This window comes from Kitasatospora sp. NPDC034533 (assembly GCF_055575155.1).
This window is the reverse complement of sequence record NZ_JBVITE010000033.1, coordinates 1-89,423: the sequence shown is the minus strand read 5'-3', so window position 1 is coordinate 89,423 and position 89,423 is coordinate 1. Positions and strand designations below refer to the sequence as shown.

Below are 89,423 nucleotides of genomic sequence, written 5' to 3'. Positions count from 1 at the left end.
GGGTGAACGTCCTGTGGGCTCTGATCCGTGACGGACGGTGCTACCAAGGCGACCTCCCAGTCACATCAGCGGCTTGACAACAGCATTAGGAGGTGGTGAGCGGCCCGAGCAGCAGGTCGGTGAAGCGGCGGGTCCACTCGGGGGTGATCGGCTCGCCGCTGACCAGCACGCGGTGCTCGACGGTGCCCGCGATGGTGTCGAAGATGATGTCGACCTCCTCGCGGGCCGCCGCGTCGTCGGTGTCCGCGTCCAGCTCGCCGCGCGCCTGGGCGGCCGCCCGGCCCTGGCGGACCAGCCGCTTCTGCGGGTCCACGATGGACTCGCGGATCCGGCGCCGCAGCTGCCGGTCGCGGGTGCCCTCGGCGAACAGCGCGAGCAGCGCCGCCTGGGTCTCCGGGCGGGCCAGCAGGTCGGCGAACTGGGCGACCACGGCCTCGATGTCGGACCGCAGGCTGCCGAGGTCGGGCATCACCAGCTCGTCGAAGAGGCTGGCGACGGCGTCCACCACCAGTTCGTTCTTGGAGGGCCAGCGGCGGTAGAGGGTGGTCTTGGCGACCTTGGCGCGGCTCGCCACGTGGCCCATGGTCAGCCCGCCCCAGCCGAGTTCGGCCAGGGTCTCGCGGGTGGCGTCGAGGATCGCGCGGTCGGCGGCGGCGCTGCGCGGGCGGCCCTTGGCCCGGGCGGCGCCCGCGGGCTCCGGGGGCGGACCGGCCTGCTCCGGGCACGTCCACGTCCGGTCCGGGCTCTCCGGGGTCCCTGGGGGCTGGGCGGCCGGCACCGGGCCTCCTTGCGGTTTACTGGTAAGTAACTTGGGTGGGGCTGGTAACGGTAGCGACTGTTCGCCCGTTCGGGCAGCCGGGCGCCCCGGGAAAGTGGGGCAGGTCACGTCGCCGAACCGCCGGTGGGGCTTGCGGGCGGGGCCCCGGCTCCAGTTACGCTACGACTCGTAGCGAAAGCAGTGACAACCAGGCGCCGCGTCCCGTGGGACGGGAGCGGCGCGGGCGCGGGTGGGGATCCGCGCCGGACCGTCCAGGCTACCGGGGGAGGGGCGCCGCGCCCGGGAACCGGCACCGCGCGGCCCGCGCGGGGCGACTTTCCGGAGGTTGGTGCCCGCGAGCAGCGCGGACGGGGGAGGATGGTGCCATGCAGCCACGGAATTCGCGTCTCAACAGTGCCGCCCTGCGCGGTGCGGTCGACCTCGCCGCAGTGAAGGCGGCCGGCGAAGCCGCCCAGAAGGCCGAGCAGGCCCGGGCCGAGCGGGCCCGTCAGGCGGCCGCCGCCGACTCGGACGGGTCTGCCGCCGTCCGGCCCGGCCACCAGCTCGTCATCGACGTCACCGAGGACACCTTCGAGGCCGAGGTCGTCCAGCGCTCCACCGAGGTGCCGGTCGTCATCGACTTCTGGGCCGAGTGGTGCGGGCCCTGCAAGCAGCTCAGCCCGGTCCTGGAGAGCCTGGCCGAGGAGTACGCCGGCCGCTTCGTGCTCGCCAAGCTCGACGTGGACGCCAACCCGCTGCTCTCCCAGCAGTTCGGCATCCAGGGCATCCCCGCCGTGATGGCCGTGGTGGCCGGCCAGCTGGTGCCGCTGTTCCAGGGGGCGGAGAGCGCCGCCAACGTCCGCAAGATCCTGGACCAGCTGATCCTGGTCGCCGAGCAGCGCTTCGGCGTGGTCGGCGGCGTCGCGGGTGCCCCGGGCGAGTCCGCGGCCGCCGCTCCGGCACGCCCCGAGGACCCGGCGCTGGCCGCCGCGCACGACGCGCTGGACGCCGGCGACCTGGGCGGTGCCATCCGGGCCTACGAGAACGTGCTCGCCGAGCAGCCGGGCAACACCGAGGCCAAGCTGGGCCTGGCGCAGGCCGAGCTGCTGAAGCGGGTCGAGGGCCTGGACCTCCAGGCCGTCCGGGCGGCGGCCGCGGCCTCCCCGAAGGACATCGGGGTCCAGCTCCAGGCGGCCGACCTCGACCTGGTCGGCGGTCATGTCGAGGACGCCTTCGGGCGCCTGGTGGACACCGTCGCGCGGACGGCCGGCGAGGACCGGAACGCCGCCCGGGTGCGCCTGCTGGAGCTGTTCGAGGTGATCGGCCCGGAGGACCCCCGGGTCGTCGCGGCCCGTACGGCGCTGGCGCGCGTGCTGTTCTGAGGCGGCGTCGGGCGCATCGCCTGGCACGTCCGTTGACCTGCGGTGTCGTCAGGTGATTTGGCGACAATCCGATCGACGGGTCAGAGGTTTACCAAATCTTGATTTCACCCGTGGGCGGTCACATTGCGTGACCGCCCACGGGTGTTTCGTCGGTATTTCCAGCGGATTTCGCCTTCACGTCTCCTCCAGGGCGTCACGCACGGTGCAAATCGGGTCGATTCCATGATCAACTCCACCTGGCGTTGGATTACCCGTCAGTAAGGAACCCCTTGTGCTTCGCCCGGGATTCAAGCACGATCGGCCACGCCCGGTCCCAGACTCCGCCACCCGCCGACCCCCGGTCGGCTTCGCGGAGCGCGGGATCCCCACCGGGTGATCCGTCGGCCCCGGCCGGCGGGAGGGAGGGCAGGGGGGTATCCGCGGTCCCACGGCGGTTCCTGTCCTTCGACCGGCCGCGCGGCCCTGCGCGGTCGCTGGTTGTCGCTCGGGGGTGATCGCCGATGTCGTCGGTCCTGCCCGCCGCCCCACAAGGTCGGCCGGTGCTCGGCCGGGAGGCCCGCCGCACGCGGGCCGTGCCCGGGTCCGACGACGCCCAAGGCGCTCTCCGCTACCGAGGACGTAGCTCTCTCCCATCCCAGGCCCCCACCGGTGCTGGACGCACCGTCGGCGAGCCGGAGATGTACGTCCTAGAAGGAGGACTCGCATGTCCCAGACCTACGGCAAGACCCGCTGGAAGCGCTTCGCACTGGTGATGGTGCCGAGCATCGCGGCCACCGCCGCGGTGGGCGTCTCGATCGCGAACAACGCGCTGGCGGCTTCGTTCAGCGTGTCCGGCCAGAGCTTCAAGGTCACCACGCCGGAGCTGCACGGCAAGAACTTCGCCCAGTTCGGCTCGATCGACGCGGAGACGAACGGCACTCCGCACCCGGTCGCGGTCTCGGCCTTCGACGAGGCCACCATCAAGGGCCTCTGCCAGTCCGTGGTGACCGACCCCAACGTCATCCCCGGCCTGCCGTGGAAGCTGCCCAAGGTCATCCTGCGCCTGGAGGCGGGCAACAGCGACGACGTCAAGAAGCAGGTCTACGCCAAGAACCTGCTGATCGACCTCGACCAGCTGAGCGCGGACGCCGAGTTCGGCAACATCAACATCGGCCAGGACGCCTCGACCCTCAAGGGCGAGGCCACCCAGGGCTGGAAGTCCAAGCTCGGCGGCCTGCCGTCCGGCGCGACCGGCTTCGCCCAGGCCGCCGACCGGGCCGACCTGTACAACGTGCAGCAGACCGCCTGGGCCACCTCGGCCGGCACCTTCAAGCTCCCCGGTCTGAAGCTCGCGCTGCACACCGACGGTAGCGGCGAGTGCTACTAGGCCGTTGACGGTGGGAGGGCCGGGCCCGGCCCCCCACCTGACGGCACCCGCGGGACCGGGGGCGGCGCGCACGCCGCCCCCGGATCCCGCGTCTCGTCCATCCCTCGTTCCCACCATCGAGGAGCTGCACCGTGTCCAGCGCCCTTGCCCCGTACCGGCCCGCCGAGCACGAGAACCCCGCCCAGTGGGTGCGCCGGGCGTTCCGCACCTTCCGCCGGACGCGGCCGTTCTACGGCGGTCTGCTGGCCCTGATCGCCGCCTTCCCGATCATGTACTTCCCGTACGCCAAGCTCTCGTTGGGCGGCATGACGGTGGCCATGGCCACCACCGGGGGCGCGGGGGCGCTGATCATCGGCGTGCTGCTGATCGTGCTCGGGCTGACCGCGTGGTTCCAGCCGACGGTGCGGGTCTTCGCCGGCATCGCCTCCATCCTGCTGACGCTGGTCTCGATCCCGGTCTCCAACCTGGGGGGCTTCGGGCTGGCGATCCTGCCGGGCGTGATCGGCGGGGCGCTGATGGTCTCCTGGGCGCCGTTGCCGGAGCCCGCGGCGCGGGCGGCGGCCGAGGGCCGACGCCGACGCCGGGGCAAGGGCGGCGATGCCGAGGACGCGGCGGCCGGGAACGCCCTGGCGCAGAGCGTCGCCGCCGAGGCCGCCGAGGCCGCGCCCGCCAAGGCCGCGTCCGCCCCCGAGCCCGCGCCCGAGCCCGCCGTCGAGGCGCCCACCACCAAGCTGCCCGCCCAGGCCGTGCCGCAGCAGGCCGGCGCCGTGGACCAGGAGGAGGCACGGTGACCGAGCCGGCCGAGCAAGCCGACGGTACGACCGTTCCCGCGCAGCGCTCCGGCCGGCACGCGGCCCCGCGCACGCCCGTACGGGCCCGGTTGAGGGGCCGGGCCCTGGCCATGGCGGCGGTGCCGACCGCGTTGCTGATGGCCGCGGCCTACACACCCCACCCGGCGGTCGCCGAGTCCGCGGCGGGCAAGCCCTGCGGCACCGCGCCGGCCGCCGTGCCGGACGTGGCGCCGCTGGAGACGCCGGTGCCCAAGGGCGAGCTGCCCGAGCCGCCGCCGGGCCCGTCCGGCACGCCGGATCCGGCCACGGCCACCGCGCCCCCGGCCGCCCCTCCGACCGGACCCTCGACCGATCCGGGCTCGGTGCCGACCCAGGTGCCGGCCACCGCGCCCGCCCAGCAGCCCACTTCGCCGGTCAAGCCCTCGGCCACCGGCACGCCCGACCGGCCCGGGGCCGTCGGCAGCGGCACCGGCACCGTGACCAAGACCGGGCTGATCGACGACCTCGTCGGCGGTCTGGGCAAGCTGTTCGACCCGAAGGGCTCGTCGAGCCCGAGCGCGAACGCGAGCCCGGCGACCGGCGCGCCGACCGCCACCCCCGCCGCGTCCGGCGGCCCGGCCACCCCGGCCCCGCACACCGGCACCCCGGCGCAGCCGGGCCCGCAGGCCGCGCCGACCGCCGGCCGGCCCGCCGCCGACGAGCCCTCGCCCGCCGCCACCGCGAGCGGCAGGCCGAGCACCGGGCCCACGCCGTCCACCGGGGCGTCGCCCTCCGCCGACGCGTCCCCGAGCGCGGACGCGTCGCCGAGCGCCGGCGCCTCCCCGACCGCCACGCCCACCGAGAACCCCAACTGCGACGTGGACGCCCGCGGCCTGACCGCCGGCGCGGCCGCCCCCGGGCATGTCGTCCCGGAGCAGAACTGGACGCTGAGGACCAGCCGGCTCGCCCTGCACGGCGCGGCCTTCCACGGCGTCTACGACGTGAAGACCCCGACCGGCAGCAAGCGCGTGCTGAAGTTCGTGGTCGACAGCGTGGACATCGACAACCTCGACATGTCCACCCTGGAGGGCAACGGCGTGACCTTCCACGTCCAGGGCCGTCCGGGCTCCACCTCGACCATGCGCAACGGCCCGGTCACCATGTACGTGGAGCGGCTGTCCGGCCACCTCTCCAAGGTGCTCGGCCTGCCGATCCCGATCGACCTGGGCGAGATCACCCTCACCCCGGACACCCTGCCGCGCTGGCTGTACGACCTGATCGGCTCCGTGCCGATCCCGCTGGACCTGGAGCTGACCGGCGTCACCGCCAAGCAGGCCGGTCAGTTCGGCGGCACCCTGCACATCCCGGGGATGCGCCTGTTCAACGACGACGCTCCGTACAGCGACCGGTGACGCCCGTGGGGCGGCCCTCCCCAGGGAGGACCGCCCCACGCGCGTTCAGGCCTGACGGAGGCTCACTCGCTCCGGGTGCCCAGGTGGTGCACCTGCACCATGTTGGTGGTGCCGGGGATGCCGACCGGGACACCGGCGGTGACGATGACGGTCTCGCCCTCGCCGAGCCGGCCCATCCGCAGCAGCTCCCGGTCGACCTGCGCGACCATCGCGTCGGTGGTGGCCACCTGCTCGGTCACGTACGCCTCGACACCCCAGCTCAGCGAGAGCTGGTTCCGGGTGGCGGCGTCCGGGGTGAAGGCGATCACCGGGATCGGCGAACGGTAGCGGGACAGCCGGCGGGCGGTGTCACCGGACTTGGTGAAGGCGACCAGCGCCTTGCCGTCCAGGAAGTCGCCCAGCTCGCACGCCGCACGGGCGACCGAGCCGCCCTGGGTGCGCGGCTTGCGGCCCGGGTTGAGCGGCTGGAGGCCCTGGGAGACCAGCTCCTCCTCGGCCCGCTCGCAGATCCGGCTCATGGTGCGGACGGTCTCGACCGGGTACTTGCCGACGCTCGACTCGGCGGACAGCATGACCGCGTCGGCGCCGTCCAGGATGGCGTTGGCGACGTCGGAGACCTCGGCGCGGGTCGGGCGCGAGGCGTGGATCATCGACTCCATCATCTGGGTGGCGACGATGACCGGCTTGGCGTTGCGGCGGGCCAGGGTGATCAGCTGCTTCTGGACCAGCGGGACCCGCTCCAGCGGGTACTCCACGGCCAGGTCGCCGCGGGCGACCATGATGGCGTCGAAGGCGAGGACGATCTCCTCCATGGCCTCGACGGCCTGCGGCTTCTCGATCTTGGCGATGACCGGCACCCGGATGCCGACCTCGTCCATGACCTCGTGGACGTCCTTGATGTCGTCCGCGTTGCGGACGAAGGACAGGGCGATCATGTCGACGCCCAGGCGCAGCGCGAAGCGCAGGTCGTCCTTGTCCTTCTCGGACAGGGCGGGCACGTTCACGGCCGCGCCGGGCAGGTTGATGCCCTTGTTGTTCGAGAGCACGCCGCCCTCGACGACCACGGTCTTCACCCGCGGGCCGTCGACGCTGACGACCTCCAGGGCGATGACGCCGTCGTTGATCAGGACCGGGTCGCCGGGCTTCACGTCGCCGGGCAGGCCCTTGTAGGTGGTGCCGCAGATGTGCTGGTCACCGGGGACGTCCTCGGTGGTGATGGTGAACTCGTCGCCGTTGTCGACGGTCACCGGACCGTTGGCGAAGGTCGCCAGACGGATCTTGGGACCCTGGAGGTCGGCCAGGACGCCGATGGCCTTGCCGGTGTCCTCCGAGACCTGGCGGACCTTGCGGTACCGCTCCTCGTGGTCCGCGTGGTTGCCGTGGCTCATGTTCAGTCGGGCGACGTTCATGCCCGCCTCGACGATGGCCTTCAGCTGTTCGTAGGAGTCCGTCGCCGGACCCAGGGTGCAGACAATTTTCGCTCGGCGCATATGGATCAGTCTATCCGTTCGTGTTATAGGCGCATTCGGCACGTACCGGGAGGAATCGCCGACGAAACGTTCCGAGGAGTGGGACGGATCCGTATCAGTCCTCGGACTCCCGGCGCTCCCGGTGCACCAGCGCGAAGGCCTGTCGGGCGATCTCCAGCTCCTCGTCGGTGGGCACCACGGCGACCGCCACCCGGGCGTACTCGGGGGAGATGATCCGGGCCTCGCCGGATCGCACCGAGTTCAGCTCCGGGTCCACGGCGATGCCCAGTTCCTCCAGTCCCGCGGTGGCCGCCGCGCGCACCGGCGCGGCGTTCTCCCCGACGCCCGCGGTGAACGCGATCGCGTCCACCCGGCCGAGCACCGCGTAGTAGCCGCCGATGTACTTGCGCAGCCGGTGGACGTACGCCTCGAACGCCAGCTTCGCGTCCTCGTCCCCGGTGTCCGCGCGGTGCATGATCTCGCGCATGTCGTTCTCGCCGCACAGCCCGCGCAGGCCGCTGCGGCGGTTGAGCAGGTCGTCGATCTCGTCCACGGACAGCCCGCCGACCCGGTGCAGGTGGAACACCACACCGGCGTCGATGTCACCCGATCGGGTGCCCATGACCAGGCCCTCCAGCGGGGTGAGGCCCATCGAGGTGTCGACGCAGCGGCCGCCGCTGACCGCCGAGGCGGAGGCGCCGTTGCCCAGGTGCAGCACGATCACGTTGACCTCGGCCGGGTCCTTGCCGAGCAGCCGGGCGGTGGCCCGCGAGACGTACTGGTGGGAGGTGCCGTGGAAGCCGTAGCGGCGCACCCGGTGCCGGTCGGCGACGTCCTTGTCGATCGCGTAGCGGGCCGAGTACTCGGGCATCGAGGCGTGGAACGCGGTGTCGAAGACGGCCACCTGGGGCAGGTCGGGGCGCAGCGCGCGGGCCACCTCGATGCCGGTGATGTTGGCCGGGTTGTGCAGCGGGGCGACCGGGATCAGCCGGCGGATCTCCTTGACCACGTCGTCGGTGATCACGGTCGGCTCGGTGAACCGCAGGCCGCCGTGCACCACCCGGTGGCCGATCGCGGCCAGTTCGGGGGAGTCCAGCCCGAGGCCGTCGGCGGCCAGCTCGTCGGAGACGGCCTTGAGCGCGGCGGCGTGGTCCGGGAAGACCTGGACGCTCTCGCGCGGCCCGCCGGTGCGCGGGGTGTGCACCAGCCGCCCGCCGGCCTCGCCGATCCGCTCGACCAGCCCGGAGGCCAGCCGGGCCCCGTCCAGCATGTCGATCAGCCGGTACTTCACCGACGAGGAGCCAGCGTTCAGCACCAGAACGCGGGTACCGCCGCTCATGCTCCCACCTCGCTGCCCTCGGCGGTCGCTTCGCGAGACGCGCACCCGTTGATGATTCGCTCGCTCCGCTCGCTCATGCGCCCACCTCGCTGCCCTCGGCGGTCGCTTCGCGGGATTCGCGGGACACGCACCCGCCGATGGTTCGCTCACTCACTTGCGGTCCCCTTGTGGTCCTGCGACTGGATGGCGGTGATCGCGACGGTGTTGACGATGTCCTGCACCAGGGCCCCGCGCGAGAGGTCGTTGACGGGCTTGCGCAGCCCCTGGAGCACCGGGCCGACCGCCACCGCGCCGGCCGAGCGCTGGACCGCCTTGTAGGTGTTGTTGCCGGTGTTGAGGTCCGGGAAGATCAGCACGGTGGCCCGCCCGGCCACCGGCGAGCCCGGCAGCTTGGTGGCCGCGACGTGGGCGTCCACCGCCGCGTCGTACTGGATCGGGCCCTCGACCAGGATGTCCGGCCGCAGCTCGCGGACGATCTCGGTGGCCTTGCGGACCTTGTCGACGTCCGCGCCGGAGCCGGAGGTGCCGGTCGAGTAGGAGAGCATCGCGACCCGCGGCTCGACGCCGAACTGGGCGGCGGTGGCGGCCGACTGGATGGCGATGTCGGCCAGCTGCTGGGCGTCCGGGTCCGGGTTGACCGCGCAGTCGCCGTACACCAGCACCTTGTCGGCCAGGCACATGAAGAAGACCGAGGAGACGATCGCGGCGCCCGGGGAGGTCTTGATCACCTCGAAGGCGGGGCGGATGGTGGCGGCGGTGGAGTGCACCGCGCCGGAGACCATGCCGTCCGCGATGCCCTCCTGGACCATCAGGGTGCCGAAGTACGAGACGTCGGTGACCACGTCCAGGGCCAGTTCGACGGTCATCCCCTTGTGGGCGCGCAGCTTGGCGTACAGCTCGGCGAACTGGCGGCGCAGCGGGCTGGTGGCCGGGTCGACGATCCGGACCTGGGCGCGGTCGGCGCCGGCCTCTTCCTGCGGCAGCTCGATGCCGTGGGCCGCGGCCGTGCGGTGCACCGCGTCCGGGTCGCCGAGCAGGGTGAGGTCGCAGATGTTGCGGCGCAGCAGGATCTCGGCCGCGCGCAGCACCCGCTCCTCGGTGCCCTCGGGCAGCACGACGTGCCGGCGGGCGCCCCGGGCGCGTTCCAGCAGCTCGTGCTCGAACATCATCGGGGTGACCCGCTCGGACCGGCCGACCTCGATCAGGTTGGTCAACTCGGCGGTGTCGACGTGCAGTTCGAACAGGCCGAGGGCGATCTCGGCCTTCCGGGGGCTGGCCGCGGTGAGCTTGCCCTCGATGGGGGTGAGGTGAGCGGCGGTCGGCCAGCTGCCCTCGGGGACGACCGCGACCGGGGTGCCGGGGGCGAGCCGGGAGGCCAGGGCCATCACGTTGGGGCCGGGGTGCAGGCCGAGCGTCAGCAGCACGCCGGCGATCGGCGGGGCGCCGGCGGCGTGCGCGGCCAGCGAGCCGATCACCAGGTCGGCGCGGTCCCCGGGGGCGACCACCAGGGCGCCCTCGGTCAGCGCGTCCAGGAAGGTGGGCAGCATGGCGCCGCCGAAGACGTAGCCGCGCACGTCCCGGGCGAGGCCGGCCGGGTCCCCGAGCAGCACCTCGGCGCCGGTCGCCTCGACCAGCTGCGCGACGGTGGGCGCGGCCAGCGCCGGCTCCTCCGGGATGACGTAGGCGGGGATCGGCAGCTTCCCGGCGAGGGCGCGCTGGACCGGCTGCTTGATGCCCGGGGCGACCCGGTTGGCGATCATCGCCAGGGTCTCGCAGCCGAGGTCGGTGTACGCCCGGTGGGCGTTGCGGACCTCGGCGACCACCGTCTCGGTGTCCTCGCCGTGCCCGCCGACCACCGGCAGCACGGCGGCGCCGAACTCGTTGGCCAGCCGGGCGTTGAAGGCCAGCTCGTCCGGGATGCCGGTGTCGGCGAAGTCGGTGCCGAGCACCAGGACGGCCTGGCAGTGCCGCTCCAGCGCGTGGAAGCGGTCGACCAGGGTGGAGACCAGTTCGTCCTGCCCCCGGGCGGCCTGGAGCGCGGCGGCGTCCTCGTAGGTGAGGCCGTACAGCTCGGTGCCCGGCAGGTCGATCCGGTAGCGGGCGCGCAGCAGCTCGATCACGTGGTCCGTGCCGGGCTGCCCGGGCGCGGCGGCGTGGACCAGCGGGCGGAACACCCCGACCCGGTCCACCTGGCGGGTGAGCAGTTCCATGACCCCGAGCTCGACCGCCTGACGGCCGTCCCCCCGCTCGATGCCGGTCACGTACACGCTGCGCGCCACGTGGGTGTCTCCGTCCCGTCGTCTCGGAAGGTGGTCATATCCGACCATACCTTCGCACCCCGAACGACCGTCCGCGAGCAGAAGGCGCAGCCCGGGACAAGGGCCGGAGGTCCCGCCGTGGCGCCCGCCCGGTGGGGCGGGCGCCGGGGGTTCAGCGGGCGGGACGCAGCCAGATGGTGGCGAGCGGGGGGAGGACCAGCTCGGCGGAGCGGGGCTGGCCGTCCCACTGCACGGGCTCGGCCTTGACCGGGCGGGAGTTGCCGACGCCGCTGCCGCCGTACTCCTCGGCGTCGGTGTTCAGCACCTCCTCCCACAGCTGCTCGCGGCCCGCCAGCCGGGGCAGGCCGACCCGGTGGCCGTGCCGGACGACCGGGGAGAAGTTGCAGACCGCGACGAGCGGCGAGCCGTCGGCCGCGTACCGGACGAAGGAGAGCAGGTTGTCCTCGGCGGCGCCGCCGTCGAGCCAGCGGAAGCCCTCCGGGACGGTGTCCAGCTCCCACAGTGCCGGGGTGTCGAGGTAGTGCCGGTTGAGGTCGGCGACCAGCCGGCGCACCCCGAGGTGGTCCCGGTGGGCGGGCCACTGTTCGTCGAGGACCCACCACTGGGGGCCCTGTTCGTGGTCCCACTCCGCGCCCTGGGCGAACTCCTGTCCCATGAAGAGCAGCTGCTTGCCCGGGTGGGACCACATGAAGCCGAGGTAGGCGCGGTGGTTGGCGCGCTGCTGCCACCAGTCGCCGGGCATCTTGGAGACGAGGGCCTGCTTGCCGTGGACCACCTCGTCGTGGGAGATCGGCAGGACGTAGTTCTCCGAGTAGGCGTACACCATCGAGAAGGTGATCTCGTTGTGGTGGTACTTGCGGTGCACCGGCTCCTTGGACATGTAGACCAGCGAGTCGTGCATCCAGCCCATGTTCCACTTCAGCCCGAAGCCGAGGCCGCCGGCGTCGGTGGGCCGGGTGACCCCGTCCCAGGCGGTGGACTCCTCGGCGACGGTCACCACGCCGGGGCAGCGCCGGTAGACGGTGGCGTTCATCTCCTGGAGGAAGGAGGCCGCGTCCAGGTTCTCCCGGCCGCCGAACCGGTTGGGCGTCCAGGCGCCGCCCTCGCGGGAGTAGTCGAGGTAGAGCATCGAGGCGACGGCGTCCACCCGCAGGCCGTCGATGTGGAACTCCTCGCACCAGTACACCGCGTTGGCGACCAGGAAGTTGCGCACCTCCTTGCGGCCGTAGTCGAACTCCAGCGTCCCCCAGTCGGGGTGCTCGGCGCGCAGCGGGTCGGCCGGCTCGTAGAGCGGCTCGCCGTCGAAGCGGGCGAGCGCGAAGTCGTCCTTGGGGAAGTGCGCGGGCACCCAGTCGACGATCACGCCGATGCCGTGCCGGTGCAGGGTGTCCACGAGGTACCGGAAGTCGTCGGGCGAGCCGAGCCGCGCGGTGGGGGCGTAGTAGCCGGACACCTGGTAGCCCCAGGAGCCGCCGAAGGGGTGCTCCATGACCGGCATGAACTCCACGTGGGTGAAGTTCAACTCCTTGAGGTAGCCGGGAAGTTGCTCGGCGATCTCCCGGTAGCTCCTCAATTCCGGCCGCCAGGAGGGCAGGTGCAGCTCGTACACCGACATCGGCGCCCGGTGGTGCGCGGCGCGGGCCCGCCGGGCCATCCACTCGCCGTCCTGCCACACGTGTCCGGAGCTGGTGACCACCGAGGCGGTGCCGGGCGGGCACTGGGCGGCCCGGGCCAGCGGGTCGGCCTTGTCCAGCACCCAGCCCTGCCGGGTGTGGACCTCGTACTTGTAGGTGGTGCCCTCGGCCAGGCCCGGGACGAACAGCTCCCAGATCCCGGAGGAGCCGAGCGAGCGCATCGGGTGCCCGGTGCCGTCCCAGTGGTTGAAGTCGCCGATCAGCCGCACCCCGACGGCGTTCGGCGCCCAGACCGCGAAGGCGGTGCCGGCCACCCCGTCGACGGTGCGCACGTGCGAGCCGAGCGCCCGCCACAGCTGCTCGTGCCGGCCCTCGGAGATCAGGTGCAGGTCGAGTTCGCCGAGGGTGGGCGGGGTGCGGTAGCCGTCGTACTGGCGCAGCGGCCCGCCGCCGGGGTACGTCACCAGCAGGGTGTAGTCCGGCGGATCGCCGCCGGCCACCAGGCCGGTGAACAACCCGCCCTGCTGGTGGGTGAGTTCGGCCGGGCCCTGGGAGGTCTCGACGACCACCCGCTCGGCGAACGGGCGCAGCACCCGGATCGCGGTGCCGCCGTGCACCGGGTGCGCCCCGAGCAGGGCGTGGGGGTCGTGGTGCTGCCCGCTCACCAGCCGGTCGACCTCGGCCGGCGGCAGCGGTGCCTCGGGCAGGCGCAGCGCCCCGGCGAGGGCCGGCTGCTCGGGGTCCGGGTGGTCCCCGGCCGCGACCGGGCGGGCCGCCGGGGGCCGCGGGCCGGTGCCGGTGCTCCCCTCCTCCTCGGCCGCCGGGCGCGCCTCGGGCCGGTGGCCGCCGGGCCCTTCGGTCGTCGGCCCTTGGGCCGTCGGTCCTCCGGCTGTCCGTTCTCCGGTTGTCCGTCCTCCGGCGGTCGCCCCCTCGACCGCCGGCCCCTCGGCGGGGAGCGGTGCGGCCAGGAAGGTGGCCGGTACGGGGCGGGCGGGGCGGCCGGTCGGGTCGATCGGCGTCACGGCGGGGTCCTCCTGCGGCGGGGGTGGGCGAACTCCTGCGGGCGGTGCGGCAAGCGGGTCAGACGGACAGGGCCAGCCGGTTGATCGCGGCCAGCGGGATCGGCAGCCAGCTCGGCCGGTGCCGGGCCTCGTACACCACCTCGTACACCGCCTTGTCGATCTCCAGCGCCCGCATCAGCTCCGGCGAGGCGGCCGGGTCGGCGCCGCCGCCCGCGGTGTAGCCGGCGCAGAAGGCGGTGCGGTTGCGCTGGGCCCAGGCGGCGGCCAGGTGGGCGAGTTCCGGGTCGGCCGGGCCGCCGGCCAGCAGGTGGGCGGCCGCGTAGTCGAAGGAGCGCAGCATCGCGGCGACGTCGCGCAGGGCCGGCTGGGGCTCGCGGCGCTCGTTGACCGACTTGGCGGGCTCGCCCTCGAAGTCCAGCAGCACCCAGCCGTGCGGGGTCCGCATCGCCTGCCCGAGGTGCAGGTCCCCGTGGATGCGCTGGACCGGCAGGCCGTCCGGGTGGGCGTCGGCGAGCTGCTGGAAGGCGGAGCGCAGCGCCGTCCGGAAGCGCAGCAGCCCGGGGACGGCGGCGACGGCGCTGTCCAGCCGGTCGGCCATCGTGCCGGCCAGCCGGGCGGTCTGGGCGCGGTCGAGCCGGGCGACCGGCATCGAGCGGGACAGCACCCGGTGCACCTCGGCGGTGGCCCGGCCGAGCCTGTGCGCCTCGATGGCGAAGTTGCCGGGGGAGCGGTCGCACTTGAGCCGTCCGACCCGGTCGAGGGCCAGCTCCCAGCCGTCCTCGGCGTCCGGCAGGTAGCGCTGGAGCAGCCCGAGGGTGGCGGGCTCGGCGCGTTCCATCCGGCTCTCGAACCAGGCGGCGACCCGGGGGATGCGGGTGGAGCCGGCCCGGGAGAGCGCGAGCGAGAGCTCCAGGTCGGGGTTGGTGCCGGGGTGGATGCGGCGGAACAGCTTGAGGATGTACGAGGTGCCGTAGATGACCGAGCTGTTGGACTGCTCGGCGGTGGAGGCGCGGCCGGGGAGGTTGGTGGGCAGCCCGGAGCCGGGGGTGCGGCGGAAGGACAGCGCGCCGAAGCGGTCGCCGGTGGCCAGGTGCTCCAGCAGCCGGCCGGTGAGCTCCGGGTCGTGCACCGCGTCGTAGAGGGTCGCGCCGTCGTACGGGCCCTGGCTGAGCCGGCCGAGCAGGGCGCCGGGCCCGATGTCCCCGAGCCCGGCGGAGCGGATGCCGAGCAGCAGCTGGTAGATGTCGCCGTGCGGGGCGCCGGCCGTGGTGGCGTGCTCGACCCGCAGCAGCAGGTGCAGCAGGGCCGGGTCGCCGACCTGGAGCGGGGTGCCGACCACCGGGGTGAGGCCCGTGATGGGGCGACCCTTGCCGGCGTACCAGCGCTGGGTGGGCAGCCAGGTGGCGATCAGCGGCAGGGCGGCCTGGACGAGTTCGCTGACCCCCAGGGCGGTTCTCCGGGCCCCGGCGCCCCGGGTGCCCGACGGCGTGGCGGGGCCGGCGGGGGCGGTGGCGTCCAGGTGGGCTTGAGAACGGGAGGTTTCGGACATGGCTCCCTTTCCCCGGAAGCACGCGGACTGCCCGACGGGTCGTGGCCGGGTCCGTCAGTCTTCCGGATTGCGGCGGCGCGGCGGTCGCGGCACGCGAGCACGGCTCGGGTGTCACGCCTTCGTGTGGGTGGCCGTTGGGCTGTTCTCCGTACGCGGTGGAGCGGAGAACAGCGGGGGCGCGGGGTTCAACTCGCGCCCCCGGAGGGGCTGGTGGTGCCGTTCGCGCTGGTGTGCGGCGTGCGGCGGATCGTTACTTCGACCGCCTCGTCCCGCTCAGGCGCGGGGGCTGCCGGAGCTGGAACCAGTAGAAACCGTGCCCGGCCAGGGTGAGCAGGTAGGGCCATTCGCCGATCGACGGGAAGCGCACCCCGCCGATCAGCTCGACCGGGTACCGCCCGCCGTACCGCCGCAGGTCCAGCTCGGTCGGCTGCGCGAACCGCGAGAAGTTGTTCACGCACATGACCAGGTCCCCCTCGTACTCGCGCACGAAGGCCAGTACGGCGGGGTTGCTGGACGGCAGTTCGGCGTAGCTGCCGAGGCCGAACGCGGGATTGAGCTTGCGGATCTCGATCATGCGACGCGTCCAGTGCAGCAGCGAACTCGAACTGCTCTGCTGCGCTTCGACGTTGGTCACCTGGTAGCCGTACACCGGGTCCATGATGGGCGGCAGACTGAGCCTGCCCGGGTCGGCGGAGGAGAAACCCGCGTTGCGGTCCGGGGTCCACTGCATCGGGGTGCGCACGCCGTCCCGGTCGCCGAGCCAGATGTTGTCGCCCATGCCGATCTCGTCCCCGTAGTACAGCACCGGCGAGCCGGGCAGGGAGAGGAGCAGGGCGGTGAACAGCTCGATCTGGTTGCGGTCGTTCTCCAGCAGCGGGGCGAGCCGGCGGCGGATGCCCACGTTGGCGCGCATCCGGGGGTCCTTGGCGTACTCCGCGTACATGTAGTCGCGCTCCTCGTCGGTGACCATCTCCAGGGTCAGCTCGTCGTGGTTGCGCAGGAAGATGCCCCACTGGCAGCCGCCCGGGATCTGCGGGGTCTTGGCGAGGATCTCCGAGACCGGGTAGCGGGACTCCCGGCGCACCGCCATGAAGATCCGGGGCATCACCGGGAAGTGGAACGCCATGTGGCACTCGTCGCCGCCCGAGGCGAAGTCGCCGAAGTAGTCGACGACGTCCTCCGGCCACTGGTTGGCCTCGGCGAGCAGCACGGTGTCCGGGTAGTCGGCGTCGATCTCCTTGCGGACCCGCTTGAGGAACTCGTGGGTCTCCGGGAGGTTCTCGCAGTTGGTGCCCTCGCGGGCGAACAGGTACGGCACCGCGTCCAGCCGGAACCCGTCGATGCCGAGGTCCAGCCAGAACCGCAGCCCGGCGATCATCTCGTCCTGGACCCGGGGGTTGTCGTAGTTGAGGTCCGGCTGGTGGGAGAAGAAGCGGTGCCAGTAGTACTGCTTGCGGAGCGGGTCGTAGGTCCAGTTGGAGGTCTCGGTGTCGACGAAGATGATCCGGGCGTCCGGGTACTGCTTGTCGTCGTCGGCCCACATGTAGAAGTCGCCGTACGGCCCGTCCGGGTCGGTCCGGGAGGCCTGGAACCACGGGTGCTGGTCGCTGGTGTGGTTCATGACGAAGTCGATGATGATGCGCATGCCGCGGGCGTGGGCGGCGTCGACGAACTCCATGAAGTCGGCGAGGTCGCCGAACTCCGGCAGCACCGAGGTGTAGTCGGACACGTCGTACCCGCCGTCGCGCAGCGGCGAGGCGAAGAACGGCGGGAGCCAGAGGCAGTCGATCCCGAGCCACTGGAGGTAGTCGAGCTTGGCCGTGAGCCCCTTGAGGTCCCCGACCCCGTCGCCGTTGCTGTCCTGGAAGGACCGCACCAGCACCTCGTAGAAGACCGCACGCTTGAACCACTCGGGGTCGAGCTTCTTCTTCGAGGTCTCGGGGAAGGTGTCGGGGACAGGCTCGTTCACTGTCACGCTGGGTTCCTCCGAACCGTGAGGAGGTGAGCCGGCTCGGCTGAGGGATCGAGCCGGACGTAGTTGTGCCGGCCCCAGGTGTAGACGGCGCCGGTGAGCTCGTCGTGCACCGCGTACGGGCCGTCGCCGTCCAGCGTGACGGTGGCCTCCTGGACGTGGTGCGGGTCGAGGTTCACCACGGTGATGACCCGGTCGGTGAGGCCCTCGGGGGTGGTCGCGGTCTTGGAGTAGGCGAGCACCTGGTCGTTGTCGGTGGGGTGGAAGCGCAGGTCGCGCAGCTGCTGGAGGGCGGGGTGGCGGCGGCGCAGCCGGTTCAGGACCGTCAGCAGCGGGGCCAGGGTGTCGGTGCGGCTCCAGTCGCGCGGGCGCAGTTCGTACTTCTCCGAGTGCAGGTACTCCTCGGAGCCCGGGTGGGCCGGCTCGTTCTCGCACAGCTCGTAGCCGGCGTAGACGCCGTAGCTGGGGGAGAGGGTGGCGGCGAGCACCGCGCGGACCGCGAAGGCGGCGCGGCCGCCGTGCTGGAGGTACGCGTGCAGGATGTCCGGGGTGTTGGCGAAGAAGTTGGGCCGCATGTAGGCGGCGGCGTCACCGGTGAGTTCGGTGAGGTACTCGGTGAGTTCCGCCTTGGTGGTGCGCCAGGTGAAGTACGTGTACGACTGGTGGAAACCGATCTTCGCCAGGGTGTGCATCATCGCCGGGCGGGTGAAGGCCTCGGCCAGGAACACCACGTCGGGGTCGGTGCGGGCGATGTCGGAGAGCACCCTCTCCCAGAAGACCACCGGCTTGGTGTGGGGGTTGTCGACCCGGAAGATCCGAACGCCGTGCGACATCCAGAAGCGGAGGATCCGGATTGTTTCCTTGACGATTCCATCCATGTCCTGGTCGAAGTTGACCGGATAGATGTCCTGGTACTTCTTCGGCGGATTCTCGGCGTACGCGATGCTGCCGTCGGCGCGATGGCTGAACCATTCCGGGTGCTTGTTCACCCAGGGGTGGTCCGGGGAGCACTGGAGGGCGAAGTCCAGCGCCACTTCCAGGTGCAGCGCCCGCGCCTCGGCGACGAAGTGGTCGAAGTCCTCGATGGTGCCGAGGTCCGGGTGGACGGCGTCGTGGCCGCCCTCGGGGGAGCCGATCGCCCAGGGCGAGCCGACGTCGTGCGGACCGGCCGTCAGGGCGTTGTCCGGGCCCTTGCGGAAGGCTCGGCCGATCGGGTGGACCGGCGGCAGGTAGACCACGTCGAAGTCCATCGCGGCGATGGCCGGCAGCCGTTCGGCGGCGGTGCGCAGGGTGCCCGGGCGCGGCGGCTCGACGCCGTTCGGGTCCACCACGGCGCCCTCCGAACGGGGGAAGAACTCGTACCAGGAGCCGAACAGCGCGCGCTCGCGGTCCACCTGGAGCGGCAGCGGGCGGGAGGCGCTGACCAGTTCGCGCAGCGGGTGGCGGGCCAGCACGTCGAGCACCTCGGGGGCGAGCGCGGCGGCCAGCCGGGACAGCGGCGGCAGGGCCTGGTCGCGCAGCGCGTCGGCGGCGGCCAGCACGTCGGCCCGGCCCTCCTTCTTGGGCACCCCGGCGGCGGCCCGCTCCAGCAGCCGGGCGCCCTCCTCCAGCACCAGCGCGGTGTCGATGCCGGCCGGCAGCTTGACCGAGGCGGCCTTGCGCCAGGTGGCGACCGGGTCGCTCCACGCCTCCACCAGGTACGACCAGCGGCCGGGCGCGGTCGGGGTGACGTGGGCACCCCAGCGGTCGGTGCCCTCGGCCAGTTCGCGCATCGGCGTCCAGGGGCCGCTGCGGCCGCGCGGGTCGCGCAGCACCACGTTGGCGTTGACGGCGTCGTGGCCCTCGCGGAAGACGGTCGCGGTGACCAGGAAGGTCTCGCCGGTCACCGCCTTGGCGGGGCGGCGGCCGCCGTCGACGAGGGGGCTGACGTCCAGGACGGGGATGCGGCCGATCACGGTGTCGCTCTCTGTCGTCTTGCGGGCGGAGGGCTTGCGAGCGGGGGACTTCCGGGCGGGCGCCCCGGCGGCCGGGGCCGACGCGGCGGTGCCCGCGGCGGCGGCCTTCGGGGCGGTGGCCTTCGCGGCGCCGGCCTTCGGGGCGGTGGTGCGGCGCGTGGTGGTGGTGCGCCTGCGGGGGGCCGCCGCGGTCCCGTCCTCCTCGGCCCCGGGGTGGGGGGCCGCCGTGGAGGGCCGCGATTCGGAGGATCCGGTACGGGGCGCACCGGAGGTCCTCGGCGCCGGCATCGCCGGATCTGTCCGAGTGTCAGAATCCATCCGTCCGGCGGATTCCGCGACCGCTGCGTCGAAGCCTTCGGCCACCGGTGTGGACTGGTCCCGCGTGTCGCCGTGCATGCCAAACTCCTGCCCGAGATCGGCGGCAGCTCCCCGCGGGCCGGGTCGGGCCGGGGGAGCGCCGGAGGACTGCTGGGTGGGGAGGACGTGCGACCGGAAGCCTGCCCGCGCCGCTGTTCCCGGCAACCTGCCCGGCGCCCGCCGACCCGGCGGCGGGAAGCCCCGGAGCCCTCGTGCGTCCCGGCGCACGCCCTCCGCGGGGCACGCTCCCGGGCGACCCGGCCCACCCGTGAACGAGCGGACCGGGCGCCAGGACACGCGTCCGTACGCGGCGAGCGCCGAATGGGCTAAGAAGGTCGGGAACGGTCAACGCGAAAAGGATTCGGACGTGCTGCTTCGAGGGGGACGCCACCCGTCGTCGCACTCCCCACAGCATCAACGACCTTCGGTCATCCTCGCACCGGTGACGAGGTTTTTGCAGCGGTACGACAGTAGTTTCGAGCCTTCCCCCGGGTGGACGAGCCATCGGAAATGGACCCGTACCGAAGAGTTCACGTATTGGTAGCGCGGGGCCCCGAAATGTGCGCCTCGCGCGCCCCCCGTGCAGACCAATGCGCCGAATGCGATCTCATCAATAGCCCGAACGGATGCCCAATAGCCCACTTGACGCACTGCCGGACCGATCGCCACGGCTACGCTTCACGCCGTGAAGGCAATCCGCAGATTCACCGTCCGCACCGTCCTGCCCGAACAACTCCAGCCGTTGCACGAGCTGGCCCTCAACCTGCGTTGGTCCTGGCACCCCGAGACCAGGGACCTGTTCCGGTCCGTGGACCCGGAGGTCTGGGCCGCGACCGGCGAGGACCCGGTGCGGCTGCTCGGGGAGGTCCCGGCCGCCCGGCTCGCCGCACTCGCCACCGACCGGCGCTTCCTGCGCAGACTCGGCGACCTCGCCGACGACCTGCGCGAGTACCTGACCGGCCCGCGCTGGTACCAGACCCGAGGCGAGGCCGACCGGGCCCCGCTGCCCACCGCGATCGCCTACTTCTCGCCCGAGTACGGCATCGCCGCCGCGCTGCCCCAGTACTCCGGCGGGCTCGGCATCCTCGCCGGCGACCACCTCAAGGCCGCCAGCGACCTCGGCGTGCCGGTCATCGGCGTCGGCCTGTTCTACCGGCACGGCTACTTCCGCCAGTCCCTCAGCCGGGACGGCTGGCAACAGGAGCGCTATCCGCTGCTCGATCCGGACGAACTGGCCGTCAGCCTGCTCCGGGAGGCAGACGGCACCCCCTGCCGGGTCGACCTCGCCCTGCCCGGCGGCCGCACCCTGGCCGCCCACGTCCGCAAGGCCCAGGTCGGGCGGGTCCCGCTGCTGCTGCTCGACTCCGACATCGAGGCCAACTCGCCCGCCGAGCGGGACGTCACCGACCGGCTGTACGGCGGCGGCAGCGAGCACCGGCTGCTCCAGGAGATGCTGCTCGGCATCGGCGGCGTCCGGGCCGTGCGCGCCTACTGCCGGCTCACCGGGCACCCAGCCCCCGACGTCTTCCACACCAACGAGGGCCACGCCGGCTTCCTCGGCGTGGAGCGCATCCGCGAACTGGTCGCCGAGGACCCGGCCGGCCTCGACTTCTCCGCCGCCCTGGAGGCCGTCCGGGCGGGCACCCTCTTCACCACCCACACGCCCGTCCCGGCCGGCATCGACCGGTTCGACCGGGAGCTGGTCGCCCGCCACTTCGGCGGGGACGCCGCGCTGCCGGGCGTCCCGGTCGAGCAGGTGCTCGCGCTCGGCGCCGAGAGCTGGCGCGACGGGGACCCGAAGCTGTTCAACATGGCCGCCATGGGCCTGCGGCTGGCCCAGCGCGCCAACGGGGTCTCCACCCTGCACGGCGAGGTCAGCCGCTCGATGTTCCACGGCCTGTGGCCCGGCTTCGACCCCGCCGAGGTGCCGATCACCTCGGTCACCAACGGCGTGCACGCCCCCACCTGGATCGACCCGGCGGTGGTCCGGCTCGGCGCCGCCGAGATCGGCGCCGAACGCGCCGAGGAGGCGATGACCACCGGCGACACCGGGCGCTGGACGGGGCTGGAGAGGATCGGCAACACCGAGGTCTGGGAGCTGCGGCGCGCCCTGCGGGCCCAGCTGGTGGAGGAGGCCCGCCGCCGGCTGCACGCCTCCTGGCGCGGGCGCGGGGCCGGCGAGGCCGAGCTCGGCTGGGTCTCCTCGGTGCTCGACCCCGACGTGCTCACCATCGGCTTCGCCCGCCGGGTGCCCTCGTACAAGCGGCTCACCCTGATGCTGCGCGACCCGGAGCGGCTGCGCGCCCTGCTGCTGCACCCCACCCGGCCGGTGCAGATCGTGGTGGCCGGCAAGGCCCACCCGGCCGACGACGGCGGCAAGCGGCTGATCCAGCAGATGGTCGCCTTCGCCGACGACCCGGCGGTGCGGCACCGGATCGTCTTCCTGCCGGACTACGACATGGCGATGGCCCAGCGCCTCTACCCGGGCTGCGACGTGTGGCTGAACAACCCGCTGCGCCCGCTGGAGGCCTGCGGCACCTCCGGGATGAAGGCCGCGCTCAACGGCTGCCTCAACCTGTCCGTCCTGGACGGCTGGTGGGACGAGTGGTACGACGGCCGCAACGGCTGGGCGATCCCCACCGCCGACGAGGACGGCGGGGTGCTCGACCCGGACAGCGGCGAGGCCGAGCGGCGCGACGACATCGAGGCGGCCGCGCTCTACGACCTGATCGAGCACCAGGTCGCGGCCCGGTTCTACGACCGGGACGCGGACGGGCTGCCGCAGCAGTGGATCGCCATGGTCCGGCACACCCTGGTCACCCTCGGGCCCAAGGTGCTGGCCGGACGGATGGTCCGGGAGTACGTCGAACGGCTGTACGCCCCGGCGGCGCGGGCCCAGCGGGAGCTGGCGGCGGACCGCAACCGCGGCTCGCGGGAGCTGGCGCAGTGGAAGGCGAAGGTCCATGAGGCGTGGCCGGCCGTCCGGGTCGAGCACGTCGAGGCGGACTGCCCGGCCGAGGCGCAGGAGCTGGGCAGCACGCTGGCGCTGCGGGTGCAGGTCGCGCTCGGGACGCTGGAGCCGGGGGACGTCGAGGTGCAGGCGGTCTCCGGCCGGGTGGACGAACGGGACCGGATCTCGGACGCCTGCCTGCTCGCCCTCAAGCCGGTCGGCGGGCCCGACCTGGACGGCCGCACCCGCTACGAGGGCTCGCTGGAGCTGTGCCGGACCGGCCCGTTCGGCTACACCGTCCGGGTGCTGCCCGCGCACCCCCGGCTGGCCTCGCCGACCGAGCTGGGGCTGGTGGCCCTGCCGGCCGAGTCCGCCGGGATGGACGCCGGGCTGCTGCGCTGACCCGTCCGGGGGAGCGGCGGAGGCCGCGCGTCCGTGAACCGGACGCGCGGCCGTCCCGTGTTCACCACGGGGAGGTGGGGCGGCCCGGCCGGGTGCGTGACGGCGCACCCGGACGGGCACATTCATGGGGCCCGGCTAGACCAGGCTGTCCCGCCAGGCCCGGTGGAGGGCGGCGAAACGGCCGGAGCCGTCAATCAGCTCCCCTGGGGAGCCATCCTCCACGATCCGGCCCTGATCCATCACCAGGACACGGTCGGCGATTTCCACCGTCGAGAGCCGGTGGGCGATGATCACGGCCGTCCGGCCCGCCAGCACGGTGCGCATCGCCCGCTGGACGGCCTGCTCCCCGGGGACGTCCAGGGAGCTGGTCGCCTCGTCCAGGATCAGCACCGCCGGGTCGGCCAGCAGGGCGCGGGCGAAGGCCACCAGCTGGCGCTGGCCGGCCGAGATCCGGCCGCCGCGCTTGCGCACGTCGGTGTCGAAGCCGTCCGGCAGGGCGGCGATGAACTCGTACGCGCCGATGTCCCGGGCGGCCTGTTCGACCTCCTCGCGGGTGGCGCCGGGGCGGCCGATCGCGATGTTCTCGGCGACGGTGCCGGAGAACAGGAACGACTCCTGGGTCACCATCACCACCCCGCGCCGCAGGTCCGCGGCGGAGAGGTCGCGCAGGTCCACGCCGTCCAGCCGGATCCGGCCGTCGGTCGGGTCGTAGAAGCGGGCCAGCAGCTTGGCGACCGTCGACTTGCCCGCGCCCGTCGCGCCGACCACCGCCACCGTCTGGCCGGCCGGGATCCGAAGGTCGAAGGGCGGCAGCACCTCCTTGCCCGTCCGGTACGCGAAGCGGGTGCCCTCGAAGGCCACCTCCCGGCCCTTGCCGGTGGCCGGGGGCAGCTCGACGGGCTCGTCCGGCTCGGCGACGGTCGGCTCGTGGGCGAGCAGGCCGGAGATCTTCTCCAGCGCGGCGGCGGCCGACTGGTAGCTGTTCAGGAACATCGCCAGCTGGTCGATCGGGTCGAAGAGCCGGCGCAGGTAGAGCGCGAAGGCGGTGAGCACGCCCAGCTCCAGCGCGTCGTCCACGACCAGGTAGGCGCCGAGCAGCACCACGCCGGTGGTCCACAGGTTGGCGGTGGCCCGGGAGAGGCCGACGTAGCGGGCGATCTCCAGCAGGCCGTCCGCGGTCGCGGTGGCGGACTGCTGGTTGACCACGCCGAAGGCGGCGTCGTTGGCCTTCTCCCGGCGGAAGGCCTGCACCGGGCGGATGCCGTTCATGGTCTCGCTGAAGCGGACGATCAGCGAGGCGGCCGAGGTGCGCGAGCGCCGGTAGACCCGGCGCGAGCGGCGGCGGAAGGAGCGGGCGATCAGGCCCAGCGGCACGGCGGACGCCAGCGAGACCAGGCCGAGCTGCCAGTCCAGCGCCAGCAGCAGCACCGAGATGTAGCAGACCGACAGGATGACCGTCAGCAGCTCCTGGAGGCCCTCGGCGAGGAGCTCGCGCAGCGCGTCGATGTCACTGGTGGCGCGGGAGATGATCCGGCCGGAGGTGTAGCGCTCGTGGAAGTCCAGGCCGAGCCGCTGGGCGTGCCGGAAGATCCGGCCGCGCAGCTCCAGCACGACGTCCTGGTTGACCCGGGCGCTGATCTTGATGAACGCCCACTGGAGCACCGGGCCGAACAGCGCGCAGAACAGGTAGGCCGCGACCACCGCGATCAGCGGGCCGGCGTCGTGCTCGCGCAGCGCCGGGATGCCGCGGTCCATCGCCACCGCGACCAGCAGCGGGCCGGACTGGAGCGCGGCCTCCTGGACCAGGATCACCAGCATGGCGACGGCGATCCGGGCCCGGTGCGGGCGGAGCAGCGAGCGCAGCAGCGCCCCGGGCGCGCCGGGCGGTACGGGGATGTCCTCCTCGTCGGCGGGCGCCGGGGGCAGTTCCTCCTCGGCCGGGTCGACGGGCCCGGCCTGCACGGGGGCGGCGGTGGTGGTCATGCGCTGCTCCGTTCGGGTAGCAGGGAGGACTCGCCCGACATCAGCTGTCGGTAGTGCGCGCAGTCGCGCAGCAGTTCCTGGTGGGTGCCGACGGCCTCGATCCGGCCGTCGGCCAGCACCGCGACCCGGTCGGCGAGCAGGACGGTGCTGGGCCGGTGGGCGACCACCAGGGCCGTGGTGGTGCCGAGCACCTCGCGCAGCGCCCGTTCGACCAGGGCCTCGGTGTGCACGTCCAGGGCGGAGAGCGGGTCGTCCAGCACCAGGAAGGCCGGGTCGCCGACCACCGCGCGGGCCAGCGCGAGGCGCTGGCGCTGGCCGCCGGACAGGCTCAGGCCCTGCTCGCCGACCTCGGTGTCCACGCCCTGGGGCAGCTTCTCGACGAAGCCGGCCTGGGCGGTGGCGAGCGCGGAGCGCAGCTGCTCCTCGCCGGCGCCGGGGGCGCCCATCAGGACGTTCTCCCGGATGGTGGCGGAGAACAGGGTGGGATCCTCGAAGGCGATCGCGACGAGTTCGCGCAGCCGCTGCCGGGGCAGCTCGCGGATGTCCCGGCCGTCCAGCGTGATGGTGCCGGCGGTGGCCTCGTACAGCCGGGGGAGCAGCGCGGTGAGGGTGGTCTTGCCGCTGCCGGTGGCGCCGACCAGGGCCATCGTCTCGCCGCTGCGGATGTGCAGGTCGATGCAGGCCAGGAGGTCGGGGCTGTCCTCGGGGGCGTCGGGGTAGCGGAAGCGGACGCCGGTGAAGCGGATGCCGTCCGCGGCGCCGAGCCCGGTGGCGGTGCCCGTCTCGGGGTCGTCCGGCTCGTCCATCACCTCGAAGAAGCGGTCGGTGGCGGTGGCGGCCTCGTTGGAGTAGGCGAGCAGCCAGCCGAGCGACTCGACCGGCCAGCGCAGGGCGAGCGCGGTGGAGAGGAAGGCGACCAGGGTGCCGGCGCTCAGCTCGTCGTGGGCCACCAGGTAGGCGCCGACGGCGAGGGCACAGCCGAGCGCGAGCTCCGGCAGGCCGACGGTGATCGCCCAGAGGTTGGCGAGCAGGTGGGACTTGCGCAGCTCGGTGCGGCGCAGCTCCTGGGACTGGGCGTGGAAGCGCTCGGCCATCGAGCGGTGCCGGCCGAAGGCCTTGAGGATGCGGATGCCGAGGACGGACTCCTCGACCACGGTGGCGATGTCGCCGTTCTGGTCCTGGGCGAGGCGGGAGGCGGCGGAGTAGCCGGCCTCGAACCGCCGGGTGAACAGGAACAGCGGCACGAACGGCGCCAGGGCGATCAGCGCGAGCCGCCAGTCCTGGGTGAACATCACCACCGTGCCGGCCAGGAACATCACGGTGTTGACGATCAGGAAGACCAGGGGGAAGGCCAGGAACAGCCGCATGGTGTACATGTCGGCGGTGGCCCGGGAGAGCAGCTGGCCGGAGCCCCAGCGGTCGTGGAAGGAGATCGGCAGCCGCTGGAGCTTGGCGAAGAGGTCCCCGCGCATCGCCGTCTCCAGCCCAGCCAGCGGGCGGGCCAGCACCACCCGGCGGGTGTAGAACAGCGCGGCCTCGAACAGGCCGAGGCCCAGCAGCAGGCCGATCAGCGGCCAGAGGCCGGCCAGGTCGTGCTCGGCCAGCGGGCCGTCCACGATCCGGCCGAGGACCACGGGGACGGCGAGGGTGCTCACCATGGCGAGCGAGGCGGCCGTCACGGAGACCGCCAGCCGGCCGCGCACGGCCCGGGCGTACGGCCACAGGCGCAGCAGGGAGCGGACCGCGGAGTGCCGGGGCGCGGGTGCGGGGCTGTCTGCCCCGTCGGCCCTGGGGCCCTCCGGGGTCGGATTCTCGGTGTCGTGTCGGTTCTCGGCCATCGCGGTGAGGGTAGGCAGAGAGGCCGTCACTTCTCATCCGGTTTTTCGCCCCTGTCGGCCCCGCTCGTCGAGAACCGGCCACCCGAGCGGGCGGATCAGGCGCGGAACGCGGGGCGCGCACCGTCGTTCGTGCGGGTCCGAATGCGCCGCGCGCCTCTTGCGAGCGCCTGCCGATCGGCCGATGACAACTCCTGACGGATGCACATGGATACGCGAGTGACAGGAGTGAGCACATGACGGTCGAAACCGAACCCACCCCCGGGCCCGGCTCCGCAACCGTGCAGGTACGGGCCCAGCTCAGCCTCAGCACGACCGCGGCGCGGAACCTGGCGACGACGACCAAGTCGAAGCCGCAGATGCAGGAGATCACCTCCCGGTGGCTGCTCAAGATGCTGCCGTGGGTGCAGGTCAGCGCGGGCACCTACCGGGTCAACCGGCGGCTGAGCTACGCCCCCGGACGCGGCCGGGTGAGCTTCGCCAAGACCGGCTCGTCGGTGTCCGTGATCCCCGCCTCGCTGGCCGAGGTGCCGGCGCTGCGCGGCTTCGAGGACGAGGAGGTGCTGGCCGAGCTGGCCCGCCGGTTCGTGCAGCGGGACGTCGCCCCGGGTGACGTCCTGGTGCAGGAGGGCGCGCCGATCGAGGAGGTGTTCCTGATCGCGCACGGCAAGGTGGACCGGATCGGCACCGGCAAGTACGGCGAGCAGACGGAACTCGGCCCGCTCGCGGACGGCGACCACATCGGCGACGAGGCGATCACCGACGGCGGCGGCACCTGGCCGTACACCGTGAGGGCGGCCACCCCCGGGGTCGTGATGGCGCTGCCCTGGCCGGTGCTCCAGGAGCTGATCGAGCGCTCCGAGGCGCTGCGCGAGCAGCTGCTGGGCTTCGCCGCCGACGCCGCCCAGGCGCAGAACGACCACGGCGAGGCGGCGATCGACCTCTCGGCGGGCCACCAGGGCGAGTACGAGCTGCCCGGCGCCTTCGTGGACTACGAACTCAAGCCGCGCGAGTACGAGTTGAGCGTCGCCCAGACCGTCCTCAAGGTGCACACCCGGGTCGCCGACCTCTACAACAAGCCGATGAACCAGACCGAGGAGCAGCTGCGGCTGACCATCGAGGCCCTGCGGGAGCGGCAGGAGCACGAGATCATCAACAACCCGGAGTTCGGGCTGCTCTGCAACGCCGACTTCGACCAGCGGATCCAGACCCGCGCCGGGGCGCCCACCCCGGACGACCTGGACGAGCTGCTGAGCATGCGCCGTGACACCGACTACCTGTTCGCCCACCCGCGCGCCATCGCGGCCTTCGAGCGGGAGTGCAACCGGGCCGGCGTCTATCCGGCGACCGCCGTCGTCCTCGGCAAGCAGCGGCCGACCTGGCGCGGGGTGCCGATCTTCCCGTGCAACAAGATCCGGGTGTCCGACCAGCAGACCACCTCGTTCATCGCGATGCGTGTCGGCGAGGACAACCAGGGCGTGGTCGGCCTGACCCAGGTCGGCATCCCGGACGAGGTCGAGCCGGGCCTGAACGTGCGGTTCATGGGCATCGACGAGAAGGCGATCGCCTCGTACCTGGTCAGCACCTACTACTCGGCGGCGGTGCTGGTGCCGGACGCGATCGGCGTGCTGGAGAACGTCGAGGTCGGGGTGGTCGGCGGCTGAGCCGGGGCGTCCCGGCCGGGCGTGCGCAGCAGCCGCAGCGAGCGCCCGGCCAGGACGACGGCGCCGCGCGGGGGCGCTTCGCCCGCGCCGGTGTCGGCGGGGTCGCCGGTGTCGGCGGTGTCGAGCACGGTCTCCCACCCGGCCACCGTCTCCCGCACCGCCACCGTCTCCCGCCCGGCGGACGGCGCCGTCCAGGGCTCGCCGGGCAGGGTGAACACCACCGGCCGGGGGCCCGCGTTGAGCAGCAGCAGGAAGCTGTCGTCGGTGAGCTGCCGCCCGGCCTCGTCCCGTTCGGACATCGCGGTGCCGGAGAGCAGCATGCCGAGGCAGGCCGTCGGCGCGAACCAGTCGGCCTCGGTCATCTCCCGGCCGCGCGGGGTGAACCAGGCGAGGTCGGGCCGGCCGCCGGGGGTGGTGGCCCGGCCGGAGAAGAACGCCCGCTGGCGCAGCACCGGGTGGGCCCGGCGCAACCGGACCAGCCGGGCGGTGAGTTCGCACAGCTCCTGCCAGCGGGGCTGGTCCAGCAGCGACCAGTCCAGCCAGCCGACCTCGTTGTCCTGGCAGTACGCGTTGTTGTTGCCGCCCTGGGTGCGGCCCAGCTCGTCCCCGGCGGTGAGCATCGGGACGCCCGCCGAGAGCAGCAGGGTGGCCGTCAGGTTGCGCAGCTGGCGCAGCCGCAGCGCGTTGACCGAAGGGTCCGCGCTCTCGCCCTCGACGCCGTGGTTCCAGGAGCGGTTGTCCTCGGTGCCGTCCCGGTTGTCCTCGCCGTTGGCCTCGTTGTGCTTGCGGTCGTAGGAGACCAGGTCGCGCAGGGTGAAACCGTCGTGGGCCGTCACGTAGTTGACCGAGGCGTACGGGCGGCGGCCGGCCCGCTGGTAGAGGTCGGAGGAGCCGGAGAGGCGGTAGCCGAGCTCGCGGACGTCCGGGCGGGCGCCGCGCCAGAAGTCCCGGACGGTGTCGCGGTACTTGTCGTTCCACTCGGCCCACAGCGGGGGGAAGCCGCCGACCTGGTAGCCGCCCGGGCCGACGTCCCAGGGCTCGGCGATCAGCTTCACCCGGCTGAGCAACGGGTCCTGGGCGACGGCGGCGAGGAACGGGTGGTCCATGTCGACGTCGTCGGTGCCGTTCGGGCCGCCGCGGGCCAGGGCGGCGGCGAGGTCGAAGCGGAAGCCGTCCACGCCCATCTCGGTGACCCAGTAGCGCAGCGAGTCGGTGATCAGCCGGATCACCTGAGGGCGGCGGGTGTCCAGGGTGTTGCCGCAGCCGGTGTAGTCGGCGTAGCCGCGCGGGCGGTGCGGCGGGAGGCGGTAGTAGGCGGCGTTGTCGATGCCGCGCAGGGAGAGCGACGGGCCGAGTTCGCCGCCCTCGGCGGTGTGGTTGTACACCACGTCGAGGATCACCTCGATCCCGGCGGCGTGCAGGGCGCGGACCATCCGCTTGAACTCGCCGACCTGGCCGCCGCGGGAGCCGGAGGCGCTGTAGCCGGCGTGCGGCGCGAAGTAGCCGATCGTGTTGTAGCCCCAGTAGTTGACCAGCCCGCGGGCCTGGAGGTGGTCCTCGCTGGCGTGCTGGTGCACCGGCAGCAGTTCGACGGCGGTCACGCCGAGGCGGGTGAGGTGGGCGAGCGCGGCGGGGTGGGCGAGGCCGGCGTAGGTGCCGCGCAGTTCCGGCGGGACGTCGGGGTGGCGCATGGTGAAGCCGCGCACGTGCAGTTCGTAGAGCACCGTCTCGGCCCACGGGGTCTTCGGGCGCTGGTCGTCGTACCAGTCGTCGTCGTCGTGGACGACCACGGACCGGGGCACGTGGGGCGCGGAGTCGCGGTTGTCCCGGACGGTGTCGGCGACCTCGGCCTCGGGCCAGTCGCGGACGGCGGCGCAGGCGGCGTCGTGGGAGGCGTAACAGCCGTCGATGGCACGGGCGTAGGGGTCGAGCAGCAGCTTGGCCGGGTTCCAGCGGGCGCCCGTCCACGGGTCCCAGCGGCCGTGCACGCGGAAGCCGTAGCGGGTGCCGGGGCGCACACCGGGGAGGAAGCCGTGCCAGACCTGGAAGTCCTGTTCGGTGAGGCGGTGCCGGCTCTCCCGGCCGTCCTCGTCGAAGAGGCACAGGTCGACGGCCTCGGCGCCGCCCGCCCAGAGCGCGAAGTTGGTGCCGTGGCGGCCGAGCCGGTCGGTGCGGTAGCGGGCGCCGAGCGGCTGCCAGCTGCCGGGCCACGGAGGGCCGACCGGCGGTGCTCCGGCTTCCAGCTCCTGCCCTGACGCCATGGCCTGCCCTCCCTGGACGGGGTGTCCCGGACCCCGCCCACCTCTCTTTCCCGGTTTGCGCGGACCGGAAGCCGTTGAACGGGGGCTTACCGGCGGATGGCGGGCAGGGGGGCGTGCCGGGCCGGGGTCCGGCGTGTCTTCGCCGGGAGGCGCCTCGTTGTCCCCGGTGTCGAAACGTGAACAGTGGGAGGGCCCCGGGATGCGGCGCCGAGGACGGGTGTGGGCGCGGGGCGCGGCGGCGGTGGCCTGCTGCCTGGCGGTCCTGACGGGATGCGGCGATCCGGTGGTGCCGGACGGGGACGCGGCCCCGGCCGCGGCGGGCGGGTACACCGCGCCACCGACGCCGTCCAAGGCGGTGCTCACCGTGCAGCCGGCCGACGGCGCGCAGGGCGTGCAGCCGGAGGGGTCGGTGCGGGTGGCCGTCGCCCAGGGTCGGCTGGTCTCCGTCCGGCTGGCCGACGCCAAGGGCACCGAGGTGCCCGGCACGATCGCCGCGGACGGCACCGGCTGGGCGCCGAACGGCCCGCTGCCGCTCGGGACGGCGTTCACCCTGGACTCCGTCGCCGAGGACGACCAGGGCCAGAAGGCGGCCCAGCACTCGGAGTTCACGACCGTCGCCCGGGCGCACACCTTCGTGGCCTTCTTCACCCCGGAGGACGGCTCCACCGTCGGCGTCGGCATGCCGGTCTCGCTGCGCTTCAGCCGTCCGATCACCGACCGGGCGGCGGTGGAACGGGCCGTCCAGGTCACCGCCGACCCGCCGGTGCAGGTGGCCGCCCACTGGTTCGACGGCCAGCGGCTGGACTTCCGCCCGCGGCAGTACTGGGCGGCCGGCACCAGGGTCACGGTGGCGCTGCGGCTCAAGGACGTGCAGGGCGCGCCGGGCCAGTTCGGCACCCAGAACCGGGACCTGCGCTTCACCGTCGGCCGGGCGCAGGTCTCCACCGTCGACCTGGACGCCCACACCCTGACCGTCCGGGCCGGGCAGGGCGGCAAGGTGCTCCGGGTGCTCAAGGTCTCCGGCGGCAGCCGTGAACACTCCACCTACCGCGGGGTGATGGTGGTGTCGGAGATGTACAAGGTGACCAGGATGAACTCGCAGACCGTCGGGATGGGCGACGAGTACGACATCAAGGACGTCCCGCACGCGATGCGGCTCACCAGCTCCGGCACCTTCGTGCACGGCAACTACTGGGCGGACCCGGCGGTGTTCGGGACCGCCAACACCAGCCACGGCTGCATCGGGCTGGCCGACGCCAAGGACGGGGCGAGCAAGGACTCCCCGGCGGGCTGGCTGTTCGAGCACACCCTCCCGGGGGACGTGCTGGAGGTGAAGGCCTCGTCCGGGGACCTCGTGCCGCCGGACAACGGGCTGAACGGCTGGAACGTGCCGTGGGAGCAGTGGGTGGCCGGGAGCGCGCTGCGCTGACCGGGCCGTCCTTCCTGCCCGTCCGGTCCTCGTTCTCCGCCCGTCCGTCCCTCTTCCCGAGGGTCTCGACCGTTCCGTCCCGTCTTCACCGTTGATCCACGTATCGTCAACCCGACTCCTCTCAGGTTTCACTCGGACGGCTTAGCTATCCTGCTCCGGCGCGTCGCCAGCCCGGCTCGAAAGTTCGAGGTCCGGTGCAACTCATGGGGGCACTCAACGCGTCAAGAGAGTGAATACCGGGAGGGGAGAATCCGTGAAGACGGGGAAGACGGCCGGCGCAGCGATACGCACCACCAACCGCTACGGGCGCAGGGGTGCGATGGCGCTGGTCATGGGTGGGGTGCTGCTGCTCACCGCCGCGTGCGGCGACGACAAGGGCGGTGGTTCGGGCGGTTCGGGAGGCGGCAACGCGGCTTCGTCCTCGGCGGACGGCGGCGCGGGGGCCACGCCGAAGCCCTCGGCCGCGGTGCTGGCGGTCCAGCCGGCCGACGGCGCCCAGGACGTCGCGCCGAACGGGCTCCAGGTGTCCGTGTCGAACGGCAAGCTCACCACGGTCGAGGTGACCGACAAGGACGGCAAGCCGGTCGAGGGCGCGATCACCCCGGACGGCACCGGCTGGAAGCCGGCGGCGCCGCTCGGTGTGGGCATGGCGTACAAGGTGAACGCCCAGGCCAAGGACGGCGAGGGCCTGGTGGCCGCGTCCACCACCACGTTCACCACGCTGACGCCGGAGAAGAAGGTCTCCACCAACGACAACATCAGTGACGGCGCCACCTACGGCGTCGGCATGATCGTCTCGGTGAACTTCAACAAGGCCGTCAAGAACAAGGACGCGGTCGTCCAGGGCATCACCTTCGAGACCAGCAACGGCACCGTGGTGAAGGGCCACTGGTTCGGCGACCAGCGGATCGACTTCCGCCCGGAGAAGTACTGGGCGCCGGACACCAAGGTGACCATCAAGTACCGGCTGAAGAACGTCGAGGTCGCCCCGGGCGTCTACGGCGACGTGGACAAGGACGAGCCGTTCACGATCGGCCGCTCGATGATCTCCACCGCGGACGCCAAGTCGCACCAGATGACCATCGAGAAGGGCGGCCAGACCACCACCGTGCCGGTCACCCTGGGCGCGGACGCCACGCCGTCCTGGGGCGGGACCATGGTGGTCATGTCCAAGGAGAAGGTCACCCGGATGAACTCGCAGACCGTCGGTCTCGGCGGCGAGTACGACATCCAGGACGTGCCGCACGCCATGCGGCTGACCACCTCCGGCACCTTCGTGCACGGCAACTACTGGGCCAACCCGTTCGGCAAGACCAACGCCAGCCACGGCTGCGTGTCGATGCAGGACGTCAAGGGCGGCAGCGACGCCTCGGTCGCCGGCAAGTTCTTCAACGACTCGATGATCGGCGACCCGATCAAGATCGTGAACACCAAGGAGAAGACCGTCGCGCCCTCCAACGGGCTGGGCGGCTGGAACGTGGACTGGGCCAACTGGTAGGCCCTACCCGCACGCGGGGCCCGGCAGTCCGGGCCCCGCGGCGAGTCCTCCGTCGCGCGGCCCGGCCTCACTCGTTGGGGTCGGGCCGCCGCGGTTTCCGGGGCGGCGGGACGCACGAACGGCGCAACCTTTTCGGTGACCGGATGCGTATACCGATCGGGTCCGTCGGGTCCAACGGGGAGTTTCTCGGATCTTCTGAGGGAGGGAGTCGACGATGCGGTCGATACGCAGGGTGGTGGCCGTCGGGCTGGTCGGCGGAGCGATGGCGCTGACGGCCGCCTGTGGCGGCGGGGGCGGGGGCGGGGGCGGTGCCGCGAAGGCCGACCTGGGGGCCGGCGCCGCCGCGGGTGCCGGTACCGGCGGGAAGCCGGCGGCGACGGCCACCAGTGCGGTGCCGAAGGTCTCCAAGGCCGTCGTGAGCATCGAGCCCGGGGCCGGCGCGGTGGACGTGGCGCCGAACGCGCTCCGGATCGGCGCCACCGGGGGCAGGCTCACCACCGTCAAGGTGAGCGACAAGGCGGGCAGGGAGGTCCCCGGCACCATCTCCGCCGACGGCGCCTCCTGGACGCCGGCGGCGGGCCTGGAGGTGGGCACCGCCTACCGGGTCAGCGCGATGGCGGCGGACGCCGACGGCGCGGTCGCCACGGCGGACAGCGACTTCACCACGCTGACCCCGACGGCGCTCGCCAAGGCCTCGGACAACGTGGACGACGACGCCACCTACGGCGTCGGCATGATCGTCTCGGTGAACTTCAGCAAGGACGTCAAGAACAAGGACGACGTCGTGAAGGGCATCACCTTCGAGACCAGCAACGGCACCGTGGTCAGGGGCCACTGGTTCGACGACCGCCGGCTGGACTTCCGTCCGGAGCAGTACTGGGCGCCCGGGACGAAGGTGGTCGTGCACTACCGGCTGAAGAGCGTCGAGATCGCCCCGGGGGTGTACGGCGCGGACCGGGACGAGCCCTTCACGATCGGGCGGTCCCAGATTTCGACGGTTGACGCCGCCGCACACAAGATGACGGTCGTACAGAGTGGTCAGTCGAGCGAGATCGACATCACCTCCGGCTCGCCCGAACACCCCACCTGGAACGGGACGATGGTGGTCATGTCCAAGGAGGGCGTGGTGCGGATGCAGTCCAGCACCCTGCCCGGCATGACCGGCGCGCCGTACGACCTCCAGGTCCCGCACTCGATGCGGCTCACCGACTCCGGCACGTACGTGCACGGCAACTACTGGAGCGACGCGTTCGGCGAGGACAACGTCAGCCACGGCTGCGTGGGCCTGCGGGACGTCAAGGGCGGCGGCTCGGGCACCTCGATGGGCAAGTTCTACGACGGGACGCTGGTCGGGGACGTGATGATCGTGAAGAACTCGACCAAGAAGGAGACGCTCGACCCGGCGAACGGCCTGAGTGGCTGGAACCTCCCGTGGGGCAGCTGGTAGCGGCTTCCGAGCCGCTGCCGGAGGGGGCGGGTCAACCCTGGCTTGACGGAGGTCGGCCCGGGGCGGCCCCCTCTTGCTTCCGGCATATGCCGACCCGGAGAGATCGTTTGCTCATTGTCCGTACGCGGCTGCTTGCGTTCCGCAATGATGGTCCGCATGGCGGGTTGGGGCGAAACAGATCAGTCATCAGTTCCCGGGGCCGGTGCGGTGGCCGAGGCGTCCTGGATCGGAGTCCAGGGCGGGCTGTCGGCGCTGGAGCGGCTCAGCTCGGCGGAACTGGAGGAGATGTATTCCGGAAGACTCCGCGACCCGTCCGCGCCGAACGAGGTGCGGCTGCCGTCCCGGCCCGAATCGGCCCCGGTGGCGCGCCGGCTGGTGCTCTCCGTCCTGGAGTCCTGGGAGCTCCACCAGCACCTGGAGGCCGGGGAACTGCTGACCGGCGAGCTGGTGGCCAACGCCGTCCGGCACGCGGCCGGGCGCACCATCGGGCTGCACGTCAGCCGCAAGCCTGGCTGGCTCCGGGTCGAGGTCCGGGACTCCTCGCGGGCGCTGCCCTGCATGATCCTCGCGGAGGCGAAGCCGGTGAACGAGCGGGGGCGGGGGCTGCGGATCGTCGACGACCTCTCCGACCGGTGGGGGGCGGACCTGCTGCCGAGGGGCAAGGGCGTGTGGTTCGAGCTGAAGGTGCGCGAGCGGCCGTAGGGGTTCCTCCTGCCGGAAAACACGCGGGGCCCCCGGATTCGCCGTGGTCCGGCGGATGGGGGCCCCTGCAGGTCATCGCGCCGGCCAAGGGGGTGCGTGCCGCGCGATGGGCGTCGGCAGTGCCAGGTCGGGCCCGCCGAAGTCATCAGCCCAGGTCGGCGTGGTGTGTCGCCCGCCGTTGGGCTGCCTCGACTATCGCACGGATCTCAGCATGCGGGCAAACCGGGTGGCTTGGAATGCAAGGTGTGTTACGTAGTTCACCTTGGGATTCTGCATAGGTTCACGCTGATGCCTGTGAATATTCATGATCGCGGCGGCGCTGCCATCACTTGGCGGATCCGGGCGGTGGCCGTCGGCGGAGGGGTCGTCGAGGGTGGTGCGGCCTCCACGCCCGGCCGACCGCCACGGCCGGCTACTTGACCGCCTTGGCCAACTCCCGTGCCAGCGACACCGCGTCGTCAGGGAAATCGCCTGACTTGCCGGCGTTGACCAGAAGCTCCAGCACTCGGTCGCCGATGCGGACGAGGATCGTCTCGGTGCCCAGGTAGTTCCCCTCCGGGAGCATCTTGAAGTCCAGCGCCTCGTCGCCCAGTCCGGCCACCGGCTTGGCGACGAGGCGCATCTCGATATCGCTGTGTCCCTGGCCCGTGCCCTTCTCGGTGAACGACGGGCAGCGCGCCACGAAGTCCCTGATCACACCCAGTTGCTTCGCCGCGTCGCCGGCGCGGAAGGAAGCCACGGTCACCCCGCCGGCGTGCTCGCCGTCGGTGGACCATATGTTCTGGCGGGCGTACGCCGCGTAGCCGTCCAGCACCGTCAGGTTGTTCATGACGCCGCACGGCGCCGTGGGCCCCAACCCCGTGGTGGCGGAGAGCACCTGCGATCCGCTGTCCGACGGGGTGCTGGGGCCGTACTTGTCGGTGAGGGTCCAACCCGACGGGACGGTCCCCTCGGTGGGCAGATACGCCCTGAGGGCGCTCCCGAGGACGATCGACGGATCCACGACCGGGGCGGCCGAGGTGGGCGTCGGGTCCGGCAGGACGGGGCCTCGGGTCGGGAGGCCCGTCACAGTCACCAGGACTGTCGGGGCGGTGGACATCGCCCCCGTCGGGCCGGCCGCCTTCGGTGAACCTTCACCGGAACACCCGGCCACGGCGGCCAGAGCGAGCAGGGCTCCAGCCGTCACCGGAACTCGCACCTTGGCCATGGTGAACCTCGCTTCCTTCACGCTGACATGACATGGGGTCAACAACGCTACCCCGCCCGCCGGCAGCGGCTCGGCCGAAGAAGGACCTCCCGCCGGTCCTGCGGTACCGGCCGTCAACCGGCGCATGGCCCGTTCACGCGGTCAGGTGGGAGACTCCGGCGCATCACGCGACCCGAGGAGTTCGAGGCATGGCAGCAGATCCCGTCGACGGGCCGACGGCCGCACGTGGGCAGCGAGTTCTGGATCTCCTGGACAAGGCGATAAACCTCCAGGGCCCGCTCGTGCGCAAGAACATAGCCCGGGCCCGTCAACGGAACCCGGAGGCGACGCCGGCACAGGTGATCCGCAACCTGGAGCGGATGTACGTCAGTGCCTTGACCGGGGCGGGAGCCGCGGTCGGCGGAACCGCGGCCGCTCCCGGCGTCGGTACGGGAGTCGCACTGGCCCTGTCGGCGGGCGAGGCCTTCTCGTCCCTTGAACTGAGCGCGCTCTTCGCGCTCTCGATCGCCGAAGTCCACGGAGTCCCCATCGACGAGATCGAGCGCCGTCGGACGATCGTGATGGGAATCATGCTCGGCGGAAGCGGCGCCACCACCATTCCCAAGATCGCCGAGCGCACGGGGCAGCACTGGGCGCGTCAGATCGTCGCCAAGGTGCCGGCGGAGACCCTGCGGCAGATCAACAAGGTCCTGGGGAAGAACTTCGTCACCAAGTACGGGACCAGGCAGGGGATCATCGTTCTCGGCCGAGTGGCGCCGTTCGGCATCGGCGCCGTGGTCGGTGGCGGCGCCAACGCCGCCGTCGGCGCGGTGGCGGTGCGGTCCGCGCGTCGTGCGTTCGGCCCGCCTCCGGAGTCGTGGCCGTGCCCGGTGTCCAGCGCGCCGCCCACATCCGAGAACCCGCACGACTGACAACCGGTCGATTGCGGCCCGCATCTCCGCGCGGGGTCGACGGTCCGGCACCGCCGACGGCGCGCCGGTGGTTGCGCGCGAGCCGGGCGCGCCCCCGGCTGCTTCGGTGCGCGCCTCCCGCCGGCTGTGGCGCCGCTCCAGAGTGGTCATCGATCGTGTCCTTCCTTCCTGACGCAGCTCCCGACCCGGGCCCGGGTAGCATCGGACCCGTGAACCTGTACTGGCACGTCGTGCTGCCACCGCTCAGCGCCTGATCGGGCGCGCGCTCCGGTGGCTTGATCCCCTACGACCCCGGCCCGGCCTGACCACGGCCGCCGTGGGCCGATGGCGTGCGCCCGTTCTCGAAACCTCCCTCTGACGGTCTTCGACGACGGAAGTTCACGACTGTGCCGAATCGTTCCTCTTCGCATGTCCGCATGCCTGCTCGTTCAGCTGCTCGTTCGGCTGCCGGTCCGGCTGCCCGCCCGCGCGGCGGCGCGGTGCCGATCCTGGTCGCCGCCGTCCTCTGGGGCACCACCGGGACGGCGAGTTCGCTGGCTCCCGGGGGCGCTCCGGCGGCCGGGATCGGGGCCGCCGGGCTGGTGCTCGGCGGGCTGCTGCTGTTCCTGTCCGACCGCACCGCCCGCGCTCTGCCCCGGCGGTGCGCGCCGCGCGAACGGTGGCTGCTCGCGGCCGGCGCCGTCGCGGTGGCGGGGTACCCGGTCACCTTCTACCCGGCGGTGAGCCGGACCGGGGTCGCGGTGGCCACCGTGATCGCGCTCGGCAGCGCGCCGGTGTTCACCGGACTGCTCGGACTGCTCGCCCGGCAGGGGCGGCCGGGCGGGCGGTGGGCCGGGGCCACCGCGCTGGCGGTGCTCGGCTGCGCCGTCCTCGTGCTGGGCCCCGGACTCGGTGGGGGCGGTACGGCGGGCGGTACGGCGGTGGACCTCCTCGGGGTGCTGCTCGCGGCGCTCTCGGGGCTCTCGTACGCCGTGTACTCGCTGATCGGCGGGCGGCTGATCTCGCGCGGGCACCCCTCGGGCGGGGTGATGGGGGCGATGTTCGGCGGCGGGGCGCTGATCGTCCTGCCGGTGCTGCTGGGCGGCTCGCCGGGCTGGCTGCTCTCGCTGCGCGGGGCGGGCGTGGTGCTGCACCTCGCCGTCGTCACCACCTTCCTCGCCTACCGCCTGTTCGGCCACGGCCTGCGGCACACCACCGCCCAGACGGCCACCACACTGACCCTCGCCGAACCGGCCGTCGCGGCGGTCCTCGGCGTGGCCGCCCTGGGCGAGCGGCTGCCGGCCGTCTCGTGGTGCGGCCTCGCCGTGCTGGCCGGGGGATTGGCGTTCCTGGCCCTGCCGGGGCGGCGGTAGCGGTGGGGCGCGCGGGAAGTCGGCCCGGCCGACTTCCCGCGTCGTGGCACCGCCGAGCCCCTTCCGATAACCACTGGGACAGGCGGCGTCGCATCGCCATACTGGTGCGATGTGCTTTCGAAGGGGAACTCCGAACCGGCACTACGTGTGCCTGCCCTGTCGTTCCTCGTCCAAGAAGCGTGGTGAATGGGCGAGTCGATGCCCGCGCTGCGGTGGGGCGCTGATCGACGCGGGCCAGGACCTCGCCGTGCCGAAGCGGAGCGACACCGCCGGGTGGCGGGCGCTGACCGCCCTGCTGAACGCGGGCGTCACCTTCCACTCCGGCTGCTGCTACGGGCCCGGCTGGCGGCCCCGCACCCCGCGCGAGGTGCGGGAGCGGCTGGCCGCCACAGCGGGCACCGGCGTGCCGGCGCGCGTGGCGCTGACGACGGTCGACATCGACGAGCTCCGCTCCGCGCCCGCCGCGCGCCTCACGCCGGGCCGCCGGCGTGGGCCCTCCGGTGCCCGGCGGCGAGCGGTTCGCTGAGGGTCTGCGGCGTCTGACCCGGTAGCGGCGCGGTGCGGTCGCCGCGTGGGGGAAGCTGCCGCGAGGACACCGAAGGGGGGCGGGGCATGGGGAGCCTGCTGAGGGCCGCTTCCGGAGTCCGTTGGGGGCGGCTGCGGGACGCGACGGGGGCTCCGGCCGGGGGCGTCCCCTCGCTGCTGTCCCGGATCGCCCACGGCGATGAGGCGACGGCGCGGGCCGCCGTCGACGAACTGGCCGATGCCGTCTGCGCGCTGGGGTTCGTCGTCGGTGAGGCGACCGCGCCCACGGTCCCGTTCCTGCTCGAACTGGCCGGGGCACCGCACGTGGCCTGCAAGGGCGAGCTGCTGGACCTGCTGACGGACATCTGCCGGGCCGGCCAGTGGCATGCCGCCGCCGAACGCGTGCGGGACCCGGGCCGGTGGCCCCAGCCGGGTTGGGAGGCGGCCGCGAGGGCGGGCGTTCACGCGGGACGGCCGGTCGTCGTGGCTCTGGCCGCCTCCGTGCGGCCGGAGGAGGCCGAACCGGCGCGGCGGCTGCTGCGGGTGCTGGACGAGACTCCGGAGTTCGGCGGCCGGCCGGCGAGGCCGCGGGCGTCGTCGGCCGGGTAGTGGTGGCGGCCCGGCGGCCGCCGTTGCGCGAGAAGTCGGACCGGCCGACTTCTCGCGCAGTCGCGGTCAGGGGAAGTACACGCTGGCGCCGAACTCCTGGACTGTGCTGCCGCCGGGAGGAACGGTCGCGAGCACGCTGCCGGTGCAGTCGGGGCCGTCGTACACGCGGGCTTGCGCGTTGGTGCCGTTCTGCAGGAAGAGCGGCTGGAACGGCGCGTCGTAGCAGCCGCTCGGGTTCTTGATGGCCCTGCCGTTGAGGATGATCTCCCCTTGGGCGGCGAAGGCCGTGGCGGGCAGGGCGATGGCCAGGGTGCCCGCCGCGGCGAGGGTGCCGAGGGCGGTCGTGAGGCGTCGCATGAGGACTCCTTGGGGTGGGTGGTCGGGGCGGAGGAGCCCCGTCCCAAGGTCCCCGCCCGCCGGTGCCGGCGCATGTCCCGTGCGCCGAGCGGGCTACCCCGGTACGGGTGAACGGCTGCACGGGAAGTCGGCCGGGCCGACTTCCCGCGTGATCGGGCGGATCGCTTGCCGTCGGCGACCGCCTTTGGTGGGCTTGTGGGCGGCCCCGATCGGGCCGCCGCCACGCGATCGCCGTCCGAGGGGAAGCCCGCCATGCCCGACGCCACACCCGGCCCGCTCGACCTGCTCGCCCGCTACCGGCAGGCGATGCTCGACCTGGACGCGGACGCCCTGGCCGAGCTGTACGCGCAGGACGGGGTGCACGAGTTCCCGTTCCTCTTCCCGGGGATGCCCGAGCGGTACCGGGGCCGCGAGGAGATCCGGGCCGGCTACCGCCTCGCCTGGGGCGCGAGCGCGGCGCGGCCGACGGAGATCCGGGAGGTGGCCGTCCACCCGGGCGCGGATCCGCAGGTGCTCACCGTCGAGCAGCAGGTGGTCGGCACCCACGCCACCACCGGCGAGCCGTTCGCCCTGCCGGGCCTGCTGGTGATGCGCGCCCGCGACGGCCTGCTGGTGCACGTCCGGGACTACATGGACGGCCTCGGCGTGGCCCACGCGATGGGCCGGCTGGGCGCCGTCGCCGCGCGGTTGGGGGCCTGAGCCGCCCCCGCGCGGGAAGTCGGGCGGGCTCGGGTGGGCGGCGAGGTCAGAGGGCGAAGTGGGCGGCGATGCCGTCGAGGACGCAGTCGAGGCCGGTCTCGAACTGCCAGTCGGGGTCGTCCTTGCGGGTGGCCTCGTGGAGGTAGCGCTGGTAGCTGGGGTAGCGGCCGGTGTTCATCAGCCAGCTCATCCGGGGGGCGAGGCCGGCCCGGGTCTGGTCGCCGTCGGACCAGCCGCGTTCGCGGCGCATGGCGTTCAGGGTGACTTCGGTGGCGACCGAGCCGTGGACGTAGCCGGTGACGGTGCGGAACACCGCCATGGTGGTGTCCGCGTCCAGGCCGTGTTCGGCGAGGGCGGCGAACGCGTGCTCCGGGACGGCGAGTTGGTTGGGGCTGAGGGAGAACGGAGTGGCCGCCCGGATGGTCCACGGGTGGGCCAGGTGCATCGCCCGCAGGTGGAGGGCCAGGGCACGCATGGTGTCCCGCCAGCCTTCGGCGGGGGCGTCGAGCGGGAGCCGGCCGTACACGAAGTCGACCATCAGCTCGATGAGTTCGTCCTTGCCGGAGACGTACCGGTAGGCGGCCATCGGGGCGACGCCGAGGTCGCCGGCCAGGCGGCGCATGGTGACGGCGTCCAGGCCCTCCGCGTCGGCGATGGCGATGGCGGCCTCGGCGATCCGGTGCGGGGTCAGGGTGGTGCGCGGGGCGGGGGCCGGGCGGTCCAGACGCTCCCAGAGGAAGACCTGGGGCTTGTCGCTGTCACCACTGGGGGCCTGCTGAGCGGGCATGGGAACGGGCTCCTTCCGGCGCGGGGTCGGCTCCACGGTAGCACTCCCGTGTGTACGGCGTATCGGACAGTGGACGGCGTACGCATCGATGTGTACGTTGTATCCATCGCCGATGCGCCGTACACAGCGGCCATCACGGAGGGGGATTCCCATGTCCACGGAGCAGATCGCGCAGCGGGCCGAGCAGCAGTCCGCCGAGCAGCAGTCCGCCGAACAGAACCTGAAGATCGCCGTCGTGCTCGGCAGCACCCGCGAGGGCCGCTTCGGCCCGGTGGTCGCCGACTGGCTGCTCGGCCACCTCGAAGCCCGTGCCGACCTCGCCGTCGACCGGATCGACCTGGTGGAGACCCCGCTGCCCACCACCTTCCCGTCCTTCGGCGGCGAACCCGCCCCGGGCGACGCCGAGTTGCTGGCCGCCGTGTCGCCCCGGCTGGAGGCGGCCGACGCCTTCGTCTTCGTCACGCCCGAGTACAACCACAGCTTTCCGGCCCCGCTGAAGAACGCCATCGACTGGCACAACCGGCAGTGGCACGGCAAGCCGGTCGGCTTCGTGTCGTACGGCGGCCTGTCCGGCGGTCTCCGGGCGGTCGAGCAACTGCGGGTGGTGATGGCCGAGTTGAACGCGGCGACGATCCGCAACACGGTCAGCTTCCACGGCGCCGCGCAGTGCTTCGACGCCGACGGCAAGGCGCTCGACCCGGCCGCCGACGCCGCCGCCAAGACGATGCTCGACCAACTCGTCTGGTGGGCCCAGGCGTTGCGCGACGCCCGGCGGGCCCGCCCGTTCGCGGCCTGAGGGCTGACAGGAGCGCCATGGCCACGCAACCATCGCCCTAGCCGGCCGGACCGCCCGAGCCGGCCGGACCGCCCAAGCCACCGCTGCTCGGGGTGATCGGGCTGATGCTCGGCATGGCGGCCCCCGGGGCCCGTCTACACGGCGCGGCTGAGCCCGGCCGACGCCGCCCACCTGATCAGCGGCGGCGGGCTCACCCCGGCCTCGCTGACCGGGCTGCCCGAGGCCGTGCGGGAGGCGGTCGGCGAGGCCGTCGCCAGCGGCCTGCACAACGCCGTGGCCGGCGGCGCGCTGCTGGCGTTGGTGGCCACGGCGGTCGCGTGCCCGGCCCGGCAGGGTGGCCGGCCGGGTCCTGACCGGGCGCCGCGGGAGAGTGGACCGGCCGTGTGGCGGGCGGCGCCGTCGTAGGCCGGGTCAGCCCGGAGTGGGCGGGCAGTGGCCGGTGAAGCAGAAGGAGGCGAGCTCCGACCGCAGGAGGTCGTGGAGCGGGGTGGGCCAGCCGTTCTCGGGGCCGGCCACCAGGACGGCCCAGGCGGTGCCGTCCGGGCCGACGAGGACGTGGTCGACCGCGTGACGGACACCGGCGCCGGGCAGGTCGTAGGCGTACTCCAACTCGGCGCTGCCGTCCGGGTTCTGCTCCAGCCGGATGCGGCGGTAGCCGGGGAACCGGCTCGGCAGGCCGACCAGGCCGTTCTCGGTGGCGACGGCCTCCTCGTACGGGGACTTGGCGTCCATCGGGTACACCTGGAGCAGGCTGAGGCCGTCGGGTGAGTCGTAGAACACGGACTGCTTGTCGACCCGGCGCCGCCACCCCTCGGGGACGAGGAGGCTGAAGCCGTTCGGGTCCTGGACCGGTGTCAGTCGCGGGCCGGTGGTGGGCGTGGGCGACGGGACGGGTGTGGAGGCGGTGGCCGTCGGGGACGGCGGGGCGGAGGACCTGGTGGGGGAGGGGTGCGCCGAGGCCGTCACCGGCCCCGTGCGGGAGGCCGCCGGGACCGGCTTGCCACCGTGGTGACCGGTCAGCAGGTAGGTGCCGCCGCCCGCGAGCACGCCGATGAGCGCTCCGGCGAGCGCCGCCCACAGGAGCCGCCGGGAGGGGCGCCGCTCGGACGGCGGCTCCTCCCAGGGGGACGGCTCCCCCGGGAGCGGCTCACCGGGCGGGTCGGGCGGAACGGGAGGGGCGGGCAGCCGTGGGGGCGGGGGCGGCGGCGGAACGGCGGGCACGTCCGGTGGCACAGCGGGCATCGCCGGTACGTCATGCGCCACCGGCACCCCGGGAACAGGCGCCACAGGAGCCGGCGCTACGGGAACAGGCGCCACAGGAGCCGGCGGCGCCGGAGGAGCGGGCGGCGCCGCGCCCGCCACCGGCCGGTCCACCCACCGCTGGAGGTTCCTGTCCCAGTACCTCGCCACCGTCTCTCCCCCGTCGTCCGCGCGCCGCCGTCTCAGCCCAGGAACTGCTCGATCGCCTGCACCACCGCCAGCGCCGAGGCGAGCCCGGAGACCGCCGTGGCCGAGCTCCGCAGGAGGTCCCGCAGCCGCTCCAGCCGGGGGCGCGGCGCGGTCCCGGTGGCCTGGAGGGCGTCGTGGACCTCCGTCACCTCCTGCTCCACCTCGGCCACCCCGTTGCCCTCCGCCCGGGCGAACAGCGGGAGTTGCTCCCGGAGCCGGCCGAGTTCCGTCAGCAGTTGCCGGGCCGAGGCGCTCGTCCGCACCGAGGCGTCGACCGCCCGGGCGTCCTGGCCGGAGGCGACCGCGCCGCCCGTCATCAGTCCGACCGAGACGCCGCCGGCCACCGGGGCGGGAACGGCCGGCCAGGCGGCACCCGGCAGGGCGTCCGGCAGGGCCTCCGGCCCGCCGACCCGCTGCGAGCGGTCCTCCGCACTGGCGCCGTGGCCCGAGGCGACCGCCCCGCCCGTCATCGCGCCGATCGAGACCCCGCCGGCGGGCGGGGGAGTGCTCTCCTCGTCGTGCCGCACGTTCCGCTCCTCGCTCATCTGCTCTCCCCGCTCCCCTGCCGTGACGCCGTTCCGAAGGCGCCCTGGGCCGCCGGGTCCACCCCGGCCTGCGCCGTGCCGCCGTTGGTGGCGACGGCGCCGCCGCTCATCGCACCGATGTGGATGCCGCCCTCCATCACCTGCACCACCGTCTGCTCGAAGCGCCCGGTCTCGTACCCCTGGTTGTGCAGCGCCTCGCGCACGCCGTCGATGATCCGCTCCTGGATCGTCTTCAGGTACCGGTGGAGATCCAGCTCCTGGAAGATCGAGACGGTCGACGAGGCGGCGAGCTCGCGCAGCGACACCATCGGGCGCGCCGCCACCTGCACCGCGTCGTCCGCCCTCGTGCCGCTCGCCCGGCCGCCCGGGTGCAGCAGCACCCGCAGCGCCGCCGGTCCGGCGGTGAACGCGGACACCGCCGGGCGGCGCGGCCGCAGCCGTACGCCCCGCTGGGCCATCGCGTCCGCCAGCAGCTCGTACTCGCGCCACACCGGGCCGAGCACGTGCGGGACGACCTCCAGCACCAGCAGCTGCCCCTGGGTGTGCACCCGCAGCAGGACGGACAGCACCACCTGTTCGTCCCAGGCGCCGACCCGGACGCGCAGGAAGTGCCGGCGCCGCTCCCCGCCCTCGTCCACCGCCTCGGCGATGTGCTGGGCGATCTCGGCCGAGGTGCGCGGCACGTCGGCGCGGGCCGGGCCGTACGGCAGGAAGACCAGGTGCTCGATCTCCAGCTCGCGCAGCCGGTCCAGGCTGGTGTCGGCGGTGGCCTGCCGCAGGGCGGCCAGGCGGGGCACGACCAGGTCGAGCACGGTCCGCGCGGTGAGGTCCCGGGCGGGGACGACCACCGGGCCGGTGCCGCGGCGCTTCAGCTCCAGCGCGAACGACCAGGGGCGGTAGCGGAACCCGGCGCCGAGGAAGGGGTCGGCGGGGTCGTAGACGACGAGCGGCGAGTACTGCTCGGCGCTGATCGTCCGGTGCAGCCACCGGTAGTACGGCCGGTCGGGCAGCGGGCGCGGCGGCCGGCCGCGGAAGGCGTCGCGGTCCAGTTCGCGCCGGAAGGTCTGGGCGACGAGCAGCCGGTGCCCGCCGACCGCCGCCGCGAGGGCCAGCGGGAACAGCACGCCCTTCGGGTCCGAGTCGAAAGCGGGCACCGCCGCCACCCAGTACAGGAGCTGGCAGATCACGGCGAGGGCCGGGCGCCAGCTGCCGGAGCGCCGGGTGGTGGCCCGGCTGCCGATCGGCGCGGCGGGCGCGTACAGCGCGTACTCCCGGACCCTCGCGGGTTTGGCGAACCAGGAGATCAGCGTGACCAGGGCGTACAGGACGGCGAAGTTGAGGACGTACGGTGCCAGGGTCCGGGAGGGCGAGTCGAACAGCTGGCCCAGGTCCGAGGGCTGGGCGTACGAGTCGTAGCCCCGCACGCCGTAGGGGCCCCAGTAGCCGTCGGAGGCCGGGCCGTCGAACGCGGGCATGGTCTCGCCGTAGGCGAAGGCGATCCAGAGGGCGGCGACCACCGCGCCGGTCCACAGCTCCAGCGTGCGGGCCCGCAACGCGTGCGCCAGGACGGTGACGAGGTCGAAGCCCAGCGACGGCGGGACGGTGCGTTCGTCGTGTTCGACCAGTTCGCCGATCACCGACCGGCGGAACTCCGGGTCGAGGTACACCCCGGCGCACATCAGCCGGGTGGCCTCGGATCCGGCGTACGGCGACGGCTCCGCCGGATGCCCCGGCGGTGGCTGCCGCGCCCCCGGCGGTCCCGGCTCCCCGGACGGCTGCTGCGGCAAGGACGGCTGCTGCGGCATGGACGGCCCCGACGGCTGCCGCGCCCCCGGAGGCTCCGACGGCCCCGACGGCTGGACGTTCATCCGCCTCCCCCTTCGGCGTGAAGCACCCGACGGATTATGGCGCCACCGACCTCCCGTCTGCCAGTGATTGCACGCGAAAACCCCCGAACGGGACGGCAGTTCCGCCGGGGGCCCTCAGGCGGTCGCGATCAGCACTCGATGACGTTCACGGCGAGGCCGCCGCGCGAGGTCTCCTTGTACTTGATCTTCATGTCGGCGCCGGTCTCCTTCATCGTCTTGATCGCCTTGTCCAGCGAGACGTGGTGGCGCCCGTCGCCGCGCAGCGCCATCCGCGCCGCCGTGACGGCCTTGACCGAGGCCATGCCGTTGCGCTCGATGCAGGGGATCTGGACCAGGCCGCCGACCGGGTCGCAGGTGAGGCCGAGGTTGTGCTCGATGCCGATCTCGGCGGCGTTCTCGACCTGCTCGGGGGTGCCGCCGAGGACCTCGGCGAGGCCGCCCGCGGCCATCGAGCAGGCGGAGCCGACCTCGCCCTGGCAGCCGACCTCGGCGCCGGAGATGGAGGCGTTCTCCTTGAAGAGCATGCCGATGGCGCCGGCCGCGAGCAGGAAGCGGACGATGCCGTCCTCGTCGGCGCCCGGGATGAAGTTCAGGTAGTAGTGCAGGACGGCGGGGATGATCCCGGCGGCGCCGTTGGTCGGCGCGGTGACCACCCGGCGGCCGGAGGCGTTCTCCTCGTTGACCGCCATCGCGTAGAGGGTCACCCACTCCATCGCGTTGGCCGGACCGATGCCCTCGGCGCGCAGCGTCCGCGCCGCCGCGGCGGCCCGGCGGCGGACCTTCAGCCCGCCCGGCAGGATGCCCTCGCGGGTCATGCCGGCCCGCACGCACTCCTGCATCACGGACCAGATCTCCAGCAGCCCGGTGCGGATCTCCTCCTCGCTGCGCCAGGCCTTCTCGTTCTCCAGCATCAGGCCGGAGATGGACAGCCCGGTCTCCCGGCTGAGCCGCAGCAGCTCGTCACCGGTGCGGAAGGGGTACTTCAGCACGGTGTCGTCGGGCTTGACCCGGTCCGCGCCGATCGCGTCCTCGTCCACCACGAAGCCGCCGCCGACCGAGTAGTAGGTCTTCTCCAGCAGCGTCGAGCCGTCCGCCGCGTACGCCCACAGGGTCATCCCGTTGGCGTGGTACGGCAGCGAGCGGCGCCGGTGCAGCACCAGCTGGGTGTCCGGGTCGAAGTCGACGGTGTGCTCGCCGAGCAGGTTGATCCGCTTCTCGGCGATGATCCGCTCGACGTCCTTGTCCGCCTGGTCCACGTCGACGGTGCGGGGCGAGGCGTTCTCCAGGCCCAGCAGCACGGCCTTCGGGGTGCCGTGGCCGTGGCCGGTGGCGCCGAGCGAGCCGTACAGCTCGGCGCGCAGGCCCGTCACCCGCCCCAGCAGGCCTTCCGAGCGCAGCCGGCGGGCGAACATCCGGGCGGCGCGCATCGGGCCCACGGTGTGGGAGCTCGACGGGCCGATGCCGATGGAGAAGAGGTCGAAGACGCTGATGGCCACGGGGGACGTCCTTGTCTGGTCTCGTGGAAGGACTGGCGGGCAGGGAGGGGGCCGACACGGGACGGGGCACCGCGCACTGTCCTAGTGTGCGCGGTGCCCCGGAGCGCCAGGAGCGCCGGAGGGGTGAGGCCGGTCACCCCGCCCGAACGATCACCGGAGTGATCAGAGGTTCGGGTACAGCGGGTACTTCTCGGCCAGGGCGGTGACCCGGGCCTTCAGCGCGGCGGCGACGGTCTCGTCGAAGGCGGGCTTGAGCGCCTCGGCGATGACGTCGGCGACCTCGCGGAAGTCCTCGGCCCGGAAGCCGCGGGTGGCCAGGGCCGGGGTGCCGATGCGCAGGCCCGAGGTGACCATCGGCGGGCGCGGGTCGTTCGGGACGGCGTTGCGGTTGACGGTGATGCCGACCTCGTGCAGCCGGTCCTCGGCCTGCTGGCCGTCGAGCTGGCTGTTGCGCAGGTCGACCAGGACCAGGTGGACGTCGGTGCCGCCGGAGAGCACGGTGGCGCCGGCCTCGGCGACGTCGGCCTGGAGCAGGCGCTCGGCCAGGATGCGGGCACCCTCCAGGGTGCGCTCCTGGCGCTCCTTGAACTCCTCGGAGGCCGCGACCTTGAAGGCGACCGCCTTGCCGGCGATCACGTGCTCCAGCGGGCCGCCCTGCTGGCCGGGGAAGACCGCGGAGTTGATCTTCTTGGCGTACTCGGCCTTGGACAGGATGACGCCGCCGCGCGGGCCGCCCAGGGTCTTGTGGGTGGTGGTGGTGACCACGTCCGCGTACGGGACCGGGTTCGGGTGCAGCCCGGCGGCCACCAGACCGGCGAAGTGCGCCATGTCCACCATGAGCAGCGCGCCGACCTCGTCGGCGATCCGGCGGAACGCGGCGAAGTCCAGCTGGCGCGGGTAGGCGGACCAGCCGGCGATGATCAGCTTCGGCTGGTGCTCCTTGGCGAGCCGCTCGACCTCGCCCATGTCGACCTGGCCGGTCTTCTCGTCCACGTGGTAGGCGGCCACGTTGTAGAGCTTGCCGGAGAAGTTGATCTTCATGCCGTGGGTCAGGTGACCGCCGTGGGCCAGGCTCAGGCCCAGGATGGTGTCGCCCGGCTGGATCAGCGCGAACATCGCGGCGGCGTTGGCCTGCGCGCCGGAGTGCGGCTGGACGTTGGCGTGCTCGGCGCCGAACAGGGCCTTGATGCGGTCGATGGCGATCTGCTCGACCACGTCGACGTGCTCGCAGCCGCCGTAGTAGCGGCGGCCGGGGTAGCCCTCGGCGTACTTGTTGGTGAGCACCGAGCCCTGGGCCTCCATGACCGCCACCGGGGCGAAGTTCTCGGAGGCGATCATCTCCAGGGTGGTCTGCTGGCGGTGCAGCTCGGCGTCGACCGCGGCGGCGATCTCCGGGTCGAGGGCGTGCAGGGACTGGTTGAGAACCGTCATGGTGTGGTCTTCCCGGGGGAGGAGGAAAGGGGGCCGCGGCTGGGGCGGGGCGGCCGCCGCGCGGTGACCGCCCCGGTCGGGTGTCTCAGCCGCCGATGAAGGCGGTGTACTCGTCCGCGCTGAGCAGCTCGTCGGTGGCCTCGACGCGCACCTTGAACAGCCAGCCGCCCTCGAACGGGGCGCTGTTGACCAGGGCGTTGTCGTCCAGGACGTCCTGGTTGACCTCGGTGACCTCGCCGGTCACCGGGGAGAACAGGTCGCTGACCGACTTGGTCGACTCCAGCTCACCACAGGTCTCGCCGGCGGTCACGGTGTCGCCGACCTCGGGCAGCTGCACGTAGACGATGTCACCGAGCGCGTCGGCGGCGTGCTTGGTGATGCCGACCGTGGAGACACCGTCCTCGGCGGCCGTCAGCCACTCGTGCTCCTTGGTGTACTGCAGGTGCTGGGGGTTGCTCATGGCGTCATTCTCCAGGATGGGAAGCGGGCACGGCGAAGCGGGCCGCCGCTCGGACGGCTGCGACGTGCGTGTACGGGAAAACCGGGGCCCAAGCCGTGGCCGGCGAGGGCTCAGCGGACGCGGGTCAGCGGGCGCGCTTGTAGAATGGCAGCGCCACGACCTGGACGGGCTCGTGCTTGCCGCGCACGTCCACCGCGACGGTGGTGCCGGGGGCGGCGTGGGCGGCGTCGACGTAGGCCATCGCGATCGGCTTGCCCAGGGTCGGGGACGGCGAGCCCGAGGTGATCCGGCCGATCGGCTCGCCCTCGGTGGAGACCACGGTGTACTCGGCGCGCGGCACCCGCTTGCCCTCGGAGACCAGGCCGACCAGGACCTTCGGAGGGTTGGTCTCGGCCGCGGCGGCGGCTCGCTCCAGCGCCTTGCGGCCGACGAAGGCGCCCTCGTTGGTGGTCTTGTCGAAGCGGACGACCCGGCCCAGCCCGGCGTCGAACGGGGTGAGGTCGGTGGACAGCTCGTGCCCGTACAGCGGCATGCCGGCCTCCAGGCGCAGCGTGTCGCGGCAGGACAGGCCGCACGGGACCAGGCCGTGGCCCTCGCCGGCGGCGGTCAGCGCCTGCCAGATCGGCTCGGCGTCGGCCGGGCGGCAGAAGATCTCGAAGCCGTCCTCGCCGGTGTAGCCGGTGCGGGCGAGCAGCACCTCGCGGTCCGCCACCCGGGCCGGGAGGATCGCGTAGTACTTCAGGCCGGGCAGGTCGGCGTCGGTGGTGGCGGCGAGGATGCCGGTGGCCTCCGGGCCCTGGACGGCGATCAGCGCGTAGGTGTCGCGGTCGTCGGTGACGACGGCGTCGAATCCCTTGGCGCGGGCGATCAGCTCGTCGAGGACCAGCTGGGCGTTGGAGGCGTTGGCGACCACCAGGAAGGCGTCCTCGCGCAGGCGGTAGACGATCAGGTCGTCCAGGATGCCGCCGTCCTCGGCGCAGATCATGGTGTAGCGGGCGCGCAGCACGCCCAGCGCGGAGACGAAGCCGACCAGCGCGTGGTCCAGCATCTCGCCCGCCTGCGGGCCGGTCACGGTGATCTCGCCCATGTGCGAGAGGTCGAACAGGCCCGCCTTGGTGCGGACGGCGAGGTGCTCCTCGCGCTCGCTGCCGTAGCGCAGCGGCATGTCCCAGCCGGCGAAGTCGGTCATGGTGGCACCGAGGCTGCGGTGCAGCGCGTCGAGCGCGGTCAGGCGGAGGGACGACATGGCCAGGAACTCCTCGGTCGGGGCACTCAGGGGTGCACGAGCCGGACCGGACCCGCTCGGGGACCGACCCTGCGCGCGGGCATGCGGCGGCGTGGGTCTCCCCATCTGTCGTCGAACCTGAGAGCTTCACCGCCCACCTGCCCGCAGCTGTTTCCAGCTTGGGGGACAGCATGGCGGCTTGCACCGTGGGTGGGCGTCCGACAGGGCCGGGCGCCGCTTTCCAGATGTGCCTAACCCGTGCGGTAGGGGTGCCTGAGAGATTCCGGGGAGGACTTGCTCCTTCGGCGCCGGCTCGTGCCGTGGGGCGGCACTCCGGGCTCTCCCGCGCGGGTTCGAGCGGCCGGTATGGAGTTGTGGGGCCCGCGGCGCATGCCGTCGGACGCGGACATCATGGCACGTCCCGGGCGGCGAGGGGAGAGGGGACCCGGTCACAGGGCGCGGTACCGAACACGAGCCCTAACGCCGTGCCCCTCACGGCCTAGACTGCTGCGCGTCGGCGCAGCAGAGGGCGGCCGACCGGCAGAGGGCGGAATCGGCGGCGCATGGGGTACCCGGTGGAGCAGCAGCAGGGGTGGGGCGGACCGGAGGAGGCGCCGACGGGCGGTTCCTGGCCGGCCAACGAGCTGGAGCAGGTGCTGACCGCGGCCCTGGGCGATCCGGGAGCGACCCCGCGGGTGATCGAGGTGCTGGCCCGCAGCCAGGTGTGGGTGCCCCTGCCGGCCGGCGGCGACCCGCGGGGGCAGTCGCTGGACCTGCCGACCGTCGAGCTGGCCGGCGACCCGTACGTACCGGTGTTCTCCTCCCAGGAGGTGTTCCTCCAGCAGGCGCCGGGGATGGCCTTCGCGATCGCGCCGGTCTGGGAGTTCGCCCGCGGGCTGCCGCTGGGCGTGGGCATCGCGGTGAACCCGGAGGCCGCGGTGGGCATCCCGGTGCCGCCGCAGGGGGTGGCCGAGCTACGCCGCGGGCCGCGCGAGGACCGCTGGGAGGACCCGGCGGCGCCGACCGGCGGCCGGGTGGCGCTGCGCGAGCCGGTGCCGGGCGAGGACCCGGAGCACTTCCTGGCCGCCTGCCGGGCCGAACTGTCGGCACTGCCCGGGGTGTTGACCGCCCGCAGGGCGCTGGCCAGCATCGAGGGCGAGCCGACCGTGATGTTCGTGGGCGTCCAGTTGGACCCCGTGGCGCCGGCCGAGTCCGCCGCGGTGAACGAGGCGCTCGGGCGAGCGCTGGGAACCGCGCCGCTGCCCGGCGGCGTCCACCTCGTACTGCTCGACCTCGCCGACGACCCGGTGGTCGAGTGGCTGCTCACCCGGGTGATGCCCTTCCACACCCGGCCCTGAGCGGGTCCGTATCAAAGGCACGTCGCCGTGGCGGTGGCCGGTGCCGCGCCATAGGGTGCGTGCAGACGGCCGACGGGTCGGCGGGTTCGAGGAAAGAGGCGCGGCGAGGTGGGCGCATGAGTGCGGGAGCGGGAGCGGGCGGGGTGCCGGGGCCCTGGGGCCAGGCACCGGCCGGGCGCCCGGGAGCTGATCCGGGCGCGTTGGAGCGCGCCCTGCGCGAGGTCGCGCCGGAGCGCTACGACGCGTACGAGCGCCTGCTCCACGCGCTGGCGGACGGTCAGGTCTGGATGCTGCTGTGGCACGGCACGCCGGGCAGCCAGGACGCCCAGTACGGGAACATGGAGATCAGCGGCCACGGCTACGCTCCGGCCGTCACCTCGTCCGAGCAGCTGACCGCCTCGGGCTGGACCCGGGCCCACGAGGTCATCTCCGGCCGGGAGATCGCGGCCTCGCTGTACCGCACCCGCTGGGGCCTGTGGCTCAATCCGCACGCGCCCGGCGGCGGCGTCGGGGTGCCCTGGGCGGACCTGCGGCGGATCGCCGCGGGCCTGGAGCGGCTGCCCGCCGGGCCGTTGAAGCTCAGCGAGCCGCAGCTGAACGCCCAGCCGTTCTTCGCGCTGCTGGAGCGTCAGGCCGTCGAGGTGCGCGCGGTGCGGGCCCTGCGCCGGGCCTGGGTGCAGCCCGCGGTGGGGGAGCCGTACCTGGCCATCGGCCTTGACCTGTACGAGAGTTCGCCGCCGGCCGTGGAGGCGGTGCGGGCGCTGATGCAGCGCGCGATCGCGGTGGCTCCGGAGGGGCTCGCGGTGTCCACGGTGGCGATGTCGGACGAGTACGACCCGGTGGCGCTGTGGATGCGCGCCAACGCCCGGCCGTTCTTCGACCGGGAGGCGGGCCGCCCGCCGACCGGCCCGTACCCGCCGGTGCCCCCGCCGCCGTACCCCGGCCAGTCGGTGCCGGGCTACCCCTACGGCACCCAGCCGCCGGCGACCGGCTGGCAGCAGCAGCCGCAGCGGCCGTGGCCCGGCTACCCGGGGCGCTGATTCACAAAGCGCATTATCCGAAGCCGACTTGATTGTCCATCAAGTCGGCTTCGATGCTTTCCGGACGAATTTCCGGATGTGTGCTCGGCTCATCTTGACATGGCAGTTACAGCCATGTGAAGAGGTATATGCCGAAGATCGGGTAGGTGCATGCGCGCAGATCACAGTTGGGCATCTGTCGGTTGTCAGGGCTGGCGCAAGCCAGTTCGGATGGCAGAGAGTTCTGCGCAACGCACCGCGTGTACTGCAACCCCACAAAGGTGAGCGCGGCCGCCGACAGCCCGTCCACGCGAAGCCCATCCCGCGTGGTGGCAGCGCCTGTGCACGACGCGCTGCCGTCAACACCAGCTCCTCCTAAGCACCTCCGCACGTCCGCAGCCGCACCGCCGAAGCCGACGGCCGGCACCCGTGGGCCGGCCACCGTCGGCGAGGGGACCAACTGACCATGACCGCATCCGTGACCACCGCCGGGAACGCTCCGGAGGCACCCGCCGCCGACCCGGCCAAGAAGATCGAGGGCCGCTCCCTCGGCCAGATCGCCTGGACCCGCTTCAAGCGGGACAAGGCCGCCGTCGCCGGCGGCGTCGTGGTGATCCTGCTGATCCTGCTCGCCGTGCTGGCCAAGCCGATCGAGTCCGTGTTCGGGCTCGACCCGGACGCCCTCCACCAGGACCTGCTCGACGCCGACCTCGGCGGACTGCCGCTCGGCGACTGGGGAGGCATGAGCCTGGACCACCCGCTCGGCGTGGACCCGCTCCAGGGCCGTGACCTGCTCACCCGCGTCATCGAGGGTTCCTGGGTCTCCCTGCTGGTCGCCTTCGGCGCGACCGTGCTCTCCAACACCATCGGCACCGTGCTCGGCATCATGGCCGGCTACTACGGCGGATGGGTGGACACCTTGATCAGCCGCGTGATGGACGTCTTCCTGGCGTTCCCGCTGCTGCTCTTCGCCATCGCGATCTCGACCTCGCTCCAGGGCGGAGCGTTCGGCCTGCACGGCCTGCCGCTGCACATCGTGGTGCTGATCTTCGTGATCGGCTTCTTCAACTGGCCCTACATGGGCCGGATCGTGCGCGGCCAGACGCTCTCGCTGCGCGAGCGGGAGTTCGTCCACGCCGCCCGCAGCCTGGGGGCCCGCGGCCCGTTCATCCTGTTCAAGGAACTGCTGCCCAACCTGGTCGGTCCGATCCTGGTCTACTCGACCCTGCTGATCCCGACCAACATCCTCTTCGAGGCCGGGCTGAGCTTCCTCGGCGTCGGCATCCAGCCGCCGCAGGCCTCCTGGGGCGGGATGCTCCAGGACGCGATCCGGTACTACCAGGTGGACCCCCAGTACCTGGTGGTCCCCGGCCTGGCCATCTTCATCACCGTGCTCGCCTTCAACCTGCTCGGCGACGGCCTGCGCGACGCCCTCGACCCCAAGAACAACTGATCCAGCGTCATTCACTGGCCGTGCGTCACCCGTTGGCCCCGCCAGGACCCTCACTCCGCCTCCACATCCCCAAGGGGTTGATCTCACCCATGCGTAGGTCCCGTACCGTCGCCCTGACCGCGGCGGCCGCCGCCGCGGTCCTGGTCGTGACCGGTTGCACCAGCTCGTCGAAGAGTGGCGACACCTCGGCCTCCGGCTCCGCGGGCGGCTCCGGCGCCAACGCGGCCACCAAGAGCATCGTCAACGCCTCGGACAAGAAGGGCGGGACGGTCACCTTCGAGATGAAGGGCACCCCGGACTCGCTCGACCCGGGCAACACGTACTACGCGTACATCTACAACTTCTCGCGCTTGTACGCCCGTTCGCTGACCACCTTCAACCCGGCGCCGGGCGAGGAGGGCAACAAGCTCGTCCCGGACCTCGCCGAGGCGCCGGGCCAGCCGAGCGCGGACGGCCTGACCTGGACGTACAAGCTGCGTGCGGGCCTGAAGTACGACGACGGCACCCCGATCACCTCGAAGGACGTCAAGTACGCCGTCGAGCGCTCCAACTTCACGGACGTGCTCACCAACGGCCCGACGTACTTCCGCAACCTCCTGGTCGACAACGCCACGCCGTACCAGGGTCCGTTCAAGGACAAGGAGGGCGGCCTGGACTCGATCCAGACGCCGGACGACACCACCATCGTCTTCCACCTCCAGCACCCGTTCGCGGACTTCGACTACCTGGTCGCCACCCCGCAGACGGCGCCCGTCCCGCAGGCGAAGGACACCGGCGCCGACTACGTCAAGCACATCGTCTCCTCGGGCTCCTACAAGTTCGAGTCCTACGAGGACGGCAAGCAGGCCGTCCTGGTGCCGAACCCCAACTGGGACCAGAGCAGCGACCCGATCCGCAAGCAGCTCGGCGACAAGATCGTGCTGCGGTTCAACATCGACCAGGCCACCATCGACAAGGACCTGCTGGCCGGCAACGCCCAGGTCGACCTCGGCGGTGGCGGCGTCGACCCGCAGACCCAGGCGCAGATCCTCCAGGACCCGAAGCTCAAGGCCAACACCGACAACGCCTACGGCGGCCGGCTGGTCTACCTGGCGATCAACTCCAAGCTCGCGCCGTTCGACAACATCGAGTGCCGCAAGGCCGTCCAGTACGCGGTCGACAAGGTCTCGGTGCAGACGGCCCTGGGCGGCCCGATCCGCGGCCAGATCGCCAACACGGTGCTCCCGCCGGACATCCCGGGCCACCAGGACTTCAACACCTGGGAGACCAAGGACAACAAGGGTGACGAGGCCAAGGCCAAGGAAGCCCTGAAGGCCTGCGGCAAGGAGGGCGGCTTCAACACCGTCATCTCGGCCCGCACCGAGCGCGCCACCGAGATCGCCGGCGCGACCTCCATCCAGGCGGCGCTGAAGAAGATCGGCATCAACGCCGAGATCCAGCAGTACCCGCAGTCCAAGTACCTGACGGACAACGCCGGTTCGCCGAAGTTCGACGCCGACCACAACATCGGCCTGATGATGATGCAGTGGGGCGCCGACTGGCCGACCGGCTACGGCTTCCTCCAGCAGATCGTCGACGGCCGCGCGGTCAAGGAGACCGGCAACAACAACCTGGCCCAGCTGAACGACCCGGCGGTCAACAAGCTGATCGACGACGTCGCCGTCAACCCGGACAAGTCGGCCCGCGAGAAGGCCTACGCCGAGATCGACAAGAAGGTCATGGACCAGGCGGTCTACGTCCCGCTGACCTACTTCAAGGTCTTCCTGTACCGCCCGAACAACGCCACCAACCTGGCCTCCACGTCGGCGTTCTCCGGTCAGTATGACTACCTGAACATCGGCACCACCAAGTAAGAGCCTGGCTCCGCATCCCTGAAGGCAGGTGAAGGCAGCGGCGCCCGCCGCCGTCCGGAAGACCCCGGACGGCGGCGGGCCGCCGGAGCCGCCCAACTGTGTTTGCCTACATCATCCGCAGGATCTTCGCGGCCCTGGTACTGCTGCTGGTCGTCAGCGCGGTCACCTTCGCGATCTTCTTCCTGCTCCCGCGCATCGCCGGCGAGACGGCCGACCAACTGGCGGCCCAGTTCATCGGGAAGAGCCCGTCCCCGGAGACGATCGCGGCGGTCAAGCAGAACCTCGGCCTCGACCAGCCGCTGTACGCCCAGTACTGGAAGTTCCTCAAGGGCCTGGTCGCCGGCGCCGAGTACAAGTTCGGGCCGGACCCGGCCACCTGCCACGTGCCCTGCTTCGGCTACTCCTTCAAGAACCACCTGGAGGTCTGGCCCGAGTTGTCCAAGCGGATCCCGACCACCATCTCGCTCGCCGCGGGCGCGGCCGTGCTCTGGCTGGTCTCCGGCGTCGCCACCGGCGTCGTCTCCGCCCTCAAGCCGAAGTCGATCTTCGACCGGCTCTCCATGGGCGTCGCGCTCGCCGGCGTCTCGCTGCCGGTCTTCTTCACCGGCGCGCTGCTGCTCACGCTGTTCAGCTACCAGTGGCCGATCCTGGACAACCTCCACTACGTGGACTTCACGGACGACCCGCTGATGTGGGCCCGCAACCTGATCCTGCCGTGGATCTCGCTGGCGTTCCTCTACTCCGCGCTCTACGCCCGGCTCACCCGCGCCGGGATGCTGGAGACGATGAGCGAGGACTACATCCGCACCGCCCGGGCCAAGGGCCTGGTCGAGCGCAAGGTCGTCACCCGGCACGGGCTGCGGGCCGCGCTCACCCCGATCGTCACGATCTTCGGCATGGACCTCGGGCTGCTGCTCGGCGGCGCGCTGATCACCGAGCAGGTCTTCTCGCTCCAGGGCGTCGGCCAGTTCGCCGTCCAGGCGATCTCCGACAACGACCTGCCCAAGATCCTCGGCGTCACCCTGCTCGCAGCATTCTTCATCGTCGTCTGCAACCTCGTGGTCGACCTCCTGTACGCGCTCGTCGACCCCCGGGTGAGGCTCTCGTGACCGACCTCCAGAAGACCCCGGCGGACGCCGCGCCGGCGCCGTCCGGCGACCCCTACCTCTCCGTGCGGGACCTGCGGATCCACTTCGACACCGACGACGGCCTGGTCCGCTCGGTGGACGGGGTCAGCTTCGACCTGTACAAGGGGCGCACCCTCGGCATCGTCGGCGAGTCCGGCTCCGGCAAGTCCGTCACCTCGCTGGGCATCATGGGCCTGCACCGCTCCAAGCGGGCCCGGATCAGCGGCGAGATCCTGCTGGACGGCGAGGACCTGATCGCGGCCGGCCCGGACCGGGTGCGCCAACTGCGCGGCCGGGAACTGGCGATGATCTTCCAGGACCCGCTGACCGCGATGCACCCCTACTACACGGTGGGGCAGCAGATCGTCGAGGCGTACCGGGTGCACCACCCCCGGGCCTCCAAGAAGGAGGCCCGGGCCCGCGCGGTCGAGATGCTCGACCGGGTCGGCATCCCGCAGCCGGACCGCCGGGTGGACGACTACCCGCACCAGTTCTCCGGCGGCATGCGCCAGCGCGCGATGATCGCCATGGCGCTGGTCAACGACCCCTCGCTGCTGATCGCCGACGAGCCCACCACCGCCCTGGACGTCACCGTCCAGGCGCAGATCCTGGACCTCATCCGCGACCTCCAGGAGGAGTTCGGCTCCGCCGTCATCATCATCACCCACGACCTCGGGGTGGTCGCCGAGCTGGCCGACGACGTCCTGGTCATGTACGGCGGCAAGTGCGTCGAGCGCGGCCCGGCCGAAACCCTCTTCGACTCGCCCGAACACCCGTACACCTGGGGCCTGCTGGGCTCGATGCCGCGACTGGACCGGGAGCTCCAGGACCGGCTGGTGCCGGTCAGGGGCACCCCGCCCAGCCTGATCAACGTGCCGCCGGGCTGCGCCTTCCACCCGCGCTGCCCGTACGCCGCCCTGACCGAGGGGCGCTCCACGAGCGAGGTCCCGGTGCTGACCGAGGCCGCGCCCGGGCACCTCGCGGCCTGCCACCTGGCGGCCGGCGAGCGGCACCGCATCTTCGCCGAAGAGATCGCGCCCCGGCTGTGAGCCCGGCCACGTACCACCTTCCTGGAGAGAACCGATGACGGACACTCAGACGGCGCGGACCCCGTCCCCGGCACCCGCCGCAGGCCGCGAGCCGCTGCTGAAGGTGGCCGGCCTGACCCGGCACTTCCCGATCCGCGGCGGGCTGCTGCGGCGCCAGACCGGCGCGGTGCGGGCCGTCGACGGCATCGACTTCACGGTCAACGCCGGCGAGACGCTCGGCGTCGTGGGCGAGTCCGGCTGCGGCAAGTCGACCATGGGCCGGCTGGTCACCAGGCTCGACGAACCGACCGGCGGGACCATCGAGTTCGAGGGCACCGACATCACCCACCTGAGCGTCGGGGCGATGCGGCCGCTGCGCCGCGACATCCAGATGATCTTCCAGGACCCGTACTCCTCGCTGAACCCCCGGCATACCGTCGGCACCATCGTCGGAGCGCCGTTCAAGCTCCAGGACGCGGTGCCGGAGGGCGGGTTGAAGAAGGCGGTCCAGGAGCTGCTGGAGCTGTGCGGCCTCAGCCCCGAGCACTACAACCGCTACCCGCACGAGTTCTCCGGCGGCCAGCGCCAGCGCATCGGCATCGCCCGGGCGCTCGCGCTGAAGCCGAAGATGATCGTCGCGGACGAGCCGGTCTCCGCGCTGGACGTCTCGATCCAGGCACAGGTGGTCAACCTGCTGGACGACCTCCAGACGGAGCTCGGGCTGACCTACCTGATCATCGCGCACGACCTCTCGGTGGTCCGGCACGTCTCGGACCGGGTCGCGGTGATGTACCTGGGCAAGATCGTGGAGATCGCCGACCGGGACTCGCTCTACCGCAGCCCGATGCACCCGTACACCAACGCGCTGATGTCCGCGGTGCCGGTCCCCGACCCGCGCCGCCGTCAGCGCTCGGGCCGCGACCGCATCCTGCTCACGGGCGACGTCCCCTCGCCGATCAACCCGCCCAGCGGCTGCCGCTTCCGCACCCGGTGCTGGAAGGCGCAGGAGGTGTGCGCGAGCGAGGAGCCGCCGCTGGTGGCGCTCAAGACCGGGCACGAGGTGGCGTGTCACTTCCCCGAGCTTCGCGAGGGGAACGGCAAGCACAGCCCGGAGCTGCGCGAGGGGAACGGCAAGCACAGCCCGGAGCTGCGCGAGGGGAACGAGCCCGGAAAGGCGCCCTCGGCCTCCTGAGGCCCTCGACGCGAAAGAATCGGCCGCCCGCTCCGGGATCCCCGGAGCGGGCGGCCGCTTCGTCGTCCAAGCCGCCGCGGCCGCCTTCGCCCCGCCCTCGGACGGGAAGCGGCGGTTCACGGCCTTCATCACCCGGCGCCCCAGGTTCTGGAACGGGATCTCGACCAGCCGGTGGCTGAGGACTCGAACGGCTCGCGCCCCTCCAGCAGCCGGTCCGTCGCGCGGACGACCGTGACCTTCACACGCGGGAGGCCAGCGGAACGTCTTCCACCCGCGCCCCGTCGGCGGGAGGGAACCGCCGGTTCAGTGCTCTGACCGTCCGGCGCCCCAGGTTCTGGAACGGGATCTCGACCAGCCGGTACGAGAGGTAGGAGAGCACCACGAGCGCCGCGAGGTAGCCGAGGGTGAGGACGGCCTGCCCCTTGGGCCCGGTGAACGGCAGGGGGTGGGTCCGGAGCTTCCAGCCGACGAAGTACATCAGCGGGCCGTGCAGCAGGTAGACCGAGAAGCTGATGGTGCCCAACCCGCTGAGCCAGCGCGGGAACCGGCGGTGGCGCAGCAGCATGGCGCCGGCGAACAGCGCCCAGGCGGCCAGGTAGGCGGAGGAGAAGGACATCCACGAGGGGGTCCAGGTGTGCCAGAGCGCGGTGTCGCGGTTGTACAGGTAGCCGACCGCGACCCCGGACACGAGGACGAAGCCGCAGCAGAGCAGCGCCGGGAGCCGGTCGATCTGGCAGTGCTCCAGCCGGTACAGCACGGTGCCGGCGAACATGGTCGCGAAGATCAGCATGGTCTCGAAGCCGGTGGAGCGGCTGTTCAGCGCGATCAGCGTCAGACCGAGCCCGCCGAGCAGCAGCGCGCCCCAGCGGGTGAGGTCCGGGCGGGCGGTGGCGATGCAGGCCAGCGCCATCAGCACCACGATCCCGGCGGCCGCCACCAGGTGCCCGGACGCCTCCGGGTTCACGGAGAGGGTGCTGATCGGCAGCCAGGCGCCGAGCACCAGGGCGACGGCGGCGAAGCCGACCGAGATCGGCGCGCTGTGCCGGTGCCACCCCTGAACGAACAGGGCGGAGACGAAGTAGTAGAACACCATCTCGTAGGCGAGCGACCACATCACCCCGAGCGCGCTGGGCACCCCCAGCAGGTCCTGGAGCAGCAGGCCGTTGGCGGCGAGCGACAGCGCCGGGTGCTCGAAGGCGAAGCCCTGCACGATCTGGTCGTCGCGGGGCAGCACCAGCAGGCTCGCCACCACCGTGGCGACCACCGCGGGGTAGATGCGCAGGATCCGTCCGGTCCAGAACGCCCGGACGTCGCCGCGCCGTTCCAGCGAGGCCGGGATGATGTACCCGCTGACCAGGAAGAACAGCATCACGCCGAAGAAGCCGAGGTCCAGGTACGGCGGCACCCGGTCCCCGTACGGGATCTTGTCGAGCAGCCCGAAGTGGTGCATGGCGACGGCGAGGGCGGCGATGCCGCGCAGGGCGTCGAGCCAGCCGAGCCTGGCGGAGGCGGGGGACGTGGACCTCGGGGACGGTCCGCGCGGTGCGAGCTTCACAGCCGGAGGCTAGCGGAAACCGCCCGGCGGTACGGGCGGTCGCGTCCGCCGTGCCCCGAACGGTCGTCCGGCGGCGGACGGCGGCCGTTCACCGGGGCTTGCGGGCGATCGGGTACACATGGACGGTGACATCCCAGCTCTTCCCGTCCGACGTGCAGCAGTCGCTGGACCTCGTCGGCATCTTCGTCTTCGCCCTCTCCGGGGGTCTGCTCGCCGTCCGCAAGAACATGGACATCTTCGGGATCTGTGTGCTGGCGGAGGCCACCGCGCTCGGTGGAGGCGTGATGCGCGACCTCGTGATCGGGGCGACCCCGGTCGCCGCCTTCACCAACCTCGGCTACTTCGTGACCCCGCTGGCCGCCGCGCTGGTGGTGTTCTTCCTGCACCCGGAGGTCGAGCGGATCAACCGGGCGGTGCAGACCCTGGACGCGCTCGGGCTCGGGCTGTTCTGCGTCACCGGCACCGCCAAGGCGCACGACTTCGGGCTGGGCGCGGTCGCGGCGATCGCGCTCGGCATGGTGACCGCGGCCGGCGGCGGCGTGATCCGCGACGTACTGGCCGGGGAGATCCCCTCGCTGCTGCGCTGGGACCGGGAGATCTACGCCGTCCCGGCGCTGGTCGGCGCCACCGTGGTCGCGCTGCTGATCGCCACCGGCCACCTCACCGGCCCGACCGGCACCGCCGCCGCGCTCACCGCCTTCGGCCTGCGGATGCTCGCCCTGCGGTACGGCTGGCGGGCGCCGCGCGCCTGGCACCGCAACGGTTCTCGCACCAACGAGGAGTAGGCGAGCCGCCGTACGCGAGCGAGATCGCCTCGGCGGTGCAGAGCAGTTCCGGTACCATCCGGGCCAGGGCGGCCGGCGGCACCTCGCTCGCCGGGGCGCTCAACGCGCAGGCCGCGACCGTCCGTCCGCCGCTGCCCGCGACCGGCGCGGCCACGCAGGTCACCGGCTCCCGGTGCTCGCGGGACTCGGCCGCCCAGCCCCGGCGGCGCACCGCGGCCAGCTCGGGCTCCTCGGCCCCGTCCCCGCCTTCGGAGAGCCCGGCGAGCAGCACCCGGCCGACCGCCGTCCCCTCGACCGGGGCCCGCCGCCCGATCCGGGACGGCTCGGTGCCCGGCGGCCCGGGCACCTCGTCCAGGTAGAGCACCTCGCCGTCGTGCAGCACCGCGAGCCGGACGGTGAGGCCGCTGCGGGCGCCGAGCGCGGCCAGGTACGGCGCGGCGACCTGCCGGACGTCGAAGTCCTCCAGCGCGCGGTGGGCCAGCGAGAGCACCCGGCCGCCGATCCGGTAGCGCAGGTCCGGCTGGCGGCGGGCGAAGCCGTGGTCCTCCAGGGTGCGCAACAGCCGCAGGGCGGTGGACTTGTGCACCCCGAGGCTGCTGGCGGCCTGCTCCAGCGAGAGCGGCGCGTCGCCGAGCGCGTCGAGCAGGGTCAGCGCGCGGTCGACCGACTGCGACATGGCGTATCCCGTGGATCCGGCTGACTGGTGGCGTCAGGCTAACCGCTGGGTGGCGCGCGGGTGCAAACCGGTGCCGGACGCGGCCGTCCGGCGGCGGTGCGCGCGGCCGGTGGCCGGATCGGTGCGCAGGCCTGGATGGGCGTGCGGTGCCGCGCTCTACAATCGGACCGTTATGCCATACCTGGACCATGCGGCGACCACGCCGATGCTGCCCGAGGCGATCGCCGCGATGACGGCGCACCTGGGGGTGGTCGGCAACGCCTCGGCCCTGCACGCGGCCGGCCGCCGGGCCCGCCGGGTGGTCGAGGAGTCCCGCGAGTCGCTGGCCGAGTCCCTGGGCGCGCGCCCGAGCGAGATCGTGTTCACCGGCGGTGGCACCGAGTCCGACAACCTGGCGGTCAAGGGCCTGTACTGGTCGCGCCGGGACGCCGACCCGGCCCGCACCAGGGTGCTGTGCAGCCCGGTCGAGCACCACGCGGTGCTGGACGCGGTGCACTGGCTCTCCCAGCACGAGGGCGCCGACGTCGAGTACCTGCCGGTCGACGGGTACGGCCGGGTGCACCCCGAGGCGCTGCGCGAGGCGATCGAGCGGGCGCCCGAGTCGGTCGCGCTGGTCACCGTGATGTGGGCGAACAACGAGGTCGGCACCGTCCAGCCGGTGCGCGAACTGGCCGCCGTGGCCGCCGAGTACGGCATCCCGGTGCACGCCGACGCGGTGCAGGCGCTCGGTCAGGTGCCGGTCTCCTTCGCCGAGTCGGGCCTCACCGCGCTCACCGTCACCGGGCACAAGATCGGCGGCCCGTTCGGCATCGGCGCGCTGCTGCTCTCCCGGGGCGCCGCGCCCGTACCGCTGCTGCACGGCGGCGGGCAGGAGCGCGACGTGCGCTCCGGCACCCTGGACGCCCCCGGCTCGGCCGGTTTCGCGGCCGCCGCCGCGCTCGCGGTGGAGCGGCGGGCCGAGCACGCCGGCGCCCTGGGCGCGCTGCGGGAGGAACTGGTGGCCTCGGTGCTGGCCGCCGTCCCGGACGCGGTGTACAACGGCGACCCGTCGGCCGAGGGCCGGCTGCCCGCCAACGCGCACTTCTCCTTCCCGGGTTGCGAGGGCGACGCGCTGCTGATGCTGCTGGACGCCCAGGGCATCGAGTGCTCCACCGGATCGGCCTGCTCCGCCGGGGTGCCCCAGCCCAGCCACGTGCTGCTCGCGATGGGCGTCGACCCGCTGCTGGCGCGCGCCTCGCTGCGCTTCTCGCTCGGGCACACCTCGGTCCGGGGGGACGTCACGGCGCTGGCGGAGGCCATCGGGCCGGTCGTCCAGCGGGCGCGCAACGCGGGACTGGCCTCGGTCCGCCGCTAGCCACGGCCCGGGGCATGTACCGGAGCCCCGTACGCTTGTAGTCACCATGACTGACTTCCCTGGTGCCCCGACCACTCCCTCCACCGGCCGTCTGCGCGTGCTCGCCGCGATGTCCGGCGGAGTGGACTCCGCCGTCGCCGCCGCCCGCGCCGTCGAAGCGGGGCACGAGGTGACGGGCGTCCACCTGGCGCTCTCCGCCAACCCCCAGTCCTTCCGGACCGGCGCGCGCGGCTGCTGCACCATCGAGGACTCCCGGGACGCCTGGCGCGCGGCCGACGTGATCGGCATCCCCTTCTACGTCTGGGACCTCGCGGAGCGCTTCCGCGAGGACGTGATCGACGACTTCGTCGCCGAGTACGCGGCCGGGCGCACCCCGAACCCCTGCCTGCGCTGCAACGAGAAGATCAAGTTCGCGGCGCTGCTGGACAAGGCGCTCGCGCTCGGCTTCGACGCCGTCTGCACCGGTCACTACGCCCGGATCGTCGACCTGCCGGACGGCTCGCGCGAGCTGCACCGCGCGGTGGACGCCGCCAAGGACCAGTCGTACGTCCTCGGCGTGCTCGACGCCGAGCAGCTCGCCCACTCGCTCTTCCCGCTCGGCGACACCACCAAGGAAGCCATCCGCGAGGAGGCCGAGCGCCGCGGCCTGGCCGTCGCCAAGAAGCCCGACAGCCACGACATCTGCTTCATCGCGGACGGCGACACGCAGGGCTTCCTGGCCAAGCACCTCGGCACCGCGCCCGGCGACATCCTCGACGTCGACGGCACCAAGCTCGGCGAGCACGACGGCGCGTACGGCTTCACCATCGGCCAGCGCAAGGGCCTGCGGATCGGCCGCCCGGCGGCGGACGGCAAGCCCCGGTACGTGCTGGACATCTCCCCGGTGAACAACACCGTCACCGTCGGCCCGGTCGAGGGACTGGACGTCACCGGGCTGACGGCCATCCGCCCCCGCTGGTGCGGCACCGAGCCGCTCGCCGACGGCCGCTACACCGCCCAGCTGCGCGCCCACGGCGAGGAGGTCCCGGTCTGGGCCGGCGTCGTGGACGGCGAGCTGCGGGTGCGGCTCGACACCCCGGCCCGCGGCATCGCCCCCGGCCAGGCGGTCGTGCTGTACGACGGCACGCGGGTCGTCGGCTCGGCCACCATCGCCACCACGGAGCGCCCCGCCGTCACCGCCTGAGCCCCGGCCCGGTGAGCCCCGGCCCGGTGAGCCGGCGACCGGGGCCGGCCCCGGTCGCCGGCTCATGCCGGTGAAGTGAGGCCGCGCGGCGTGATAGACCAGTCGCCATCATGAATATCTGCGTCTTCTGCTCCGCGTACTCGCTCGACGACCGCTACTCCGCTCCCGCCGCGGAGTTCGCCCGGCTCCTGGGGGAGGGCGGGCACACCCTCGTCTGGGGCGGCTCGAACGCCGGGCTGATGGGCCTGCTCGCCGACGAGGTGAAGGCCGCCGGCGGCAGGACCGTCGGCGTCATGGTGGAGATGCTGCGGCACAAGGCGTACGTCGGCGCGGACGAGCTGGTGTGGACCGCCGACCTCTCGGAGCGCAAGGCGGAGCTGGCGGCCCGGGCGGACGCGATCGTCGTGCTGGTCGGCGGGCTGGGCACCCTGGACGAGGTGACCGAGGTGCTGGAGCTCAAGAAGCACGGGAGGTTCGAGAAGCCGGTCGTCGTCCTGGACACCGAGGGCTTCTACGCGGGCCTGCGCACCCAGATGGAGCGGATGGACACCGAGGGCTTCCTGCCGCGCCCCCTGGCCGAGCTGATCACCTTCGCGGACACGCCCGCCGAGGTCTTCCTCCAGCTCAAGGCCTGAGAGGATCGATCCCATGGCCGCACATCTGATCACCGGCGCCGGCTCCGGCATCGGCGCCGTCCTGACCGAGAAGCTCGCCGAGCGCGGGGACGAACTCTGGCTGCTCGCCCGCGACGCCCGCCGGGCCGCCGAACTGCGCGAGCGCTTCCCCGGGGCGAAGACCCTGGCCGGCGACCTGGGGGACCCGGGCAAGCTGTCCTGGGCCTTCGGGCACCAGCAACTGCCCGTGAAGCTGGACTCCCTGGTGCACGTCGCCGGCGTGGTGGAGCTCGGCCCGGTCGGCGACCTGACCGTCAAGGCCTGGCAGGAGACGCTCAACGTCAACCTGGTCGCCCCCGCCGAGCTGACCCGCCTCCTGCTGCCGTCCCTGCGGCTCGGCAAGGGCCACGTGCTCTTCGTGAACTCCGGCGCGGGCCTGAACGCCCACGCCGACTGGTCGGCGTACGCGGCCAGCAAGCACGGCCTCAAGGCGCTCGCCGACTCGCTGCGCCAGGAGGAGCGGCCCAACGGCGTCCGGGTCACCTCCGTCTACCCGGGCCGCACCGCCACCGCGATGCAGGTCAAGGTGCACCAGCAGGAGGGCAAGGAGTACGACGCCGGCCGCTGGATCGAGCCCGAGTCCGTCGCCCGGGCGATCCTCGCGGCCCTGGACGCCTCCCGGGACGCGGAGATCACCGACCTCACCGTCCGCCCCGGGCGGTAGCACCCGGTACGCACGGCCCCGGTCCGAGCCCCGCGCTCGGCGCCGGGGCCGTCCGGCTGAGTAGGCTCGGACGGGTGAGCACCCGACACCCCTTCCCCGACCTGCGCGGCGCCGCCACCGGCGTCGGCTCGCTGCCCGGCACCGACGCCCGGGAGGCCGCCAAGACCGCCACCGGCGCGCTGGAGCACCTGCCGTTCCTGCCCGAGCTGCCCGCGCGCGGGCCGGGCGCCGACATGATCGGGCGCGGCGCCGGCCTGCTGGTCGAGCTGTTCGCGCAGACCGAGCCGAGCGGCTGGCGGTTCACCGACCGCCCGGGCCGGGACACCCGGCGCGCCCACTCCTGGCTCGGCGAGGACCTGGACGCCCTGGAGGAGTTCACCCAGGGCTACCGGGGCGCGCTCAAGGTCCAGGCCGTCGGCCCCTGGACGCTGGCGGCGAGCATCGAGCTCAAGCACGGCGAGAAGGCGCTCTCCGACCCGGGCGCCTGCCGGGACATCGCCGGCTCGCTCACCGAGGGACTGCGCCGCCACCTCGCGGACGTCCGCAAGCGGGTGCCGGGCGCCGAGGTCGTCCTCCAGCTGGACGAGCCCTCGCTGCCCGCCGTGCTGGCCGGGTCGGTGAGGACCGCCAGCGGCTTCCAGCGGCTGCGCGCCGTCGACCGGCAGGTCGCCGAGGAGGTGCTGCGGGAGACCGTCCGGGGCCTGGACGCGCCCGTGGTGGTCCACAGCTGCGCACCGGAGGTCCCGGTCCCGCTGCTGCGCCGGGCCGGGGTCGCCGGGATCTCGCTCGACTTCTCGCTCCTCACCGAGCGCCAGGACGACGACCTCGGCGAGGCGGTGGAGGGCGGCACGGTGATCCTCGCTGGTGTCGTCCCCGCCACCGACCAGGCAGTGTCCGACCCTGCCGGTAGTGTCCAGGGGGTCAGGACCTTGTGGCGCAGGCTCGGGTTCGCTCCGGAGCTGCTGGGCCGCCGCGTGCTGGTGACGCCCACCTGCGGGCTGGCCGGGGCCTCCCCGGCGTACGCGCGCAGGGCGCTCGCCCAGAGCGCCCGGGCGGCACAGAGCCTGGTGGACAACCCGGAATGAGAACGTAGGAGGGCTTGCGGTGACGGCTGTCGAGGGCTGGGAGGACGTCCCGGCGGAGGTGCGCAGGCGGCACGCGGAGCTGGCGCAGGAGATCAGCGACCACCGCGCCCGGTACTACGAGCAGGACGCTCCCGTCATCAGCGACGCCGAGTTCGACGCGCTGATGCGGGAGCTGGAGGCGATCGAGGCCGAGCACCCGGCCCTGGTCACCCCGGACTCGCCGAGCCAGAAGGTCGGCGGGGCCGCCACCGGCCTGTTCGCCGAGGTCGAGCACCGGGAGCGGCTGCTCAGCCTGGACAACGCGATGGACGACGAGGAGCTCGCCGCCTGGGCCGAGCGGGTCGCCACCGAGCTGCACGGCATCGACTACCACTACCTGTGCGAGCTCAAGGTGGACGGCCTGGCCGTCAACCTCACGTACGAGAACGGCCAGTTGGTGCAGGCGGCGACGCGCGGCGACGGCCGGGTCGGCGAGGACATCACCGCCAACGTCCGCACCATCAAGGAGATCCCGCACCGGCTCAAGGGGGACGACATCCCCGAGCTGGTGGAGATCCGCGGCGAGGTCTACTTCCCGACCGAGGAGTTCGACGCGCTCAACGCCTCCTTCTCGGAGGAGAACGAGCGCCGCCGGCAGGAGAACGAGGAGCGCGCCAAGGAGGGCAAGCGGCCCCGGGCGATGATCCGGCTGTTCATGAACCCGCGCAACGCCGCCGCCGGTTCGCTGCGCCAGAAGGACCCGCACGTCACCGCCTCCCGCCCGCTGCACATGGTGGTGCACGGGATCGGCGCCCGGGTCGGCTTCGACATCGACAACCAGTCGCACGCCTACCAGCTGCTGCACGACTGGGGCCTGCCCACCGCCCGGCACAACAAGGTGGTGGGCACCCTCGCGGAGGTGCGGGCCTTCATCAAGCACTTCGGCGAGCAGCGGCACTCGGTCGAGCACGAGATCGACGGCGTCGTGGTGAAGGTGGACGAGATCGCCCTCCAGGGCCGGCTCGGCGCCACCTCCAAGTCCCCGCGCTGGGCGATCGCCTGGAAGTACCCGCCGGAGGAGGTGACCGGCAAGCTCGCCGAGATCCGGGTCGGCATCGGCCGCACCGGCCGGGCGACGCCGTTCGCGGTGCTGGCCGAGCCGGTGAAGGTGGCCGGCTCGATGGTGCAGTACGCGACGCTGCACAACCAAGAGATCGTCAAGGCCAAGGACGTGCTGCTGGGCGACACGGTGGTGCTGCGCAAGGCCGGCGACGTCATCCCGGAGATCCTCGGCCCGGTCTACGACCTGCGGGACGGCACCGAGCAGGCCTTCGTGATGCCCTCGCACTGCCCGGAGTGCGGCACCGAGCTGCGCCCGATGTCCGAGGGGGACATCGACCTGCGCTGCCCCAACGCCCAGCACTGCCCGGCGCAGATCCGCGAGCGGATCGCCTTCCTCGGCGGGCGGTCCTGCCTGGACGTCGAGGGGCTCGGCTACGTCGCGGCCACCGCGCTGACCCAGCCGCTGGAGCCGGCCGAGGCGCCGGTGGGCAACGAGGCGGACGTCTTCCGGCTGACGGAGGAGAAGCTGCTGCCGATCAAGGTGCTGGTGCGGGACCCGAAGACGGGCATGCCGAAGCTGGACGACCGGACGGGCAAGGAGAAGGAGGTCTTCTTCTTCGCCACCACCAAGGGCGAGCCGAAGAAGTCGCTCCGGCTGCTGCTCGACAACCTGGCGGCGGCGAAGGAGCGCCCGCTGTGGCGGTTCGTCAACGGGCTGTCGATCCGGCACGTCGGCCCGGTCGCCGCGCAGGCGCTGGCCCGGGAGTTCCGCGACCTGGACCGGATCTTCGAGGCGACGGAGGAGCAGCTGGCGGCCGTGGAGGGCGTCGGCCCGACCATCGCCCGGTCGATCCGGGAGTGGTACGCGGAGGACTGGCACCGGCAGATCCTGGAGAACTGGCGGGCGGACGGCGTCCGCTTCACCGAGGAGTTCGCGGACGAGGACGAGGGGGAGCGCCCGCTGGAGGGGCTCACCGTCGTGGTGACGGGCACCCTGGCCGGGCACACCCGGGACGGCGCCAAGGAGGCGCTGACCTCGCGCGGAGCGAAGGTGACCGGTTCCGTTTCGAAGAAGACCGATTTTGTGGTCGCCGGTGACAACCCAGGGTCCAAGTACGACAAGGCTGTTCAGCTCGGCCTGCCGGTCCTGGACGATGCCGGGTTCGCCGTCCTGCTCGCCGACGGGCCCGCCGCCGCCCGTGCCCACCTGGGACTTCCGGAGCCGGAAGGGGCCGAGGAGGCGAAGGAGGAGCCCGCCGAGGGCTGATCCCGGGCCGCCCCGAGCGGCCTCCGACCGGATCGGTGTTGTTATCGTCCTGATGCAGCGTCATCGGGTGCCGCACGGTGAAAGCGGGCATTGTGTCACTGTGCGGCACCCGTGCGCGGCGGCGCGTTTCCGGTTGTCCGAAAGTCTGCCCACCGGGTGGACCCCGGCTTACCCTGGAGCGCAACAGAGTGTCAGCAGGGGTGGGGGCACCGGCTGGGCCGGTGCTCCTCGGGGTCGCTCCATGCCCGGCAGCTGTCGGTACCGGCACGGTGCCTCACCGTAAGGCGGCCTGACGGGGCGGGCCCGACGGAGGACAGGGCTTATGGATCGTACGACCGGCGGTGCGCCCACACGCCCGCCGCAGGGGGTGGCGGGTGCGGTCCTGCTGCTCGGCGTGCTGCTGGCCGGAGCCGCGCCGCTCATCCCGCTGGCCGTCCTGGTCTACCGGTACGAACCCGAGTTGCTGCCGCTGTTCGCCGTGCCCCTGGCGGTGCTGGTGGCGGCCTGGCGGATCGCCCGGGACCGCGCCCGCGACCAGCTCACCGACCCGCTGACGGACCTGCCCAACCGTCAGGCCCTGCTGCTGGCCGCCCAGGAGGCGATCGCGGAGTGTGAACAGGGCTACAGCGTCGGTCTCATCCTGCTCGACCTCGATCGCTTCCGATCTCTCAACGACACACTCGGACATACGGCCGGGGACCGGCTGCTGGTTCACATCGCCCGCCGGCTGCACCGGGCGCTGCGCTCCGGCGGCCCGGCCGGCAGCGCCACCCGGGAGTCCATCGACGACGTCTTCGCCGGCCTGCCCCGGCACTACCGCCGCGGCCGCCCGATGGTGGCCCGGATGGGCGGCGACGAGTTCGCCGTCCTGCTGCCCGGCATCAACTGCCCGGACAGCCTGGAGCGGGTCGCCAAGGCGCTGACCGCCGAACTCGCCGCCCCGATCCGGCTGGACGGGCTGCTGCTCGTCCTGGAGGCCTGCGGCGGCGTCTGCGTCTACCCGCAGCACGCCCAGGACGCCGAGTCGCTGCTGCGCCGGGCCGACGTCGCGATGGGCCACGCCCAGCGCGGACGCAGCGGCGTCGCCCAGTACGACGAGACCCAGGACGCCGACACCCCGTACCGGATCGGGCTGCTGGGGGACCTGCGCCGGGCGCTGGAGACCGGCGAGGTGCAGCTGCACTACCAGCCGAAGGTGGCCTTCGACGGCCGGGTGGTCGGCCTGGAGGCGCTGCTGCGCTGGGAGCGGCCCGGCCAGGGGAAGGTCTCGCCGGACGAGTTCGTCGGGCTCGCCGAGTCCAGCGGCCTGATGCCCCGGCTCACCGACTACGTGCTGGAGGCGGCCGTCGGCCAGCTCGCGTACTGGCGCGACCAGGGCCTCCAGGTGCAGGTCGCGGTCAACGTCTCGCCGCGCGACGTGCTCAACCCCGGCTTCGCCCAGCGGGTGGCCGGTCACCTCGTGCGCCACCAGGTGCCGGCCCACGCGCTCCAGCTGGAGATCACCGAGCGGCTGCTGCTGGACGACTCCCGGCGGGCCGCGGACACCCTGGCGGAGCTGCGCGGCTACGGCGTCGGGATGTCCCTGGACGACTTCGGCACCGGGCACTCCTCGCTGGTGCGGCTGCGCAGCCTGCCGGTCGGCGAGCTGAAGATCGACCGCTCCTTCGTCTCCCGGATGGTCGCCGACGACCACGACGCGGCGGTGGTGCGCTGCTCGGTGGAGCTCGCCCACTCGCTGGGCCTGACCGTGGTCGCCGAGGGCGTCGAGGACGACGAGACCTGGGAGCGGCTGCACTGCATGGGCGTGGACGCCGTCCAGGGCTGGCTGGTGTCGGCCGCGCTGCCGGCCGAACAGGCCACCGCCTGGCTGCGGGTGCACCGCACCGGTGCCCCGCCGGTGGAGCGGCTGGGCGTGCCGCCGCAGCTGCACGCCGGCTTCCAGCCGGCCCAGGGCGGCGCCAGGCCGCCGGTGCTGCCGCCGACGCTCCCGCCGGTGCGGCCGCCGGTGCGGCCGCCGGTCATCCCGCCGGTCATCCCGCCCGTCCGGCCGCCGGTGACCCAGGTGGTGCCGACCGGGCACCTGGAGGTCAAGGCCCCGGGGCCGCAGGGCTGGGCCCGCAGCGGCCCCCAGTAGGCCGCCGCCGTCCCCTCGGCGGCGTCCGCCGGGGTCGCGGCCGGGCCGGTGACGGGCGCCCGGGATCACGCGTTGGCCGGTGCACGGGCCGGGCCCCATAGGATGGGGTCCAAAGACCACGAGGACGGAGCGGCGAACCCGGCTGCTCCTGCCCGGGCCCGGCACCGCCGCGAGGCACCGCCGGGTCTCACCAGAACTCACCCTGAGGATCGCTGCATGCCTGGCATCACGCGCGAGGAGGTCGCCCACCTCGCCCGGCTGTCGCGTCTTGAGCTGAAGCCCGAAGAGCTGGACCACTTCGCCGAGCAGCTCGACGTGATCATCGGCGCGGTCGCCCGCGTTTCCGAGGTCGCCGGACAGGACGTCCCGCCGACCTCCCACCCGCTGCCGCTGACCAACGTCATGCGCGCGGACGAGGTGCGGCCGTCGCTCACCCCGGAGCAGGCGCTGTCCGGCGCCCCCGCCGCCGAGGAGCAGCGTTTCCGTGTGCCGCAGATCCTCGGGGAGGACTGACCGAAATGACCGAGCTGATCCGTTACAGCGCCGCCGAGACGGCCTCCGCCATCGCCAAGGGCGAGGTGTCCGCCGTCGAGGTCGCGCAGGCGCACCTGGACCGCATCGACGCCGTCGACAAGAAGGTCAACGCCTTCCTGCACGTCGACACCGAGGGCGCGCTGGCCGCGGCCAGGGCCGTCGACGAGAAGCGCGCCAAGGGCGAGGAGCTGGGCCCGCTGGCCGGCGTCCCGCTCGCGCTCAAGGACGTCTTCACCACCAAGGGCATCCCGACCACCTGCGGCTCGAAGATGCTCGAAGGCTGGATCCCGCCGTACGACGCCACGCTGACCAGCCGTCTCAAGAACGCGGACGTGGTCATCCTCGGCAAGACCAACATGGACGAGTTCGCGATGGGCTCCTCCACCGAGAACTCCGCGTACGGCCCGACCGGCAACCCGTGGGACCTCACCCGCATCCCCGGCGGCTCCGGCGGCGGTTCGGCCGCCGCGCTGGCCGCCTTCGAGGCCCCGCTGGCGATCGGCACCGACACCGGCGGCTCGATCCGCCAGCCCGGAGCCGTCACCGGCACCGTCGGCGTCAAGCCGACCTACGGCTCGGTGTCCCGCTACGGGCTGGTGGCCTTCTCCTCCTCGCTCGACCAGGGCGGCCCGTGCGCCCGCACCGTGCTGGACGCGGCGCTGCTGCACGAGGCCATCGCCGGGCACGACCCGCTGGACTCCACCTCGATCGACGCGCCGGTCCCGGCCGTGGTCGAGGCCGCGAAGAGGCGCGACGTCCGCGGCATGCGGATCGGCGTCGTCAAGGAGTTCGCCGGCGAGGGCTACCAGGCCGGCGTGATGCAGCGCTTCGACGAGTCGGTGGAGCTGCTGCGCGAGCTGGGCGCCGAGGTCGTCGAGGTCTCCTGCCCGTCCTTCACCCTGGCGCTGCCGGCGTACTACCTGATCGCCCCGTCGGAGTGCTCCTCCAACCTGGCCCGCTTCGACGCCATGCGCTACGGCCTGCGGGTCGGCGACGACGGCACGCGCTCGGCCGAGGAGGTAACCGCGCTGACCCGCGAGGCCGGCTTCGGCGACGAGGTCAAGCGCCGCATCATCCTGGGCACCTACGCGCTGTCCTCGGGCTACTACGACGCCTACTACGGCTCGGCCCAGAAGGTGCGCACGCTCATCTCGCGCGACTTCGACGCCGCCTTCGCGGGCGTGGACGTCCTGGTCTCGCCGACCACGCCGACCACCGCCTTCCCGATCGGCGAGCGCGCCGACGACCCGATGGCGATGTACCTGGCCGACCTGTGCACGATTCCGTCGAACCTGGCGGGCAACGCGGCCATGTCGCTGCCGGTCGGCCTGGCCCCGGAGGACAATCTCCCGGTCGGCCTCCAGATCATCGCACCCGCGATGGCGGACGACCGCCTGTACCGCGTGGGCGGCGCCGTCGAGGCCGCACTCAACGACAAGTGGGGGCACACCCTGCTGGAGGAGGCACCGGCACTGTGAGCAAGATCGAGAAGGCGAAGGCCCAGTCCGCTTCGCTGAAGGGGTGGAAGCACTCGAAGCCCGGGCTGTGGCTGTCCATCGGCACCAGCGCGTTCGGCGCGGTCTCCATCGCCAAGGACGTCCGCAAGGCCCGTGAGGAGAACGACACCCTCAAGCTGGTCAACGCGCTGGTCGGCGCGGCCGCGCTGGTCACCGGCACCGCCCTGCTGGTGCGCGAGCTGCGCCGCCTGGGCTCCGACGACGTGCTGCTGGGCTGAGCCGCCCCGGCCCGGCCCCGCGTGCCGCGGCGGCCGGGCCCGTACCTCCCAAGCTTCAAGTGAGAAGGGACGCTGTGAGCGTCATGAACCTGGTCTCCTACGAGGACGCTCTCGCGTCGTACGACCCGGTGATGGGCCTTGAGGTCCACGTCGAGCTGGGTACCAAGACCAAGATGTTCTGCGGTTGCTCGACCGAGCTGGGTGCCGAGCCGAACAGCCAGACCTGCCCGACCTGCCTGGGCCTGCCGGGCTCGCTGCCGGTGGTCAACGCCGTCGGCGTGGAGTCGGCCGTCAAGATCGGCCTGGCGCTGAACTGCGAGATCGCCGAGTGGTGCCGGTTCGCGCGGAAGAACTACTTCTACCCGGACATGCCCAAGAACTTCCAGACCTCGCAGTACGACGAGCCGATCGCCTTCAACGGCTACCTCGACGTGCAGCTGGAGGACGGCTCGACCTTCCGCGTGGAGATCGAGCGCGCCCACATGGAGGAGGACACCGGCAAGTCCAGCCACGTCGGCGGGGCCACCGGCCGCATCCACGGTGCCACCCACTCGCTGCTCGACTACAACCGGGCCGGCATCCCGCTGATCGAGATCGTCACCAAGCCGATCGAGGGCGCCGGTGAGCGCGCCCCCGAGGTCGCCAGGGCGTACGTCGCCGAGCTGCGCGAGGTGATCCGCTCGCTGGGCGTCTCCGAGGCCCGGATGGACAAGGGCCAGATGCGCTGCGACGTCAACCTGTCGCTGCGCCCGCACGGCACCGAGAAGTTCGGCACCCGCTCGGAGACCAAGAACGTCAACTCCCTGCGCAGCGTGGAGCGGGCCGCCCGGTTCGAGATCCAGCGGCACGCCACGGTGCTGACCGACGGCGGCAGCATCGTCCAGGAGACCCGCCACTTCCACGAGGACAACGGCACCACCACCTCGGGCCGGATCAAGGACAACGCCGAGGACTACCGCTACTTCCCCGAGCCGGACCTGGTGCCGGTGGCCCCCTCCCGCGAGTGGGTCGAGGAGCTGCGCGCCGCCCTGCCCGAGCTGCCGCGGGTGCGCCGCGCCCGCTTGCAGGCCGAGTGGGGCCTGTCCGACAAGGACATGCAGTCGGTGCTCAACGCCGGTGCGGTCGGTCCGATCCAGGAGACCATCGCGGCCGGTGCCCCGGCCGACCAGGCCCGCAAGTGGTGGATGGGCGAGCTGGCCCGCCGCGCCAACGAGACCGGCACCGAGCTGAGCGAGCAGCCGATCACCCCGGCGCAGGTCGCCCGGGTCACCGCGCTGGTCGCCGAGGGCAAGCTGAACGACAAGCTGGCCCGCCAGGTCATCGAGGGCGTGCTGGCCGGCGAGGGCGAGCCGGACGAGATCGTCGAGAAGCGCGGTCTGGCCGTGGTCTCGGACGACTCCGCGCTGGGGGCCGCCGTCGACCAGGCGATCGCCGAGAACGAGGCGATCGCCGCCAAGATCCGCGACGGCAAGGTCCAGGCCGTGGGCGCGCTGGTCGGCGCGGTCATGAAGGCCACCCGCGGGCAGGCGGACGCCGCCCGCGTGAAGGACCTGATCCTGGAGCGGCTCGCCGTGGAAGGCCAGTAGGCACAGCCTTGAGAGGCCGGGCGTCTCCGGCCGGCCCACGGGCCACACATCCTTGGCGTCAACCCTGCCTTCCTAAGGCATCTAAGGCGTCTAAGGCCCTCTAAGTAAGGCGTAAGGCCCTGTCTCACCTATGGAACTAGGTGAGACAGGGCCTTAAACCTTTTTCGGCGCCCCGACTAAGGCATCCCGCCCGCGAAACATCGGGCACGCTCCCGATGTGGCCGCCCCCGCTGGGGGAGGAAGCTCTTACTCGTCAGGGAAACAGAGCGGAACCCACCGGGGGAGTCGAAGTGATCGAGTACGAGATCATCCAGCAGCAGGCCCACGAACTCGAAGCCCGCGCCGAGCACGAACGGCTGGCGCGCGAGGCCAAGATGGCGCGCCGCCGGTGGCAGCGCCCGGTGGCCGCCCGCTTCCAGCGGCGCCCGGTGAAGCGGCGCGAATGCTGACGGGCCGGCACCCCGGTGGTGTCGAGCGAGGTCAGGAGGGGGAGACGCTCACGCGAAGCGTCTCCCCCTCCGGGCGTTCGCCCCGCGAGATAACCCCTCCTCCGGGCCCCACCGGCTATGGCATGCTCGCCTCCATGCAGCAGACATCGGTCAGCCCCGTCTTCGTCGGCCGTGGCAGCGAGATCACCGCGCTGACCGACGCGCTGCGCCGCGCGGGCACCGGCAGCCCGCAGGCCGTCCTGATCGGCGGCGAGGCGGGGGTCGGCAAGACCCGGCTGCTGGAGGAGTTCCTGGAGCGCGCCGCCGCCCAGGGCGCGGTCACCCCGCTCGGCAGCTGTCTGGAGGTCGGCGCCGAGGGACTGCCGTACGCGCCGCTGGCCGCCGCGCTGCGCCGGCTGCACCGCTCGCTGGGCGCCGAACTGGAGGCCGCCGCGGCCGGCAGCGAGGGCCACCTTGCCCAGCTGATCTCCGAGATCGGCGAGGCGAACGGCGAACCCAACGACGAGTACGGCCGGGCCCGGCTGTTCGAGCACACCGCGAGGCTGTTCGAGCGGCTCGGCGCGGAGCGTACCCTCGTCCTCGCCGTCGAGGACCTGCACTGGTCCGACCGCTCCACCCGGGAGCTGTTCGCCTTCCTGGTCCGCACCCTGCACCGCTCCCGGGTGCTGCTGGTCGCCACGTACCGCACCGACGACCTGCACCGCCGGCACCCGCTGCGCCCCTTCCTGGCCGAGCTCGAACGGCTGCGCACCGTCCAGCGGCTGGAGCTGGCGCGGTTCGACCGCCGCGAGGTGGCCGCCCAGCTGGCCGGCATCCTCGGCACCGCCGCCCCCGACCAGCAGCTGGTGGACCGCATCCACCGCCGCTCGGAGGGCAACCCGTTCTTCGTCGAGGAGCTGGCCACCGCCTTCGCGGACGGCTGCGGCGCCGGGCTGACCGACTCGCTGCGGGACATCCTGCTGGTGCGGGTCGAGGGCCTGGACGAGGAGGCCCAGCGGGTGGTGCGGATCGCCGCCGAGGGCGGCTCGCACGTCGAACACGCCCTGCTGGCCGCCGTCCTGGACGACGAGGAGGCGCTGATCGAGGCGCTGCGGGCGGCCGTCGGGGCCAACATCCTGCGGCCGGACAGCGAGGGCGAGGGCTACCGGTTCCGCCACGCGCTGGTCCGCGAGGCGGTCTCGGACGACCTGCTGCCCGGCGAACGGCACCGGATCAACCGCAAGTTCGCGCTCGCCGTGGAGGCCCGGCCGCACCTGGTCCCCGCCGACGCGCTGGCCGCCCGGCTGGCCAACTACTGGTACCACGCCCACGACCCGGCCCGCGCCCTGCCGACCGCCCTGGACGCCGCCCGCGCGGCCCGCCGCCGCAACGCCTTCGCCGAGCAACTCGGCATGCTGGAACGGGCGCTGGAGCTGTGGGACCAGGTCTCCGAGGAGGTGCTGGCGCACACCCTGCGCCCGTACGACTGGGCCGAGACCTACCCGCCCGGCTCCTGCGACGAGGGGCCCGCGGGCGAGGACTGCGACCGGATCCAGCTGGTCGACGTCCTGGCCGAGGCGGTGGTCGCGGCCCGGCGCTGCGGCGACCGCGAGCGCGGCCTGAGCCTGGCCAAGCGCGGCATCCGGCTGGTCGACGAGACCGAGCACCCGGTGCGCGCGGCCTGGTTCCGGATCAACCGGGCCCGGATCCTGGGCAACCTGCGCCGCTCCGGGGAGGACGAGGAGATCGCCCACGCCCACCGGCTGGTGGAGCACCTGCCGCCGTCCGCCGTACAGGCCGAGGTGTTCGCGCTCAGCGCCAACTCCGCCATGCTCAAGACGCCCGGCCCCGAGGACATCGAGCTGGCCGAGCGGGCGATCCGGATCGCCCGGGAGGTCGGCGCGACCTCGGTCGAGGTGCACGCCCGGATGACCCTGGGCAGCCTGCGCTGCGACGTGCTGGCCGACGCCGAGGGCGGGCTGGCCGAACTGGCCGGCGCGGTCGAGCGGGCCCGCGAGCTGGGGGTGCCGGACCTGCTGCTGCGCGGCCTCAACAACCTGGCCAGCATGCAGCGCGGGCTGGGCCGGGCCGAGGAGGCCGTGCGGCTGAGCCGGGAGGGCCTGGAGATCGCGGACGGCAAGGGCCTGCTGCGCAACATCGGCACCCTCCTGACCGGCAACCTGGCCGAGGCGCTGACCGACCTCGGGCGGGTGCGGGAGGCCGACGAGGTGCTCACCACCTGCGAGCTGACCAGCCCGAGCGGCACCCACGCCGAGTTCCTGGACCGGATGCGCGGCGAACTCGCCCTGATCCGGGGAGACTTGACCGCCGCGACGACCATGCTGGCGCAGGCCCGGGCGGCCAACCGGATCGGTCAGGCCCAGCACAGCGTGCCGATCAGCCGGCTGGCCGTGCGGCTCGCCGCGCAGGCCGGGCGGCCGCTGGAGGCCCGGGCCGAACTGCTGGCCGCGCTCGCGGAGGAGGGGCGGACCGGCTACGAGTCCGACGTCTACCCGCTGCTGACCGAGGCCGCCGGGGCGGAGGCGGACAGCCGGGGCCTGCCGCAGGCCGAGGCGGGCCGGGCGCAGGCGCTGGCCGCGATCGCCGCCGCGGCCGCCGGGCTGCGGCCCCGGGCGCCGCTTCAGCACGGCTGGGCCCGGCTGCTGGAGGCCGAACTGGCCCGCGCCGAGGGCGCCGACACCCCCGCGCACTGGGCCGCCGCGGTCGAGGCGCTGCGGCCGACCGGCCTGCCGTACCCGCTGGCGCTCGCGCTGTTGCGGGCCGCCGAGGCCGAGGTGCGGGCCGGGCGGCGCGAGTGCGGCGGCGAACTGCTGCGCGAGGCGGCCGAACTGGCGGCCGTCCGGGAGGACCGGCCGCTCGGCGGGCAGATCGCCGCCCTCGCCGAGCGGGCCGGGCTGAACCTCGCCCCGGTGGGGCCGACCGCCACCGCGAAGGTGCCCGCCCCGGCCGCCGGGGACTCCTTCAACCTCACCCCCCGTGAGCGGGACGTGCTCCGGCTGCTCGCGCGCGGCTGGACCAACCGGCAGATCGCCGGGGAACTGTACATCTCTCCGAAGACCGCGAGCGTGCACGTTTCCAACATCCTCGGCAAGCTGGCGGTCGGCGGCCGGGGCGAGGCGGCCGCGCTGGCGCACCGGTTGCGGCTGTTCCCGGACGACCTGGCCCCCTCGGGCCGCTGAGCAGCGCTCCACCGGCCGTCGGCCGGGCCCGGACCGGCCCGAACCGGTCCGGGCCCGCCGTTCGCCCACCCTGCTACCGGTGTTCGGGCGCCGCCGCGTGCTCCCGTGCGCGCCGCGTGAGCCCCCGCCCGCGCGCCGCCGCCAACCGGGCCGATCCGTAGGAATCGGGGGCATTTCCCCACCCTTTCGCCATTACTCTAAGTTGAGTGTGCGTGTCGTTGAGTGACGGAGTTGGTGTAGGGTCCCTTTTGGGAGCATCGGTACGGTGTGGCGGTCGGCAGGCTGCCCACCCCCTGGGCCGCCGTCCTGACGGGGCGCCAGGCCATCGCGTACGTCCGAGAGGTGCGCGGCCGGTGGCCCGTGGCCGGGGCGCGAGGCCCCGGGCCGGAGGGGGAGAGGCCGAGTGAGCTCCACCGAAACGGTGCTGCCCGGAACCGGACGCCCGGGAGCACCGCACACCGACACGTCCGCCGTCGACGTGTCCGCGATCGCCCGCTGCCGCGTGCTGCGCCGGCTCCGGCAGAGCCGCAGGCTGCCCGGGCTGGTCCTGGGGGCGCTCTGCCTGGCCTACGCCAGCGGCGCCGCCACGGGCTGGGGATCGCGCCAACTGTCCGTCTTCATGGGGGACTTCGGCCTGGCCGCGGCAGCCCTGGCGGCCGCGCTGTCCTGCCTGGTGTACGGCTGCACGGTCGGCGGCCACGCCCGCCCGGCCTGGCTGCTGTTCGGCCTCTCCTCGCTCATGGTCGCCTTCGGCAACGGCACCTGGGGCTGGTACGAGCTGGTGGTGCGCACCCCGCTGCCCCAGGAGTCGCTCGCCGAGTACGCCTTCCTGCTGTTCGCCCCGCTCGCCATCACCGGCGTCCTGGTGCTCGCCCAGCACCCGCGCACGGCGGCCGGCTGGCTCTGCCTGCTGCTCGACGGCTGGCTGATCGCCGGTTCGCTGTTCACCCTCAGCTGGAGCCTGGCGCTCGGCCGGATCGCGGCCGGCGAGGACGGCTCCCCGCTGCGCCTGGCCCTCAACCTGGCCTACCCGGTGCTGGACATCCTGCTGGTCAGCCTGGTGGTCGGACTGCGCTTCGGCGGCCGGGACGGCAACCGGGCCGCCGTGCACACCGCGATGCTGGCGCTCGCCGTCACCGTCACCTGCGACGCCCTGTTCACCTCCCCGGAGCTGCGCAGCAGCTACCACTCGGGCGAACTCCTGGACGCCGGCTGGTTCTCCGGCAGTCTGCTGCTGGCCTGGGCGCCGTGGTCGGCGCGCTGGCGCCGCCCCACCCGCGAACACCCCTCGGCCGGCGGCCTGCCGCGCCGCCGGGTCGCCACCACCTTCAGCGCGCTGACCCCGTACGCGGCCGCCGCGGTCTGTACCGCCGGCATCCTCTACAACGCCCTGGGCGGACGGGAGTTGGACCGCGTGGTGGCCGCGGCCGCGTGCACCGTCGGGCTGGCGCTGATCCTGCGCCAGGGCGTGATGCTGCTCGACAACCTGTCACTGGCCCAGGAACTCGCCCACAAGGAGGCGCACTTCCGCTCCCTGGTGCAGGGCTCCAGCGACGTCATCATGATCGCTGGCGGCAACGGCGTGCTCTCCTACGTCTCGCCGGCCGCGCTCGGCGTCTACGGGCGGGAGCCGGAGGGGCTGGTCGGCGGCAACCTGCTGGACCTGGTCCACCCCGAGGACGTCGGCCGGGTGCTCTCCGAGGTCCGCCGCTACCTCGCCAGGGTCCGGCTCACCACCCACCGCAGCCCCGGCACCGCCGAGCCCTCCACCAGGGTCGAGTGCCGGATCAGCTCCGGCGCCGGCGAGTGGCTGCACGTCGAGTCCACCGTCAGCCGGCACCGCGACGGCCTGCTCCTCAACAGCCGGGACGTCACCGAACGCGTCATGCTCCAGGCCCAGTTGCAGCACAACGCGTTCCACGACCCGCTCACCGACCTGCCCAACCGGGCGCTGTTCACCCAGCGGCTGCGGGCCGCCCTCGGCGCCCGCGGCCAGCAGGGCGACCCGGGCGCCGGGATCGCGGTGCTCTTCCTCGACCTGGACGGCTTCAAGGCGGTCAACGACACCGCCGGGCACCAGGTCGGCGACGAACTGCTGGTGCAGGCCGCCCGCCGGCTCCAGACGGCCGTCCGCTGCGGGGACACCGTCGCCCGGTTCGGCGGCGACGAGTTCGCCGCGCTGGTCTGCGGCCCGCTCGGCCGCCTCCAGGTCCAGGAACTGGCCGAACGGCTGCGGCTCGCGCTCTCCGAGCCGTACTGGATCGGCGGCGCCGAACTCAGCGTCGCCGCCAGCATCGGCATCGCCTTCGGCACCCCCGAACGCGGCCCGGCGGCCGACCCCAGAGCCGCCGCCGACGAGCTGATGCGCAACGCCGACCTGGCGATGTACCGGGCCAAGTCCGAGGGCAAGGGCAGGGTGGTGCTCTACACCCCCGCGATGCGGGCCGACCTGGAGCGCCGCACCGAGCTGGAGGAGCGGCTGCGCCTGGCCGTGCGGGAGGGCGGCTTCACCCTGCTCCACCAGCCCGTGGTGGACCTCGGCAGCGGCGCCGTGACCGGCGTCGAGGCCCAGGCCCGCTGGCGCTCGGTGGGCGGACTGCTGCTCACCCCGGCCGAGTTCCTGCGCTCGACCGACCACGGCGACGCGGCCACCCGGTTCTCCCGCTGGCTGGTCATGGAGGCGGTCACCGCGGCCGCCGAACGGCGCGGCCTGACCGGCCGGGGCCGCGCCGTGCCGGAGCCCGTCCCGGTCTCCGTCCGGCTCTCCGTCGAACGCCTCTGCTCGCCCGGCCTGTACGAGACGGTCGCCTCGGCGCTGCGGGACAGCGGGCTGCCGGCCGACGAGCTGGTGATCGAGGTGGCCCGGATGGGCCCGGACTCGCTCGCCGACGAACTCGGCCGCCGGCTCTCCGCCCTGCGCGGCCTCGGCGTCTCCACCTGGCTCGCCGGGTACGGCGCCGGCGGCGGCTCGCTCGGCGCCCTCGCCCGGCTCCCGCTGGACGGCCTCAAGCTGGACCGCACGCTCGTCCAGGACCTCGGCGAGTCCCCGCTCAGCCGCACCCTCGCCGGGCACGCGCTGCGGCTCGGCCGGGACCTCGGGATGACCACCGCCGCCGAGGGCGTGGACCTGCCCCGCCAGGCCGCCGCACTGCGGGAGCTGGGCTGCGAGCAGGCCCAGGGCTCGGTCTTCGCCCCGCCGCTGGACGAACCCCGGCTGCGCCGCGCACTGGCCCGCCGCGGCCATCCGCCGGCCACGCCGCAAGGGCCCCCGCCCGGCCACCACCCGTACCCGGCCGCCGCCGGCGACACCCGGACGAGTGGCCCGGCGAACGGCCGGACGGACGCCGCGCCGGCACGTGGCGCAGATCACCACGGCGGCTCTGACCTGCCCGAACGCCGTGCCGTTACTGGCCCGTCGGCCGGTCCGCATGGCGAGACGGTCATCCCACCTGCTTGACATGCCGCCCCGCACGGGAGGAAGGTCGTTGCCATGCGCACCCGAATTCTCGTACTTGGCGGGCGCGTCGGCTGAGTGGGCTCGCACGCCCTGCTCGTGACAGACCGACGCGCCACCCCTCGCATGCCCTTGGGCACGAGGGGTTTTTTGTTGCACTGACGCTGTTCCACCTCCGCAAGACCCCTGGCCTCGACCCCCGAGCACGTCCGACTCGTCGGCTCAAGCGGGACGATCGAGGCAGAGCCGGCGATCGACCCGGACCGGGACCCCACCCTCGCAGCACCGGGGCCCGCAGCACCGGGTCGGCAAAACCCGAGAAGAGACAGGCAGATGACCGAGCACGCCGCATCCCCCCGCCGCGGGGACAACCCGGCCGCCAACGCTCCCGCTCCCCAGCACGTCGTCGAGACCATGACCGGCGCCCAGTCGCTCATCCGCTCGCTGGAGGCCGTCGGTGCGGACACCGTCTTCGGCATCCCGGGCGGGGCCATCCTTCCCGCGTACGACCCCCTGATGGACTCCGTCAAGGTGCGTCACATCCTGGTCCGGCACGAGCAGGGCGCCGGCCACGCCGCCACCGGCTACGCCCAGGCCACCGGCCGGGTCGGGGTCTGCATGGCGACCTCCGGCCCGGGCGCGACCAACCTGGTCACCCCGATCGCCGACGCCTACATGGACTCGGTGCCGGTCGTCGCGATCACCGGCCAGGTCTCCTCGAAGGCGATCGGCACCGACGCCTTCCAGGAGGCGGACATCTGCGGCATCACGATGCCGATCACCAAGCACAACTACCTGGTCACCGACCCGGCCGAGATCCCCCGGGTGATCGCCGAGGCCTTCCACATCGCCGCCACCGGCCGCCCCGGCCCGGTCCTGGTCGACATCGCCAAGGACGCGCTCCAGGCGACCACCACCTTCCGCTGGCCGGTCGAGCCCGCGCTGCCCGGCTACCGCCCGGTGACCAAGCCGCACGCCAAGCAGATCCGCGAGGCCGCGAAGATGCTGGTCAGCGCGAAGCGCCCGGTGCTGTACGTCGGCGGCGGCGTGATCAAGGCGCGGGCCACCGCCGAGCTGCGGATCCTCGCCGAGCTGACCGGCGCCCCGGTGGTCACCACCCTGATGGCGCTCGGCGCCTTCCCCGACAGCCACCCGCAGCACCTGGGCATGCCCGGCATGCACGGCTCCGTCCCGGCCGTCACCGCGCTCCAGAAGTCCGACCTGCTCTTCACCCTCGGCGCCCGCTTCGACGACCGCGTCACCGGCAAGCTGGACGGCTTCGCGCCGAACGCCAAGGTCGTCCACGCCGACATCGACCCGGCCGAGATCGGCAAGAACCGCGCGGCGGACGTGCCGATCGTCGGTGACGCCCGCGAGGTGCTCGCCGACCTGATCGTCGCCGTCCAGGCCGAGTTCGACGCCGGCCACAAGGGCGACTACACCGAGTGGTGGGAGCGGCTCGACGAGTGGAAGAAGACCTACCCGCTCGGCTACGAGGCGGCCCCCGCCGGGCAGCTGTCGCCGCAGCAGGTCATCCAGCGGATCGGCGAGCTGGTCGGCTCCGAGGCGATCTACGCCGCGGGCGTGGGCCAGCACCAGATGTGGAGCTCGCAGTTCATCCGGTTCGAGAAGCCGGGCACCTGGCTCAACTCGGGCGGCGCCGGGACGATGGGCTACGCCGTCCCCGCGGCGATGGGCGCCAAGGCCGGCCGGCCGGAGAGCGCGGTCTGGGCCATCGACGGCGACGGCTGCTTCCAGATGACCAACCAGGAGCTGGTCACCTGCGCCCTGAACGACATCCCGATCAAGGTCGCGGTCATCAACAACGGCTCGCTGGGCATGGTCCGGCAGTGGCAGACGCTGTTCTACAACCAGCGCTACTCCAACACCGTGCTGCACTCCGGCCCCGGCCACGACGGCGTCGAGCCGCCGGCCCAGGGCACCCGGATCCCCGACTTCGTCCGGCTGTCCGAGGCGATGGGCTGCGTGGGCCTGCGCTGCGAGCGCCCCGAGGACCTGGACGCGGTCATCAAGCAGGCGATGGAGATCAACGACCGCCCGGTCGTCATCGACTTCATCGTCCACCAGGACGCCATGGTCTGGCCGATGGTCGCGGCCGGCACCAGCAACGACGAGATCCAGTTCGCCAAGGGCGTGCGCCCCGACTTCGGCGACGACCTCGACTGACGGTCCGCCCACCCGTCGCCCCCCGCCACCCCTCTCGGGACCGGCCACGCCGGACCCCTCTTGTGCGACCGAGGAACCCCATGTCCAAGCACACCCTCTCCGTCCTGGTCGAGAACAAGCCCGGCGTGCTCGCCCGCATCGCCGCGCTGTTCTCCCGTCGGGGCTTCAACATCGACTCCCTCGCCGTCGGCTCGACCGAGCACCCGGACGTGTCCCGGATGACGATCGTGGTCAACGTCGAGGACCTCCCGCTGGAACAGGTCACCAAGCAGCTCAACAAGCTCGTGAACGTGATAAAGATCGTCGAACTCGACCAGTCCGCTGCGATCCAGCGGGAACTGGTCCTGGTGAAGGTCCGCGCCGACAACGAGACCCGGTCGCAGATCGTCGAGATCGTCCAGCTGTTCCGTGCCAAGACCGTCGACGTGTCGCCGGAAGCGGTGACCATCGAGGCCACCGGCAGCTCGGACAAGCTGGAGGCCATGCTCCGGATGCTGGAGCCTTACGGCATCAAGGAGTTGGTCCAGTCCGGCCTGGTCGCCATCGGCCGCGGCGCGCGTTCCATCACGGACCGCTCGCTGCGCGCCCTGGACCGCAGCGCCTGACCGGCGCCCGACCGTCGCCCGCCGCCGCCCTCCCGGGGGCGCGTGGCGCGCGGCACCTCTTGAGCAAAGACCCACACCCCCGCCGGGTGGGCCCAGGTTGGAAACCCCCGGCATCCATCACGCAAGGAGATGTGCCCCCGTGGCCGAGCTGTTCTACGAAGACGACGCCGACCTGTCCATCATCCAGGGCCGCAAGGTCGCGGTCATCGGCTACGGAAGCCAGGGCCACGCCCACGCGCTGTCGCTGCGCGACTCCGGCGCCGACGTCCGGGTCGGCCTGAAGCCCGAGTCCAAGTCCCGCGCCAAGGCGGAGGAGGCCGGCCTGCGCGTCGTCACCCCGGCCGAGGCCGCGGCCGAGGCCGACGTCATCATGATCCTGGTGCCGGACCCGATCCAGGCGGACGTCTACGAGGCGGACATCGCCCCGCACCTGAAGTCCGGCGACGCCCTGTTCTTCGGCCACGGCCTGAACATCCGCTACGGCTTCATCAAGCCCCCGGCGGACGTCGACGTCTGCATGGTCGCCCCGAAGGGCCCGGGCCACCTGGTCCGCCGCCAGTACGAGGAGGGCCGCGGCGTCCCCGCGATCGTCGCGGTCGAGCAGGACGCCTCGGGCAACGCCTTCGCCCTGGCGCTGTCGTACGCCAAGGGCCTGGGCGCCACCAAGGCCGGCGTCATCAAGACCACCTTCACCGAGGAGACCGAGACCGACCTGTTCGGTGAGCAGGCCGTCCTCTGCGGTGGCACCGCCGCCCTGGTGAAGGCCGGTTTCGAGACCCTGGTCGAGGCCGGCTACCAGCCGGAGATCGCCTACTTCGAGTGCCTGCACGAGCTGAAGCTCATCGTCGACCTGATGTACGAGGGCGGCCTGGAGAAGATGCGCTGGTCGGTCTCCGAGACCGCCGAGTGGGGCGACTACGTCACCGGCCCGCGGATCATCACCGACGCCACCAAGGCCGAGATGAAGAAGGTCCTCGCGGAGATCCAGGACGGCACCTTCGCCAACACCTGGATCGCCGAGTACAAGGCGGGTCTGCCCAAGTACAACGAGTACAAGAAGGCCGACGAGGACCACCTGCTGGAGACCACCGGCAAGAAGCTGCGCTCGCTGATGAGCTGGGTCAACGAGAACGCCTGATCCTCCTCGGGGGCCGCTCCCGGCCCTTGGTTTTGTAACCGCCTTGTACAAGTAGGCTGCTCTCGTCCGGGTGATTTCGCCGGACGGGAGCAGCCCGCTTCCCAGCCCGTCGATACACTCCGAGTGCGCGTCAGGCCCACAGCGTCGTGCGTCTACCTACGCGGCATGCCACCTTCCCCCGCCCTCCACGCCACCTACGTGCCCGGGGGAACCGGACAGTTAAGGACCCCACTGTCGTGAGCAAATCCGTCGTTCTTATCGCCGAAGAGCTGTCGCCCGCCACCGTGGACGCCCTCGGCCCCGACTTCGAGATCCGCCACTGCAACGGCGCCGACCGCGACGAACTGCTGACCGCGATCGCCGACGTCGACGCGATCCTGATCCGCTCGGCCACCAAGGTCGACGCGGAGGCGCTGGCCGCCGCCCGCAAGCTCAAGGTGGTCGCCCGGGCCGGCGTCGGCCTGGACAACGTGGACGTGTCCGCCGCGACCAAGGCCGGCGTGATGGTCGTCAACGCGCCGACCTCCAACATCGTCACCGCCGCCGAGCTCGCCTGCGGCCTGCTGATCTCCGTCGCCCGCAACATCGCGCCGGCCAACGCCGCGCTCAAGCAGGGCGAGTGGAAGCGCAATAAGTACACCGGTGTCGAGCTGAGCGAGAAGACCCTCGGCGTCGTCGGCCTCGGCCGGATCGGCGTCCTGGTCGCCCAGCGGATGTCCGCGTTCGGGATGAAGATCGTCGCGTACGACCCCTACATCCAGGCCGCCCGCGCCGCGCAGATGGGCGTCAAGCTGGTCACCCTGGAGGAGCTGCTGGAGGTCTCGGACTTCATCACCGTCCACCTCCCGAAGACCCCGGAGACCATCGGCCTGATCGGTGACGACGCGCTGCACAAGGTCAAGCCGACCGTGCGCATCGTCAACGCCGCCCGCGGCGGGATCGTGGACGAGGAGGCGCTGGCCGCCGCGCTGCGCGAGGGCCGGGTGGCCGGCGCGGGCCTCGACGTGTACGCCAAGGAGCCCTGCACCGACTCCCCGCTGTTCGCCTTCGACAACGTGGTCGCCACCCCGCACCTGGGCGCCTCGACCGACGAGGCGCAGGAGAAGGCCGGCATCGCGGTCGCCAAGTCGGTGCGCCTCGCGCTGGCCGGCGAGCTGGTGCCGGACGCGGTGAACGTCCAGGGCGGCGTGATCGCCGAGGACGTCCGCCCGGGCCTGCCGCTGGCCGAGAAGCTCGGCCGGATCTTCACCGCGCTGGCCGGCGAGGTGGCCGTCCGCCTCGACGTCGAGGTCCGCGGCGAGATCACCCAGCACGACGTGAAGGTGCTCGAACTCTCCGCGCTGAAGGGCGTGTTCGAGGACGTGGTGGCGGAGACGGTGTCCTACGTCAACGCCCCGCTGTTCGCCCAGGAGCGCGGCGTCGAGGTCCGTCTGACCACCTCCAGCGAGAGCCCCGAGCACCGCAACGTGATCACCGTCCGCGGCACCCTCGCGGGCGGCGAGGAGATCGCCATCTCCGGCACGCTGGCGGGCCCCAAGCAGACCCAGAAGATCGTCGGGGTGGACACCTTCGACGTGGACGTGGCGCTCACCGACCACATGGCCTTCTTCAAGTACGAGGACCGCCCCGGCGTGGTCGGCGTGCTCGGCCGCCACCTCGGCGACGCGGGCATCAACATCGCGGGCATGCAGGTCGCCCGCGACGGCGGCAGCGCGCTGGCCTCGATCACCGTGGACACCGAGATCCCGCAGGAGGTGCTCTCGGCCATCGCCGCCGAGATCGGCGCCCGCTTCGCGCGCTCGGTTGACCTGGGCTGATCCACCCGGCCGCGGGTCCTCCCGGCCGGAGCAGCAGGGCCCGGGGAACCCCTCTACCGGAGGGGCTCGGGCCCCCCGCTCTTTCCCCATGATGTCCCCCTCCAGGCCCCAGAAACACCAAACCTCTTTTCGCACCAACC

The 89,423-nt window shown here is 72.8% G+C and carries 64 protein-coding genes, 1 pseudogene and 1 riboswitch; of the genes and pseudogenes, 42 read left to right on the top strand and 23 right to left on the bottom strand.

Going from position 1 to position 89,423, the window contains the following annotated elements:
- Positions 1-85: 85 nt before the first annotated feature.
- Positions 86-778: a TetR/AcrR family transcriptional regulator gene (locus tag ACZ55U_RS22695; protein ID WP_465528295.1), complete on the bottom strand. Its 693-nt coding sequence runs from the start codon at positions 776-778 to the stop codon at positions 86-88.
- Positions 779-1,143: 365 nt separating this feature from the next.
- Between ACZ55U_RS22695 and ACZ55U_RS22690 the strand changes: the two genes are divergently transcribed.
- The 4 genes from ACZ55U_RS22690 (at position 1,144) to ACZ55U_RS22675 (ending at position 5,687) form a co-directional block, all read left to right on the top strand.
- The gene (locus tag ACZ55U_RS22690) at positions 1,144-2,139 is read left to right on the top strand and encodes a tetratricopeptide repeat protein (protein WP_465528293.1); all 996 of its coding nucleotides are present in this window, start codon (positions 1,144-1,146) and stop codon (positions 2,137-2,139) included.
- Between the two features lie 703 nt (positions 2,140-2,842).
- Positions 2,843-3,505 carry a DUF6230 family protein gene (locus ACZ55U_RS22685; protein ID WP_465528291.1) on the top strand — a complete coding sequence of 221 codons (663 nt, stop codon included), beginning with the start codon at positions 2,843-2,845 and terminating at the stop codon, positions 3,503-3,505.
- 131 nt (positions 3,506-3,636) lie between these two features.
- On the top strand, positions 3,637-4,296 hold the full coding sequence (locus ACZ55U_RS22680; protein ID WP_465528289.1) for a DUF6114 domain-containing protein: 660 nt from the start codon (positions 3,637-3,639) through the stop codon (positions 4,294-4,296).
- Positions 4,293-5,687, top strand: coding sequence for a DNA polymerase III subunit gamma/tau domain-containing protein (locus ACZ55U_RS22675; protein ID WP_465528287.1), 1,395 nt, complete (start codon positions 4,293-4,295; stop codon positions 5,685-5,687). Before ACZ55U_RS22680 ends, ACZ55U_RS22675 begins: the two co-directional genes overlap by 4 nt.
- 62 nt (positions 5,688-5,749) lie before the next feature.
- Here the strand turns inward: ACZ55U_RS22675 and pyk are convergent, their stop codons facing one another.
- From pyk to ACZ55U_RS22640, 7 genes are all read right to left on the bottom strand, one after another.
- Positions 5,750-7,177: a pyruvate kinase gene (pyk, locus tag ACZ55U_RS22670; RefSeq protein ID WP_465528285.1), complete on the bottom strand. Its 1,428-nt coding sequence runs from the start codon at positions 7,175-7,177 to the stop codon at positions 5,750-5,752.
- A 94-nt stretch (positions 7,178-7,271) separates the two neighbouring features.
- Positions 7,272-8,495 (bottom strand): acetate kinase, encoded by a 1,224-nt coding sequence (locus ACZ55U_RS22665; RefSeq protein ID WP_465528283.1) that lies wholly within the window; start codon positions 8,493-8,495, stop codon positions 7,272-7,274.
- 146 nt (positions 8,496-8,641) lie between these two features.
- The gene (gene pta, locus ACZ55U_RS22660) at positions 8,642-10,774 is read right to left on the bottom strand and encodes a phosphate acetyltransferase (protein ID WP_465528281.1); all 2,133 of its coding nucleotides are present in this window, start codon (positions 10,772-10,774) and stop codon (positions 8,642-8,644) included.
- 151 nt (positions 10,775-10,925) lie between these two features.
- Positions 10,926-13,430, bottom strand: a complete 2,505-nt coding sequence (gene glgB, locus ACZ55U_RS22655; RefSeq protein ID WP_465528279.1) for a 1,4-alpha-glucan branching enzyme — start codon at positions 13,428-13,430, stop codon at positions 10,926-10,928.
- Between the two features lie 58 nt (positions 13,431-13,488).
- On the bottom strand, positions 13,489-14,979 hold the full coding sequence (locus tag ACZ55U_RS22650) for a maltokinase N-terminal cap-like domain-containing protein (protein ID WP_465528277.1): 1,491 nt from the start codon (positions 14,977-14,979) through the stop codon (positions 13,489-13,491).
- 250 nt (positions 14,980-15,229) lie between these two features.
- On the bottom strand, positions 15,230-16,954 hold the full coding sequence (gene treS, locus ACZ55U_RS22645; protein ID WP_465528275.1) for a maltose alpha-D-glucosyltransferase: 1,725 nt from the start codon (positions 16,952-16,954) through the stop codon (positions 15,230-15,232).
- Positions 16,951-18,906 carry an alpha-1,4-glucan--maltose-1-phosphate maltosyltransferase gene (locus tag ACZ55U_RS22640; protein WP_465528299.1) on the bottom strand — a complete coding sequence of 652 codons (1,956 nt, stop codon included), beginning with the start codon at positions 18,904-18,906 and terminating at the stop codon, positions 16,951-16,953. The genes treS and ACZ55U_RS22640 overlap by 4 nt, the downstream gene beginning before the upstream one ends.
- Positions 18,907-19,948: 1,042 nt before the next feature.
- Here ACZ55U_RS22640 and glgP point away from each other — a divergent pair.
- Complete coding sequence (gene glgP, locus ACZ55U_RS22635) at positions 19,949-22,615, top strand: alpha-glucan family phosphorylase (protein WP_465528273.1); 2,667 nt, start codon at positions 19,949-19,951, stop codon at positions 22,613-22,615.
- A 135-nt stretch (positions 22,616-22,750) separates the two neighbouring features.
- Here glgP and ACZ55U_RS22630 read toward each other — a convergent pair.
- Positions 22,751-26,436, bottom strand: a pseudogene (locus ACZ55U_RS22630) (ABC transporter ATP-binding protein).
- 233 nt (positions 26,437-26,669) lie between these two features.
- On the opposite strand from ACZ55U_RS22630, the gene ACZ55U_RS22625 reads away from it, so the two are divergent.
- The gene (locus tag ACZ55U_RS22625) at positions 26,670-28,097 is read left to right on the top strand and encodes a family 2B encapsulin nanocompartment shell protein (protein ID WP_465528271.1); all 1,428 of its coding nucleotides are present in this window, start codon (positions 26,670-26,672) and stop codon (positions 28,095-28,097) included.
- On the opposite strand, the gene glgX is transcribed toward ACZ55U_RS22625, so the two are convergent.
- Positions 28,022-30,358, bottom strand: a complete 2,337-nt coding sequence (gene glgX, locus ACZ55U_RS22620; RefSeq protein WP_465528269.1) for a glycogen debranching protein GlgX — start codon at positions 30,356-30,358, stop codon at positions 28,022-28,024. The genes ACZ55U_RS22625 and glgX overlap by 76 nt on opposite strands.
- 199 nt (positions 30,359-30,557) lie before the next feature.
- Here glgX and ACZ55U_RS22615 point away from each other — a divergent pair, with 199 nt between their 5' ends.
- The 4 genes from ACZ55U_RS22615 to ACZ55U_RS22600 all read left to right on the top strand — a co-directional run bounded on the left by ACZ55U_RS22615 (position 30,558) and on the right by ACZ55U_RS22600 (position 35,434).
- Entirely contained in the window at positions 30,558-31,787 is a 1,230-nt protein-coding gene (locus ACZ55U_RS22615) for a L,D-transpeptidase (protein WP_465528267.1), read from the top strand.
- 253 nt (positions 31,788-32,040) lie between these two features.
- Positions 32,041-33,285, top strand: coding sequence for a L,D-transpeptidase (locus ACZ55U_RS22610; RefSeq protein ID WP_465528265.1), 1,245 nt, complete (start codon positions 32,041-32,043; stop codon positions 33,283-33,285).
- Between the two features lie 214 nt (positions 33,286-33,499).
- Positions 33,500-34,732, top strand: coding sequence for a L,D-transpeptidase (locus ACZ55U_RS22605; protein WP_465528263.1), 1,233 nt, complete (start codon positions 33,500-33,502; stop codon positions 34,730-34,732).
- A 207-nt stretch (positions 34,733-34,939) separates the two neighbouring features.
- Positions 34,940-35,434, top strand: coding sequence for an ATP-binding protein (locus ACZ55U_RS22600; RefSeq protein WP_380700894.1), 495 nt, complete (start codon positions 34,940-34,942; stop codon positions 35,432-35,434).
- Between the two features lie 412 nt (positions 35,435-35,846).
- Here the strand turns inward: ACZ55U_RS22600 and ACZ55U_RS22595 are convergent, their stop codons facing one another.
- Entirely contained in the window at positions 35,847-36,503 is a 657-nt protein-coding gene (locus tag ACZ55U_RS22595; protein WP_465528261.1) for a hypothetical protein, read from the bottom strand.
- A gap of 326 nt (positions 36,504-36,829) precedes the next feature.
- On the opposite strand from ACZ55U_RS22595, the gene ACZ55U_RS22590 reads away from it, so the two are divergent.
- The 4 genes from ACZ55U_RS22590 to ACZ55U_RS22575 all read left to right on the top strand — a co-directional run bounded on the left by ACZ55U_RS22590 (position 36,830) and on the right by ACZ55U_RS22575 (position 40,038).
- Positions 36,830-37,552, top strand: coding sequence for a hypothetical protein (locus ACZ55U_RS22590; RefSeq protein ID WP_465528259.1), 723 nt, complete (start codon positions 36,830-36,832; stop codon positions 37,550-37,552).
- A gap of 416 nt (positions 37,553-37,968) precedes the next feature.
- Positions 37,969-38,904 carry a DMT family transporter gene (locus tag ACZ55U_RS22585; protein ID WP_465528257.1) on the top strand — a complete coding sequence of 312 codons (936 nt, stop codon included), beginning with the start codon at positions 37,969-37,971 and terminating at the stop codon, positions 38,902-38,904.
- A gap of 247 nt (positions 38,905-39,151) precedes the next feature.
- A complete protein-coding gene (locus tag ACZ55U_RS22580; RefSeq protein ID WP_465528255.1) occupies positions 39,152-39,430 on the top strand; it encodes a hypothetical protein in 279 nt (92 codons plus the stop codon).
- 86 nt (positions 39,431-39,516) lie between these two features.
- Positions 39,517-40,038, top strand: coding sequence for a hypothetical protein (locus ACZ55U_RS22575; protein WP_465528253.1), 522 nt, complete (start codon positions 39,517-39,519; stop codon positions 40,036-40,038).
- A gap of 66 nt (positions 40,039-40,104) precedes the next feature.
- Here the strand turns inward: ACZ55U_RS22575 and ACZ55U_RS22570 are convergent, their stop codons facing one another.
- On the bottom strand, positions 40,105-40,395 hold the full coding sequence (locus ACZ55U_RS22570; RefSeq protein WP_465528251.1) for a hypothetical protein: 291 nt from the start codon (positions 40,393-40,395) through the stop codon (positions 40,105-40,107).
- A 252-nt stretch (positions 40,396-40,647) separates the two neighbouring features.
- Here ACZ55U_RS22570 and ACZ55U_RS22565 point away from each other — a divergent pair, with 252 nt between their 5' ends.
- Positions 40,648-41,094, top strand: coding sequence for a nuclear transport factor 2 family protein (locus ACZ55U_RS22565; RefSeq protein WP_465528249.1), 447 nt, complete (start codon positions 40,648-40,650; stop codon positions 41,092-41,094).
- A gap of 46 nt (positions 41,095-41,140) precedes the next feature.
- On the opposite strand, the gene ACZ55U_RS22560 is transcribed toward ACZ55U_RS22565, so the two are convergent.
- The gene (locus ACZ55U_RS22560; protein WP_465528247.1) at positions 41,141-41,881 is read right to left on the bottom strand and encodes a TetR/AcrR family transcriptional regulator; all 741 of its coding nucleotides are present in this window, start codon (positions 41,879-41,881) and stop codon (positions 41,141-41,143) included.
- 151 nt (positions 41,882-42,032) lie between these two features.
- Here ACZ55U_RS22560 and ACZ55U_RS22555 point away from each other — a divergent pair, with 151 nt between their 5' ends.
- Positions 42,033-42,677, top strand: coding sequence for an NADPH-dependent FMN reductase (locus ACZ55U_RS22555; RefSeq protein WP_465528245.1), 645 nt, complete (start codon positions 42,033-42,035; stop codon positions 42,675-42,677).
- 134 nt (positions 42,678-42,811) lie between these two features.
- On the opposite strand, the gene ACZ55U_RS22550 is transcribed toward ACZ55U_RS22555, so the two are convergent.
- The 8 genes from ACZ55U_RS22550 to gcvT form a co-directional block, all read right to left on the bottom strand.
- Positions 42,812-42,985, bottom strand: a complete 174-nt coding sequence (locus ACZ55U_RS22550; protein WP_465528243.1) for a hypothetical protein — start codon at positions 42,983-42,985, stop codon at positions 42,812-42,814.
- Between the two features lie 103 nt (positions 42,986-43,088).
- A complete protein-coding gene (locus tag ACZ55U_RS22545) occupies positions 43,089-43,919 on the bottom strand; it encodes a hypothetical protein (protein ID WP_465528241.1) in 831 nt (276 codons plus the stop codon).
- 200 nt (positions 43,920-44,119) lie between these two features.
- Positions 44,120-44,671, bottom strand: a complete 552-nt coding sequence (locus tag ACZ55U_RS22540; RefSeq protein ID WP_465528239.1) for a hypothetical protein — start codon at positions 44,669-44,671, stop codon at positions 44,120-44,122.
- Entirely contained in the window at positions 44,668-46,350 is a 1,683-nt protein-coding gene (locus ACZ55U_RS22535) for a hypothetical protein (protein ID WP_465528237.1), read from the bottom strand. Before ACZ55U_RS22535 ends, ACZ55U_RS22540 begins: the two co-directional genes overlap by 4 nt.
- A gap of 317 nt (positions 46,351-46,667) precedes the next feature.
- A complete protein-coding gene (locus ACZ55U_RS22530) occupies positions 46,668-48,035 on the bottom strand; it encodes an L-serine ammonia-lyase (protein ID WP_465528235.1) in 1,368 nt (455 codons plus the stop codon).
- 162 nt (positions 48,036-48,197) lie between these two features.
- The gene (gene glyA, locus ACZ55U_RS22525) at positions 48,198-49,466 is read right to left on the bottom strand and encodes a serine hydroxymethyltransferase (protein WP_465528233.1); all 1,269 of its coding nucleotides are present in this window, start codon (positions 49,464-49,466) and stop codon (positions 48,198-48,200) included.
- Positions 49,467-49,551: 85 nt separating this feature from the next.
- Positions 49,552-49,926: a glycine cleavage system protein GcvH gene (gene gcvH / locus ACZ55U_RS22520; protein ID WP_465528231.1), complete on the bottom strand. Its 375-nt coding sequence runs from the start codon at positions 49,924-49,926 to the stop codon at positions 49,552-49,554.
- A gap of 124 nt (positions 49,927-50,050) precedes the next feature.
- Positions 50,051-51,172, bottom strand: a complete 1,122-nt coding sequence (gcvT, locus tag ACZ55U_RS22515; protein ID WP_465528229.1) for a glycine cleavage system aminomethyltransferase GcvT — start codon at positions 51,170-51,172, stop codon at positions 50,051-50,053.
- A gap of 230 nt (positions 51,173-51,402) precedes the next feature.
- Positions 51,403-51,507, bottom strand: a riboswitch (glycine riboswitch).
- 207 nt (positions 51,508-51,714) lie between these two features.
- On the opposite strand from gcvT, the gene ACZ55U_RS22510 reads away from it, so the two are divergent.
- The 7 genes from ACZ55U_RS22510 (at position 51,715) to ACZ55U_RS22480 (ending at position 60,181) form a co-directional block, all read left to right on the top strand.
- Positions 51,715-52,509: an enhanced serine sensitivity protein SseB C-terminal domain-containing protein gene (locus ACZ55U_RS22510; RefSeq protein WP_465528227.1), complete on the top strand. Its 795-nt coding sequence runs from the start codon at positions 51,715-51,717 to the stop codon at positions 52,507-52,509.
- Positions 52,510-52,625: 116 nt separating this feature from the next.
- The gene (locus tag ACZ55U_RS22505) at positions 52,626-53,549 is read left to right on the top strand and encodes an enhanced serine sensitivity protein SseB C-terminal domain-containing protein (protein ID WP_465528225.1); all 924 of its coding nucleotides are present in this window, start codon (positions 52,626-52,628) and stop codon (positions 53,547-53,549) included.
- Between the two features lie 445 nt (positions 53,550-53,994).
- Entirely contained in the window at positions 53,995-54,981 is a 987-nt protein-coding gene (locus ACZ55U_RS22500) for an ABC transporter permease (protein WP_465528223.1), read from the top strand.
- Between the two features lie 89 nt (positions 54,982-55,070).
- The gene (locus ACZ55U_RS22495; RefSeq protein ID WP_465528221.1) at positions 55,071-56,834 is read left to right on the top strand and encodes an ABC transporter substrate-binding protein; all 1,764 of its coding nucleotides are present in this window, start codon (positions 55,071-55,073) and stop codon (positions 56,832-56,834) included.
- A 98-nt stretch (positions 56,835-56,932) separates the two neighbouring features.
- A complete protein-coding gene (locus tag ACZ55U_RS22490; RefSeq protein ID WP_465528219.1) occupies positions 56,933-57,943 on the top strand; it encodes an ABC transporter permease in 1,011 nt (336 codons plus the stop codon).
- Positions 57,940-59,010 (top strand): ABC transporter ATP-binding protein, encoded by a 1,071-nt coding sequence (locus ACZ55U_RS22485; RefSeq protein ID WP_465528217.1) that lies wholly within the window; start codon positions 57,940-57,942, stop codon positions 59,008-59,010. Before ACZ55U_RS22490 ends, ACZ55U_RS22485 begins: the two co-directional genes overlap by 4 nt.
- A gap of 34 nt (positions 59,011-59,044) precedes the next feature.
- Complete coding sequence (locus tag ACZ55U_RS22480; RefSeq protein WP_465528215.1) at positions 59,045-60,181, top strand: ABC transporter ATP-binding protein; 1,137 nt, start codon at positions 59,045-59,047, stop codon at positions 60,179-60,181.
- A 238-nt stretch (positions 60,182-60,419) separates the two neighbouring features.
- Here ACZ55U_RS22480 and ACZ55U_RS22475 read toward each other — a convergent pair whose 3' ends face one another.
- Positions 60,420-61,736, bottom strand: a complete 1,317-nt coding sequence (locus ACZ55U_RS22475) for an acyltransferase family protein (RefSeq protein ID WP_465528213.1) — start codon at positions 61,734-61,736, stop codon at positions 60,420-60,422.
- 125 nt (positions 61,737-61,861) lie between these two features.
- Here ACZ55U_RS22475 and ACZ55U_RS22470 point away from each other — a divergent pair, with 125 nt between their 5' ends.
- On the top strand, positions 61,862-62,521 hold the full coding sequence (locus tag ACZ55U_RS22470) for a trimeric intracellular cation channel family protein (RefSeq protein WP_465528211.1): 660 nt from the start codon (positions 61,862-61,864) through the stop codon (positions 62,519-62,521).
- On the opposite strand, the gene ACZ55U_RS22465 is transcribed toward ACZ55U_RS22470, so the two are convergent.
- Positions 62,427-63,197 carry an IclR family transcriptional regulator gene (locus ACZ55U_RS22465; protein WP_465528209.1) on the bottom strand — a complete coding sequence of 257 codons (771 nt, stop codon included), beginning with the start codon at positions 63,195-63,197 and terminating at the stop codon, positions 62,427-62,429. The genes ACZ55U_RS22470 and ACZ55U_RS22465 overlap by 95 nt on opposite strands.
- Before the next feature lie 172 nt (positions 63,198-63,369).
- Between ACZ55U_RS22465 and ACZ55U_RS22460 the strand changes: the two genes are divergently transcribed.
- The 18 genes from ACZ55U_RS22460 to serA all read left to right on the top strand — a co-directional run bounded on the left by ACZ55U_RS22460 (position 63,370) and on the right by serA (position 89,283).
- Positions 63,370-64,551 (top strand): cysteine desulfurase family protein, encoded by a 1,182-nt coding sequence (locus ACZ55U_RS22460; RefSeq protein WP_465528207.1) that lies wholly within the window; start codon positions 63,370-63,372, stop codon positions 64,549-64,551.
- A 46-nt stretch (positions 64,552-64,597) separates the two neighbouring features.
- Positions 64,598-65,734 (top strand): tRNA 2-thiouridine(34) synthase MnmA, encoded by a 1,137-nt coding sequence (gene mnmA / locus ACZ55U_RS22455; protein ID WP_465528205.1) that lies wholly within the window; start codon positions 64,598-64,600, stop codon positions 65,732-65,734.
- 110 nt (positions 65,735-65,844) lie between these two features.
- Positions 65,845-66,369 (top strand): LOG family protein, encoded by a 525-nt coding sequence (locus tag ACZ55U_RS22450; RefSeq protein WP_465528203.1) that lies wholly within the window; start codon positions 65,845-65,847, stop codon positions 66,367-66,369.
- Positions 66,370-66,382: 13 nt separating this feature from the next.
- Positions 66,383-67,072, top strand: coding sequence for an SDR family oxidoreductase (locus ACZ55U_RS22445; RefSeq protein WP_465528201.1), 690 nt, complete (start codon positions 66,383-66,385; stop codon positions 67,070-67,072).
- 74 nt (positions 67,073-67,146) lie between these two features.
- Positions 67,147-68,157, top strand: a complete 1,011-nt coding sequence (locus ACZ55U_RS22440; RefSeq protein ID WP_465528199.1) for a methionine synthase — start codon at positions 67,147-67,149, stop codon at positions 68,155-68,157.
- Positions 68,158-68,176: 19 nt separating this feature from the next.
- On the top strand, positions 68,177-70,465 hold the full coding sequence (gene ligA, locus ACZ55U_RS22435) for an NAD-dependent DNA ligase LigA (RefSeq protein ID WP_465528197.1): 2,289 nt from the start codon (positions 68,177-68,179) through the stop codon (positions 70,463-70,465).
- A gap of 322 nt (positions 70,466-70,787) precedes the next feature.
- A complete protein-coding gene (locus ACZ55U_RS22430; protein WP_465528195.1) occupies positions 70,788-72,599 on the top strand; it encodes a putative bifunctional diguanylate cyclase/phosphodiesterase in 1,812 nt (603 codons plus the stop codon).
- Between the two features lie 216 nt (positions 72,600-72,815).
- The gene (gene gatC / locus ACZ55U_RS22425) at positions 72,816-73,112 is read left to right on the top strand and encodes an Asp-tRNA(Asn)/Glu-tRNA(Gln) amidotransferase subunit GatC (protein ID WP_030057414.1); all 297 of its coding nucleotides are present in this window, start codon (positions 72,816-72,818) and stop codon (positions 73,110-73,112) included.
- A 5-nt stretch (positions 73,113-73,117) separates the two neighbouring features.
- Complete coding sequence (gatA, locus tag ACZ55U_RS22420; RefSeq protein WP_465528193.1) at positions 73,118-74,611, top strand: Asp-tRNA(Asn)/Glu-tRNA(Gln) amidotransferase subunit GatA; 1,494 nt, start codon at positions 73,118-73,120, stop codon at positions 74,609-74,611.
- Positions 74,608-74,868: a hypothetical protein gene (locus ACZ55U_RS22415; protein WP_465528191.1), complete on the top strand. Its 261-nt coding sequence runs from the start codon at positions 74,608-74,610 to the stop codon at positions 74,866-74,868. The genes gatA and ACZ55U_RS22415 overlap by 4 nt, the downstream gene beginning before the upstream one ends.
- 74 nt (positions 74,869-74,942) lie before the next feature.
- Positions 74,943-76,454 carry an Asp-tRNA(Asn)/Glu-tRNA(Gln) amidotransferase subunit GatB gene (gatB, locus tag ACZ55U_RS22410; RefSeq protein ID WP_465528189.1) on the top strand — a complete coding sequence of 504 codons (1,512 nt, stop codon included), beginning with the start codon at positions 74,943-74,945 and terminating at the stop codon, positions 76,452-76,454.
- Positions 76,455-76,744: 290 nt separating this feature from the next.
- Positions 76,745-76,903 carry a hypothetical protein gene (locus tag ACZ55U_RS22405; protein ID WP_465528187.1) on the top strand — a complete coding sequence of 53 codons (159 nt, stop codon included), beginning with the start codon at positions 76,745-76,747 and terminating at the stop codon, positions 76,901-76,903.
- 134 nt (positions 76,904-77,037) lie between these two features.
- The gene (locus ACZ55U_RS22400; protein ID WP_465528185.1) at positions 77,038-80,082 is read left to right on the top strand and encodes a helix-turn-helix transcriptional regulator; all 3,045 of its coding nucleotides are present in this window, start codon (positions 77,038-77,040) and stop codon (positions 80,080-80,082) included.
- 502 nt (positions 80,083-80,584) lie between these two features.
- Positions 80,585-83,539, top strand: coding sequence for a putative bifunctional diguanylate cyclase/phosphodiesterase (locus tag ACZ55U_RS22395; protein WP_465528297.1), 2,955 nt, complete (start codon positions 80,585-80,587; stop codon positions 83,537-83,539).
- A 330-nt stretch (positions 83,540-83,869) separates the two neighbouring features.
- A complete protein-coding gene (locus tag ACZ55U_RS22390; protein ID WP_465528183.1) occupies positions 83,870-85,723 on the top strand; it encodes an acetolactate synthase large subunit in 1,854 nt (617 codons plus the stop codon).
- A gap of 80 nt (positions 85,724-85,803) precedes the next feature.
- A complete protein-coding gene (gene ilvN / locus ACZ55U_RS22385) occupies positions 85,804-86,328 on the top strand; it encodes an acetolactate synthase small subunit (RefSeq protein ID WP_049657946.1) in 525 nt (174 codons plus the stop codon).
- A gap of 139 nt (positions 86,329-86,467) precedes the next feature.
- Positions 86,468-87,466: a ketol-acid reductoisomerase gene (ilvC, locus tag ACZ55U_RS22380; protein WP_465528181.1), complete on the top strand. Its 999-nt coding sequence runs from the start codon at positions 86,468-86,470 to the stop codon at positions 87,464-87,466.
- A gap of 236 nt (positions 87,467-87,702) precedes the next feature.
- A complete protein-coding gene (gene serA / locus ACZ55U_RS22375) occupies positions 87,703-89,283 on the top strand; it encodes a phosphoglycerate dehydrogenase (RefSeq protein ID WP_465528179.1) in 1,581 nt (526 codons plus the stop codon).
- The last annotated feature ends 140 nt before the right edge of the window (positions 89,284-89,423 follow it).

Coding starts and splice junctions, on each gene's coding strand:
- ACZ55U_RS22560 (WP_465528247.1), bottom strand. CDS start 41,881: ATGCCCGCTCAGCAGGCCCCCAGTGGTGACAGCGACAAGCCCCAGGTC.
- gcvT (WP_465528229.1), bottom strand. CDS start 51,172: ATGTCGTCCCTCCGCCTGACCGCGCTCGACGCGCTGCACCGCAGCCTC.
- ACZ55U_RS22590 (WP_465528259.1), top strand. CDS start 36,830: ATGGCAGCAGATCCCGTCGACGGGCCGACGGCCGCACGTGGGCAGCGA.
- ACZ55U_RS22575 (WP_465528253.1), top strand. CDS start 39,517: ATGGGGAGCCTGCTGAGGGCCGCTTCCGGAGTCCGTTGGGGGCGGCTG.
- ACZ55U_RS22690 (WP_465528293.1), top strand. CDS start 1,144: ATGCAGCCACGGAATTCGCGTCTCAACAGTGCCGCCCTGCGCGGTGCG.
- ACZ55U_RS22685 (WP_465528291.1), top strand. CDS start 2,843: ATGTCCCAGACCTACGGCAAGACCCGCTGGAAGCGCTTCGCACTGGTG.
- ACZ55U_RS22505 (WP_465528225.1), top strand. CDS start 52,626: ATGAGTGCGGGAGCGGGAGCGGGCGGGGTGCCGGGGCCCTGGGGCCAG.
- ACZ55U_RS22555 (WP_465528245.1), top strand. CDS start 42,033: ATGTCCACGGAGCAGATCGCGCAGCGGGCCGAGCAGCAGTCCGCCGAG.
- ACZ55U_RS22585 (WP_465528257.1), top strand. CDS start 37,969: ATGCCTGCTCGTTCAGCTGCTCGTTCGGCTGCCGGTCCGGCTGCCCGC.
- ACZ55U_RS22390 (WP_465528183.1), top strand. CDS start 83,870: ATGACCGAGCACGCCGCATCCCCCCGCCGCGGGGACAACCCGGCCGCC.
- ACZ55U_RS22510 (WP_465528227.1), top strand. CDS start 51,715: ATGGGGTACCCGGTGGAGCAGCAGCAGGGGTGGGGCGGACCGGAGGAG.
- ACZ55U_RS22430 (WP_465528195.1), top strand. CDS start 70,788: ATGGATCGTACGACCGGCGGTGCGCCCACACGCCCGCCGCAGGGGGTG.
- ACZ55U_RS22615 (WP_465528267.1), top strand. CDS start 30,558: ATGCGGCGCCGAGGACGGGTGTGGGCGCGGGGCGCGGCGGCGGTGGCC.
- gatC (WP_030057414.1), top strand. CDS start 72,816: ATGCCTGGCATCACGCGCGAGGAGGTCGCCCACCTCGCCCGGCTGTCG.
- ACZ55U_RS22535 (WP_465528237.1), bottom strand. CDS start 46,350: ATGTGCGCCGGGGTGTACCTCGACCCGGAGTTCCGCCGGTCGGTGATC.
- gcvH (WP_465528231.1), bottom strand. CDS start 49,926: ATGAGCAACCCCCAGCACCTGCAGTACACCAAGGAGCACGAGTGGCTG.
- ilvN (WP_049657946.1), top strand. CDS start 85,804: ATGTCCAAGCACACCCTCTCCGTCCTGGTCGAGAACAAGCCCGGCGTG.
- ACZ55U_RS22625 (WP_465528271.1), top strand. CDS start 26,670: ATGACGGTCGAAACCGAACCCACCCCCGGGCCCGGCTCCGCAACCGTG.
- ACZ55U_RS22445 (WP_465528201.1), top strand. CDS start 66,383: ATGGCCGCACATCTGATCACCGGCGCCGGCTCCGGCATCGGCGCCGTC.
- ACZ55U_RS22570 (WP_465528251.1), bottom strand. CDS start 40,395: ATGCGACGCCTCACGACCGCCCTCGGCACCCTCGCCGCGGCGGGCACC.
- ACZ55U_RS22495 (WP_465528221.1), top strand. CDS start 55,071: ATGCGTAGGTCCCGTACCGTCGCCCTGACCGCGGCGGCCGCCGCCGCG.
- glyA (WP_465528233.1), bottom strand. CDS start 49,466: ATGACGGTTCTCAACCAGTCCCTGCACGCCCTCGACCCGGAGATCGCC.
- ACZ55U_RS22450 (WP_465528203.1), top strand. CDS start 65,845: ATGAATATCTGCGTCTTCTGCTCCGCGTACTCGCTCGACGACCGCTAC.
- mnmA (WP_465528205.1), top strand. CDS start 64,598: ATGACTGACTTCCCTGGTGCCCCGACCACTCCCTCCACCGGCCGTCTG.
- ACZ55U_RS22565 (WP_465528249.1), top strand. CDS start 40,648: ATGCCCGACGCCACACCCGGCCCGCTCGACCTGCTCGCCCGCTACCGG.
- ACZ55U_RS22540 (WP_465528239.1), bottom strand. CDS start 44,671: ATGAGCGAGGAGCGGAACGTGCGGCACGACGAGGAGAGCACTCCCCCG.
- ACZ55U_RS22665 (WP_465528283.1), bottom strand. CDS start 8,495: ATGAGCGGCGGTACCCGCGTTCTGGTGCTGAACGCTGGCTCCTCGTCG.
- ACZ55U_RS22480 (WP_465528215.1), top strand. CDS start 59,045: ATGACGGACACTCAGACGGCGCGGACCCCGTCCCCGGCACCCGCCGCA.
- ACZ55U_RS22400 (WP_465528185.1), top strand. CDS start 77,038: ATGCAGCAGACATCGGTCAGCCCCGTCTTCGTCGGCCGTGGCAGCGAG.
- gatA (WP_465528193.1), top strand. CDS start 73,118: ATGACCGAGCTGATCCGTTACAGCGCCGCCGAGACGGCCTCCGCCATC.
- ACZ55U_RS22465 (WP_465528209.1), bottom strand. CDS start 63,197: ATGTCGCAGTCGGTCGACCGCGCGCTGACCCTGCTCGACGCGCTCGGC.
- ACZ55U_RS22545 (WP_465528241.1), bottom strand. CDS start 43,919: ATGCCCGCTGTGCCACCGGACGTGCCCGCCGTTCCGCCGCCGCCCCCG.
- ACZ55U_RS22650 (WP_465528277.1), bottom strand. CDS start 14,979: ATGTCCGAAACCTCCCGTTCTCAAGCCCACCTGGACGCCACCGCCCCC.
- pyk (WP_465528285.1), bottom strand. CDS start 7,177: ATGCGCCGAGCGAAAATTGTCTGCACCCTGGGTCCGGCGACGGACTCC.
- ACZ55U_RS22500 (WP_465528223.1), top strand. CDS start 53,995: ATGACCGCATCCGTGACCACCGCCGGGAACGCTCCGGAGGCACCCGCC.
- ACZ55U_RS22605 (WP_465528263.1), top strand. CDS start 33,500: ATGCGGTCGATACGCAGGGTGGTGGCCGTCGGGCTGGTCGGCGGAGCG.
- glgX (WP_465528269.1), bottom strand. CDS start 30,358: ATGGCGTCAGGGCAGGAGCTGGAAGCCGGAGCACCGCCGGTCGGCCCT.
- ACZ55U_RS22460 (WP_465528207.1), top strand. CDS start 63,370: ATGCCATACCTGGACCATGCGGCGACCACGCCGATGCTGCCCGAGGCG.